Origin of the sequence: Mesorhizobium sp. M0938 (assembly GCF_040319125.1) — a bacterium.
Taxonomy (GTDB): Bacteria; Pseudomonadota; Alphaproteobacteria; order Rhizobiales; family Rhizobiaceae; genus Mesorhizobium; species Mesorhizobium robiniae.
In genome coordinates, this window is sequence record NZ_JAMYNS010000007.1 from 217,437 (window position 1) to 332,779 (window position 115,343).

Genomic DNA, 115,343 nt, shown 5'->3' on the forward strand with positions numbered 1-115,343 from the left:
GCGACCAGTACCGGACTGCGATCGAGGAATTGGCCCGCCGCTCCGATCGTTCCGAATTCCGCGTCGCCGAAAAGGCGATCGAACTCGCCGGCCATGCCGCCGTCGCCGATACCACCGATGCCGGTCCGACCGCTCACACCGACGTCGGGTTCTTCCTGGTCGGCCCGCGCCGGCAGGAACTGGAAAAGGCGATCGGTTATCGGCCGACCGTCAGCGTCGCGACCAAGCGGGCGTTCGGCAAGACCGGATGGCTAGGCATTGTCGTGCCGGTGTTCGCGCTGACGGTCCTGCTTCTGGTCCTCTCCGGCAATGCCCTTGCCAGTCTCGGCCTCTCCGTGCCGTCGATCGTCTTGATGTTGGCGCTGTTTGCCGTGCCGGCCAGCGAAGGCGCGCTTGCCTTCTTCAACACCGTAGTGTCGTTGTTCCTGAAGCCGACTCGCCTCGTCGGCTACGACTACAGACGCGGCATGCCGCCAGAGGCCCGCACGCTGGTGGTTGTGCCGTCGCTGATCGGCTCGCGCGACGACGTCGAGGAAAACATCCGCAATATCGAAGTGCACCACTTGGCCAACACGGCGGACGAAATCCATTTCGCCCTGCTTTCCGACTGGCCGGACTCGAAAACCGAAATCGACGTGGCGGATATTGAGATCCTCCAATATGCTCGCGACGAGATCGCGCGGTTGAACGCCCGCTATCCCAGCGAAGGCGCGCCGCGTTTCTACGTCCTGCATCGCCGGCGGCTCTACAATGAATCCCAGGGCGCCTGGATGGGCTGGGAACGCAAGCGCGGTAAGCTGCACGAACTGAACCTTCTGCTGCGTGGTGACAGCGACACCACATTTCTGCCGCTGGATGTGCCATTGCCGGAAAACGTCGTCCATGTGATGACGCTGGACGCCGACACGCGCACCACCCGCGATGCCGTCGCCAGTTTGGCTGGCAAACTTTGTCATCCGCTCAACCGGCCGCATTTCGATGCGGCAAAGCGCGTCGTCACCGCGGGCTACACCATCCTGCAACCGCGCATCACCGCCTCACTGACCAGCGGCGACGACGCATCCTTCTTCCAGCGGGTCTTTTCCGCCAATCGCGGCCTTGATCCTTACGTCTTTGCCGTCTCGGATATTTACCAGGACGTCTTCGGCGATGGCTCCTTCACCGGCAAGGGCCTCTATCATGTCGACGCCTTCGAAGCGGCGCTGAAGGGCCGCATCGAAGAAAACACCATCCTCAGCCACGATCTGCTCGAAGGCGCCTTGGCACGCGCGGCGCTGGTCACGGACGTCGAACTGGTTGAAGACTACCCGACCCGCTATTCGGTCGATGCGTCGCGTCATCATCGCTGGGCACGCGGCGACTGGCAGCTTCTGGGCTTCCTTCTCGATCCGCGCTCCGGCGTGCCGGCGCTGTCGCGCTGGAAGATGGTCGACAATCTGCGCCGCTCGCTGACGCCGATCTTCTGGGTGATGGCGGCGATCGCCGGCTGGACGCTGCTGCCTTTCACGCAGGCGGCGCAATGGCAGGCGCTGCTGATCCTCACATTGTTCATGGCGCCGACGTTCGACATCGTTCACGCCATCTTGCCGAAAAGCGGCGACCAGACGCCGCGGGGCCATTTCTCGGCACTGGGGCGCGACGTTGTCTTCGGCACTGCCCTGGTGGCTCTGAAGATCGTGCTGATGGCGCATCTGGCCTGGATGATGGGCGACGCTGTCATCCGCACGCTCTACCGCCTGTTCGTCAGCCGGCAGAACCTGCTCGAATGGCGCACTGCCTCGCAGGCGCACAAGAACGGCGACAACGATCTCGGCTCCTATTACGGCATGATGTATGGCGCGGTGATTGTCGGTGTAGTCGGTCTTGCAATCCCGGTTCTGGCCGATTCCACCGGAGCTTTCGTCGCTTTCTTCTTCGCGCTGTTCTGGATCGGCTCGCCGGCCTTTGCCTTCTGGATCAGCCGCTCGGCCGAAACCGAGGACCGTTTGCGCATATCGGCGGCCGACATTCATGCCTTGCGAACGGTCGCCCGGCGCACATGGCATTATTTCGAGACCTTCGTAACGGCCGAGCACCACAATCTGCCGCCCGACAATTTCCAGGAAAGTCCGGCACCTGTCGTGGCGCCCCGCACCTCGCCGACCAATATCGGCGTCTATCTCCTGTCCGTGGTTTCGGCGCGCGATTTCGGCTGGATAAGCCTGTCCGACGCCGCCACCCGCATCGACGCCACGATGTCGACCATCGAGAGCATGCCGCGCGAGCGTGGCCATCTCTTCAACTGGTACGACACGACGACGCTGAAGCCGCTCTATCCGCTCTACATTTCGGCCGTCGACAGCGGCAATCTCGCCGGCCATCTGGTGGCGGTGGCGGCAGCCTGCGCCGAATGGGCGGAAGCGCCTGCAGTCCACCTTCAAGGCGACTTCGAAGGTATCCTCGATACGGTGACGATCCTCGACGAAAGCCTGGCCGAACTGCCTGACGACCGCCGCCAGTTGCGGCCGTTGCGCCAGCGGCTCGCTGATCGCCTCGACGGCATGCGGCGAGCGGTCGAATCGATCAAGGCACAGCCCGAGATGGCGTCGATCCGCACCATCAATCTCGCCGTTCTGGCAGGCGAGATTCGCAAACTCGCCATCGCCATCCATACCGAGGCCGCATCGACACAGAGCGACATCATCGCCGACTGGGCGGCGAGACTGGAGGCCACCTGCGAGGCGCATGTCCATGATGCGCATAGCGACGACAACGCCGTCGAAGCGTTGCGGGCCAAGCTTCTTTCGTTGCGCGAGCGCTCGCGCCGCTTCGCCTTCGAGATGGATTTCTCCTTCCTTATGCGGCAGGAGCGCAAGCTGCTGTCGATCGGCTACCGGGTCGAGGAGCATCAGCTCGACGAAAGCTGCTACGACCTCCTGGCTTCCGAGGCGCGGCTGACCAGCCTGTTCGCCATCGCCAAGGGCGATCTGCCGACGGAGCACTGGTTCCACCTCGGCCGGCCGATCGTCGAGATCGGATTCAAGGGCGCGCTGATGTCCTGGTCCGGCTCGATGTTCGAGTATCTGATGCCGCCGCTGGTGATGAAGGAGCCGCAAGGCTCGATCCTCAACCAGACCAGCAAGCTCATCATCAAGCGCCAGATCCAGTACGGCCGCTCGAAGAACGTGCCCTGGGGGATTTCGGAAGCGGCCTATAATGCCCGCGACCGCGAACTGACCTACCAGTACACCAATTTCGGCGTGCCTGGGCTCGGCTTGAAGCGGGGTCTTGGCCAGAACACGGTGATTGCGCCTTATGCGACCGTGCTGGCGGCGCAGTTCACCCCGCGTGAATCGGTGCAGAACCTGGCCAGGCTGAGGCAGATCGGCGCCCTTGGCCGGCACGGCTTCTACGATGCGGTCGATTTCACCCCGCAGCGGGTGCCGGAGGGCACCGACCATGTCGTCGTGCTGAACTACATGGCCCACCATTCCGGCATGTCGATCGCCGCCGTCGCCGACGCCATCTTCGAAGGGCGCCTGCGCGACCGCTTCCATAGCGATCCGGTGATCGAGTCGGCCGAATTGCTGCTGCAGGAAAGGGCGCCGCGCGACATCCCGACCGCTACCGTCAGGACCGAGGCCGACGAACGGTCGAAGGACGAAACGGAAATCGAGAGCCCGGATACGCGCATCGTGCTTAACCCGCTCAAGGCGCTGCGTTCGACCAGTGTCATGTCCAATGGCCGTTACTCGGTCATGGTCACTGCGACCGGCTCCGGCTATAGCCGCTGGGGCGAGCTTGCCGTCACGCGCTGGCAGCCGGATCCGACCGAGGATCGGCTTGGCTCCTATATCTTCCTGCGCGACGCCGGCACCGGCGACTGGTGGTCGGCCACATCAGAGCCGAAGCGTGCCACCGACGAACAGGTGCAAACGCTATTTTCTGATGACAAGGCGAGCTTCGTCAAATCGGTAGGATCACTGCGTTCGGAAGTCGAATGCATAGTCATCTCCGAAGGAAACGGCGAAGGCCGACGGGTGACGCTCTATAATGACGGCCCGGTCGACCGGCATATCGAGGTAACCTCCTTTGCCGAACTGGTGCTGGGTTCCGAGGCGTCCGACAATGCGCATCCGGCCTTCTCGAAAATGTTCGTGGAAACCGAAATCGCTGCGAATAATGCGGCGATCTTCGCCACAAGACGCAAGCGGGAAACGGATGAGCCCGATATCACCCTGGTGCATTTCGTTACCGACCCGTCTGGCTCGACGCGCGATGCCGAGGCCGAAACCGACCGGCGTGCCTTCATCGGCCGCGGCCGCACCATTGCCGACGCCGCCGCCTTCGATCCCGGCGCCAAGCTCGGCGGCCATTCCGGCTTCACGCTGGATCCGGTCGCCGCACTGCGCCGGCGGGTGCGCGTGCCGGCCAACAAGAAGATATCGCTGACCTTCTGGACGGCTGTCGGGGCCAACCGCGCCGAGCTGGAAGAAGCCATTGCGCGGCTTGATCATCCGGAAGCCTTCGCTCGCCAGGCGATGCTCGCCTGGACCCGCTCGCAGGTGCAGACCCGTCATCTCGGCCTCAGCCTTGCCGATGCCGCCAATGTGCAGAATCTGGCGCGCTACCTGATCTATCCTGATCCGTTCCTGCGCCTCCCGGCCGAATCGATCGCTTCCGGGCTCGGTAAGCAGTCGGGCCTGTGGCCGACCAGCATATCCGGCGACTTTCCGATTTTCCTGGTCAGGATCGGCGACGTCGCCGACCTTGAAATCGTCGCCCAGGCGCTCCGCTTCCAGGAATATATGCGCGCCCGCGGCATGATGATCGACTTCGTCGTCGTCAACGAGCAGGCTTCATCCTACGTGCAGGACCTGCAACGGGCGGTCGAGACACTGTGCGAGAACAGCCGCCTGCGCGGCAAGGAGCTCGGACCTCGCCAGCACATCTTCGCGGTCCGCCGCGACCTGATGGACGAGACGACCTACAAGACGCTGCTCGCCGTTGCCCGCGTCGTCCTGCACACGCGCAACGGCACCATCTTCGATCAGATCGAGCGCGCCGAGGCCGCGGCGCTGCAAGCGCGAGACGCCTTGCAGCCGGCGGCTGCACCAGCGCTTCGTGAACCGTCTCCGCCGGAGCCACAGGCGTGGGTTGCCCAAGCCTCGATCGAAGCCGGTGCCGACGGCAGCGGGCTCAACCAGTGGAACGGTTTTGGCGGCTTCGACGGCGATGGACGCCACTATGTCGTGCGTCTTGCCGGGCGGCGCACGACGCCGCAACCCTGGATCAACGTCGTCTCCAATGCGTCGTTCGGTTTCCACGTTTCGGCTGAAGGCGCTGCCTTCACCTGGAGCCGAAACAGCCGTGACTATCAACTGACGCCGTGGGCGAACGACCCGGTCACCAACCGGCCCGGCGAGGGCATTTATATCTACGATCACGCCAGCGGCCGCGCCTTCTCGCCGCTGGCCGCCGTGGTGCGCGATCCAGCCATGACCTACGAAACATGGCATGGGCAGGGCTTTTCGACCTTCCGTTCGAAGCGCGGGCCTCTATCGATGGATCTCACCCATGTGGTGGATCCTGTCGATCCGGTGAAAATCTCCCGATTGCGCATCCAGAACTCGGGTTCGGTGCCGGCGCGCCTGCGCGTCTACGCCTATGCGGAGTGGGTTCTTGGCAGCCATCGTTCGCGCACCGCGGCGACCATCGTTCCGTCCAGGGATGCCGCGACGGATGCATTGCTGGCGCAAAATCCCTACGGGCTCGACTTCAGCGAGCGGGTCGCCTTCCTGGCCGCCGACAGCGCGGCGGATTCGGTGACGGCCGACCGCGGCGAGTTCATCGGCCGGCACGGCACCAGCGAACTTCCGCATGCCGTGCTCAGCGGCGCCAGCCTGTCGGGCCGCGTCGAGGCCGGCGACGATCCTTGTGCTGCAATCGCTCGCGACATCGACATCCCTGCCGGAGGCGACGTGACGCTGCTCTGGCTGCTCGGCGATGCAGCCTCTGCCGAGGAAGCCAGCGCCTTGGTGCAGCAGCATCGCAGCAAGGATTTCGATCAGCGGCTGGCTGACAACGAACGCACGTGGCGCGGGTTTCTCGACACGATCCAAGTCGAGACGCCCGACAAGGCGCTCGACGCCCTGGTCAATCACTGGCTGCCCTATCAGAGCCTTGCGTGCCGCATCCGCGCCCGCTCCGCCTTTTACCAGGCGAGCGGCGCCTTCGGCTTCCGCGATCAGTTGCAGGACACGCTGGCCCTGCTTGTCCATGATCCGAAGCTGGCGCGCGACCAGATACTCAACGCGGCGCGGCGGCAATTCCCCGAAGGCGACGTGCAGCACTGGTGGCTGCCGCGCACCGACGCAGGTGTCCGCACCATGATTTCCGACGACGTGGTCTGGCTCGCCCACGCCACGGCACGCTACTTGCTGGTGACCGGCGACACCGCGATCCTCAGGGAACAACTGCCCTTTATCGACGGGCCGCCGCTGGAGGAAGGCGAGCACGACGCCTTCTTCACCCCGGAGATATCGAAGAAGACCGCTTCACTCTACGATCACTGCGCGCGCGCACTCGACCTTGCCATCGAGCGCAGCAGCCCCGCCGGGCTGCCGCTGATCCTTGGTGGCGACTGGAACGACGGCATGAACCGTGTCGGCGAGCACGGCAAGGGCGAGAGCGTCTGGCTGGGATGGTTCCTGCTGAAGACGCTGGGCGACTTTGCACCTATCGCCAAGGCGGAAGGCGACGCCAAACGCGCGCAAGCCTGGACCAAACACGCCGACGTGCTGAAGCGGGCGTTGGAAAGCACGGCCTGGGATGGTGAATGGTACCGTCGCGGCAGCTTCGACGACGGCACGCCGCTGGGGTCGCGTGCTTCGCAGGAGTGCAAGATCGACTCGATTGCCCAGTCGTGGAGCGTGCTGTCAGGGGAGGGCGATCCGGCGCGGTCGACGACAGCGATGCAGCAGGCGATGAAAATGCTCGTCGACGACGAGCTCAAGATCGTCAAGCTTTTCACCCCGCCCTTCTCCAAGACGGAACAGAACCCGGGCTACATCAAGAGCTACCCGCCGGGTGTTCGTGAAAACGGCGGCCAGTACACTCACGCAGCGACATGGTTCGTCATTGCGCTCGCCGAAATGGGGCGCACTGACGACGCATACCGCTGTTTCTCGATGCTCAATCCGGTCAATCATGCGCTCGATGAGGCGGCTGCCGAGCACTACCGCGTCGAGCCTTATGTCGTTGCGGCCGACGTCTACGCCGGACAAGGCAAGGGCGGCCGCGGCGGCTGGACCTGGTATACCGGATCGGCCGGCTGGCTTTATCGCGCGGCGGTCGAAGGCATTCTCGGCATCGAGCGCAGGGGACAGCGCATCCAGTTCAAGCCGAAACTCCCCAGCCATTGGGACGGCTATGCAGCAACGCTCAAGGTGCTGGGGGCCGAACTCAGGGTTCGCGTTGTCCGTGACGCCAAGGCCAAAGCCATCTCGCTTGAGGTGGATGGTAAAAAGACGAAGGCTTCGTCTTTCGAACCGAAAGCCGGCGACAAGGCCGAGGTGGTCGTCAGGATACCGGCTTAGTTTCAAGGATTTGGAGCGTCTTTACACGCCTTAGGGACGCGCGTTGGTTAAGGATGTTCTAGCAATTCTACCGCGCATCAGCTTTCCGAAAAGCCGATGCAGGCTGTAGAAACTCGTACCTAACCATTTGCTGATTAAAATTGCGGCAGTGCTTGGAGCCTGCCATGATTTTGCCGCAACGCTGACATTTTACCTTTTTTCTCAAACCGTTAGGTGATCACGACAGATTTCGCAGCGTCGCCATCTTTTGTTCGCGAATTGGGAACTGAAGGGGTAAACGAGCATTGTTTCGCGACACGTCAACAGGTACGAGTCAGAAATTGATGCAGTGCACAATAACAATTTGCCGGAGTAGCTGAAGTGTCCCTTCTGCAAATCTACTGGAGAGCGCTTGGTTATCTCGCTGCCGACAGGAAACGCGTGGCGTTTATCTGCGGGGCGAATGTCGCGCTTGCCATTATCGCCATCCTTGAGCCGATCATGTTCGGACGGGTGATCGATGCTATTTCGGACGGTGGCTCGGTTTTTTCGACGCTCGCCGTGTGGGCCGGTATCGGCGTCTTCAACGTCGTCGCCTTTGTTCTGGTGGCGCGCGGCGCCGACCGCTTTGCCCATGCACGCCGCAGCGAGGTTCTATGCCAGTCGTTCGAGCGCGTGATCACCATGCCGCTTGCTTGGCATCATCAGCGCGGCACCTCCAATTCGCTGCATACGCTTCTGCGCGCGGTCGAAACCTTGTTCAGCCTCTGGCTCGAGTTCATGAGGCAGCATCTGTCCACTGTCGTCGCGCTGGTTCTGCTGGTGCCGACGGCGCTCAGCATGGATGTTCGCATGTCGATGGTCCTGCTGGCGCTCGGCGCGCTTTACGTCGGAATCGGGCGGCTGGTGATGCGTCGTACCAGGGAAGGCCAAGCGTCCGTGGAGCGGCACTTCCACAAGGTGTTCGCGCATGTGAGTGACTCGGTCAGTAATGTCGCCGTGCTGCAGAGCTACAATCGCATCGGCCACGAGACCGACGCCTTGAAGCGCTATGTCAAGAATCTGCTTGATGCCCAGTATCCGGTGCTCGATTGGTGGGCATTGGCCAACGCCCTGCACCGCCTGTCCTCGACCATTTCGATGATGATCGTGCTGTTGATCGGCTCCTATCTGGTCATGCATGGCCAATTGCGTATCGGTGACGTCATCGCCTTTACCGGCTTTGCCACGCTGCTGATCGCCCGGCTCGACCAGATGTCGGCCTTTGCCAACCAGATCTCGGAAGCCAGGGCCAAGCTCGAGGAATTTTATCGCCTTGAAGACTCCGCGGCCGACGCCGCCGAGCCGGACGGGTTGCGTGACCTCGGCAATGTCACCGGTCATGTACGTTTTGAGAACGTCAGCTTCGAATTCGCCAATTCGGGCCAGGGCGTGCACGACGTGTCATTCGAGGTCCATGCCGGCCAGACGGTGGCCATCGTCGGTCCGACGGGCGCAGGCAAGACCACGCTCATCAATCTTTTGCAGCGCGTCTTTGCGCCGTCCAGCGGCCGTATCCTGATCGATGGCATCGATACCCGCACAGTGACCCGCAAGTCGCTGCGCCATTCGATCGCCACCGTGTTCCAGGATGCGGGCCTGCTCAACCGCTCCATCGAGGACAATATTCGTGTCGGGCGCGCCGAGGCGACCTATGATGAGGTCCACGCCGCCGCCAACGCCGCGGCCGCCCAGGATTTCATCCTGTCGAAGAGCAACGGCTACGACACGGTCGTCGGCGAACGCGGCGGACAGCTTTCAGGCGGCGAGCGCCAGCGTATCGCGATCGCGCGCGCCGTACTCAAGGACGCGCCCATCCTGGTGCTCGACGAAGCGACCAGCGCGCTCGATGTCGAGACGGAAGACCGCGTTAAGGAAGCGATCGACGAATTGCGGCGCGGCCGCACCACCTTCATCATCGCCCACCGCCTGACCACGGTTCGAGATGCCGATCTGGTCGTGTTCATGGACAAGGGCAAGGTGGTCGAAATGGGCGGCTTCGCCGAACTGTCGATGCGCAATGGCCGCTTCGCCAGCCTGCTGCGCGCCGGCGGCCTGCTCAACGACGAGGAAGTCCGCCGCCTCAGCCGCACCATCACGGGCGAGGCCGCCTGAGGCTTTCCCTTCTCCCGTGAGAAGAAGGGAAAGCCTCGCCTGCGACACCACCACTCGATTGCCCCAAACGCATCGTCGGTTTATGTAAAGCCGCATGAGTGACCTGACTTCACGCCTCAGCGGCTGGATGGATTTCGCCAACCCGACGCGGTTTGTCGGGCTGGCTGACAGGCTGGTGCCGTGGCTGGCGACCACCGCTACGCTTCTCCTGGCCACCGGGCTCTATATGAGCTTCACGGCGCCGGAGGATTTCCAGCAGGGCGTGACCGTGCGCATCATGTATATCCATGTGCCCTTCGCCTGGCTGGCCATGATGTGTTTCACGCTGATGGCGGGTTCCGCGTTGGGCACGCTGGTATGGCGCCATCCGCTGGCCGATGTCGCGCTGAAATCCGCGGCACCCATCGGCGCCGTCTTTACGGCACTCGCACTGATCACCGGTTCGATCTGGGGCAAGCCGATGTGGGGCACCTGGTGGGTGTGGGATGCGCGGCTGACTTCGGTCTTCGTGCTGTTTCTGATGTATCTCGGCATCATCGCGCTGACGCGGGCACTCGACGATGCGGCGCGTGCCGCCTGGGCCGCCGCAATCATCACCCTGGTCGGCTTCATCAACGTCCCGATCATCAAATTCTCGGTCGACTGGTGGAACACACTGCACCAGCCGGCTTCGGTGTTCCGGCTCGGCGGGCCGACCATCGATCCCAGCCTGTTGCGACCGTTGCTGGTGATGGCTGTGGGCTTCACCGTGTTGTTCCTCGCACTGCATCTGATGGCGATGCGCACGGAAATCCTGCGTCGTCGCGTCATCTCCATGCGACGTATTGCGGCGAGACAGGCTAACTGAATTCCGTCGAGCTCGTTGCCGCCAGCGTTTAGGAAGTTAAAGCGCTACCCCATGCGGCCGCGCGCTGCCACCGGCAGCGTCTCCAGCACCTTGTCGCCGTCGATCAGATGCACCTCGTCGAACAGGTTGGTGACGACGCAGCAATGGTCTGGCACGACGCGCACGCGCTCGCCGATGCGAAGTTTTGTTTCGCCTGAAAGCGTGACAGTGCCATGCTCTTCGCTGAGGCCGGTCACCCTGGCGCCGGGAATACCCAGCAATTCGCCGAAATCGGCAAGCCCCAGTGTGTCGCTGGACAAGGCCTTGCTACCGGCGTCGAGGATGGCGCGCTCCTGTGTCGGATGGCTGACCACGGTCGACAGCACCGTCAGCGCGCAATCGTCGAGGCTTCCGACGCCTTTGGCGACCTGGTAGCGATCGAGATAGATATAGGTGCCGGGGCGGTATTCGGTGACGACGCTGTCCTCGCCCGAGCGCCACATATCCGGCGTGCCGCCGCTGGAGATGCGCTCGCAGGCAAGGCCGGATGCGGCGAGCGCCTGACGCGCCTCAGCGAGCCACGTCTCGGCCTCGGCAGCGCGGCCTGCCGCCGGATAGGTCATCAGCCCGCCGAAGGCGAGCCCCTTGGCCTTGTCGATCTCTCTGGCCAATGCGACCGCCTCGCTGGCCGACTGGACGCCGCAGCGGCCCATGCCGGTATCGCATTCCACCAGCACCTGTAGCGGCTGGCCTGGATCGGTGAAGGTTGCGCCGAGCCCGGCAAGCGTTTCCACGCTGTCTGATGTCACCGACAGGGTCACACGGCCATGCAGCGCCTTGAGGCGCTCCAGCTTGGCCTTGCCCAGAATGTTGTAAGGGAGAAAAATGTCGGCGAGACCGGCATCAGCCATCACCTCGGCTTCGCCGATCTTTTGGCAGGTGATGCCGATGGCGCCCGCAGCGATCTGCTTCTTGGCCCAGTAAGGCAGTTTGTGGGTCTTGATGTGCGGCCTGAGCTTCAGCCCGTGGCGGTTGGCATGGGCCTGCGCCCGCGCGATATTGGCTTCGGCGCGGTCGATATCGATCAGGATCGCCGGCGTATCGAGGTCGTCTATGCTCAGCATGGATTGTCACCTTGGGATTTGCCTGGACTTATGGCCTTGATCGAACCGGATGTCATGAGGCCAGCATGCGCTTTACGTCGACACCGGAGCGGTGTTCGGTTATGCGCTGTAGGCGCCGCCTGAAGAAGGATCACGACCATGAAACGTTCCACCGTCAACGACATCATCCGCGATGCCGATACCTTCATCCGCTCATTCGGCTACATCATGCCGCCCTTCGCCTATTGGTCGCCGGAAGAGATGAAGGCACGCCGGCAGGATTCGTCGGCCATCTTTTCCTCCCGGCTTGGCTGGGACATCACCGATTATGGCCAGGGCAAGTTCAGCGAACTCGGCCTCTTCCTGTTCACCGTTCGCAATGGCCGCTATGAGGACATGAAGAAGGGCATGGGCATGCTCTATGCCGAGAAGATCATGATCTCGCGCAAGGATCAGCTGTCGCCGATGCACCGCCACAACATCAAGGCCGAAGACATCATCAACCGTGGTGGTGGCAGGCTGGTGCTGGAACTGTTCATGCACGATCGCGATGGCGGCATCGATCCGAGGGCCGAGGTATCGGTGCCTGTCGACGGAACCATCCACAGGCTGCCGGCGGGCGGGCTGTTGAAGCTCGACCCCGGCCAGAGCGTCACGCTGCTGCCGGGCGTCTGGCATGCCTTCTGGGCCGAGGGCAAGGATGTGCTGATCGGCGAAGTGTCGACCGTCAACGACGATCTGACCGACAATGTCTTTCGCGAACCGATCGGCCGCTTCGCCGACATCGACGAGGACGTCGCGCCGCTGCACCTGCTGGTGTCCGACTATGAGAAGTGGGTGGGATAGCTTTTCCCAATGGCGGGCGCGCCGCACTTGATCTGGCCCCCACTACCACATCATGAAGGACGCGACATCGGTGTCCGAGACCTTGCCGGCGCTGACATCGGCGATCGCCTGGTCGACGATCGCCACGCCCTCGGCGGCTTCCTCCTCGGTCAGCGTCAGCGGCGGCATGAATTCGAGCACATTGGCCTTCAGCCCGACATAGGTGAAGGCCACGCCCAGCTCGTAGCCGCGATAGATGATCTTGGCCGTTGTCGTCGCCGCGACGGGCTCGCGCGTCTTGCGGTCCTTGACCAGGTCGACGCCGACGGCAAGGCCGCGCCCACGCACGTCGCCGATGATCTCGTGTTTTGCGGCGAGCGTTTTGAGCGCGTCCGAGAACAGCGCGCCGACGCGCGCCGAACGCTCGACCAACTCCTCGCTTTCGATCGTTTTAAGCACCGCATTGCCGGCTGATGTCGCCACGGGGTTGCCGGCCGTGGTCTGCAGCGCGAAGGCCGGAGCGTGATCCATGATCTCCTTCGAGCCGATGACAGCCGACAGCGGCAGGCCGCCGCCGATGCCTTTGCCGAAGACGACGAGGTCCGGCGTCAGGCCCTCATGCTGGAAGCAATGCATCAAGCCGGTGCGCGCCAATCCGACCTTGACCTCGTCGACGACGATCCTGATGCCATGCCTTCGGCAGCGCTCTTCAAGCGCCTTGAGGAAGCTGGGCGGCGGCACGATCAGCCCGCCATCCGACATCAGCGGCTCGATGAACACGGCCGCGACCTGATGCGGCGGGCAGGTGGTCTCGAACTGATAATCGAGGAGGGCCAGAACCTCCTCGGCGCTGAATTGCGGCCGGTAGGGATCGGGGTAGGGGAGCAACAGCACGCCAGGCCGCGGCAGCGTATGGGTCATGGCGGTATGGCCGCTGATGCCCATCGATCCGGAGAGGTTGCCGTGATAGGAGCCGATGAAGGAGATGAAGCGGGAGCGGCCGGTTGCGGCCTGAAGCACGCGCACTGCGCAGTCGTTAGCGTCCGAGCCGGAATGGCCGAACCAGACACGGCGCTCGCCATTGCCGGGCGTGATCGCCAGCAAGCGCTCGGCCAACGACACGGCCGGCTCGTTCGGATAGAGCAAGAGACTGGCGCCGGCCATGTCGCGGATCGAGGCTTCGACCGCCTCGACGATCGCCGGGTGGCCGTAGCCGAGAATGGCCGGACCGGCCGACCCGGACAGGTCGAGCAGCGAGCGGCCGCCTTCCTCGATCAGCCGGTTACCTTGGCCGCCGACGACGCTCAGCGGCGAGAAACGCAGCTTGCCGATTTGGGCGATGGTTGCCGCGTCGCGCTCGCGCAGGCTGAGATTGCTCATGACGCCTTCTCCCTCTGCATGGGCAAGGCGGCGGCCAGGCGGTTCGCCCATGCCTCGATGCCGGCGCGGCTCGCCAACAGGTCCTGCCGGATCTCGATGAGTACGGCGGCAATGCCGCGATCGTCGCCATGGATGGGCACGGCGTAGTCGGCATCGCGGCTGATCACGTAAGGCACATTCGCCGCTACGTTGAGAGCTGTGTCGTTGCGCAGGCTGATGAGGATCGTTTCACCGAAATCGCTGGCGCGATCGTAAAGCACGCCGGCATGCCAGGGCCTGGGAACCCCGAGGAAGACCGGCGTGAAGCTGTGGATCGTCGCGATCCGCGTCGGCCTGCCGTCCTTCGCCCGAAGGTCGAGATGGGCGGCCACCCGCTCATGGAAAGGCGCGAACATGATTTCGGCGCGACGTGCCCGCTCGGACGGATCGAGCCCGATATTGCCGGGAATATCGGTGTCTTCGGAGAGCACCGGAATGCTGCCATTGGTGCCCAGCGGCCGGTTAAGGTCGATCAGCAGCCGCGAATAGCCGCTGAGGAAGGCCGGCGCATCGAGCAGCACCGACAGACGGCGCGTCACTTCGGCAGCGCCGATATCCCAGGCGATGTGGCGTTGCAGATGGCCGATATCGAGCCCCAGCTGTCCATACTCCGCCGGAATGTGATTGGACGCATGCTCGCACAACAGCACGATATCGGAGCGCCCATTCTCGTTGAGCACGTCGACGGCGGCCGGCCACTCTTTTCCAGGCTGGTTGGCATTTGCAGGCTGGGTAGCCATCAATAAAGCGTCCGGTAGAGGTCGCAGACAGCCACCGGGTCGAGGCCGGCGAGGCGCTCGGTTTCATGCCGCTTGAGCCCGAGAAAGGTCTCGACGAACACTGGTGCGAACCATCCGGTAACGGTGCTGTCGGCGGCGAGCGCGTCGAGCGCCGCCGACAGAGTTTCCGGCAGGCGTACGAGGCCGAGCTTCTTGCGCTCCGCCTCGCTCATCAGCGTCGGGTCGCCAGTGACCAGCGGCGGCGTCGGCAGCTTGGCCTTCAGCCCTTCCAGGCCGGCCCGAATGATCGCCGCCAGTGACAGATAGGGATTGCCGGTGGCGTCGGCGGCCCGGTATTCGATGTTGTATTGCCGTGCCGGGTCGCGCCCGCCGATTGTCACCGTCGGGCAGATGCGTAAGGACGCCTCGCGGTCGCGATCGGCAAGCCAGGTGTAGGAAGAGCTCCAGCTATGCGGCTTCAGCCGGTAATAGGACGACACGCTCGCCGCCGTCATGGCGGTGATACCAGGCAGATGGCGAAGCACCCCGGCGCAGAAGGCGCCGGCCTGGCTGGAAAGACCGCCCGGTCGTGCTGGATCGTAGGTCGCCGGCTTGCCGGCCGCATCGACGAAGCTGAAATGGATGTGGAGGCCGTTGCCGACGGCGTCAGGAGCGGCTTTCGGCGTGAAGCTGGCGCGCCAGCCGGCATTGCGCGCGACTTCGCGGGTGATTTCGCGGATGGCGACGGCGCGGTCGGCCGCGGCAAGCGCATCGGCCGGCTCGTGCGTCACCTCAAACTGCTCGTTGCCGAACTCGGCGATCACCACTTCTGGCGCGACGCCCGCTTCTTCCAGCGCCGCCATCAGATTGGGCGCGAACGGGTCGGTCCGCCGCAGCGCCTGGAACGACAGCGAATGCCCCGGCACAAAGTCGCCCTCGATGTGGAATTCATGTTCGAAGGCGGCGATGACGGAAAGCCCGGTTGCCGCCTTCAGCTCCGCCAGCGCATCGCTGAGCATGGTTCGCGTGCAACCCACCCACGGGCTGCCGTCGAGTTCGACGATGTTGCCGGCGACCATGTCGAACGGCGTCGCCGATCCGGTCAACGCCGTGCGAAAACGGGCGTTGAGGTCAGGCACCAGCCGCACATCGCCGGACGAACCCCAGGGGTTGGGATCGACGATGGAATTGAACGGCGTCAGCGACAGATTGGCCTGTAGCCAGCCGACGCCGGTGGCGGCGATCTTCTGCAGCTTGCTTTCGACGACCGAGCGGCCGCGCGTGATCGCGGACAGATCGGTGGTGACGACGGCAACGAGCGATTCGACTGTCGATGTCATGCAGCTTTTCCCAAGGCTTCGAAGCGGGCGACGACCTCGTCCGTGTCTGTGACCCAGCAGTATCCACCGAAGGCCTTGAGCGCGATGTCGTGGCGTTCCTGCGTCGCCGCGGCGCAGGCATCCGACACGCAGGTGACGAGATAACCGCGGTCGGCGCCGTCGCGCACCGTCATGTCGACGCACTGGTCGGTCATGATGCCGACTACGACGAGGTAGCGCACGCCAAGGTTCTTCAGGACGTAGTCGACATTGGTCGAATTGAAGATGCCGGACGACGTCTTCGGCAGCATGATCTCGTCGCCGACCGGCGCCAGCGACGGCACCGGCAGGCCTTCCGGTAGGCTGGGAGCGATATGGATCGGCGTCAGCTTGTGGTCGAGCGAGCGGTCGCGGCCGTCTTCCGTCAGGCTCTGGATGATGGTGTGGATGACCTCGACGCCGTTGGCGCGGGCTGCCGCCAAAAGGCGCTCCTGATTGGGGATCGTCTGCGACGATGTCTGCCTGTAGAAATGATGCTCAGGGCCGCGTTCGGGGTGCCCCGGGTCGGCGCCGGGCTCCAGCCAGACACGTTGCATGTCGACCAGAAGCAGCGCGGTTTCGCCGGCCCGGAACTGCTCGTTTCGTTTTGGCAATATCTGCGTCATGCTTTCTGGTCCTGCTTCGCTGACTTGGATTGGACTGATTTGGATTGGGCTGATTTGGGACCGGGCATTCTGCGCGCTCCGGTTTCTTCGGGGCCGGCACTGTCGAGGGTCACGGCATTCGCATGCCGCACCTCCTCCAGCCTTTCGATACGCTCGCGGGCGCCATCGCTCAGCGTGGAAACGATGTGGGCGACCAGCGCCTCCATCTGTGCGATCGCCGGCGCCAGTGTGTCGTAGGGGGAGGCGACTTCCAGCGGGCTGATGATGGTGACCTCGGCGAGATCGGCGATCGGCGACAGCCACTGGTCGGTGAACAGCACGATGCGCACGTCGCGCGCCGCCGCCTGCCTGGTGTAGTCGATGACATCGAACTGGTAGCGGCGATAATCGAAGACGACGAGCACGTCGCGGCGGCCGAGATCGGCCAGCGTGTCGAATGCCTGTGCCGACAACGTGCCGAGGTCGCGCACCTCAGGCCTGAACTGCAGCATGTAGCCGGCGAACATGCTGGCGATGTGGCGGCTGAAACGGCCGCCGAGCATGACCACCTCGCCCTTGGTCTCCATCAGCAAACGGGCGGCGCGCTCATAGCTCTGCAACGGCGTCAGGCTGATAGACTTCTCGAGCGCCGCGCCGACGGAGCCGAGGTAGGCGAGGATGGCGCTATCTTCCGCGGCTGTCGGCCGCTTGGCCTCCATCATCAGCAGCGGCGAATGCAGCCTGGCCTCGACCTCAGCCAGAAGCTTGGCCTGGAAGTCCGGAAAGCCATCATAGCCGAGCTTCACCACCAGCCTGACCACGGTCGGGTCGCTGACGCCGGCGCGCCGGGCGAGTGATGAAGCGGTGCCGAGGCCGGAGGTCGGATAGTCGGTCAGAAGCAGCCGGACGATCTTTTCCTCCGACGGCGTCAACGCAAGATCCCCGCGCATCAGAACGTCGCGTATCGCCATTGGCCTCCCCGAAATCCGTGTTCTCTCGTTGTGTGGAGTTTATTACAGAGATTTTAATTTCGGTCAACAATGAAGAGATGTTGACATAGCCAGACGACTGGTCTTAGCTTTGCCGGAAAGCAGCCAAGAGACTGTGGGGAACAGCCATGCGGAATGGAAGCGACGTCATTGTCGTCGGTGCGGGTATCGTCGGATCGAGCGCTGCCTATCATCTGGCCGCGGCCGGCGTGGCGGTGACGCTTGTCGAGCAGACGCATCCCGCGGGCGGCCCGTCCGGCAAGTCTTCTGCGCTGCTGCACGCCTTCTATCTGATGCCGGAACTGTCGCAGCTTGCCATACGTGGCCGCGAGATATTGGTGTCACTGCCGGAGATCGCGGGCGAAGGTTCTTTCGTCACGCAAGTCGGCATGATGTGGGTCTGCGGCAACGACAATGAAGCGAGCTGGAAAGCCGCCGCCGAACGCATTCGCGGCGAGGGCGCGTTGATCGAGACGCTGTCGCCACAAGCCTTCGCCGACGCCGCGCCCGGCTTTGCGCTGGACAATGTCGCGCTGGCGCTGTGGGAGCCCGAATATGGTTATGCCGACGCCTTCGGCGCCACCAATGCAATTGCCCGCGCCGCCAAGGCACGCGGCGCCAGGATCATGCAGAACACCCGCGTCGAACGGCTTGTGAAAGAGGACGACCGTATCAGCGGCGTCGCGCTCGCCGACGGGACCGTGCTGAAGGCCGATGCCGTGGTGCTCGCCGCCGGACCTTGGACACGCCGCTTGCTGGCGACGGTCGGCCTCGATCTGCCGCTCCATGTCGAGCGTCATCCGATGGCCGTGCTCGACACCGCTGGCAAGGCGCGCCAGGTCATGCCTTTCGCCTGGTGCGACGATATCTCCTGCAACTATGCACGGCCCGACAATGACGGCGTCATCCTTGCCGGCACCTGGGCCGGCGGCGGCACTGGCTTGCGTCATGAGCACGCAGGCCGGCCGCGTTTCGTCGAAAACCCCGACGACTATATGGAAGGCGTCGAGGAATCGGAATCGGTCGAGATCCTCGAGACCTTTGCGACGCGCGTGCCGGCGATGTCCGATCTCGGCATCCGCCCTGGCTATGCCGGGCTTTACGACATGAGTCCCGACGACCTGCCGGTGATCGGCGCCATGCCTGGCATCGACGGGCTGTTCGTTTCGGCCGGCTCCTCAGGCCACGGCTTCAAGACCGGCCCGGCGGTCGGCGAAGCGGTGGCTAGACTGGTCACCGAAGGCGCCCAGCCGATCCTGGCGCCGTTTTTGCCCAGCCGCTTCAAGGCCGCCTGATGGCGTCGGCGGCGATGAGCGAGGGGAGGGCGCGGTCGTTCATGCCGGCCGCGTTTCGCAACGCCTCAGCCGATGCTCTCTGCATGGTGGCGGTGCTGCTGCTGGGAGCGCTCATTGTCTTCTTCTTCGGTGGCGTCGCCATGCAGCGCGTCGTCACTTATGCCGCGATCATGCTGACAGCGGTGCTCGGCCTGCAAATATTTTCCGGCAACAGCGGCATCGTCTCCTTCGGCCACGCCGCCTTTGTCGGTCTCGGCGCCTATGCCACCGGCATCCTGACCATGCCGGCCGCACTTCAGCGCACCGCGTTGCGCGATCTGCCGCAGTTTCTCGCTGGTTATGAACTCTCCTTCTTCGCCGCACTCGCCGTCGTGCTGATCCTTGCGATCGTCATCGGCCTTCTGACCGGCACGCCTCTGCTCAGGCTGTCCGGGTCGAGCGCCTCTATCGCCACGCTCGCCATGCTGATCATCGTCTACACGCTGCTGGTCGCCGGGCGCGAGATCACCCGCGGCAGTCAGCCCTTCTACGGCGTACCGCGCGAGGTCGGGCTGTGGACCGCTATCGGCGTCGCTTCGGTGACGCTTGTGGCGGCAAGGCTTTTCCGGGAAACCGCCTTCGGCCTTGCCACCCGCGCCGCCGCCAATGACGAGCGCGGCGCCGCGGCTGTCGGCGTTGACCAGCGCACCTCGCGTCTGGCCGCCTGGGTGGTGGGCGCGGTCGCCGCCATGGCCGCCGGCGCCATGATGGCGCAGTTCCTCGGCGCCTTTTCGCCACGCGACTTTTATTTCGACCTTGGCTTCACCTTGCTCGCCATGCTCATCGTCGGCGGCATGAGCTCCTCGCTCGGCGCCTTTGCCGGTGTTGTCGTCACCATCGTCGTGATCGAGGTGGTGCGTCGCTTCGAGGGCGGCGGCGAGGTGTTCGGCCTGCATCTGCCGGTGCTGTTCGGCCTGACCCAGGGCGTGCTTGCCATCGCCATGATCCTGGTCATCTGGCGGCGGCCGACCGGCCTGTTCGGCGAGCGCGAGCTGAACCTTCTGCGCCGGCCCGGTCGCCAAGCCGCGACGGTCACGGCTGCGCCGCAGCTGCATGCCGAGCGCGACCGGCTCACCGCCGATCATCTGTCGCGGCGCTATGCCGGTGTCGTCGCCGTCGACGACGTCACGCTCGCCTTCGACACCGACAGCATCACCGGCATCATCGGCCCGAACGGCGCCGGCAAGACGACCCTGCTCAACATGCTGGCCGGCGACGTCGAGCCGAGTGCCGGCAGCGTGTCGATCGGCGGCTCGGTGAAACGGGCCTCGGCCTTCCGCTTCGCCCGCTCGGGCGTTGCTCGCACCTTCCAGAACATCCGCGTCTTCCCGCAGATGACCGTGCTGGAAAATGTCGTGGTCGCCGCCCGCTCGGTCGAGTCCGACCTTGCCAGTGCCGAGGCGGCCGCAATGCGCGAGCTTTCGCGCATGGGCCTGGAAAAATTTGCCGACCAGCCCGCCGCCAGGCTCGCCTATGGCCAGCGCCGCCGGCTGGAGGTGGCCCGGGCGCTGGCGCTGAAGCCACGCTTCCTGCTGCTCGACGAGCCCGCCGCCGGCATGAACGCGGTCGAGACCGCCGAGCTGGTCTCGATCCTCTCGGCCGTTCGCACCGAGCGGCGCATCGGCGTCGTCCTGATCGAACACGACATGCGGCTGGTAATGAACCTGTGCGAACGCATCGTCGTCATCGACCATGGCCGCGTCATCGCCGACGGGACGCCGGCCGAGGTGCAGAAGAACCCTGCCGTCATCGCCGCCTATCTCGGCAGTCGCACCGCCCGCGCCAAGACGGGACAAGAAACGCCTGCCAACGAAACGCCTGCAAGTGAAACCGCATAGCCAACGATAACAAATCCAGAAGGAGAACCGACATGCCAAAGCTTTATCGCCTTCACCGCGCCGCCCTCTATGCGGCGGTGTTCGGCATCGCCGCCATTTCGGCCGCCAGCGCCGAGGAGATCATCATTGGTGCCGCAACCGCGCAGACCGGCGGCCTTGCTCCCTACGACCAGCCGGCGCTTGCCGGCCTGCGCATGGCGCTGGACGAACTCAACGCCAAGGGCGGACTTGGCGGCAAATACACCGTCAAGCTGATGATCAAGGACACCCGGTCCGACACGGCGCAGACCGCCACCGTCGCCCAGGAGCTGATCGACGCCGGTGCCAAGATCATGATCACGCCGTGCGACGCCGATCCCTCGATTTCGGCCGGCCAGCTCACCCAGCCGCTCGGCATTCCGACATTGACGCTGTGCGGCTCCGCCCCGGTTCTCACCGCCGCGGTCGGCGACGTCATGTTCGGCACCTATCCGGCCGACAATGTACAGGCGACCGCGGTTGCCGACTTCGCCATCGCCGAGGGCAAGAAGAAGGTGTTTCTCTTGACCTCACCGGATGCCACCTACACCGCCAACCTGCCCGAATATTTCGGCAAGGTGTTTGAAAAGAAGGGCGGCGCTGTCGTCGGCCGCGGTACTTTCACCATGGGCCAGCCGGACTTTTCTGCCGAGATCACTAACATCAAGGCCCTCGCCGACCAGCCGGACCTGATCATGACGGCCGCTTACGAGCCTGATTTCCCGGCTTTTATCCAGCAATTGCGTGGCGCCGGCGTCACCATTCCGGTCTATGGCGCCGATGCCATCGGCACGCCGACCATCAAGGGATTGGGCAAGCTGGTCGACGGCGTCGTCTACACGGCGGCCGGTTACGCAGAACCGGGCAGCAAGCTGGAGGCTTTCAACGCCGCCTTCACCAAGTTTGCCGGCCACGCGCCGGAATCGACCTATGAGGTGAATGGCTACGAGATCGGGCTGATCCTCGATCAGGCGGTCAAGACGGCCGGCTCCGATGATCCCAAGGCGATCCGCGACGCCATCGCCGGCCTCAAGGATTTTGACGGCATCACCGGCAAGATCACCTATGCCGGCACCGACCGCATGCCGCTGAGGCCCGTGGCGCTGATGCGCTATGAGGGCGGCGAGGGCAAGCACATCCAGACCATGATCCCCGACGCCGCCGACGTGCCGGCGCCGTGACATCATGCTGAGCGTCGAAGCCCTGAAGATACGCTATGGCGAAGTCGAGGCGGTGCGCCGCGTCGACCTCGCCGTCGACAGCGGCGAGATCATCGCGCTGGTCGGCGCCAATGGCGCCGGCAAGAGCTCGACGCTTGGCGCCATCGCCGGGCTGGTGCCGGCTGTATCAGGCAAAGTGGTCTTCGACGGGGTCGACATCACCGGCCTGGCGCCGGAGGCGATCGCCCGCAAGGGCGTCTCGCTGGTACCGGAGGGCCGGCGCATCTTCGCCGGCCTGACCGTGGCCGACAATCTGCGTCTCGGCGGTGCGATGCACCTGCCGGCGGTGGAGGCGAGGGCGCGCGAAGAGGAGATGCTGGAGCTGTTCCCGATCCTGCGGCGCTATCACCGCGTCAAGGGCGGCAATCTCTCCGGCGGCGAGCAGCAGATGCTGGCGATTGCCCGCGCCCTGATGGGCAAGCCGCGCATGGTCCTGCTCGACGAGCCGTCGCTCGGCCTTGCCCCGCAACTGATCGACACGGTCTTCGACCTGATCGCCGAACTGCGTCGCACCGGCCTGACCATCCTTCTGGTCGAACAGAACGTGGCGCTAGCGCTGGAGATCGCCGACCGCGCCATCGTGCTTGCCAATGGCGAGGTGGTGCTGTCGGGCACCGCGAAGGAACTCGCCAGTTCGGACCTCGTCCGCCAAGCCTATCTCGGAGCCTGAACCATGATCGCGCAGCAGATCATCAATGCGGTGAGCCTCGGCGGCGTCTATGCGCTGCTGGCACTGGGGCTGGCGATCGTTTTTTCCATCGTCGGGCTGATCAACTTCGCCCATGGCGAGCTGATGACGCTGTCGGGCTACGCCTTGCTTGCCGCGCTGGTTTTCGGCCTGCCGTTTCCGGCGGCGGTGCTCGTTGCGGTGTCCTGCGGTGCGCTGGCAGCGGTTGCCATGGAGCGCGTCGCCTTTCGGCCGATGCGCGGCGCCAGCGTCACCAGCCTGCTTCTGACCAGCTTCGCCGTTTCCAGCCTGCTGAAGGTCGTCTTCCAGAACGGCATCTCGGCCCGGCCGCAGGCTGTCGCCATGCCTAGTTGGATGACCGGCGCCTTCTCGTTCGGCGATTTCACCATCGGCGTCGGCCCGAGCATCTCCATCGTCGTCTCGGCGCTGGCGCTGATTGCGCTGGAACTCTTCCTGCGCCGCACCGTCACCGGCACGGCGATGCGCGCGGCGGCGGAGGATTTCAACGTCGTGCGCCTGATGGGCATTCCGGCCAGCCGCATCATCGCCACCGCCTTCCTGCTGTCCGGTCTGCTGGCCGGACTGGCGGCGATGCTGTGGGTGGCGCAGCGGGCCTCCGTCGATCCGCTGATGGGTTTCACGCCGGTGCTGAAGGCCTTCATCGCCGCTGTCGTCGGTGGACTGGGCAGCCTGCCGGGTGCCGTTGCTGGCGGTTTCCTGCTCGGCATCATCGAGGTGCTGCTGCAGGCGACGCTGCCTGGGGCAGTCGCACCCTATCGCGACGCCATCGTGCTGTCGGGCGTCATCGCCGTGCTGCTGATACGGCCGCAAGGTCTGATCCCGGCGGTTCGCGTGCAGAGAAGTTAGAGCATGATCCCGAAAAGTGGGAACCGATTTTCGGAAAAAGATTATGCTTAAACAAGAGGATAAAATGTACAGCAAGCCCGAATTCGCACCGTTGTCCCTAAGCGAGGTGTTCGGCTTGATCGAGGCGGCGGCCTTCGCCACGGTGGTGACATCGGGCCCGCAAGGGCTGGTCGCCTCGCATCTGCCGGTCGTGCTGGACCGTGAACGGGGACCGAACGGCACGCTGGTGTCGCATCTTGCTAGGCAGAACCAGCACAGCGCGCTGATAGCAGAGGGCAGGGAGACGATCGCCATCTTCCACGGACCGCACGGCTATATCTCGCCGTCCTGGTATCCGCGCAATCCGGTGCGCGACAGCGCGCCGACCTGGAATTTCGCCGTCGTCCACTGCCACGGCCGGCCCGTTCAGCTCGACGATCACGCCACCGCCCGTCATCTCTTGCAGCTCGTCGACGTGCTGGAAAAGGACCGCGACGACCGCTGGCGCATGCGCGAGCTCGGGCCGGGCGGCATGGAGCGGCGCATACCGCACATACTCGGCTTCGATCTGCCGATCGAGCGGCTCGAGGCCAAGTTCAAGATGGGGCAGGACGAACGGCTCTACGATACCAATGCCGCGATCGGCATGCTGGAGCAGAGCGATCCGGCACTGGCGACGATGATGAAGGCGCACAACGCGCATCGCAAGGACTGACCGTCGCAGGAATGCGGGCAAGGACAAAAATGATTCCCAATCTCAACATCGTTCCCTTCGTCAGCGTCGACCACATGATGAAGCTGGTGCTGAAGATCGGCGTCGAGCGGTTCCTCACCGAGCTCGCCTTCTACATCGAGGGCGATTTCCGCCGCTGGGAGCTGTTCGACAAGTCGCCGCGCGTCGCCTCACACAGCGCCGAGGGCGTGATCGAGCTGATGCCGACCAGCGACGGCGAGGTCTATGGCTTCAAATATGTCAACGGCCACCCGAAGAACATGCGCGAAGGTCGCCAGACCGTGACCGCCTTTGGCATGCTCGCCGACGTCCACAACGGCTACCCCGTGCTACTGTCGGAAATGACCATCCTGACCGCACTGCGCACCGCAGCAATGTCGGCGCTGGCGGCCAAGCACCTGGCGCCGCCAGGCGCCGACTGCATGGCGCTGATCGGCAATGGCGCCCAGGCCGAATTCCAGGCGCTGGCCTTCAAGGCCTTGCTCGGTGTGCGCAAATTGCGGTTCTTCGACATCGACCGTTCGGCGACGGAAAAATGCGTGCGCAATCTGGCTGGCTTTGGCTTTGATATGGTTGCCTGCCGCTCTACCGAAGAAGCCGTCGAGGGCGCTCAGATCATCACCACCGTCACCGCCGACAAACAGTATGCCACCATCCTCACCGACAACATGGTCGGCTCGGGCGTCCACATCAACGCGGTCGGCGGCGACTGTCCGGGGAAGACCGAACTGCATCGCGACATCCTGCTGCGCTCCGACATCTTCGTCGAATACCCGCCGCAGACGCGCATCGAGGGCGAGATCCAGCAGCTTGCGCCGAACCACGAGGTGACCGAGCTGTGGCAAGTCATCACCGGCGTCGCACAAGGCCGGCGCGACCCGGCCCAGATCACGCTGTTCGATTCCGTCGGCTTCGCCATCGAGGATTTTTCGGCGCTGCGCTATGTCAGAGACCAGTTGCGCTCGACCGGCCTCTACCAGGAACTCGACATGCTGGCTGATCCCGACGAACCGCGCGACCTGTTCGGGATGCTGCTCAGGGCGGCGGTGCTGGCGAAGGCGGGCTAGGCGGCGTTGTAGCGCCGGCAGGTAGCGGCCAGCGACAGGGGTGACAGCAGCCGCCGAGTATCGTATATTGACATAAAGATGTCCTTATGTGACTTAGGCGAGACTGTCGCCCCGAGGACGAAATATGTCGCAAAAACCATCATCGCTGGACGACCTGTTCGGCCCCGTCACGGCCAAGCCCGACGGTTCGGAAGTGCTTGCGGCGCTGACTGCGGCGGCGCGCGAACGCATCCTCATCCTCGACGGGGCCATGGGCACGCAGATCCAGGGCCTGGGCTTCGACGAGAACCATTTCCGTGGCGACAAATTCGCGGAGTGCGCCTGCCATCAGCAGGGCAACAACGACCTTTTGATCCTGACGCAGCCCAAGGCGATCGAGGAGATCCACTATCAATACGCCATATCAGGCGCGGACATTCTTGAAACCAACACCTTCTCCTCGACCGCCATCGCCCAGGCGGATTACGGCATGGAGGACGCGGTCTACGCGCTGAACCGCGACGGTGCACGGCTGGTGCGCCGGGCAGCGCTGCGGGCCGAGCAGGAGGACGGCAAGCGCCGTTTCGTCGCCGGCGCGCTGGGGCCGACCAACCGCACCGCCTCGATGTCGCCGGATGTCAACAATCCCGGCTACCGCGCCGTGACCTTCGACGAATTGCGCCTTGCCTATGGCGAGCAGCTGCGCGGTCTCATCGACGGCGGCGCCGACATCATCCTGATCGAGACCATCTTCGATACGCTGAACGCCAAGGCGGCGATCTTCGCTTGCAACGAGATCTTCATCGAAAAGGACGTGCACCTGCCGGTGATGATATCGGGCACGATCACCGATCTGTCCGGCCGTACGCTGTCCGGCCAGACGCCGACGGCATTCTGGCATTCGGTCCGTCACGCCAACCCGTTCACGATAGGTCTCAATTGCGCGCTGGGCGCCAAAGCCATGCGCGCGCATCTGGACGAAATATCAGGCGTCGCCGACACCTTTGTCTGTGCCTATCCGAATGCCGGCCTGCCCAATGAATTCGGCCAGTATGACGAGAGCCCGGAATTCATGGCCGCGCAGATCGAGGATTTCGCGCGCGATGGCTTGGTCAATATTGTCGGCGGTTGCTGCGGCTCGACGCCGGACCACATCCGCGCCATCGCAGCGGCGGTGAAGAAATATCCGCCGCGCGCAGTTCCTCACATCGAGCCGAAGATGCGCCTGTCGGGGCTCGAACCGTTCACGCTGACCGAGGAGATTCCGTTCGTCAATGTCGGCGAGCGCACCAATGTCACGGGCTCGGCCAAGTTCAGGAAGCTGATCACGGCGGGCGACTATGCCGCCGCGCTCGATGTCGCGCGCGACCAGGTCGCCAATGGCGCGCAGATCATCGACATCAACATGGACGAAGGCCTGATCGATTCGAAGCAGGCGATGGTCGAATATCTCAACCTGATCGCCGCCGAGCCTGACATCGCCCGCGTGCCCGTGATGATCGACAGCTCCAAATGGGAGATCATCGAAGCCGGCCTGAAATGCGTGCAGGGCAAGCCGCTGGTCAACTCCATCTCGATGAAGGAGGGCGAGGACGCCTTTCTGCATCATGCGAAGCTCGTCCGCGCCTATGGCGCGGCGGTGGTCGTCATGGCCTTCGACGAGGAGGGCCAGGCCGACACCAAGGCGCGCAAGGTCGAAATCTGCACCCGCGCTTACAAACTGCTGACCGAGCAGGCCGGATTCCCGCCCGAGGACATCGTTTTCGATCCGAACATCTTTGCCATCGCCACCGGCATCGACGAGCACAACAATTACGGCGTCGACTTCATCGAAGCCGCACGGCAGATCACCGCGACGCTTCCCCACGTCCACATATCGGGCGGCGTGTCGAACCTCTCCTTCTCGTTTCGCGGCAACGAGCCGGTGCGCGAGGCCATGCATGCCGTGTTCCTCTACCATGCCATCCAGGCGGGCATGGACATGGGTATCGTCAACGCCGGGCAGCTTGCCGTCTACGATACCATCGATCCGGAACTGCGCGAAGCCTGCGAGGACGTCGTCAACAACCGCCAGCCGAAGAGTGGCGGTACCGCGACCGAACGCATGCTGGAACTTGCCGAACGTTTCAAGGGCACGGCGGGCAAGGAGGCGCAGGAACGCGATCTCGCCTGGCGTGACTGGCCCGTCGAGCAGCGCATTTCGCACGCACTCGTCAACGGCATCACCGAATTCATCGACCAGGACACGGACGAAGCGCGACTTGCCGCCGAGCGCCCGCTGCATGTCATCGAAGGTCCGCTGATGGCGGGAATGAATGTCGTCGGCGACCTGTTCGGCGCAGGAAAAATGTTCCTGCCGCAAGTGGTGAAATCCGCCCGCGTCATGAAGCAGGCCGTTGCCGGACTGCTGCCGCATATGGAGGCCGAGAAGCTGGCCAACGCCGCCAACGGCGTCGACACCGGCGAACGCCAGACCGCCGGAAAGATCCTGATGGCGACGGTCAAGGGCGATGTCCACGACATCGGCAAGAACATCGTCGGCGTGGTTCTGGCCTGCAACAATTACGAGATCATCGACCTTGGCGTCATGGTGCCGGCGGCGAAGATCCTGCAGACGGCGCGCGAGCAGCAGGTCGACATTATCGGCCTGTCCGGCTTGATCACGCCCTCGCTCGACGAGATGGCGCATATGGCCGCCGAGATGGAGCGCGAAGGCTTTGACATTCCGCTTCTGATCGGCGGCGCGACGACCAGCCGTGTGCATACGGCGGTCAAAATTTATCCGCGCTATTCGAAAGGCCAGACGGTCTACGTCACCGATGCCAGCCGCGCCGTCGGCGTGGTGTCGGCGCTTTTGTCGAACGAGACCAAGGGCGGCTATGTCGACAATGTTCGTGCCGAATACAAGAAGGTTGCCGATGCGCATGCGCGCAGCGAAGCCGATAAGCAGCGCCTGCCGCTCGCCAAGGCGCGGGCCAATGCCCACAGGATCGACTGGTCGGCCTACGAGCCGCCAAAACCGTCCTTCCTCGGCCTGAAAACCTTCGAGGACTGGGATCTGGCCGAGCTCGCCCGCTATATCGACTGGACGCCGTTCTTCCAGACCTGGGAGCTGAAGGGGCGCTACCCCAAAATCCTCGACGACGAGGCGCAAGGGCCGGCGGCACGCCAACTCTTCGAGGACGCCCAGGCGATGCTGAAAAAGATCGTCGCGGAAAAATGGTTCGCGCCGAAGGGCGTGATCGGCTTCTGGCCGGCGAATACCGTCGGCGACGACATCAGGCTGTTCACCGACGACGCGCGCTCGCAGGAGCTGGCGACCTTCTTCACGCTGCGCCAGCAGCTGACCAAGCGCGACGGCAAGGCGAACGTCGCGCTGTCGGATTTCGTAGCACCCGCCGACAGCGGCAAGGCCGACTATCTCGGTGGCTTCATCGTCACTGCCGGCATCGAGGAAGTGGCGATCGCCGAGCGCTTCGAGCGGGCGAACGACGATTACTCGTCGATCATGGTCAAGGCGCTGGCCGACCGTTTCGCCGAAGCCTTCGCCGAGCGCATGCACGAGAGGGTGCGCAAGGATTTTTGGGCCTATGCGCCGGACGAGAACCTGGCGCCGGACGAGCTGATCGGCCAACCCTATCGCGGTATCCGCCCGGCGCCGGGCTATCCGGCGCAGCCCGATCACACCGAGAAGGCGACGCTTTTCCGTTTGCTCGACGGCGAGCGCAATGCTGGCGTCAGCCTGACCGAGAGTTTTGCGATGTGGCCGGGCTCCTCGGTGTCAGGCATCTATTTGTCGCATCCCGAGAGCTATTATTTCGGCGTCGCCAAGGTCGAACGCGACCAGGTCGAGGACTATGCGCGGCGCAAGAGCATGCCGCTTGTCGAGGTCGAGCGCTGGCTCGGGCCTATACTCAACTATGTGCCGGCGCAGGGGCTGGACGCAGCGGCGTGAAATCGCGCCGCGAGACCAATGGGCGAGAAGCCGGCGCCTCAATGGCAGCAGCCTTACCCTGATTGCACATTCGTTCTGCACAGACAGGACGAACTGATTGGCACGTCCGCCTTGGCCAGGGCGATGATGAGCCTCGTCTACGGCAGTGATGCGCCGGCCCCCGCCTCGGATTGACGCGCGACCCTTTAGCTGCAAAGTATATTAACGTTCTGTTTACCAAGAATGGTCTCGGCAGGGACTTTGAGGGGGCAATTTGGAAGCGTTTCTGGGTGCGAACCGCCTCAATTGGGATGATCGGGCCGAATTGCATTCGACCGACACGACGGGCAGTTACCACATCGAAAATGTACTGGCCGGTGGATCCAATCTCTATGAACTGGAAACGCGCGAGGTCGGTGACATCATCGGCAAGGATATTGTCCATTTGCAATGTCATATCGGGCTCGACACGATCAGCTTGAAGAACCTGGGCGCGGGCAGCGTGACCGGCCTCGACTTTTCACCGACGGCGATCGCAGCGGCGCGGGATTTCGCTGCGAAGGCGGGCACCGGCACCGATGTACGCTTCGTGGAAGCGCCATTGTTCGAAGCGGTCGAAGCGCTCGGCCGAACCTTTGACATCGCTTACGTTACCTGGGGTTCTGTAAACTGGCTGGACGACGTCTTCCGCTGGGCGCGCGTGGTTTCCGATCTCCTGCGGCCCGGCGGCCGGCTCTATCTGGCCGAGGGCCACCCGTTGATGTTCCAGTGTGACCGCAAGGCTGCGGCGCTGGAGTTCAAGCACGACTGGCGAACGCCAATTGCCCGGCCACTCGCGTGGAACGAGGAGCGGACCTATACCGGCGACGACCGCATCCTGAAGCATCCTCGCTACTATGAGTGGATTCATCCGATCAGCGACGTGGTGAACGCGCTGATTGCAGCCGGGCTGACGCTTGATTTTCTCAATGAGCATGACACGGTTTCGTGGCAGCACTTTTCGTTTGCCGTGAGGGCCGGCAAGGATATGTACCGCTTGCCGGAGAACTCTCCGAAGATTCCAATGGCCTATTCCATTGGCGCGACGAAGCGTAGCGTCGGCAAGATACCATATCTTGTTACGCCCAAGGCGATTGAGAGCCACTAGTCCTACTATTACCTACTCCGGCAAGACGACCGATCTGCCGGCCAGCTTTTTCTGCTCGCAGCGGCGGTGCCGTCGATCGCCCGAAGGCAGCGTGCCGGTCCAGCGGCTCCAGCGGCAGGCATCAGGCGCTCGGAAGGGCAAAAATTTTAGGACCCGTGAAGGTCAAAATTAAATATTGACAGCTAATATTCCGTCGTCGGGTTGGCCCGAGGACCTGAATGGCAGCTGAGGAATCGCCTATTGGCTCTTTTCCGCGCTAGGTTCGGCGGTATTAAGAAGGCTGTTTTTTCGTCGGCAAATATCCCGGCGGCGATGGCGGTTGTCGTTATTGCCATTGGCGCGGCGTTCGCGGACCACCAGAACAAAGTCGTCTCGGACCAAGCCGCCCGTGCGGATGTACTGGCCAAGGTCAATCTTATCCGCGCCAAGCTTGAAGGCAACATCAACGGAAACCTTCAACTCGTGCAGGGGCTGGTCGCGACGGTCGTGACTGAACCCTATATGGGACAGCAACGCTTCGCCTCGCTCGCGAGGAACCTGTTTGGCGGGGACTCGCAATTGAACAATATTGCCGGCGCGCCCGATCTGGTCATTTCCCTGATGTACCCGATGGAGGGGAACGAGAAGGCAATGGGGCTCGATTACCGCAACGACGAGCGGCAGCGCGCGGCCGCGCTAAGGGCGCGAGACGAGCGCAAGCTGATTATTGCCGGTCCCGTCGACTTGATGCAGGGAGGACAAGGCTTCGTCGGTCGTATTCCGGTTTTTGTACGGAGTGCGGGCAACACTGAAAGGTTCTGGGGCATCATTTCGGCTGTTGTCGACGTGCAGCGCCTGTATAAGGCGAGCGGCCTGCTCGACGATGATCTCGGGATTGACGTAGCGCTGATCGGTAAGGACGCTCTCGGTGCAAGTGGAGATCAATTCTTCGGCAATAAGGGGGTCGGCAAAAGCAATCCGGTGACGGCCGACGTTCTGCTCCCGTCCGGTTCGTGGCGGATCGCCGCCATCCCCAAAAACGGCTGGCCTTCGACGCCCGACAACGCGTGGTTCTTGCGCGCGATCATGGCGGCGGCCGGGGCCTTGGTTGTGATCCCCATCCTGGTTACGGGCCGCCTGATTGGCGAGAGACAGCGCAACTATGCGGAACGGAGTCGGTTGTCGAGACGCCTCGAACTCGCTCTGGAAGCGTCGGCTATTGGCGTTTGGGAACACGATCTCGCGACCAACAAACTTACCTGGGACGATCGCGTCAACGAAATATACGGCAGACAAGCTGGGGAGCGCCGCGGCTATTTGGACTGGGCGGGAGCAATCCACCCGGATGATGTGGCTGGCGCCCACGCCGATTTCGACAGCGCGATGGCCGGCGGCGAACCATATTTGTCGGAATACCGGATTATTCGGCCGGATGGCGAGATTCGTCATGTCCGATCCAAGGCAACAATTTACCGGATCGCAAATGACACCCCGAAAATGATCGGCGCCGAATGGGATGTCACAGCCGATGTCCTGCTGAACAAGGATCTGGTTCGCGCAAAACAGCTTTCCGAGTCGAAAAATGCAGAACTCGAGTTGGCCAAGGCGCGCATAGAGCACATTGCGCTCCACGATTCGTTGACCGGTTTGCCCAACCGGCGTTATCTGGACCAGGTGCTGGAAGACTACGCAGCAAACGCCCGGCGCGTCGGCGGGCATGTGGCACTGCTTCACATAGATCTGGATCGGTTCAAGCACATCAATGATACGCTTGGCCATGCCGCGGGCGACGCAATGCTTGTTCATGCATCGGCTGTCCTCCGATCCAAGGTCGACGGCGAGGGGTTCGTCGCTCGGATCGGAGGAGACGAATTCATCGTCCTTTGCGTGGTGCATGACGTTATCAAGCAACTGACGCGGCTCGCTGACCGCGTCATCAGCCAGATGCGCGAGCCCGTCTACTATCAGGGCCATCGATGCCGTTTTGGCGTGAGCGTGGGAATTGCAGTCGACAATGGAAAAGATGTCGAAGCCAAACATCTGCTGGTCAACGCTGACATCGCACTTTATCGGGCAAAGAGGCGTGGGCGCAATCGATACGAATTCTTCACCGAGGCGATGCAAAGCGAAATCGTCGACACAAAACGGATTGCCGACGAAATTCTCGGCGGCCTTGAGCGCAACGAGTTCATTCCCTTCTACCAGCCGCAATTTGACGCAAAAACGCTCGAAATTGTTGGGGTCGAGGCGCTGGCGCGATGGAGACATCCGGAGAAGGGTATTTTAGCGCCCGATGTCTTCCTGAGGATTGCGGAAGAACTGAATGTCGTCTCGATTATCGATCGAACCATTTTGGAGCAATCGCTTTTGGATCTCGAAGGGTGGTCTGCTGCGAATGTTCACATTCCGCGGGTATCAGTCAACGTTTCTGCACGACGCCTTCAAGATGAAGAACTCATTAAGAGTTTGAAGAAACTAAACATCAAGAAAGGTACAGTTTCATTCGAGCTGGTCGAGTCAATTTTCCTCGACGACAATGATGATCTTGTTACATGGAATGTTGAGCAGATAAAAGAACTCGGCATTGATGTGGAAATAGACGATTTTGGTACTGGCTATGCCTCCATAGTCAGTTTGCTCAAATTACAGCCTCGCCGGCTGAAGATAGATCGCCAGCTGGTCGCCCCAATTGTCAAATCGCCGCAACGAAGGCAGGTCGTCTCGTCGATCATTGAGATCGGCAAAGCCCTGGGTATCGAGGTCGTGGCGGAGGGTGTCGAGACGATGGAGCACGCAAGGATACTCAAGCGCTTGGGCTGCGATATGCTGCAGGGTCATGCCTTCGGGCATGCGTTGGATTCCGAGGGACTAAAGGCCTTTGTCCGATCTCGGCGTCTGCGCACGGCCAGCTGACTGTTGACGTCAGCCTCAGGGCCTCCGGCAGCGAAGCGGCCCGATCGAAGTTCGTACCACTGCAGTACAGACGCTGCCAAACAGCCTACCACCATTGGCCTCGACGACTGTCCTGGACGGCCATCTTGGGAAGCGGGCTGAGCTAAATCATTGGTTTATTAAAAGATAAATGGATGGCTGGGGTTCTTGGAAGCTTTTCGAACTTTCTGTCTTGCGCCTCCAGCCGAGTTGCGAGCGCTTGTGAAGGAGATCGACATGTCACCACATGTTCGAAGTCATGGCCAATGACGACCAGAAGCGGCTTTGGCGTGCGCTGGCAAAGGGCACGGCACCGGGCTGGAACCAGCTGTTTGCGGGCTACGCGTCCTGCATCGACTGGCCCTCCGCGTACTATTGGCGTGATCTGATTGAGTTCTATCCCGACGCGCGGGTCATCCTGACATACCGTTCGCCGGAAAGCTGGTGGGAAAGCTTCGCGAAAACGATCTTGGCGGGCATCAGCCAGAGCACGGACCAGGAGTCGCTGGGTCTTGCCTTGATCTCCAGGCAGGTCTTTGGCGGCCGGCCGCACGATCGCGCCAATGCCATCGCCGTCTACGAAGCCAATGTAAGGGCGGTCATTGCGACGGTGCCGTCGAGTCGGCTGCTGGTCCACAATCTGGGCGACGGATGGAAGCCGCTCTGCCTGCATCTTGGCGTGCCAGTACCGGATCAGTCCTATCCCAATCGCAACAACACGAAGGACTTTCAGATGGCTCTTGCACAGAACTAGTCGGACCGTCTGCAATGGGTCAGGTCACGACGATGTTCGCGAGGACGGTCAGAACCGGACTTGGGGTAGCGTCAGCGCTTGACCCCCAGGCGACCCATCAATTTTCAACGACGACTTTGCGCCTTATGTCGGACGTCAAGATCAACCCTGCCGCTTCCTGTTAACCGGCCGCTGCTTCCTATCGCAAAGCCTCTGCCGGTAATAATTTGGAGAGATGAGTGAAGGCAGCCGCCTGTCCGTCTGTGGCGATCACCCGAAGCATCGCCCCGGCCCCAAGGCGCGCAAGTAGATAGGTTGCAGGCAACTTGGTGTGTTATACACGCTGCGCTTTTCGGAGCGGATATGAGATCGATGGATCAGGAAAGACTTCTAGCCGCAGTCCTCTTGGCTGATGTCGTGGGCAGCACGCCCCTCTATGAGCGCATCGGCGACGATGCCGCTTTGCTGCAGGTTTCGGACTGCCTGGACGCAATGCGAGCGATCGTCGCCCAACACGGCGGTGATTTCATCTACTCGAAAGGCGATGACGTACTCAGCCTGTTCGGGAGCTCGGAGGCGGCGCTGAGGGCGGTCCGCCAAATCAGCTGCCAACTGAAGGAAGGGCCGTTGAGCGCCCGTATCGGATTGCATTTCGGGGCGGTCATTCGCGCGCGGGGCGCGGTATTCGGCGACGTTGTGAATGTCACCGCAAGGTTGTCCACCACGGCCAACCCCGGGGAGGTCCTGATCAGCCAGAGCTTCTTCGAAGCCCTTTCCGCGGGGAGCCGCAGTGGCTTGCGGCTCCTCGACAAAATGGCCTTCAAGGGGAAGCAAGAACTCTTCGACGTCTATACTCTGAGGAGCGACGATGGGGCCCTCGGTACGCGCATCGCCAGCCGGGGCACCATTATCGACAGGCGCTCCGCCCCGCCGCCGCAGATCAATCTGGTCATCCGTTATGAAGATCAGTTGCGATTCTGCCGACACAACGAATTTGTGACCATCGGCCGATCTCCGGAATGCAACATCGTCGTCCAGCGGCCCTGGGTCTCAAGGCACCACGCGACCTTCACCATTTCGAATGGCAAGGCGCGGCTTGTCGAGCGAAGCTCGTCGGGCACATTTGTGTCGATGGGACCCGGCCATGAAGTATTCGTGCGCCGCGAAGATATTCTCCTCTTCGGCTCCGGCGTCATCTCGCCTGGACTGAAGTCGTCACTCGGCGACGCCCAGATTCTTCACTACGAAATTGTCTCGGACTGACCCGGCCGGACTCGTAGCCGCGACCGGTGTCAAGCTGGTTCGCTGACGCCGTCGATGCCGCGCCCTACCTTTTGACAGTCCTTGAGATCGCCCCTTCACCGATGGGTGCCGAGGACAAAACCTAGGAACGTCTGCTTTCCAGAAAAGCTGACCTTCCGTTTCCGGCCCCGGAACTGCCGGTCGAGGTTACGTCCCAAGTCGGCCCAGGTCAGATTTGCCAATACCCATAAGCAAATGAGTTGGATGGACCCATCCGCCGTGCAAAGCGGCCTGCCACCTAACGTCGCGGGTTGTACAGGCGTACTCGGTGGGCTGTTGCAGGAATACGGCACAGGTGCGGCTGGCGCCGCCTGCACGCTGGGCCTGCTTATCACCATCGCCTTGTGCGCACTGTTCAACCTGCTGATTGGTGGCGCCCCGCAGGCGACATAGATCCGGTGCAGCAGACTGTGTCCATTCGGGAGACCCCGCAACCGCGGAACCACGCGCCGGCACCGGCAGTGCCGCTCGTCGCCAGGTGCTCCGTTTCGGCATCGCCGGAACTGGCGCGCTGGGGCGTGACGCCGGACGCTGATCCGACAAAGCGTTACTGGCGGCAGCCAGAGCCCAATCCTCGATCGTTCCTGGATGTCGCACGGAACGTTGACAGCGATTCCCGGCCAGTTCAGTCTTCGCCTTGGGCAACAGGAGCGTCAACACGCTGGCAATCGATGTGCCGGCAAAGGGAGGACATTATGTACAGGCTTGTATCCGCAACTTTGGCGGGCGCGGTTCTATCCTATGTGTCATTGCTGCCCGCTACCGCTCAAGACTCGACCGAATGGATCGGTACTTGGACCGCAAGCCCGCAGCCGGCTTGGCAAGCCGACTTTCCGATCCCGCTCGGCTTTCCCAGCAACTATTTCCGCAGCACGATCCGGCAAATCGCGCGTATCAGCATAGGCGGCAGCAAGGTGCGGATCGTCCTCTCCAATGAGTATGGCACACAGCCGCTTAAGGTTGGGGCCGCCCATGTCGCCATCACCACCGACGGAGCGGCGATCAAGCCCGAGTCCGATCGCGTCCTGACCTTCGGCGGCGAAAGCTCTATCACCATTCCCCCCGGTGCTCCGGCGATCAGCGATCCCGTCGACTTGACTGTGGCGCCGCTTGCTGAACTCTCCGTCAGCCTGTACTTCCCCGAAAGCGCGGCTGCCACGACCATGCATTGGGACGGGCACCAAACTGCCTATGTGGCCGCCGGCGACAAGACCGGCGAGGCCGACCTGAAGGCGGACTCGACACAGACGCAGCGCGTGTTCCTGTCCGGGATTATGGTTGACGCGGTCGACGGCGCGCGTGCCGTGGTCCTTTTCGGCGACTCGATCACCGACGGCGATGGCTCCACCATCGACGGCAACGACCGCTGGCCTGATACGCTTGCCAAGCGGCTGCAAGAGGCCGGCGGGGCACCTGTAGCCGTGCTCAACCAGGGGATTTCCGGCGCAAAGATCCTATCGGATAGGATGGGCGTCAACGCGCTGGCCCGCTTCGACCGCGATGTACTCAACCAGGCGCGCGCCGACACGGTCGTGCTGATGATGGGCATCAACGATATCGGCTGGCCTGGAACCGGGCTGGCACCGTCCGACACCCAACCCACTGCCGAGCAAATCATCGCCGGCTACAGACAGTTGATCGCACGCGCCCACGCCGACGGCATGCGCATCGTCGGTGCTACCCTGACACCTTTCGGCGACGCTTTCGTAGGCTCGCCGTTCCAGGGCTACTACACCGAAGACAAAGAGAAGATCCGTCTGGCCGTGAACGACTTCATCCGTTCCGGAGCGTTCGACGCCGTCATCGACTTCGACAAAGCGGTGGTCGACCCGGCAAAGCCCGGCTACATCAAGGCGGAATTCGACAAGGGCGATCACTTGCATCCCAACCCGGCAGGCTACAATGCCATGGCCGGAGCTATCGACCTCGGCGTGCTTTCTGCTCAATAGCTGGGTAGCCGGGCTTGTGACAGCTAAGCGCATCGACGGCGTGGTGGCACCACACCACACCGCACTCGCGAAAGAAACTTCAAGCAGATCAAGGGAACACGTGCCGTCGTCGATATTGATGATGGTCGTCAAAACCCGCGGTTTGAGATTTGTCGGCAGGGACGGGGTGAGCAGGCATTCATGCAGGGGCGGTGTTCCGTGCCCGGCCATGGCCTGAAGCGAGATCCGCCAGTGGGGCAGGCCCATAGCGAAAGCGTATAGAGCGCATTTGAAAAATGTATTACCTCCAACGTCCTGATTGCCCGATAGTCCTCTGCGGGTTCCACTGAACTCAGCGTGCCCATGGCTCAATGCCCGGCACTAAGGGAGGAAAAATTGACGATATTCGCAACCATGTTGCGATCGCTTGCCGTTGTCGCAACGATCGCTAGCGTCACCCCTGCATTTGCCGGTGGCGTGGATGAGCTGCCAAAGAACATCCAGGATGAGCTCTATAACAAAGACATGATGGATCCGATGCAGCCGCTCGCGGAAAGCGCCTACCGCGACTGGAAGCCCAAGAAGGGTCCGCCGTGGACGATTGGGTACGCCAGCTCCTATGCTGGCAACACCTGGCGCGCCGACGTCATGAAGCGGCTCCAGGAAGAGATTATTCCGAAATGGAAGAAGCTCGGCCTGATAAAGGACGTGATCATCACCCAATCCAATCTGAACGACTCCACCCAGATCCAGCAGATGCGGCAGTTGGTGGATCAGGGCGTCGACGCGATCATCGTCTGCTGCTCGAACCCGACCTCACTGAACCAGACCGTCGAATATGCCCACCAGCGTGATGTCCCGGTCTTCTCTGCAGTTGGCTATCTCACTTCGCCTTATGCAGTGAACACTTCGGCGAACTTCGTCGTGGGTGGCAGTATGCTCGGCGAATGGATGGCCAAGCAGATCAACGGCAAGGGCAATGTCCTCGTGGTCGAAGGCATTCCGGGCGCGTCTGCTTCGGATTCACAGAACGTCGGCGTTCTGAAGGCCCTGGCGAAGTACCCGGACATCAAGGTCGTGGGCCAGGTTGCCGGCATGTGGACCGATCAGGTTGCTCAGGCCGAAATCCAGAAGTGGCTGGCCACCAATCCTGGCGATCTGAATGGCATCATCATTCAGTCGGCGTCTGAACTGGGCGCCTTGCGCGCACTGCAGCAAAGCGGCCGCGATATGATCCCGTTCTCGATCGGCGGTGAGATCGGCGCGCTTTGCTACTGGCGCAACAACAAGGATTTCGTCTCGGAGGCGATCCATGCCTGGCCACCGGGCGACGACTTCGAATTCGGCTGGAACGTAATGATGCGCACGCTCCAGGGTCAGGGCCCGAAGATCCAGTCCATCCTGACCAAGCCGCAGACCATGAATTACGAGCAGCTTGAAAAGGCCGTCCCGGCCGATTGCAGTGAAGATTCTGACGGCTGGTACAACGTCGGTGCCGAAAACTGGGCAAGCAAGGATTACCTGGACCAGTTTTTCCTTCGTCCGGCCGATCCCGAAGCCTTCAAGGCAAACTGACCGAAGCAGGTCCGGCCACCCCGTCAACGTTGACGGGGTGGCATTTCTTTCATTCCGTGCAAGTCTAGCCGACCGACGTCGGCCAACTGGACCTATGATGTCATACCCCACGGTTGAACTCTCATCGGTCAGGAAGACCTTCGGGCCGACTGTGGCGCTCGGCGGTTGCAACCTGACGGCCTACGCGGGGGAGGTTCACGCGATCATTGGCGGCAACGGCTCGGGCAAGAGCACGCTGGCGAAGGTCATCTCCGGGGTACTGATACCGGACAGTGGCCAGGTGTCGATCCTTGGAAAGTCGGCAACGTCTCCGCACGAGGCGCGCCAGCTGGGCATCTCAAATGTGTTTCAGGAGGTGCTCGTCGCGGACGAATGCTCGGTGCTGGATAACCTCTATTTGGGCGCGGATGGCCTTTTGGGCTCGTCCATGAACCGCGAAGAAAAAGAAATCAAGGCATCCGCATTGATGCGCGAACTCCTCGGCTTTGACATCGATCTCTCCGGGTTGGTGAGTGAGCTACCCCTGAGCGTCAAACAATGGGTGACGATAGCCAGGGCTCTTCTGACTGATCCCAAGGTCCTGATCCTCGACGAGTCCTCGGCTGCGCTCGACTTCGATTCCACGGAAAGGCTGTTCCGCAAGCTGCGGCAGCTCAAGCAAGGGGGGGCAAGCATTCTGGTCGTCACCCACCGTATCGCCGAGCTGGTGCGTATCGCCGACCGCGCGACGGTTTTGCGCGACGGCGTGGATGTCGGCAGGCTTGCGAAAGAAGAGATTACCGAGGCCAGGATTCTCGAACTGATTGCCGGTGCCGAGCGCAGCGGCACAAACCGCGATCAGCCGTTGCCGACGCGGCTCGGCGATCGGCCGGTCCTCCGCGCAACCGATTTTCGGGTCTGGTCAGATGCTGCCTTGATCAATTTCACCGTGTGTCCCGGCGAGATCGTCGGGATCACCGGACTAGACGGGCAGGGGCAGGCGGATTTCGTAAGATGCATCGCTGGCATCCAGTCTCCGATCGCCGGTCGGTTGATGGTGGTCAATGACGGCAAGGCCAGCGAGGTTACCGATCTCGCATCTGCGCGACGCTATAACATCAGCTATGTCAGCGGCGATCGCAAGAAAGAGGGCATCTTTGCCAATCTGAGCATTTACGAGAACCTGCTGCTTCCGGTGTATCGCGAATTTCGGTCCGGCGGGGTGCTCAACTTCATTAACCGCCCCAAGCTGACGCCGGTGTTTGAGTGGGAATCCAGCAAACTGGCCGTCAAGATGGGGAGCCCGGAGAACCTCATCACGTCGCTGTCGGGCGGCAACCAGCAAAAGGTACTGATTGCCAGGGCCTTCGCGGAAAAGCCGGTGGTTCTGGTGCTCAACGATCCTGCGCGCGGGATAGACGTAGGGGCCAAGCTCGATCTCTACCGCAATCTCAAGGAGTTCGCCGCGCGCGGCAACGCCGTGGTCTTCCTGTCCAGCGAACTGGAGGAGTTTCTGAACCTGTGCACACGGGTTCACGTGTTTCGCAATGGCGCTATATCGGCGGATTTCGAACCGCCTTTCAATGGCCATGCCATCCTCAACGCCATGTTTGGCCGCCGCGCGACGGCGCGCTTGCCCGGCGATGCCGCCAACGAGAACGGCCCTGGCAGCCCGGTCACGGTCGCCGAGAAGCACAATCCCAGACTTGAGCAGGGCAGGCCGGTGCCGAGACCTGTGACGCTGCTGAACCAGGAGGTAAACCATATGGCGGCCACCCCGTCTTTTATGCTGAGTTGTCCTGATATCGCGCCAGGTAGCGTCATCCCGGACCGGTTCGCTGAGGACAACCGGCTTTCGCCGAGACTCATTTGGTCAGGGCCGCCGGCAGGCACCCGCAGCTTTGCCTTGGCCGTTACCGATCCTGATCTGCCGGAAGCGTTTAACTTTCCCCGCTCGTTTGCGCACTGGCTGGTGGCGAACATTCCGGTCGAGGTTCGTGAACTACCGGAGGGCGCCAGCGGCAGCTTGCGGCTGCCGCACGGCGCTGCTGAGTTCAACAGCGACTTCGTGACATTCAAGATCCCGGGGTTCGGCAAGGGGTATGGCGGCCCTTGGCCACCGGACCGGGCTCACCGGTACTTTTTCACGCTCTATGCGCTCAAAGCGGACAAAGTCGAGTTGGCGGCTGACGCCGATCTTGGCGCATTTGCGGCCGCGGTCATGCCGGTGGCCATAGATGCAGTGTCGTTCGTGGCAGTCTACGGGCCGGCAAAGAAGTCTCTGCCCTCGTAAAAACCGGGCATAGTAATTCCCCAATCAGGAGGATCGCATGAGTAGATATGGAAGCAGGAGCAGCTTTGATCTGGAGTGGATCGAGCGATGGGCAAGGAAGGTCAATGACGACCGCATCTTGCCGGTAGTAGGGCGGTTTTTCACGAGCAAGTTCGTGCTTGGCTTCGACGACACGGAATATCTCGTCGACGTCCGGGGCGGCAAGATCCAGAAGATCGCGCAAGGCCTCACTCCGAACGACATGGGTGTCGAATTCTGGCTCAAGGCGCCGAGCAGCGCTTGGTCGAAGTTTGCCCAGGAAATCCCACCGCCGATGTTCAACGACATCTGGGCGATGGCGCATCCGCTGCACAAGCAGCTTATCATCGAGGGCAATTCGCTTCCGTTCTGGCAGAATCTGCGGGCGCTGACGCGCATGCTCTCGCTGATGCGACAAGTTTAACGGCAGCGCAGGAGAGTTGTCATGAATACACACGATCCAATCGTTGGGCGCTACGTCTACGTCCAGTGCGAAGGCAAGACGTACCGCACCTATTACGAGGAACACGGCGAGGGCATTCCGATGGTCTGCCTGCACACGGCCGGCACGGACGGGCGCCAGTATCGGCACCAGCTATGCGACCCGGATATCAGCCAGAATTTCCGCGTCATCGCTTTCGACATGCCTTGGCACGGCAAGTCGATCCCGCCGGCAGACTTTCACCTGATGGAAGACGAATACAAACTCACAACCAAATTCTACTGTGAGTTCATCGTGGCGTTCTGCCGGGCGCTGGATCTGCGCAAGCCGGTCCTCATGGGCCAATCGATGGGCGGCAACATCTGCCTGGCGCTGGCGTTGCGCCATGAAAGCGAGTTTTCGGCCTTTATCGCACTCGAGGCCTGCGACTATTCCCCGGGATGGTGGATCGATCCGCTGCATCACCCCCATATCCACGGTGGCGAGGTGGTCGCGACCTCTGTATTCGGTCTGATGGCACCGCAGTCCCCTGACGATTACCGGTGGGAGACCTGGTGGTACTATGCACAGGGCGGCCCCGGCATCTTCAAGGGCGACCTGTATTTCTACAGCGTCGATTCGGATTTCCGCGACCAGTGCCAGAAAATCTCCGGGAAGGTGCCGATCTACTTTCTGACTGGCGAGTATGATTTCGCCTGCACGCCCGAAATGACCCAGCGCACGGCCGAAAAGGTGAAGAATTCGGAATGTGTCATCTTCGGCGGTGGCCACTTCCCGACATCGGAAGATCCGGCGAAGTTCAAGGAAGTCATCACCCCGGTGCTGAAGAAAATCCTCAGCGCGGATCCGGAGCGGCGTGGCCAGGGAGGCAATGCCCTGTCGGGGCGCAGCATTTCCGAAAGCCGGTCGTCCTCTCGCAGCGAGCGGCCCAATGAGGGCCGGAAGGTCATTGAGTTCTAGGTTGCTTTGGCAACGAAAGACAAATGTTGATGTCGCAGTCCAGGGGTTCCCAAAACACCTACCTGTTGGTCCCGATCCTGCTGATCGCGCTGCTCCTGAGCACCGCGGTCATCAGGGGGCCGAACCTTGTATCCTTGTCGGGGTTCGGCAGCGCGATCATCGTGTCGGCCCCCCTGATCCTGGCGACATTCTCACTCATGGCTCTGGCCGTGGCGGGACGTGGGACAGTCGACCTGGCCGTCGGACCCTTGCTCGCTTTCATCAACGTGACGATCGTCAAGCTCAACGGCCTCGGCATCGTCACGGGTCCCTTTGGCGTCTTTCTGGTCGCCCTGGGGATCGGCGTTCTCTATCAACTCTTCTTTGCCCTCATCATCATTTTCGTGCGCGTCCAGCCGATCATCGTGGCGCTCAGTGGCTTTCTGGCCCTGACCGGTATCAACCTCGTAATCCTCCCAAGACCAGGCGGTACCGCACCGGACTGGATGTCGTCCTGGGGCCTCGGCAACACGATCTTTTCACCGATCCTGCTGATCGTGCTGCTGGCTATCGCGGCCTGGCTGCTGTTCACCATGACCTCGTTCTACGCGAATTTGCGTTTGATGGGCTATGATGAGCGTGCGGCTTATACGAGCGGTGTCCGCATCAATGTGGTGCGGATCGGTGCCCACATCATCGCCGGCCTCTTCGTTGGGCTCGGCGCAATCTGCTATACCGCGCTGATCTCGTCCGGAGATCCGACACAGGGCACCACCATGACGCTGACGGCGGTGACCGCCCTGGTGCTGGGCGGGGTCAGCCTGTCCGGTGGACGCGGTGGCGTGGCAGGCGGGCTGCTAGGTGCGCTCAACCTCTTTCTTATTGGCTATGTTCTAGCCACGTTCAATTTCGGCTCCACGCAAGCCTTTGTGACGCAGCTTTTCTACGGGCTGATCCTCGTTCTTTCGCTCCTGCTGACCCTGCTGGTCCCCGTCATCGGGCGATACCTGCACTTCATTTCACCCTTTGCGGCCTTCGTGGTCCTGGGCTGCGTGGTCGTCGGGATCATGCTGTATGTCAGCACCCGCGATACCTACGGCGTGGCGGCCGTCGCCGGCGAGGCTTTCAAGTCCAATCCGGACGTGATGACGCGCTATCTGCTGCTGCCGATGCAGTCGGGGGGCGGGCCAGCTTTGCCCGACCTTACGCCGTTGCAAAAGATCGTCTTCGGCTTCGCCGTCACCTTGGCCGTGCTGACGTTCACTGTCCGCGTCATCGTGGCTGAAGCCGTTTCCGTGCGCCTGGGCGCCTTCATATATGTTTTCGTCTCGGCACTCATCCTGCTCCTGTTCCTGGTCATCGGCGAGCAAAGCCACGCGGCCGGAATTGTGGCGACAGGACAACCGTTGGGGATCGGGCCATGAGTCAGACTTTCACCGACGGCAGCCGCAGAGGCGGCCTCTTCATCCCGCGTTCGCGCGCCCTGGTGTGGCTTAACCTCGCCGTCACATTCGTGGTGGCGGCGATCAGCTTCGGCCTGGGATTTTGGCAGGGGCTCAGCGCCCAGATCGTCATCCTTTACACCATCGTTCTGGCCGCCGTGCTCTTTTGGCTGATCAACTACGTCGCCGTCATCTTCGAGGCCCGATCTTCGTCGCTTGAAACCGACACTGCAGCCCCGGCCGACGCCGGTGGCGTCTGGGCCGGCAACCGGATCCTGATCGTCACCATGGCGGTGATGCTGATCGTATATCTGCTGATCACGGCCACGGTCCCGTCCTTCAGGTCCCTCGGCAATTTGATCGCCTTCCTGCTGCTCGAAGCAATCCTGGTCTTTGCGTTCAAGGTCGGCAGCCGCTTCGCCCATGGCCGCAGCGCCTTTATTGGGCTGATTGTGCTGCTGGCGCTGGTCGTGATCAGCTCCTTCACCATCAACGGGTTTCTCTCCGCCACCAACATCAAAGCAATTCTGCTGTTTGCAGCGTTCCTGGGCATCGCCTGCGTCGGGCAAACGCTGGTGGCGTTGCTGGGCGGTTTGGACCTTTCGATCCCGTTTGTCATCGGGTCTTCGAACATCGGGCTTCTGTTCCTGATCGGCCTTGGCGTCCCATCGGGGCTGGCCGTCATTTTTGTGCTGTTGATCGGCACCGCCCTGGGCTTCCTCAATGGCGTACTATCCTACCGTCTGCAGGGCCAGGCTCTGATCCTGACGCTCGGCATGGGCTTTGCTGTCGCCGGTCTCGTCCAGATCCTGACCAGCATCGGATCTTCGTTCGGCGGCAACGTCTTTGGAACCGTGCCTAAGTGGCTCCAGAACCTTGCCGCCATGAACGGCCGCACCTTCGGCCTGGCAGTCCCGCCGACAATTCTGCTGTGGATCGTCATTGCCATTATCGTCATTGTCGGACTGCGCTACTCGGCCTTCGGCCGGTACATCTACGCCCTGGGCGGCAATCGCCGCTCGGCCAAGCTGATCGGAGTCTCCGAGTTCAAATACTGGACCATCGCCTACACCATCAGCGGCTTCTCAGCCGCCTTGACAGGATGCCTGTTGCTTGGCTGGAGCGGCGGCGGGTTCATCGGGGTCGGCGACCAGTATCTCTTCACAACCCTGGCTGCGGTGGTGATCGGCGGGACGTCGCTCATGGGCGGATATGGCGGATATGGCTACACCGTGATCGGGGTTCTCGTCCTGCAAGTCCTGAGCGCCTTCCTGATCGGCATCGGGCTCAAATACGAATGGCAACAATTCATCTTCGGTCTTCTGATCCTGCCGATGGTCGCGCTCTACGGCCGCGCCCCTCACATCAGAGACCAGGTCTAGGGAAAGCCCATGTTTGGAACACTCTTTCAGTCCAGCGCCGTGGTCAGCACCGCGCTCAGCGCTGCAACCCTCGCCATGTTTGCCACGGCTGCACTGGCAATGCTGGGCCTGACATGGACGTCAGAGCGCTGGCGGGTTCCTCTGGCGCTATCAGCCGTTGCGCTCCTCGCGTCGGGCCTTGAATACTATGCAGCCTCCAACATCTGGCTGGCGAGCCAGCAGCTCAGCGCCGCCTCACGCTATGTCGCGTGGTTCGTGGCCCAGCCGATGCAGGTCGCATCGGTGTTCTTCTTTGCCAGCATTGCAGGGAAAGTACCCGTGGGCGTGTTCTGGCGGACACTGGCCGCGGCAATCCTGATGGTGCTCGCCCGTTACCTTGGTGACGCACGGATCTTCAACCCGACCCTTGGTGTGCTGCTGTCGATCGCCTTCTGGCTCTATATCCTTGGCGAGTTGTATTTCGGCGCCATGGCGGACGCCATCAGCAAGTCGACGCGTCCGATCCGCCTCGGCTATTTCTGGATCAGGCTGATCATGACGATCGGCTGGGCAATTTACCCGATCCTGCATTTCGTGGACGTTGTTATCGGAACCGGGCACGTGGCGCCCATCATCGTGCTCTACACCATTGCCGACCTTGTCAATCTCATCGCCGTCTCAATGATCGTCCTCGCCGTCGCCGGCGAAGAGCGTTTCTGAAGGCTGTCAATCTTCGCGCCAACGTGCTCGGCGCTCGCGGTTAAGTGGAGGATCTTCCCATGAATGGCTCAGATGTGATCGCAGTCGTTATTCTCGTAACGATCATCATCGCGATCGGTGTCTATCTGCTGCACTGGCTCTACAGACACTCGTCCAAAGACCAGTCGTTCGTCCGCACCGGCCTCGGCGGCGAGCGGGTGGTCATGGGCGGCGGTGCGCTGATCATCCCGATTGTCCATGACATCACGCGCGTCAACATGAACGCGATCCCGGTGGAGATCCGCAGGCTCGGTGAGCAATCCCTGATCACCAAGAACAAAATGCGCATCGACATCATCGCCGAGTTCTTCGTGCGGGTGGTGCCGACGGAAGCCGGGGTGTCGACTGCGGCCCGCACTCTCGGTGACCGCACCCAGAACCCTGCCGCGCTGAAGGAGATCGTTCAGGGCCGGTTCGTAGATGCCATGTCGGCCATCGCCTCCACGATGACCATGGATGAAATCCACACCAACCGCGGCCGCTACATGAGTGAGGTGGCCGCCCTGGCGGCGACGACCCTGGGGTCAAATGGCCTCGAACTTGAAAACGCCTCTCTGACCAGCCTCAACCAAACCGATATATCCGTGTTTGATCCCTCCAATGCGTTCGATGCCGAAGGCCTGACGCAGTTGACCGAGCAGATCGAGGAGCGCCGCCAGCTTCGCAACCGCATCGAAAACGAATCGCGGATCGGCATCAAGCTTAAGGATTTCGAGACCGAGCAGCGGGCTCTGGAGATCGAGCGTGACCTCGAATACGCCCGCATTGAACAGACGCAGGCTATCGAAATCCGCAAAGCCGCCCAGCTGGCCGAGATCGAGGCCGAGCGATCAACCTCCACAATCAGTATTCAGAACGCCAGGATCCGCAGCGAACAAGAAAGCGAGCGGATTCGTATCGCCAAGGACCGGCTGATCGATTCCGAACGGATCAACACTCAGTCAGAGGTGCGCTCGCTGGAGATCAAGAAGCAGCAAGAGACTGAAATGACCGAGATCATGTCGCGCCGCGAAGTCGAGATGCAGAGGATCCAGAACCGCCGGGAAATCGAGGCGGAGCGGATCGACAACGAGCAGCATGTGAAGGAGTCTGAAATCCGTTCGCGTCAGGAGCTGTCGATTATCGAGACGACGTCATCGGCCGAGATCGACCAGGCCAAACTGGAGAACCAGCGGATAATCGAGTCGCATCGAATCGAGACCGACAAAACCATTGAATTGCTGGCCGTCGCGAAGTCGAAAGAGGTTCGCATCAGCAACGAGCTTGCGGAGGCTGACCAGGAAAAGGCGCGCCTGAAAAAACGTTACGATGTCGATGTCGAACGCTTGAGGGTGGACGAGGAGATCGTGCAGCTGGAGATCGAGAAGAACCAGAAGATCAAGCTTGCCGAAACCAAGGCGTTTCAGGAGATCCAGGACGCCTCGATCGCCGCCAACCGCCAGATCGACGAGTTGCGCATCGCTGCGCGGAAGTTTGTCGATAAGTTTGAGATCGAGCAGCAGAAGGAAGTCGAAATCGTTGACAAGGAGCGCCTGATCGCGGTGATCAACAAGTCGATCGAGGAAGCCTACGCAAAAACCGAGGCGGCGGAAGCTCTGAAAAGACAGGTCGAACAGGAAGAGCAGGTCAACAGCGCTCGCGAAGAAGAAGTGGCCGAACGCATCAAGCGGATCGAGCTCATTCAGTCCTCGTCCAGGGTCGAGCGTGACGCCCAACGCGTCGTCTCGTCCGCAAAGGCCGAGAAGGAAGCAACCGAACTCAGGGCGCTGGCGGAAATTGCCGAGTCCAATGCGGCCGAGGTTCGCTATGCCAAGGACGCCGCCGGACAACGAATGCTCAACGAGTCCGAAAACACCCGTTCGGATGCCAGCAGACGCAGCGCTATCTACGAAAACCTCGTCAGCAATCTGCCGAGCATCATCCGTGAGACGGTTAAACCGATGGAAAACATCGAGTCGATCAAGATCCTCCAGGTCGAAGGCCTGCCCGGCATCAACAGTCCTTCCGAGATGGCCGGCGGCGATGGCGGCTCGGGCGGCGGCAACATGACGGACCGCGTTGTGAATTCCGCCATGAAATATCGCACCCAGGTCGCCTTCGTAGACGGTCTCATGAAAGACCTAGGACTGCCCATCGAAAACCTCGGAAGCGCCGGCGGCATGTCGTTCCGCAACTTCCAGGGTCCGGATGCGCCGAAGGACAAGGACGACTGAGCGCGTACGAAACTAGCGAGAGCAATCGATGACCCCGCTCGGCAAAAACGAAGCATTGGACCGCCACGCCTTGGTCATGGCCTGCTGGTTGGCAGCGGCCTTGCCCGCCGCGATCCTGTTTGAGTATGGATTTGCACGGGGCGGAACACCCTATGTCCTTGCCGGGTTCGCGGCCATTCTGGTGGGCTTTGTCGCTCACGTGATCATCAATGTGATCTACGCGACGGGTTTCTCGCCTCGAGAACTAGGACTCGGCCTGGTCATCTACGGACTCGCGCTTGTGCTGTTCGTTGTCTTGTCGCTGATCAGCGCGCCGTTTGCCGCGCATAACTTCTTGCCGCTGAGCATCGGCCTTATCACAACGGGGGCTGTGGTCATTTTCTACCTGATCACCCGGTACGGGGCACGACAGGCCTTCGAAGCGTTCGACGTTATCCGGGACTTCCGCTCAGATGACCGAGATTCAAAACGCTCGCGGGGAGACCATACATGACCTCGCTCTTGGTTTCCGTGCTCGGCGTTGTCGCGGTCCTGGGCCTTTACCTTGCGACCATCAGCGGCCGTCACACCCAGCAACCCGGTGATTTCGTAGACGCGGGCCTGGCGTTGCCGCCATGGATAATCATCTTTGCCGGCGCCGGCATCACCTTGGCCAGCGTCAGCCTTCCCGATCATCTGCTTTTGCTCGCCACCTTCGGCCTTCAATATAACCAGGTCGCAGTCGGCCTCATCTGTATCGCCCTTTGCGCCGCCATCACGCAGAAGCGCGTCTGGCTTGCCGCCAGGCTGACCTCGCTGCGCACACTTGGTGACCTGCTGGGCGATTACTTCGGTAGCACGACGCTTCGCATCTATTTGCTGTTCGTGCTGTTCCTTTTCAGCATCCCCTTTGCAGCGATGTTCCTGTCTCAGGCGGGTGCCCTGGTGAGCGCCGCGACCGCCAACGACGTTCCTGCCGGTCTCGCAATATGGTCGATCGGGTTTGCCCTGTTCCTCTGCAGCGTGATCGGAGGCTGGCGCGGAATTGCCTATCTTGTCGCCGCCCAGTCCCTCCTGATCCTGGCTCTCATGATCTTTTTCGGCGGTTTCACGAGCTTTGCACTCGACAAATTGGCATTCGCCGCCAACGGGATTGGTACAGCCAGCGGGGTTCTGCCGGACAAGATCCCTGGCGTGATCCAGTTTAGCGCCGGGATAGGCAAGGAGCTGCCGGCCGGGGGGCTCTGGACCACCTTCGCGGGACTGACGTTCGCCCTGTCTTTGGGCGGCATCGCGATCAGTCCCGGCTTCAGCTTTCTGGGCGTGACAAGCGCGCCGCGTCGCGGCTTTGCATTTGGCCAGGTCTGGATGAACGCGGGCCTCGCGGCTGGCGCTCTGATACTGATCGGGCCGGTTCTGGCCGCGGAGATTGCGGCCAATGGCTCGCTGACAGCCTTCACGACACGGCTGGCAACGCTCGATCCGATGGTGGCGGTGGGTTTTACAGTCCTTCTGGTCGCGTCGGGCCAGATCGCCGTCGCATTCTTTGCCGGATCCGGTGCATCGGTCTGCACCATCGAGCTGACGTCGCGCTACATCATCCCGGGCATGGACCAGCGTTCGACGCGGTTTGCCGCGCGCGTGACCCTGGCCCTCGTCTACGCAGCTGTCGCCGCCGTCGCGAGTTATGCGCCGCTCAGCGCGACAATCTTCTCATCCCTCACGCTCAGCCTGTCTATACAGCTGCTGCCGGCGGTGCTCGGCCTGTGCTGGGTGCGTTGGATCAGCCGCAGCGGTGTTCTGGCCGGATTGATTGTGGGCAGCCTTTGCGTGGTGTTCACCGAGAGCTTTGGACTGGTGCTGTTCGAGCGGCTCTTCGTCGACCTGCCATGGGGCCGCTGGCCCTTGTCGGTCCATTCGGCGGGATGGGGACTTGCGACGAATTTCACGGCGTGCCTGCTTGTGTCCCTGTTTACGCGCAGCGGCGCCGAGCGGGATCGCAGGGATCGCCTCCACGACGCTTTCGAGGAGAGCCAGCCGGCGCGTAACGGGAGCCAGGCGGCCATAACGGCGAAATGGGCCCTCATGCTTCTGTGGGCGTTTTTCGCGCTCGGCCCCGGTGCGATCCTCGGCAACACATTTTTCAGCGAGCCGATTTTTGCTGGCGCGGTGGTGGCGCCGGGGGTGCCTTCGCTGCTGATCTGGCAGGTCCTGTTCTGGTTTGTCGGGGTATTCATCGTGTGGTGGCTGGCCTATCCGGGACACCTGTCCGTCATCGATGAACGTGCTCGCCACAGGATCATCCTCGTGCCGGACGTGAACCCATTGTTTGAGCCCGTTACGACCCCGTGGATCGCACGGCTTCTCGACCGCGTGACGGGCCGGTAACCGGGGCAGGGCATGGAAGGCATTGACCTTAGGCGTCTGCGCTACTTCATCGCGGTTTGCGAGCACGGCGGCTTCTCCCGTGCGTCCCAATCCATAGGGGTCGCCCAGCCGTCGCTGACGCGACAAATCAAGCTGCTCGAAAAGGAAGTCGGTATCTCGCTGATCAACCGAAGTGGGCGCGGTGCCGAGCCAACGGCTGAAGGACGGTTCCTCCTGGGCCAGTCGCGCCTGCATATCGATGGGCTCGATGATGCAGTCCGTGAGGTGCGTGAGCGCTCGGATAAGCTCAAGGGCGAGATCTCACTCGGCATATGCCCGACCATCGTACCGCTGTTTCTGGAGAACATCCGCAATTTTGTTGACGCCCAGTACCAGGGTGTGACGCTGAATGTTGTCGAGGCCTACAGCGGCGACCTTGCCAGTCTCATGCGCGGCGGCCGGCTCGACGCTGCGCTCACCTATCGGCCCAGCGCGCCGGATCAGCTCGACATCCTCGATCTGTTCGCCGAGCGCCTCGTGCTGGTAACTTCCTATGCCCGCGCCCAGGTCGACGCGCCGCGCCAGTTGGGAGACATCAGGCGGTTAAAGCTGATATTGCCGAGCGAAATCCACGAATTGCGGCGGATCATCGATCAGGTCTACCGCGAACGGGGGATCGCGCTGCAGCCGGAACTCGAACTCGACTCGCTCAGCGCCGTGAAAGCTGTCGTCGCTGACAAAACTATTCAGTACGCGACCATTCTGCCGCACTCGAGCGTAACGCGCGAAGTGGCCGGGCACGTGCTGAGTGCTTATGCGATCGCCGCCAGCGCCATGGCCCGCACGATTGCCGTGGTCCGGCCCCAGGGGGCCAGTACCCGGAGCGTGGTGCTCGCCGCTCTGATCGATGAAGTCCGCCGGCAGGCCGGGCGGATCAAGAGATCCATGGACAGCGCCGACGCGGCCTTGTTGGGACAGGGATAGACCGACAGCAGTTTTTTGTCGTTGCCTCAATAACAAAATCTTATACGCTAGCCCTTCGTGGAGTGTAGGGAGCCCTTTTGGACCTTCGGCAGCTAAGATATTTTTCCAAGGTCGTTGAGAGCGGCTCGTTCTCGAAGGCCGCGTCGCAGCTCCATGTGGCGCAGCCCGCGTTGAGCCAGCATGTCAGGCACATGGAAGAGGAGCTTGGCCTTGCTCTCCTCCATCGCGGGCCGCACGGCGTCAGTGCGACTGAAGCAGGCACGCGGCTGATGGTGCACGCTAAGAGCATCCTTGCCGAGTTTGCCGAAATTAACGACAGTGTCCGGGGCGCCGCCATAGCCCCTCGCGGCGAAGTGCGTTTCGGCCTGCCCGGTACGGTCAGCGAGCTTCTCGCGGCGCCGTTGATTGAGGCCGCCCGCGAGCGTTTCCCCGAAGTGCGCATTCGCATCGTTGAGGCGATGAGCGGCTACATTCTGGAATGGCTGAAGCGGGGCGAGGTTGACCTCGCGATGATTTATGCAACTTCGGATCCCCGGGGGCTCGCGGTCCATCACGGCTTGTCGGAGGAAATCTGTCTCTTTGCCAGTCCGTCGATGCAGGGCCATGCCGACTTGCAGGGCTCTTCCGTGGAGCTTCGCGACGTTGCCGGATTGCCCCTCGTTGTGCCAGGCCCAGGCCACGGCCTGCGAGAACTGATCGAAGCCGTGGCAACGTCAGTCCGGGTCGCCATCAATCCGGCCATCGAAATCGACTCCTACAGCCAAATCAAGAGACTGGTGACACGCGGGATCGGTTACGGGATCCTGCCGCGGATGGCGATTAACGCTGAGGCGCAGGCTGGCCTGTTTCGGGCGTGGAGTTTCCAAAACCCGCCGATTACACGGAAAGTGTACCTCGCTTACTCGACCGAACGCCCGTTGCAGACGGCGCCTCGCGCCGTCGGGCAGCTATCGTGGGAGATCCTGCGCCAACTGGTCAAGGACCAGGTCTGGAGCGCCGAGCTATCCAACGAAAACCAGCGACCCGCCCTCTTCGGCTAGGGTGCTGCGGGCGGGCGGCTGTACCGTTTCGCTATACCTCCCATTACAAAACGCTATTTGACGGAAGGACCCCTTCCGGTGCGATGGTGTTGGAAAAGCAGCATAAGGAGCGAGCCATGCCAGGCGCGCTGGAGGGAACAACCGTCATCTCGCTGGAGCAGGCCGTGGCCGCGCCATTGGCGACGTCCCGTCTGGCCGACGCGGGCGCGCGGGTCATCAAGCTCGAGCGCCCCGAGGGTGACTTCGCGCGCGGCTATGACGACTATGTTCACGGCCTCTCCAGCTATTTCATATGGAACAACCGCGGCAAGCAGTCCTGCACCGTCGATCTGAAGCAGCCCGATGATCATGCGCTGGTCGAATCCATGCTCGCGACCGCCGACGTGTTCGTCCAGAACCTTGCGCCTGGCGCAACCGACAGGCTCGGCATCGGCAGCGCCGACCTCAGGCGGCGGTTCCCAAGGCTGATCGTCTGCGACATCGGCGGCTACGCACCGGGAACACCCGATCACGAGCGGAAAGCCTACGATCTGCTGATCCAGGCCGAAGCGGGCTTGGCAGGGGTCACTGGGTCCGCAACGTCTGGCCCGACACGGGTCGGCATATCGCTCTCTGATATCGCTACGGGGCAGGGGGCCTACGCCGCTATCCTCGAAGCCCTGATCATGCGCGGCCGAACCGGGGAAGGGGCTCACCTGCAGCTTTCCCTTTTTGACACCCTCGCCGAATACATGAACGTACCATATCTGGCGCGCCATTACGGCGGCAAGGAGCCGCGGCGGCTTGGGCTCGCCCACCCCTCGATCGCGCCCTATGGGCTGTTTCAGGTGAGTGACGGGGAAATCCTGATCGCCGTCCAGAACGAACGCGAATGGGTCGTCTTCTGCGACACTGTCCTGCGCCAGCCATTGGTTGCAACGGACCCGAGATTCGAACGCAACGTGCTTCGCATCAAAAACCGCGAGCCGCTTGACGCATGCGTGCAGGCGATCTTGGCCACCTACACCATGTCTGGATTATGCGAATTGCTTGACAAGGTCAGAATTGCTTATGGCCGTGTGTCGACCATGGCCGATCTGGCGGTGCATCGCAGTGCCACCAAGGTCCCGGTGGAGACCTCCGTCGGTCAAGTCGAGCTGTTTGCGCCGCCTGTGACGGTCAATGGTAAGCGCACCGCGCTTGGCCGGGTGCCTTCACTCGGTGAACACGACGTGGTTTTGCGGCGCGAGTTCGGTCCTCCGGACACGGCGGATCCCAAACGGATAGGTAGTGCAGCACTATGAGCTTGACCCGTGACCTGACCCGCTTGATCCGTGAAAAGCCGGTGACCGACCGCGACCTCGAATGGGCATCGCTGTTCGTCCTGGATACGCTTGCCTGCGCCCTTGGCGCGTTGCCGACCGAGCCCGCCCGCATGCTGAAGGCGGTCGCCCCGCTGTCGCAAGCCGATACCGCCCGCAAGGCGTTCTACCTGGGCGGCCTAGCGCATATCTTGGAGATGGATGATCTCCACCGGGACTCGGTGACCCATCCGGGCAGCGTTGTCATTCCTGCCGCCTGGGCGGTAGCCCACGATCACGATCTTGGCGGTGACGCGTTTCTTCGCGCAGTTCTCGCAGGATACGAGGCCTGCTGCAGGGTCGGCATGTCCGTAGGCAAGAAGCATTACCGGGTCTGGCACAACACCTCGACCTGCGGGCCGTTCGGTGCGGCGTTTGCCGTGGCGGAGCTCCTCGGCCTCGACGACACCAGGACCGTATGGGCGCTTGGGAATGCGGGTACCCAGTCATCGGGGCTTTGGGAGTTCCTTGCCGAGGGCGCCATGAGCAAACATCTTCACACCGCCAAGGCCGCGGAATCAGGCGTCCTCGCCTCGCTCCTGGCCAAGGAGGGGTTCACGGGCGCGCAGAACATCCTCGAAGGTGAAAAGGGCTTCTACGCCGGTCTGTGTCCGGACCCGATTCCGGAGGCCGTCACGGCAGGGCCTGAGCGGGCCTGGCAACTGATCAGCACCTCGATCAAGCCATGGCCGTGCTGCAGACACACCCATCCGGCGATCGACGGCGCGATCGCCTTGCACGACGAGATCGCCGGGGAGTCCATCGCAAGCGTTCATGTCCGCGCTTACCGGGCTGCCCTCGACGTATGCGACCGGCCTACTCCCGAAGATCCATACAGCGCCAAATTCTCGCTGCAGCACACGGTGGCGATAGCGCTTGCGGACGGCCGCGTCGACCAGGCCAGCTTCGATGCTGATTCACGGCAACGGATGGTCGGCGGACGGAGGAAGGTCAAGGTCGAGCTGGCACCGTCGATCGATGCCGCCTATCCGGAATCGTGGGGCGCCGAGGTGATCGTCGAGACGGCATCCGGCAGGCGCCTTTCCGCCGCCCGACACGACGCCAAGGGCGATCCCGACAATCCGGTGACGGCGGCCGAGCTGTCTCAGAAGGCGCGCACGCAGCTCGTCGCCGGCGGCACCACGCAAGCCCGTGCAGACGACTTGATCGGCGCTATCCTTGGCCTTACCGACAACCGTCCGGTGCGCTCGCTCGGTCTGTTTGAAACTGCTGGGGGCGAGCGTCTCCAGGTTCATGCCGCGCGGAGCGCCTGATGTTCAAGGACTTTGACAACGAGGACATCCGCGACGCCGTGCGTCGGCTCTGCGAGCGATTTCCGGGCGAATACTGGCGCAAGCTCGATGCCGACCGCGCCTACCCCGTGGATTTCGTCAACGCGTTGACCGAGGCCGGCTACCTGGCGACGCTGATCCCCGAGGAATTTGGCGGGTCGGGCTTGACGCTTTCGGCCGCGGCCGCCGTGCTAGAGGAGATTCAACGGTCGGGATGCAATGGAGCGGCTTGCCATGCGCAGATGTATGTCATGGGCACGGTGCTTCGCCATGGCAACGAATCGCAGAAGCAGCGCTATCTTCCGCAAATCGCCTCCGGAGAATTGAGGCTGCAGGCATTCGGTGTCACCGAACCGACCAGCGGCACCGACACCACGTCAATCCGTACCTTCGCGCGGAAGGACGGCGATCACTACGTGGTCAACGGTCAGAAGATCTGGACCAGTCGGGCCGAATACTCGGATCTCATGCTGCTGCTCGCCCGGACCACCCCGAAGGGTCAGGTCGTCAAGCGCACTGACGGCCTATCCGTGTTCATTCTCGATATGCAGGAAGCGCTCAAGCAGGGTCTCTCAATCCGGCCGATCCGGACGATGATGAACCATTCCACAACGGAAGTCTTTTTCGACAACGTGAAGGTCCCTGCCGAAAACCTGGTCGGTGAGGAGGGCAAGGGCTTTCGGTACATCCTCTCCGGAATGAATGCCGAGCGGATCCTGATCGCCGCCGAATGTGTCGGCGACGCCAAGTGGCTGATCAACAAGGCTTCCACTTACGCGGGCGAACGTAACGTCTTCGGCAGGGCGATCGGCGCCAACCAGGGCGTCCAGTTTCCTATCGCCAGGGCTTATGCGAACATGCGTGCAGCCGAACTCATGGTCCGCGAGGCCACGCGGCTCTATGAGGCCGGTCAGGACTGCGGCGCTGAAGCGAACATGGCCAAGATGCTGGCTGCTGATGCTTCCAATGAAGCCGCGAACGCCTGTATCCAGACGCATGGCGGCTTCGGGTTCGCTGAAGAGTATGACGTCGAACGCAAGTTTCGCGAGACCAGGCTTTACCAGGTTGCGCCGATCTCGACGAACCTCATCCTGTCCTACCTCTCCGAGCATGTGCTCGGGATGCCACGTTCGTACTGACAGGCAAGGCTGATGGACGCGACCGAACAGAAGCCATTCGCCGAATGGGTTGGCCGTCAAAGCGAGAGCTTCGATGTCGTTTCGGAGCGCCTCATAAAGAGCTTCCGCGCCATTTTCGAACCGCATCTAGCGCCGCTGCCCGCAGATACCGCCCCGTTGGGCATCCATTGGTGCCTGTCGCCGGCAATCGCCGGGATGGACCAGTTGGGCGCTGACGGGCACCCCGCCAAGAGCCTGTCGTTGCCGCCCGTGCCGCTGCCGCGCCGCATGTGGGCTGGCGGTGAACTTCAGGTGCATGATCACATTAACCTCGGTGACAAAGTCCGCAAGGTGTCCACCATCCTTGATATAGTGCGCAAGCATGGCCGATCTGGTGAACTCTGGTTCGTCGCGGTCGGCCACGCTTATCATTCCGATCGTGGTCTCGCCCTGAGTGAACGGCACGACATCGTTTATCGGGAAGCCGCGGTATCGGGAAATGGCGTGTCTCGAAACACCTCGCTGGCGGCGCCCACGATAACCCGGCCAGCAGCGCAAGTGTGGTCTGTCGTTCCTTCGTCGACGTTGCTCTTCCGCTACTCCGCGATCACCTTCAATGGTCACCGTATCCACTACGATCTGCCTTATGCGACGGAGGCTGAAGGTTATGAGGGGCTGGTTGTCCATGGCCCCCTCCAGGCGACGCTTCTCCTCAACCTCGCGGCGTCGCAAGGCGTCGGTATACCCCTGACATTTCGCTACCGCGGGATAGCTCCGGCGATTGCAGACCGTGAACTGACCGTCAGGGCCGGCGTCGATGGTCAGCGACTCTGGACGCAAGGCGGGAGTGGCGCCGTGCACATGGAAGCCGATATCGATCGGGGAGTGGCCTGATGTCTGCACAGCGGGACACGCATTCTACGACTGTTGCCCCTTTGTTCGTTCCGGCCGACCGACCAGATCGTTTTGAAAAAGCCGACCGTTCCGGAGCCGACGCGATCATTATCGATCTTGAGGACGCTGTTGCGCCCGCCGCCAAGGATGGCGCCCGGTCCAACCTTCACCATGCCCTGACATTGCGGAATCCCACCTACGTCCGGGTGAACAGCCAAGACAGCAACTGGTACACTGCGGACCTTGCTGCGGTCGGGGCGCTCGGGCTTCGGCGCATCTGCCTGCCTAAAGCGGAGTCCAAGGCGATCCTCGACGCGATGGTTCGAATTTTGGGTGACGACATCAAGATCATGGCACTGATCGAGACGGCGCGGGGGCTGGAGGCGGCAGGCGCGTTGGCCGCTCATTCGCATGTCGCCAGACTGGCCTTCGGACCCGCGGATTTTGCGCTGGACTTGGGTGTGCCCACATCCAATGACCTCAAAGCCCATGCCATGATGCGGTTGGCGGTGGCAAGCAGGGCCGCCGGCAAGCCCCTGCCGTTGGATGGCCCGTCCTTCGAGGTCACGGACACCGCCAGGCTGGCCTTCGAATGCCAGCAGGCCTTGGATCATGGCGCCGGCGGGAAGCTTTGCATACACCCTGCCCAGACTTCCCATGTCATCTCGGCTTTCCAGCCGAGTGAACAGCAACTGCGCTGGGCGCAGCGCGTCGTCGACGCGGCCCGGGACGGCGCAGCGCGCCTTGTCGACGGCAAAATGATCGACGCTCCCATTATCGCCCAAGCCCGGGCAGTTCTCGCGCGGGGCCGTCTGCAATCCAGTGAAGGTGTCTAACCATGGCCGTATCAGCGACACTCCTCAATAAGATCAAGGACAAGGATCTAATCCGGGAAGCTGGATTGATCGGCAAAGAGTGGCTCGGCCAATCCCGGTCCGGACAATTCTTCCAAGTCACCAACCCTTCGACCAGCGAAGTGCTGGCCACGTTGCCCGACTTTACCCGAGCCGAGATCGCCAAGGCGATCGATGTCGCCTATGTCGCTCAGAAGGAGTGGGCTACCCGCACCGGCAAGGAGCGCGCAGCAGTCATTCGGCGCTGGTATGATCTGACAATCGCCAATCTCGATGACCTCGCGACGATCCTGACCGCTGAAATGGGAAAGCCGTTCGCCGAGTCAAAGGGCGAGATCCTCTATGGCGCGTCCTACATGGAATGGTTTGGCGAAGAGGCCAAGCGCGTTTATGGCGACACGATCCCCGGTCACGCCCGTGACAAGCGGATCGTCGTGATCAAGCAACCTGTCGGAGTCGTCGGCGCTGTTACGCCCTGGAATTTTCCGTCGGCGATGGTGGCGCGCAAGATCGCACCGGCGCTGGCGGTAGGCTGCTCGATCGTCTTCAAACCGGCCGCCCTGACGCCACTCTCCGCCTTGGCCCTCGCCGTGCTTGCGGAAAGGGCAGGGGTGCCGGCCGGGCTGCTGAGCGTTGTCCCGATCACGAAGAGTTCGGACTTCGGCGATGAGGTTTGCGAAAACGAGAAGGTCCGCAAACTCACCTTCACCGGGTCGACCGAAGTCGGCCGCACTCTCATGGCGCAAGCCTCCGCGCAAGTCATGAAGCTCAGCATGGAACTGGGCGGCAACGCGCCCTTCATCGTCTTCGACGATGCCGATGTCGATGCGGCCGTCGAGGGGGCCATCATCTCGAAGTTCCGCAATGCTGGCCAGACCTGTGTCTGCGCCAATCGCCTTTACGTGCAGAGCGGCATCTACGAAGAGTTCGCCGACAAGCTCGCGCGTCGCGTCAAAGCCTTCAAGATCGGTGACGGCTTCGCGGAAGGCACCGAAATCGGCCCGCTGGTCGACGACCGCGCCGTGGCCAAGGTCAGGCGTCACATTGAGAATGCCGTCGCTCAGGGCGCCAGCATTGTGGCGGGTGGGCCTGACCATCCCCTTGGCGGCAATTTCATCTGGCCGACTGTCCTGACCGGGGTAACCTCCAAGATGGCGGTTGCGCGCGAAGAAACGTTCGGGCCGTTGGCGCCCTTGTTCCGCTTCGATACGGTCAAAGACGTCATTGCGATGGCAAATGACACCGAATTCGGGCTTGCGGCCTATTTTTACGCCAAGGACATCGGCCGTGTGTGGGCCGTCGCGGAGGCCTTGGAATATGGCATGGTCGGCATCAACACCGGGCTCATTTCGACTGAGGTCGCGCCGTTCGGCGGTATCAAGCAATCCGGTTTTGGGCGGGAAGGTTCGAAATACGGCGTCGATGATTATCTGGAGCTGAAATACTTGTGTTTTGGCGGACTCACCAGCTAAGAAGCAATGCAAGGCTTTGTGACAATGTCAGAGAAAATGGCGGAGAGGTCGCGAGCATTCGGCCAATTCTTCGCGCCGGCTGGAATCTCGGCGCTCGCATTTCTCCCCACTCGTGCGAGCGTCAATTCAGTCATGCCCTTGGCGATTGCGCCCTGCAGATATTCCCGCGGTGGCGCACGAACGAACGCAGATCGTCGATATCGTCGGAAGGCTTGGTGGTGAGGAATGCGCGGTGTTGCTTCCCCGAACGCACAGCCGCGAGGGCGCGGTGATCGCACGCCGGCTCAAAGAGGCCATTTCTATCGCCGCGCGCGACGTCGGGGATCATCAGGTGCGCGGGACATTAGGCTTAGGCGTGGCCGTCGTACTCGGCGGCGAGACAGCTATCGGGGAAGCGTTGGAGCGAGCCGATGCCGCGCTCTACCACGCCAAGCTGAATGGTCGTGATCGCGTCGAAGTTGACGCGGGTGGTCATAGCGTTCCGGTTGATCAAGGCAACCGGCTCCTGATTACACTCTCATGCGACAAGCCATACCGGCACATGTGCGAGCGGAATACAGGCGCCGTTGCAACTCGATCTTCGGCGGCGATGCCCGGAAAGGCGGCGGTGAGGCCCATCGTCGTCGCGCTTTCTTCGCCAAGCGTCATGGCCTTGAGGTTGGCCGGCCTGCAAGGCTGACGCGTCAGTTCACGCCGCCATCCGCCAGGATCGTGCGGCCAGTGATCCAACCGGCCTCATCCGAGGCAAGGAAGGTCACGATCCCGGCGATATCCTCCGGCTGACCGATGCGGCCGAGTGGCGTCATGGTGCGTATGTGCTCGCCGCGTTCGGCGATGATCTTCGTCGTCATGTCCGTTTCGATCACGCCCGGAGCCACCGCGTTGACGCTGATGCCCTTCGGGGCCAACTCACGCGCGAAACTGTGGACGAGCGTGACGACGGCCGCTTTGGACGCGGAATAGACGGAACTGGTAGGGATCGGATTATACGCGAGGCGCGACGCAAAATGGACGATGCGGCCGCCGGGCGAAGGCAACAGAGGTGCGGCTGCCTGCGTAAGCATGATCGTCCCCAGCACATTGGTATCGAAGATCGAACGGTAATGGGTCTCGTCGATCCTGGCCAGCGGCAGGTATGGGCCGATGCCGGCCGTGTTTACCAGGACGTCCAGCCGTCCGAAAGCCTCGTACGCTCCGAGCACGACGGCCTCGGCCTCGCCAGACCTCGAAGTGTCTACGGTGAAACTCTTCGCTTCACCGCCTCCCGCGGCGATTTCCGCGACGAGAGCGTCGGCCGCACCGGCGGTGCGATGGCCGACGGCGACGGCTGCGCCCAGTCCCGCGAAGCGGCGCGACACTGCGGCGCCGATCCCGCGCGATCCACCGACCACCAGAACCACCTTACCCTCGAAAGCCTTGGAACTGCTCATGCCATGTCCTCCTCGCGCTGCCTCAGCGCGTCTGTGCCCAAGCGTCGGCCGGTACGCTTTCGAGCAGCGCCTCGTCTGTCCTACTTTCCATCGGTTTCGCCGCCGCCTCGACGACACGACGGGCGAACTCATCCAGATATGCAGCACGATCCTCATCGCCGACCCGCGGGGCGCCATAGGCGACGAAGGGCTCCTCGACCGAATAGCCCATATATTGCAGCGTGAGGCGGTGCGTCTGCCACAGCACCTTCTCGATCTCGCCGTAGACGCCATCGGGACCGAAACGGGCCGTCGTGCCGCCGGTCGTCACGGAGAGCAGAGCCCGGCGACCCTTGAACACGCCAGTGTCGAAACGCCGGCCGTCGACATAGGCGAAGCCGTAGGCCAGCACGCGCTCGAACCATCCTTTCAGGATCGCGGGCGGGCCGCCCCACCACAGCGGGTACTGCAGAACCAGAAGATCGGCCGCGGCGACCCGCGCCTGTTCGCGCGCAATTTCTGGAACGAAGGCCTTTTCTCTCGCCGCCAGGGCCTGCTCGGACTGGTAATGGAACCGATCCGGATTTGCGATGGTCAGGAAGTCGTGCCGTCCAGCCGCAGGATCGAACCCATCGGCGTACAGGTCCGACACCGTCACCGTGTGCCCGACTGCCAGGAGGGCGGCCTTCGCACATGCTACCAGCGCCGCATTGAACGAGGTCGGTTCGGGATGTGCGTAGACGATCAGAACGTTCATGAGCCCACCCCGGTCAGAAGTTCACGCGATCAGCACCCTTGAGCTCGAGGATCGCACGCGCCTCGACCGGCGTCGCAACCTCAAGGCCGAGGCCCTCGATGATCTCGCGGACCTTGAGGACCTGTTCGGCGTTCGAGCGGGCGAACCTGCCCGGACCGATCCATAGCGAATCCTCCAGTCCGACGCGGACATTGCCGCCGTTCACCGCGGCGATCGCGGCAATCGGCATCTGATTGCGACCCGCGCCTAGGACCGACCACCGGTAATCGTTGCCGAACAGCCTGTCGGCGGTGCGCTTCATGTGCATGACGTCTTCCGGATGCGGGCCGATGCCGCCAAGAATGCCGAAGACGCTCTGGACGAAGAACGGCGGCTTCACCAGGCCGCGCTCGACGAAATGGGCGAGCGTGTAGAGATGACCGATGTCGTAGCACTCGATCTCGAAGCGGGTGCCGTTCTCCGCGCAGGTCATCAGAATGTTCTCGATGTCGGCGAACGTGTTCTTGAAGATGCGGTCGCGCGATCCTTCGAGATACGGCCGCTCCCAGTCGTGCGAGAATTCCCTGAAGCGCTGCAGCATCGGAAACAGGCCGAAATTCATAGAGCCCATATTGAGGGAAGCGACTTCCGGTTTGAATGTGGCGACCGGCTCGAGCCGTTCTTCGACCGTCATCGTCGGTGCCCCACCGGTGGTGATGTTCACCACGCAATCGGACCGCTGCTTGATGATCTTCAGGAACGGTTCGAACCGCTCCGGAGACTGGTCGGGCAGACCGGTCTGCGGATCGCGGGCGTGCAGGTGCACGATGGCCGCGCCGGCTTCGGCCGCTCCGACGGCGGCGTCGGCTATCTCTTCGGCGGTGACCGGCAAGTGAGGCGACATCGAGGGCGTATGGATCGACCCGGTTACCGCGCATGTGATGATAACTTTTCGTGGCGCCATGGCGTAGCTTTTCCTCTCGATCGGCCGAATTCAGGCGGCGAGGTTGAGAAGCCCGGCCGCATTAGCCGAGATCATCTTCGTAATGTCCTGGCGCGGCACCTGGAGGTCGAGCATCATCGAGACGACCATGCGATAGCCGTCCACCGGCTTCGGTGCCTGGGTCAGGCCGAGGTCTGATCCGAAGATGGTGCGGTCGACGCCCGCCACCTCGATCAGGTGAAGCAGGTCCTGGCCGTCATGCTGTTTCGCGCGGCTCGGGATGAACATGCAGATCGAGTGCTCGATATAGGCACCGAGCGAGACCAGGCCGCGAATGTCCTCGTCGGAGCATCCGATGACATAAGATGGGTGGTTGACGAGCATCTTCTTCACGCCGCGCCTCTTCGCCTCTTCGAACAGTACGAAGAGCTCGCTGACGTGGAGGTGGCCGCCGGCCAGGATGATGTCGCCCTCGGCGATCAAGTCGCATATCTGCTTGGCCTCGTCGATCAGCTTGCCGTTCGCATCGAGCACGGTGAGCGGGTCAGGCGGCAGCATCGGCTTGGCGGTCTTGGGGAAGCTCTTCGCAGCATAGGCGGCGATGTGGTTTTTCGCCGCAAATGTCGGAAACCAAACGATCTTGCCGCCGAGCTTGATCGCGTGGTCGACCGCGTGGGGATTGACGCCACCGGAGGCATTGTTAAGCGCCACGCCTGAGAAAAGCTCGATATCGGCGTCGGGATAGATGTCCTTCAGGACAGCGCAGTGCGGCATGCCGACGTAATAATGGTCTTTGTAGAGCAGCGCCTTGAACCCAGCGTCGAGGGCCATCTTGAAAGCCTCGTGATGGCCCAGGATGCGCGGCATGGCGGCCGGACCGGAATGACAGTGCAGATCGACCGCTCCGACGAGCAGGCCGGCGACCTCGGCCGCGCGCGAGGGTTCCATCGGCGGCAGCGGCACGATGGTCGGATAGTCGGTGGTTGTGTCAGCCATTTTTCCTGTTCCTCGTTCTTGAGATTTTGTCGGCCTCAGCCGTTGGCGACCGAAGCGATCTCGCCATACGCCTTCATTGCGGCCTGGCGCATGAAGCCCTGATCGGAGGCGACGATGAAAGCGCCTGCGCCCATGCCTCGGAACCGCGCCGCCTCTTCGGCGCTCGCGACCATGACAGCGACAGGTTTGCCGGCTCGCTTCGCCGCGGCGAAAATCCTGTCACAGGCGTCCCGCACCTGAGGCGCCTCCATCCCGGTTGCTCCGAACGCCACAGTCAGGTCGCCGCGGCCGATGAAGACGCCATCCAGGCCCTCGGTCCCCAGAATGTCGTCGAGATCCTCCAGCGCTTCCGGGTCCTCGATCATCGCGATGAACGTGACGTTCTCGTCACTTGCCTGGACATGATCCCAAATCCCGACCGCGCCGAAACCGCCGGCGCGCGTCGTGTTCGAAAAGCCTCGCTTCCCCTCGCGGTAGCGGCAGGCGGCGGCTAAGTCTCTCGCCTTCGCGGGTGAACTGACATGCGGCACCAGGACGCCGGTGGCGCCATCGTCCAGCACCGACAGGATTTTTGCTGCCGTCGGTTCGGCGACACGAACGATGCCGGCGGTGCCCGACGCGCGTGCGGCCAGCAGTGCGCCATCTATGGCGACGCGATCCCAGGGCGCGTGCTCCTCGTCGATGACGACGAACTCAAAGCCGACGTTGGCGAGGATCTCGACCGGATGCGTCGCCGGGGTCTTGATGAAGGTGCCGACGAGCGTCTCGCCCGCGATGAAGCGTTTGCGGAAACCTGTTGGGGCAGTCGTGGCAGCCATCGTGTCGTCCTTCCTTTCTGGCGCCTAGTCTAAGGCGCCGGCATCATGAAATTGGGGAGCCAGAGCGTTACGGCCGGCACCAGCGCGATGAGGGCAAGCAAGGCGATGCAGATGAAAAACATCGGCACGACCTCCTTGCTGACCGCGCCCAGCGACTGTCCGGAGATCGCGCAGACCACGAAGAGGCATACACCGACGGGCGGCGTGACCATGCCGATGACGACGTTGAGGGTGACCATCACGCCGAACTGGACCAGGTCCATGTCGATCACCTGAGACACCTTGAGCAGGATCGGCATGGTGACAATCATCACCGAGATCGGCTCCAGGAACTTGCCGAGAACCAGGAGCATGATGTTGATCATCAGCAGGATCACGAACTTGTTGTCGCTCACGCCGAGCAGCATTTCGGCGAATTTTGTGGGCACCTGTTCGATGGTCAGTGCGAAGGCGACGATGCTCGCCATGGCGAGGATGAACAGCAGGCCCGACGTGGCGATCGCCGTCGAGATCAGCGCCTGCCAGATCTTGTCCCGCGACAGTTCGCGATGCAGCAGGCCGACCAGCAGCGCGTAGGCGACCGCTACGGCAGGATTCTGTGACGGTGAAGATGCCGGTCTTGACGCCCCCGACGATGATCACCGGCAGCATCAGCGCCGGAATCGCCGAGATCAGCGCCGTGCCGCGCTTGCTCCACGGCACTTTCGGCATGCGCGGATAATTGTTGCGCGCTGCCTTCCACCAGGCATAGCCGAGCAGCGAGAGGCCGAGAATGAGCCCGGGTATGACGCCGGCGATGAACATCTGACCGATCGAGGCGCCGGACAGCACGCCGAACACGATCATGGTGATGCTCGGCGGGATTAGCGGGTCGATGACGGAACTGATTGCGACGAGCGCCGCGCCATAGGCGGCCGGAATGCCCTGCCGCGCCATTGCCGGGATCATGAAGCTGCCGATGGCCGATGCCTGGGCGACCGCACTGCCGGAAATGCCGGCAAAGAGCGTGCTCGCAAGAACGGTCACGAGCGAGAGGCCACCGCGGAAGTGCCCGACCAGTGCATTGGCAAAGCCAATCATGCGTCCGGAGAGCCCGCCGGAATTCATCAGATTGCCGGCGAGAAGGAAGAGCGGGATGGTCAGCAGCACGAACTGGTCGACGCCCTGCAACATGCGCTGCGGCAGGGCCATGATCAGTGCGCCGTTGCCTGTCAGCCAGAGATAGGCCAGCCCGCCCGCGCCGAGAGCCAGCGAGATCGGGATGCCGAGGATGAGGAAGACGGCGAAAATGCCGAGGAAGCCGATCACGTCGTCGTCTCCACGGTTGGCGGAGCCTGGATCGGAAGGCCCCTCGCCACGCGCCACGCGTCATAAGCGAGGCGGCCGAGGAAATGGGCGAGCAGGATGGTGCAGCCCAGCGGCACGGAGACGTAGATCCAGAAGACTGGGACGTGCAGTTCGTTTCCGGTCAGCGACATCCAGATGAAGTCGAGGGCAGGGATCATCTGCGCCGAAAAGCGCAGGGCGTGACCGAGCCCGGCGGAAATGATCAGATAGAGGAAGACGGCGATCGGGATCGCTGTAACAAAGCGAATCGCCATATAGGTGCGCGGCGACACGCTGGCGCTGAACAGGTCGAGTACGACGAGCTCACCGCGATGGTAGGCATAGCCCACGAACAGGAAGGTCTGCCAGATCAGGATGTAGCGGCAAAGTTCCTCGGCCCAGATCAGCGACGAATTGAAGATGTAGCGGGCGATCACCTGCACCACCATGATGGTGACGAGGATGGCCATCGACCCGCCGGCAAGCACCTGAATGATGCGTTCGTAGGCGCCGAAAAGCCTTGCGATACTTGTTCGTGTCATCCGCTTCTCCCCTCGTCGAACGATCGTAGGCGCGAAGGATGGCGCGGACACAGGGTCACGCGCTGCCTTGCGGCCACTTTCGCCGGGTGTAATCCCGGCCCGGCCGCACCGGCGTCGATCAGCGCTCAGGTCAGGCTGCGCGCGGCGGTCACGAACTCCGCGATAAGCGGGTCCTTGGCGCTCCAGGTCTCGACGATCGGCGCGACCTTCTGCTGCATGTCGGCCAGGTTTTCGAGCTCGTAGAAGGTTACCCCCTTGGCCTTGAGTTCGTCGCGGCCGGAGAGATCCTGGTTCCTGGTGTATTCCAGCGTCGGTGCGACCGACTGCTTACCGGCCTCGCGCACGGCCGCCTGGAGCTCCGCCGGCAGCCCGTCGAACACCGCCTTGTTCATGGCAATGACGTTGTGCCACGGGTAATGGGCCGTGAGTGTGAAATTCTTGCCGACCTCCCAGAGGTTCTCGGCCAGCATCGACGAGACGTTGATCTCGACGGCGTCGATCACCTTGGTCTCGAGTGCTCCATAGACCTCGCCGTAGGGCAGGCCCACAGGGGCTGTGCCCACGCCCTCCCAGATCGCCTTGTGCAGCGGCACCGGCAGGATGCGCGTCTTCAGCCCGGCGAAATCGGGCACCGTCTTCACGACTTTCGTCGCCGACAGGAAGTGCCGCTGTCCGATATCTGTCGTCTGCAGGCCGATCAGCCCCGCAGGCGCCAGGTCATCCAGTACCTTCTGACCGATATCGCTCATCGCGATCTTGGCGAAATGCTCATAGTCGCGGATGAGGAAAGGCAACTGGTAGGCGTCGAGCGCCTGCCGCCCCGTGACCAAGGGAAACAGCACACCCGAGCAGCCGCACAGTTCGTTCGTTCCAGCCATCGCGGATTCGAGGTTCTGCTTGTCCTCGCCGAGCTGTCGGTTCGGAAAGATGGTGATGTCGATCGCGCCCGGAGCCAGCGCTTCCAGCGCCTTCTTGAACTCGACGGCGGCGATGTGGCCGGGATGAATTTCATTGGCGGCGTGCGCCAGGCGCATGTTGATGGGAGCGGCACGAGAGATGTTGGGCATTGCAAGCGTCGCAGCGGCGGCGCCCGCAAGGGTTACTACCCTGCGGCGAGTCAGCATAACGTCTCCTCGTGTTTCGTTGTGCAGAACGCTGTTTCGTCTATAATTCATGCGTCTCCCACTGCTGTCAAGGGGCCGCAATGGACCCGGCTGCACTGCGACGTGAACTGCCACTTGACACAGGGCCGATGAGAGTGCGTTCCTATAGGCAGCTTTTATGTTCTGCAGGACGGAACGACAGTTCCTGCTGGCACACTGCCCTTGGAGTGAATGCAGATGTATGATTCAAGCGACCCGAGATCGCGCATGACCGCCGCTGCAAAGGCGCCTTCCATCTCCGGCCAGTACACGCCGGCCGAGTATGGCCGCTACTACGAGGAAGACCCGCGGGAGATCGCGGCCGATAAAAAGACGTGGATGTCGCGCGGGCAGAACTTCCTTGTGGCCTATTCCGAGGCCGAACGCGGCGCCGTGCTCGAGCGCAAGGATCAGATCGACGAATATGTGCTGCTCCTCCCCGACAAGGGAAAGGGCGCAGTGATCGATGCGCCGGAGGGGCGAACGGTAGCCGAAGGTTTTTCACTGGTCATTCTGCCCCCGGGCGATTCACGGATTGCGCTCCCGGACGGCGGGCGCATAGCTCGTATCTTTTCAACCCGATCACCGGACCTGGCAGCCCGCTGCTCAAACGCTGCCTCATTCGGTGCCGAGCATCCACGCATTCCGCCGTTCGACCCGTGGCCGGAGCCGCCGGCGGGCTATAGGGTCCGCGCCTACAGCCTCGACATCCCGCAGGAGCCAGGCCGTTTCGGTCGCATCTTCCGCTGCACCACACTGATGGTAAACTATCTCGACCCTCAACGGGGCCCGCGCGACATCACCAAGCTGTCGCCGCACCATCACGACGATTTCGAACAGGGTTCACTGGCGCTCGACGGAGCCTTCACGCACCACCTGCGCTGGCCTTGGACCTCCGATATGACCGCCTGGCGCGAGGATGAGCATGCGTATTGCAAGTCGCCCTCGCTCGCCGTCATCCCGCCACCGGCTATCCACACGTCACGCGGCATGGAAGAAGGCCTCAATCAGCTCGTCGACATATTCTCGCCGCCGCGCGTTGACTTCTCCAAACAGCCAGGGTGGGTGCTCAACGCCGACGAGTATCCTATGCCGCGGCCGGAGGCCTGACGTGACTTGGCTTCACCGGACATCGACACCAGTGTCTGCATATCTCGCGCCAGTCGTGATGAACGGCCGGTGTGATTGAAGCCATCCGGTTTCGGAGACGATGATGCTGGACGACAAAGACACCAGGCGTGAAGGCAGCGGGGTACAAGCCGTCGTATTTGCGCTCAACATCCTTGAATATGTCGCGCAATGCCAGACCTCCGTCGGTGTTTCCGAGCTTGCGCGTGCCTTTGATACCACGAAGAGCCGCATACACCGCCATCTCCAGACGCTGGTGACGGCCGGTTACCTGATCCGCAGCGAAGAGAGCGAGCGCTATATGATCAGTGCCCGCCTCATGGCGTTAGGCCAGGCCGTCTCCGAAAGCTTCGAACTGGCTTCGGCGGCGCGGCAGACCGCGCGGGAATTGCGCGACCGGTTGGGCCACGCAGTCGCCATCAGCCAACCCGAAAAGGAAGGCAACCGTATTCTGCTGCTCATGCCCAGCCGCTCCAACATCGACATCAGCGTGAAGCCGGGCTCGATCTTGCAATTCCATTCCAGTGCGCAGGGAAAGCTTACGCTCGCCTTCGGAGATGCAATGCTTCTGCCGCAGGTGATGAGCGCCGGTCTCGAAATGCATACACCCTACACGATCTCCGATCCCGAAAAGCTCAAGGCAGAAATCGATGCGGTACGGAGGCGTGGTTGGGCGGTTGCGCCCAATCAAGAGATGGTCGGGCTCAATGCTCTGGCCGCCCCAATTTTCGATGCGTTGGGCCACTATGTCGGCGCCATTGCGGTAACCGACTCCGTTCAGTTCATCGGCGAAACTCCGACGACAGAGCAGGTCAGGCATATCTTTGATGCAGCCAACGAAATCTCAAAGAATCTAGGCCATCGGCCGAAGGCCGGTGAAGCGCGACAGGTGTCTCACGCAGATGAAAACCTCTCAGGGCTGTAGGCCGACTGAAGGCCGTCCAAGTGATGTTCCAAAAGCTCGGAGCGAGACCAAGCGGCGGGTCCTTGAGACACTGTTTGCGGACTATCCCGTTTCGATCACTGCCGCAGTAGGGATCTTAATAATCCTGCTCCTGGCGTTGTGCTCCTGAAATCCAGTGCCGCGAACTCGTAATGCACCATCCAGCGGTTTCTGACCGATGACGAAAAGCGCCACGGCCATGATGTGCAATTGGCGATCGAATTGGCCAACTTCCCCGACCATATCATTAGAATTTTCGTTAAGGATGAGAGGGACGGCGACGGAAATCCGTCGTGGACCATGACGAAGTCGAAAGAGACAGTCATGCCGAAGGGGTGGAAGCCGTAATGCCGACTGGACCTAAAAGGCCAGAAGCGCCCCGCCGCGTCCGTTTTTGGCGCGCTTCTTTCCGCCTTGGCACCCAGCGCCAGAGCGACAGCCGAGATGCCAAGAAGGCGGCAGCGAAGCGCTGGGCAAATAGCCCCCTTCTACAGTGCCGTTTTTTCAACCGATTGGGTTGATTTTAATGTTCGATCCGGGTGCGCCACAAATGCTCTGGGCCTAGTCCAGGCTTCCCCGATCGGCGATCATGGCGCGTAGAAGCGCCGCAGCTGGTGAGTGGTTAATGCGGCGTCGTGCATCAGCTTCGTCGACGAATGCCTTTAGTCCGCCATTGGCGCCGCAAGCAGCTATTTTGCACCTAGACGATCTAGCGAGGCTATGAGGAACGAAGATCTGGTTTTATTAAACTATTGATTGATTTTTCTTGTGGTTTGGCGCCTCGCGGCACTCGTTGCATGGTAAACAAACCGTTTTTGAGCGATGTGCGTGAAAGGGCTGCTTTCCTGCGCCATCTCCCGAAAGCGGACGGTCCGCAGTCCTTGCGTTCAAGCGGTCGCGAACGGAACGGGCGACGCGGTGCGGCGATCTGCGCTGCAAAGTTGGCCCATCCAAAAAGCAAAAGCCCAAGCTTCTTCAGCGGATGGCAAGCGGCCAACCGCCGCTGATGGATGGGCAGATAGATAGGTAATACCAGATAGTTGTGGGAGGCCTTGTGCAAAAATCGCACACGAAAGTTCTGCTTCTCTTCAATTTTCACTCCCACGACGGAGTCGCCGACAGCCCTTTTCGGGCGCTCTTTTGCCGACGATATTTACCCCCTGCATCGCGGACGTTCGCTGCGATGTCCGTGACCATTATTGTCCGATGCGGCGTCCAATTTGCCTGCGTTCTTAGAAGCTTTTCGAACTTTCTGTCTTGCTCCTCCAGCCGAATTGCGCGTGCTTATGAAACAGATTGGGACGTCGGGGCACACGGTGGGACAAACTTGATCATCGGAAACGTTCGCTCCCATCGGGGGCTTGAGTAGGGAGGGATACCGCCAATACAGTGCTGTGACCGAGTTCGTTTGCTGACGGGGCTTCTTCTTCAGCGCAAATAGGTCCGACTCCAGAATGATGCGCCTGGCCGGTGACAATTGAATCTCTGCTGGACCACCGATGATATGGGGAGGCTCGCAAATCGCCCTACGCGCGGGTTGATCGGTCGATCAACATCAAAGTTTGAATATGAGAAATGCGCTAACTGTGACGGCGGTGGTCACCGTGGCTCGAGTGTCAGCAGATGTGGTAAGGGTGAGTGTCGGCGAGTAGCAGAGGTCCAGCAACAATGACTTTGAGGCGAACCAGAGCTTACGGCGCATCCGGCTTGGTTCTAGCGGTTTGCACTGTGTTTGCTTGGCAGAATGCCACTGCTGCTCACACTTGCCGCGCAGCCGCGACGCCTGGAGTCAATTGGCACGAGTGTGACAAGAAGCTTCTCATCCTAGAAGGACAGGACCTGAGCGGGGCGAACCTGTTCGGTGTTGATTTCACTTCGACCGACCTCAGGAACAGCAATCTCCTTGCGGCAAATCTTGAGAAGGCTACGCTTGTGCGTGCTTCCCTGGCCGACTCGACCGCCAAAGGCGCCCGGTTCGACAGAATCGAGGCCTACAGGACCGACTTCAGCCGTATGGACGCGCAGGGCGCTGTGTTTGCGAGCGCGGAAATGCAGCGCTCGAATTTCCAGGACGCCAATCTGACCAATGTTGATTTCACAAAGGCAGAATTGGGGCGTGCGCAGTTCCATGACGCCGATATCAGCGGCAGCCGCTTCTCATTTGCCAATCTCGCACGGGCGGACTTCCGAGGAGCGACGTTCACCGCGCCGATAGACTTTGACCGCGCCTTTTTCTTTTTGACCCGTATCGAGGGCGTCGACCTTTCCAATTCGGTGGGTCTGTCACAGTGGCAGCTCAACATGGCTTGCGGAGACGCCCGGACCGAGTTGCCTTCTGGCTTGACGAGGCCTGAAGATTGGCCCTGTCAATTCCAGGAGGAATAGTTGTCGACAAGCGAACTGCGGCAACGCCTATCGGGAACTGCATCAGCGCTTTTGACGGCAGCTTGAGCATGTGACCTAGTTGACCTACCGCCGTGACCGCAGCTCGATTGGCGGACATGAACTTGCGTTCAGCTCAACGCGTGGCCGGCCAGTCCATAAACCCACGGTCTTCCCGAGACCGGCGGCCTTTCGACATCGTCGTCACGGTCTCGGCAATGCCGAGACCGCTCTGCTGTAGAAACTCGGCAAGCACGCCATCCCTCGCGCGCGCATCTACGCGGGCGAATCGGCCTGCCAGCTTCTTCAAATGGACGGCCCTAAGATGGACCGCGTCCTTGTCGTTTTGGGCCACTATGGGGCCAATCACAAAGCCGCGCCGAACTCGCGACACATGGAATAGCCAACGACTTCGCCGCCACGGCTCAGAGTGGCGTCTGCCGGTCCAGGCTCGATTGGGGTCGTCGGGCCTTGTAGAAGTTGTCGATGTATCGGCCGATCGAAGCCCTCGCCTCCGGCACGCTGGGGTACGCCCGAAGATAGACCTCCTCGTATTTGATCGTCCGCCAGAGCCGTTCGACGAACACGTTGTCCCGCCGTCCGTCGGACCCCTTGCCGTCCATGCTGATGGCGATCTCGTGCTTCTTCAACAGATCGGTGAAGGCAACTCTGGTGAACTGGCTGCCCTGGTCCGAATTGTTGAGTGACATTGATGATTACGCTTTGAAAAATAGATGAAACGAGTCACATATCATAGTGGCCGGCAATGTCAGTCTGTCCAATCTTAGTGTTGTTTAAAAACTGTGGTTAAATGACTGAAAAATATATGAAAAATGCCATCGCACCTATGACGGATTGGACTGACAGGCTATAAAAAACAAATAGTTAGGGCCATACGTGCACAGGTCGTGCACACGAAGTTTATCCCTTCCTTCCTTCTCTTTCGGCGAACGTGGCGCAACAGGCACGCCGGCACCCGATGATTGACGAGGTCGTGCCCGGCTTCGTCCGACCACGACTGCGCACGTGGCAATACCTCCTGGCACGACGGGGGTCAGTCATCGGTTGCTGACGCGCTTGAATTTTGAAAAGCGCCCTTGTCGTCCGCTTACCCCGCAACAACCGCTGCGGCAGCCTTCTCCAACAATAGATGAGTTGGCGTCGTGCCGCTCAGCGGCCGTATTGCATAGATCTGCAAGGGGGGCGGCTCCGGATCGGAACGAAGGCGCCGCAGGCGCCGAGAGTCCACCTCTCCTCGGTAGAACTGCTCGGGAAGGTAAGCGAGGCCCAGGCCGGCGATCGCAAGGCTTGCCGCTGTGCGGAACGTATTGCAGATCGTCAAATTGCGAAAATGAATATCGTTCGTAGTCAACCAACTCAGCGTCGATCCTCGGAACTGCCATTCACGCGACGTCGCGATGACCGGGAGTTCGCTCAACCCCTGAGGCGTGAGCACCTCGGGGACGGCTGGCAGTTCGGGACTGCACATCCAGGCAAATTGGATCATCTCGATCGGATTTGAAGAGAAGCGTGACTGTGGCATTTCGCAGGCTGCAAAAGCGACGTCGAGCGTACCGGCGTGGAGCTTTTCCTCTATGAGATGCGACAAGCTCACCTCAACTTCGAGCTGCAGACGAGGATAAGTCTGTCGCACGAAGCGTATGAGCGTCGGCAGCCAAGTGAGAGCCACAATTTCTGCAACCCCGAGCTTAACATATCCGACGATTTCCTCTTTTTCCGCCACCACATGGAGGAAGCGATCCGAGGCAAGCAGGATTTCTTCGGCATAAGGCATCAACAATGCGCCCTGTGATGTCAGCCGGGCCGTGCGCTGGGAGCGGTCGAACAGGGGAACGCCAATACGCGCTTCGAGCTCCTGTATCCGCATTGAAACCGCCGACTGTGTCGCATTCAGTCTGAGTGCGGCTTGGGCAAAGCTGCCGAGACGGGCCGCCCAGTAGAAGGTCTCGATCTGCCGGTGGTTCAAATCCGCTCTCCACTGTCGTTTCATATTTACTTCAGATTTCCTGATGCGTCGCCTCCGAAATAATTCGATTTTCCTGGTATGCCGCGCGTGACATGGATTCATAGCCGCAGATGCGTCCGCGCAGCTCGGCTAACCAAATCAAGTGTCTAAAAGTGAGGAACAGTGCCCAATTCAGCCACCGTCATCGAGCTCGATCCGACTTTTGTTGAGAAGATTATTTTCGAACTCGCTTCTTATGGTGCCGTCGGTGAGAGCGGTGTTTCCCGCACCGTCTATTCTCCCGAGTGGATGGGGGCGACCGATTACTTCGCCCGGAGTTGTCAGGAAGCCGGACTTGAGGTGCACCGTGATACCGTCGGAAACGTCTGGGGTCGGCTTCGCGGGTCGACCACTGAAAAGGCGGTCGTCTCCGGCTCACATATCGATTCCCAAACGCCTGGCGGCCGTTACGACGGGGCGCTGGGTGCGGTGGCAGCTCTGGTCGCCGTGAAGGCCCTGAAGCAGCAGTTCGGCACGCCAAGGCGCACCATAGAAGCGGTGGCTTTTTGCGAGGAGGAATCGAGCCGCTTTCCGAATGCCAACTATTGGGGCTCGCGCGCGGTCACCGGCCGGATCGCAACGGGCGACCCTGAGCGAGTGATCGGCTTTTCGGGCGAGACAATCGCGGAAGCAATGCGCTCGGTTGGGCTCGATCCCGAGCGCATCCCTGAAGCGAGGCGCGACGACATCGACAGTTTCCTTGAACTTCATATCGAGCAAGGCCCGATCCTTGAACAGGCAGGGCTGCCTGTCGCGGTCGTCGATGCGATCACCGGAATCCGCCACTACAGCGCCGAGCTCGCCGGGGTACAGAACCATGCCGGCGCCTTCCCGATGGACATACGCCATGATCCCCTGGCTGGCTTCGCCGAAATCGCTTCCGGGCTCATCAATACGGCCCATCGCCTTGGCCGGCCGGCCGTCACGACCATCGGCCGCGTTCTGGTCGAGCCGAATTTCCCCGGCATCATTCCGGCCAAGGTGGCGTTCACGATCGATGCCCGCCATCCCGATGCGGCGGCACGCAGACGGCTGTATGAAATGCATGAAGGGCTGATGCGCGAGGTTGCCGGCCGTAGAGGTCTCAACGTCGACTGGCGGGTCATGATCGACCATGAACCTTCGCCCTCGGATCCCGGGATCGTCGCCACCTTGCAGCGCGCCGCCGTCGAGCAGGGCGTGCCGTTCCTTACGATGGCGAGCGGCGCGGGTCATGATTCACAGCAGATGGCCGCCATCGCCAAGGTTGCGATGATATTCGTCCGCTCCAAGGACGGACGCAGCCATACGCCGGAGGAGTTTTCCTCGCTGGAGGATATTGTTGCCGGAATTCGCGTGCTTGCCGCCGGCCTGCACGCGCTTGCCTATTGAAGAGGAGCTAGCACCATGACCTACCCGCGCGACTTGGCCGGATACGGCCGCAATCCGCCGGACCCGAAGTGGCCCGGCGGCAAGAAGCTCGCGGTGCAATTCGTCATCAACTACGAGGAGGGAGGCGAGCATTCGATCCTGCACGGCGATCGCCAGAGCGAGGCTTTTCTCACAGAGGAACCGACTGTCGCCTTCGCCAATATCCGCAACATCAATGTCGAATCCCAGTACGAATATGGCAGCCGTGTCGGCTGGTGGCGCCTGTACCGGCTCTTCACCGAGCGCAAGCTGCCCGTGACCATCTTCGGCATCGCAACTTCGCTGCAAAAAAATCCTGAAGCAGTCGCTGCAATGAAAGAGGCGAATTTCGAAATCGCTTCGCACGGCTTGCGCTGGATCCAATACGCGGAGATGCCGGAAGAGCAGGAGGCCGCGCAGGTCGCCGAAGCCATCCGCATCCATACCGAAGTCACGGGCTCGCGGCCGACGGGCTGGTACACGGGCCGCATGAGCATCAACACGCGCAAATTGATCGTCGAATCCGGCGGTTTCGTCTACGACGCCGATTCATTTTCCGACGACCTGCCATATTGGGTCGACGTCGGCGGCCAGGACCATCTCGTCGTCCCTTATACGCTCGACAACAATGACGGACGTTATGTCAACACCTACGGTTATCAGTCGCCGAGCTTTTCCGCCTACCTGATCCAGGCTTTCGATTTCTTGCGGCGGGAGGCGCAGGTCGCGCCAAGGATGATGAGCATCGGCCTCCACACACGTATTGTCGGTCGGCCCGGTCGGGCCGCAGACCTGGAGCGTTTCCTCGACCACGTCGCGGCCGCCGACGACGTCTGGGTAACACGGCGCATCGACATCGCCGAACATTGGCGGGCCACGCACCTGCCGCGGCTCCGGTAACGGCAATGGCTCGCGCGGTTTTGGTAACCGGCGCTGCCGGGTTTGTCGGATCCAGAACGGCAGAGGTTTTGAGGCTGGGTGGCTATGATGTTGTCGGCCTCGACATGTCACCGGATCCGGACAGGAAGGTCGTCGCCTGCGATCTTTGCGATCGGCAGCGCTTGTGGAGCGTGGCGTCGCCGCACGACTTTGCCGCGATCGTCCACTGCGGCGCCATCTCAGGCCCTTCGCTCTACCGCGACGAGCCCGACCGGGTGGCCTGGGCGAATATACTAAGCACTGCGAATCTGCTGCAATTTGCCCGGAAACGATCGGTTCCGCGTTTCGTCTTCGCGTCCTCGGCAAGTGTCTACGGCCGTACACCCACCGATCTTCCCGTGAGCGAGGAGCGTGCCCTGCATCCGTCCTCTGTCTATGCGGCGAGCAAGATCGCAGCCGAAGCGCTCCTCGAGGCCTACTGCCGGCAATACGATATTTCTGGCGTCAGCCTGCGTATCGCGGCGGTCTACGGCCCTGGGCGTCGAACGGCATGCGTCATCCGTGATATGATCCTCGCCGGGCTGAAAAAAGAGCCGTTGACGCTGCCCTTCGGCCGCGACCAGCGCTACCACTATGTTCATGTCGACGACGCCGCAGCCGCGTTGAGCGCGGCCGTTCATGCACCGTCCTTGGGCGCGCCTGCCTACACGATCGCGGCCGATCAGGGCATTGTGCTGAGCGCGCTTGCCGATCTCGTCCGGGAGATCGTGCCCGGCCCACCGATTGCCGTTGGCGCCGCCGAGGACCCGCTTTCGGATCCGCAAGGTCCCTACGAGCTCGACGCGGCGGCGCGCGATCTGGGCTGGCGGCCCGCCATCGATCTGGCGAGCGGCATTCGTTTCTATGCTGAGTGGCTCACATCAGAAAACATGAAGATTCCGCTTCAAATCAATTCGGTTGCGTGAAATGTCCGGCGTCACGATCCTGACCTGCGCAGGAAACTGCGAACTGCTCACCGCTGACGGGCAGAATCCGGGCCTTTGGTATTGAGCAGGCTCGCAATCACAACAAATCCGCCGAAGGCGGATCATCCAGAGAGGGATGCATACCATGATCAAATACATTGCCGGCCTTGCCGGCCTCACAACGGCTTTCGGCCTTGCAGCGATCGCCCCTGCCGCGGCAACCGACCTGGACGCCATTCAGGCCAGCATTACCGAGCATCAGAAATTGCCGGTCTTCGCTGCGCCCGGCGAGGCGTTCGATGCCAAGGCCTGCATGAGCGGCAAGAAGGCGATGGTCGTACCCTTCTCAAGCGCGGTCGAGTTCACCGGCGCCGTGGCGAACCGCATGGCGGAGATCGCAAAGGAGATCGGTTTTCAGTACGATCACTACCAGACGCAGGGCCAGCCCTCGCAGTGGATCCAGGGCATCAACCAGGCGATCACGCAGCGCTACGATCTCGTCGATGTGCTGATGTCGGACCCGCGGGTTCTCGTTCCGCAGGCAACGCAGGCGGATCAGGCCGGGGTTAAGATCGTGGCCGCGCATGCGTCCGGTTTCGACACTCCCGCCCCGGCGCCCTTCCAGAACGTACAGATCGATTACACTCAGGCTGGGCGTCTGATGGCCCAATGGGCGGTTCTCAAGACCAAGGGCAAAGCGAATGTGCTCGCCATCGTCGCCGAGGATTCCTTCTCCGCCAATTCGCTCAAGAACGGCATCAAGGAGATCATCGACAAGTGCGAGGAATGCAAGGTCCAATACCTCAACGTGCCGGTCACCGACTGGGCGACCCGCATGCAGTCGACGGTGCAGGCGGCGCTGCTGCGCGATCCCTCGATAAACTACATCCTGCCGATCTATGACGGCATGGCGCAGTTCGTTGTTCCTGCCGTCGAACTCACCCAGTCTGCGGACCGGGTCAAAATCGCGACCTTCAACGGCAGCCCCTATGTGCTGCAGCTTGTTCAGCAAGGAAGCGTCGAGATGGATATCGGCGAGAGCATCGACTGGGTGGCGCATGCGATCGTCGACGCCGAGATGAGGATGCTTTGCGGCTTGCCGGTGGTGAAGGATCCGAAGGTGCCGCTCTACATATTCGATGCATCGAATGCCAGCACGGCCGGCACGCCTCCGCAGATCTCCACCGGTTACGGCGACGCCTATGTCGCCGGCTATCGCAAGCTCTGGGGCCTGCAGTGATGTCGCGGATGGCGACCGACAAAGGTGTCGCCAATCTTGTCATCGAGGGGCTGACCAAGTCCTTCGGCGGCGCCAAGGTCGTGAATGACGTCACACTGACCGTGAACCGTGGAGAGATCCATGGTCTGCTCGGCCATAACGGATCGGGCAAGTCCACGCTGATCAAAATGCTTTCCGGCGTCTACGCGCCGGACGGCGGCCGCGTGACGCTTGGCGGGCGCGAACTGCCGCTGCCGCTGCCTCCCGGCGAGTTCAACCGGTACGGCATATCAGTTGTCCATCAGGCACTCGGTCTGGTGCCGTCGCTCTCGGTCACGGAAAACCTGCTGGCGCGGCGTCTGGTACGCACAGCCAATCCGCTGATCCGGTGGCGGCAGGCGCATCGCGAGGCTCGAAAGATTTTCGCCGACTATGGTCTCGCCATCGACCCCGAAATGCCGGTCGCCAACCTCGCGCCCGTCGAGCGTGCCCTCGTTGCGATCGTGCGCGCGTTCCAGGAAATCGCCGAAACATCCGGCCAGAACGGCGGATTGCTGATCCTCGACGAACCCACGCCATTCCTGTCGCGGGACGATGTCGATCATCTATTTTCATTGGTGAGAACGTTGGCGCAGCGAGGCACGAGCGTCATCTTCGTTTCGCACGACGTCGACGAGGTCAAGGAACTGACCGACCGCGCCACGGTGCTGCGCAATGGCAGCATCGCGGCAAGCCTCACCACCGCGCAAGCCTCGAAAGCCGAATTCATCGCCGCGATCGTCGGCCGCGATCTCGCGATGGAGCGCCTGTCTCCGGTGTATCGAGGCAGCGCCGAGGCGCTTGTCGTGAAGGGCTTGGCGAGCGAGAGCCTGCCGCCTTTGGATTTCGCGGTTGGGGCAGGCGAAGTGCTTGGCCTGACCGGCCTCATAGGCTCTGGCTACGACAGAATCCCATACCACCTCTTTGGTGCCATGCCTGCGACGGCAGGCAATCTGCGGCTTGGCGATCTTGCCTTGCCGCTGGCGGCGATGACGCCCGCTCGGGCCATAGGCCATGGCATGGTGCTGGTTCCGGCCGATCGGCAGAGGGCTGCCATCGTCGAAGGTCTGACCGTGGCTGAAAATCTGGCGGTGCCGGCATTCGGCCGATCCCTGCCGGCTTATTTCGTGACGGCGCGCAAGATTGTCCGGCACGCTGCCGATCTTGTGCGGAATTTCGATGTTCGCCCGCCTGATCCGGGCCGGCTCATGCGCGATCTCTCAGGTGGCAACCAGCAGAAGGTCGTGCTCGCCAAATGGCTTCAGACCGAGCCGCGCGTGATCCTTCTCGACGAACCGACACAAGGGGTCGACGTCGGCGCGCGCCACCAGGTCTATGGCTTCATTCGTGCTGCGGCTGAGCGGGGCGCCGCCGTCATCTGCGCCAGTTCCGACCACGAACAGCTGGAGATGATCTGTGACCGCGTTCTCATCTTTAGTCACGGCCGCGTCGCTGCGAGCCTGTCGCGTCGCGAAGTGACCAAGGCCGCGATCACCGAGCGGTGTCTCGACAGCCTGAGCGGTGTCCTCGCAGGCGAACCTGTTCTTCTCAAAGGGAATTCCCCATGACAGAAGCAACCCACGCCGCCACCAGCAAACCGAATATGAGCGGAGTCCAGCGCAATTGGCGCCGCGGTTTTCTGAGGGAACTGGAGCGATTCGCTCTGCTCATCGCCTGGCTTGTCCTCATCGCCATCTTCGGCATCATTTCCCCGGATGCGTTTCTGACCTGGCCGAACTTCTCGACGATATTCGGCTCGCAGGCCGTTCTGGTGATCCTGACCCTTGGCCTGATCATCCCGTTGACGGCGGGCGACATCGATCTTTCCGTCGCGCAGGTCCTGACGCTCTCGTCGATGGTGATTGCCGTGCTCAATGTTGGCCATGGCTGGCCGATCGGCTGGGCGATAGCGGTCGCCTTGGCCGCTGGTTTGCTCACCGGCCTGCTTAATGCGTTCTTCACGCTGTACTTCCGCATCCATTCGCTGATCGTGACCCTTGGAACCGGCACGTTCCTGCATGGGATCACCTTGTGGATCAGCAATTCGCGCACCATTGGCGGCATCGACTGGAGCCTTGTCAACGCCGTCATCCTGACCCGCTTTCTGGGCATTCCCCTGGCGTTTTATTACGCGCTCGCCCTCGCGCTGCTCCTGCTTTACGTGTTCGAGTTCACATCCCTGGGCCGCAAGGCGCTCTTCGTCGGCCGCGGTAGGGACGTGGCTCGCCTGTCCGGCATCCCCGTCACGCGTATGCGCCTGATCTGCTTTCTCGCTTCCGGTGTCTTCGCCGCAATAGCTGGTGTGCTTTATGCCGGAACCTCCGGCTCGGCTGATCCGAATTCCGGTACGCAGCTGATGTTGCCGGCTTTCGCCGCCGCCTATCTGGGAGCGACCTCGATTTCCCCCGGACGCTTCAACCCGATGGGATCGGTAATCGCCGTCTATCTTCTCGTCACCGGCATCACCGGACTTTCAATCCTCGGGATCGATACGTTCGTTCAGGATCTTTTCTACGGTGGCGCCCTGGTTATCGCCGTGGCCCTGTCGCAACTCGTGCGCGGACGTGAGGAATCTCTCACCTAGCGCATTGCGGAGTTTCGTGAATGCAACGGCTAAGCGGTCGCAGCGCCCTGGTCATCGGTGCCGGCGTCGGAATTGGGCGAGCCGTCGCTCTCGCCTTCGGCAGGGAAGGGGCGCGCGTCGCGATAGCCGATTGCGGCGAGGCTCAGCACCGGGAAGAAGCTGCCGCCGCGGTCGTGGCGGCCGGCGCCGAAGCATTTTCGCTTCAATGCGACGTGACCGTCGAAGCCGATGTGGCGGCGGCGGTGAGACAGACCATCGACCGCCATGGCCGCATCGACATATTGGTCAACAATGCCGGCATCGGCCAGCCGCCGGGCGATTTCCTCACGCTGGACTGGACGGATTGGCAGAGGCTGATCGACGTCAATCTGCGGGGCGTCGCCTTCGGCATGCGACAGGCATTGCCGCCGATGCTGAAGCAGCGCTACGGCCGCATCATCAATACGGCCTCGCAACTTGCGCACAAGCCGGCGGCCGGCGCTGCCGTCTACAGCGCCACCAAAGCCGCGGTGGTGGGGCTGAGCGTCGCCGTCGCGCAGGAGGTTGCCTGCCACGGCGTCACCGTCAACTGCGTCTGTCCTGGCCCCACCGATACCGCGACATGGCGGGCCAGCGATGCCGATTGGAGGCGGTGGAAGACGGAACAGCTTCCCATTCGGCGCGTCGCCGAACCGGATGAGATCGCGCCCGCTTATGTCTATCTCGCTTCGGACGAGGCGAGCTTCATGATCGGCCAAAGCCTTTCGCCGAACGGCGGCGACGTAAGCTGGTAGCATTGGCATTGCTCGTCCATGGCAGCGCCGACGTCGCTCCTGACCTCGCTGTGCCGGCGCCGCTCACAGTTTCACGACAGGCAGATCCTCTCGCCGGCGCTCGAGCGTGACCATCAGCACGCCCGAGACGAGGATGATGGCCGCGCCGAGGATCACGGAGACCGATGGGACTTCCGAGAATGCGACGAAGCCAACCAGGAAGGCGAAAACCAGCGCCGTATATTCCAGGGTCGCCACGAGGTGCGCGGGCGCGCGTTTTGCCGCGGAATAGAGCGCATATTGGCCCAGTCCGCCAAGGACGCCCGAGAGGATCATGAGATATGTATCCCTTGCATCGGCCGGGTAAGGCAGCCAAGCGAGGATCGGCATGGTCGCGGCGGCGAATATGAGATTGGTGTAGAACACCTGTACCAACGGGCTGTCCTTCGCGGCCATGCGTCTCAGCATGACAAGGGAAACGCTCCAAAGCATCGCGGCCGCAAGCGCCAGCAGAACGGGGATCGTGACGTTCAGCGTCGGCACATCGCTGGCGATCATTACGCCCGCCAGGCCGAGGCCGACCGGCAGCCACTGCGCCGGAGCGAGCGGCTCGCGCAGGAACGGTCCCGACATCAGCGCCACGAAGACCGGCGCGACAAAGTAGAGGGTGATGAGCTGCCCAAAGGCGAGCGTCTCGGCAGCGAGGTAGAAGCAGAGCCATGCGGCGAGGATGATCATGCTTCGCAAGGTGAGTTCGGCCTTGCTGTGGCTTCGCAGGACGCCGGAAGTGGCGCTTCGGCGGCTGAAGATCATGATTGCCGCGACGACCGTCAGGCTGCGCACCAAGAGGATGGTCCATCCCGGGACGCGGCTGACCACGTCCTTTGCCAGAGCGTCCTGCACGGTCATCAGAAAAAATGCGGTGAGGGAAATGCCGGCGGCCGCCAGAAGCGGAGCGGAGGATCTGGCGATGAGGCGCTCGGACATTTTCTGGGCATTCTCTTGAACGGCAGGGAACGACCGTGCCTATCCGACCGCCGCGCACCCGCCCAGGCGCTAAAGACAGCGAATTCGGGGCCAGGCCGGTGCCGCGCGTCGAATCAGGATTTTACGGCGAAGACTTGGATCTCGATGCGCAACCGCGGATCGGCCAGCCGAGCCTCCACGCACGCCCGGGCAGGCGCGTGGCCCGGCGCTACCCAGGCATCCCACACTGCATTCATGGCGTCGAAATCCGTGACGTGGGCAAGCCAGACATAGGCGTGAGTTATGGCGGATTTGTCCGTTCCCGCCTCGCTCAGCAAGGCATCGATCCTGTCGAGGATATTGCTGGTTTGGCCGGCCAGATCGAGATCGGGATTCGACGAAACCTGTCCGGCCAGGGCCACCATTCTCCCCGAGAGCGGAAACTCGACGATTTGACTCATTCGCTGATTGCTGTGGCGTCTTTCGATGGTCATCTTCACTCCAGGAGCAGGTTTCAGGGGCATTCAAATTGGAGCCCTAAGTCCGGTGTTGCGCGAAATCTGGATGGCGCTGCGCGGGTCGGGCAACGAAGCAGTAAAGTTCTTTATAAAGAACGGTATTCTTGTAAGGGAAGATGCCCAAACGGTCTTCTGCTGTCAACCGCTTGCCTGTGCGGTTTCGTCGATCTGGCGCCTGGGGCAGTCGAATGCCGCAACGTAGGTTGCTTCATCGATCTCGATCACTGTCGGCCGGCGTGAGGCGAGGGCGGCCGTCACAGCTGCCGCCATCGCCGCGGGATCATCGGCTGTCATATGCCCCCAACCGTAACCCTTGGCGAGCAAACGGAAGTCGGGCGTGTGGATATCCACGCCGAGCGGCGTGATTGCCGCGCCTTCCATGTAGGATTTGATCTCTCCGTAACCCCGGTTGTTCCAGAGGACCATGACGATGTCGGCTTGAGCCTCGACGGCCGTCCCCATTTCCGCGAGTGAAAACTGGACGCCGCCATCGCCCACCAGCGCAAACACCGGTCCGTCCGTCTGTCGACCGAGCCGCGCGCCGATGGCGGCCGGAAGAGCATAGCCCAGCGTGCCATAGCCGGTTGCGGAGGAAAAGAATTGCGATGGAGCGGATGCACCGAAGGCGAGGCAGCCCGCATAGGCCGGCTGGGTGGAGTCTCCCACAATCACCGCATTGGTCGCGCTATCGCGCAACAGGTCCAGCAAATTGAGGCAAGCGCGCTGCTTTCGCAGCAGGCTGTTGCTCACGGCCGCCCGTGCCTTTGCCGTTCGAAGCGCGCCGTCTCCGGCTTTCCGCCCCTCGATGCGTTCCGCCAGGCGCTGGGTAAAATCGCGAGCGTCGGCAACCACCGCAAGGTCGGGCAAGCGTCCGCGCATTGTCTGTTCGGGATCGATGTCGCAACGCACAAGACGACCGGTCAGCTCACGGTGATCGGCGAGGCGATCCTCGAAATCGGTCGGCCCGAGCTCGGTCCCGATGGCGAGGATCAGATCGGCCGCGGCCATCACCGATGCGCCGGCGTCACCTCCCGGCCAGATCGGCAGCGCCAGCGGATGATCCTGAGCCAGGATCCCGCGCGCGTTGGTCGTCATCAGCACGGGCGCATCGAGACGCTCCGCCAACGCCAAGATGGCATCGGCGGCTGCCGTCGCGCCGCCGCCTGCAATGATCAATGGCCGCGACGCCCGCGCGCACTCCTTCGCTGCCGCCGCCAGAGCGGACTCGGCGGCCGCCGGGCGATCCGGTACAGGCAGTGTGCGCGCCGGGCCGAGGCGCGAGGCGTCGACCGGCAGCAGGTCGACCGGGATCTCTATATGAACCGGCCGCGGGCGAGCCGATGCAAATATCGCGAAGGCACGGGCCAGCACAGTGGGGAATTCGTCGATGGTCAGTACGGTGTGGCTGAACGCGGAAACTTGCGTCATGAGCTGCCGCTGATCCGGCAATTCATGTAGATGGCCTGCGCCCGACCCCATCGATCCAGCCGGGTTTACCGTCGAGATCACCAGCATCGGGATGGAATCGCCATAGGCCTGCCCCATGGCCGTGGCGATGTTGGTCAGCCCGGGGCCGGTGATGATGAAGCAGACGCCGGGGCGCCCGCTTACTCGCGCATAGCCGTCGGCCATGAAGCCCGCGCCTTGCTCGTGTCGGGCGGTCACGTGTCGTATGCTGCTCCCGGCGAGACCTCGATAAAGCTCTACCGTATGCACGCCTGGAATTCCGAACACGGTGTCCACGCCGTTGGCGGCAAGCATTTGCACGATCCAGGTCGCGAAACTTGTCATAATGCTGCTTTCGTCAAAAGCCTGGCGCAGGCGCCTGCAAGCGCGCGGCATCCGAGCACGAGATCCTCGTCCCGGGTGTTCTCGTCCCAGTGATGGCTGATCCCACCGATGGAAGGCACGAACAGCATGCCGGCTGGCATGACCTGCGCGAGGATCTGGGCGTCATGGCCGGCGCCGCTGGGCATCCGGATGGCGCGGCCCGGCGCAACCTCGTCGGCCGCGCTTTCCAGAGCCTCCTTGAATGCGGTGCTCATGGCATGCGGAGCCGAGCGGCTCACCAATTCCATATCGGCCGAGCACGGGCCCGCGGCGTTGGTTTCGTCCACGAGGTCGCGCAGCGCCACATCCATGCGCCGAAGCACCTCCGGATCGGCGTCGCGCAATTGCAGCATCATCTCGGCGAGATCGGGAATGATGCTTACCTGGCCGGGCTCGAGCCGGATGTTGCCGACCGTCCACACAGTGCGCTCGCCGGCCAGCGCGCGGAAGCGTTCCTCTATGCGGTGGATCAGCGCCACCAGGGCCGCGCCGGCATCCTTGCGGACCGCCATCCGCGTCGTCCCCGCATGGTTGCGCTGGCCGCGGAAGGTGAGCCGATACTGCCATATGCCAACGATGGTGGTGACGACGCCAAGGGCGAGACCGTGAGCGTCGAGATAGTCGCCTTGCTCGATATGCGCTTCCAGATAGCCGAGATATCTCCCCGGTTCGATCCTGAGCCGCTCGCGTCCGGCGAGGCCAGCGTCCGTCAGTGCCTGGCGCAGCGGCTTTCCGGTCGTAGCGCAGCGGGCGGTATCGATCTCCTCCTCCGAAACCTCTCCAATTGCCGACCGGCTGCCGAGGAAACTTGCGAAATGCGCTTCTTCGTCGGCCCAGTCCACCGGTTCCACCACAATATCGGATCGGCCGCTTTCGGCAACCGCGCGCGCGATTTCGAGTGCATAGACTACGCCCATTGCACCATCGAGCCAGCCGGCGTGGTTCTGGGAATCCGAATGCGAACCGACCAGCAGTCTGCGGCGCTGCCCCGGCGCCATGCCCAGAATGTTTCCGATGCCGTCGATCCGCGGATCGAGGCCGGCAGCCGTCATTCGGCCCATGATCCAGCGACGGGCTGCCATGTCCTGTGGCGAGAATGTCGGGCGATGGACGCCGGTGCGATAAGTGCCGAACGTCGCGAGTTGCCGCAGTTCCGCCAGGAGACGTTGGGGATTTATCTCCAGCTTCATTGGATACCTGTTCTTGGACCTGCTTCGGATGCCGTTCCGGGTTCGTCGCTCACGCGGCCTCGGCCTTGCCCGACAGCACGGCGGACAGGAAGGCGCGGGTGCGGGGCTCCGCCGGATTGTCCAGGACTTGCCGCGGCGTACCGGTTTCGACGACCTTGCCTTCGACCATGAAGATCAGCTTGTCGGCGACCTCGCGGGCGAAGTTCAGCTCGTGAGTGACGATCACCATCGTCATCCCGCTGCTCGCCAGGTTGCGCATGACCGCCAGCACTTCGCCGACCAGTTCCGCATCGAGCGCCGAAGTCGGCTCGTCGAAGAGCATCAGCTTCGGATTCATCGCAAGCGCGCGGGCAATCGCCACACGCTGCTGCTGCCCTCCGGAAAGCTGCGCGGGATAGCTCCCGGCCTTTGCCGCCAGGCCGACCCGCGACAGGAGAGCTTCGGCCTCGGCGATGGCCTGGGCCCTGGGATGGCCCAGGACCTGCACCGGCCCTTCGATCACGTTTTCCAGCGCGGTCATGTGGGGGAACAGATTGAAACGCTGGAACACCATGCCCGTGGCGCGGCGCTGGCGGGCGATCTCTCGCTCGCTCAGCCTGTGGACGACCCCGGCCTCCACGCGGTAGCCGACCAACTCGTTGTCGAGATAGAGGCAGCCTGCGTCGATGCGCTCGAGCTGGTTGATGCAGCGCAGGAATGTCGTCTTTCCCGAGCCCGACGGGCCGACGATGCAGACGACCTCGCCGGGCATGACGTCCATGTTCACGTCGCTGAGGGCATGGAAGGATTGAAATCGCTTGCCGACGCCTCGCGCGCGCACGATTGGAAGTTGCTCGCCGACGCCCATCAGTGTTTGCCTCCGTTGACGAAGCCCCGCGACACGCGCCGTTCGATCCACATCTGCAGCATCGAGAAGAAGGAGACGATCACCAGATACCAGATCGTGGCGACGAACAGCATCTCCATGATCTTGGTATTCACGTAGTAGATGTCCTGCGCCGTGCCGGCCAGCTCCAGGAAACCCACCACGCTGGCCAGGGCGCTCATTTTCAGGAGGCCGATGAATTCGTTGCCGAGCGGCGGTATGACCACGCGCAGCGCCTGCGGGAGCACGATGCGGCGAAACGTCAACCCGTAGCCCATGCCGATGGATTTTGCCGCTTCGTGCTGGCCGGCATCTATCGACAGCAGACCCGAACGGATCACTTCCGACGTGTAGGCGCCTTCATGCAGGCTGAAGGCGATCAGCGCCGCGACGAACGGTGTCATCACCGTCACCGTCGGGGCGTGCCAGAGGCCGGGGATTCCGATCACGGGGAAAATCAACGCGAGATTATACCAGATGAGAAGCTGCAGCAGGATCGGTGCTCCTCGAAACAGCCATGTGTAGAAGGCCGCGGTCATGGAAATGACCGGGTTGTGCGACGTGCGCCCGATTGCCGTAGCCGTGCCGATCAGGACACCGAGCACCATGGAAATCACCGACAGCACGATGGTCATCGCCACGCCATGCAGCACGCGCGGATGGAAGATGTAGCCGCCGACGGTGGCCCAATCAATGTTGCCGACCGCGAAAGCCCATACGATGTAGCCCAGAGCGACGACAAGTAGCGTCGCTCCGAACCAGCGTCCGTAGTGATGGGGTCGCGCGTGCGGAAGCGCGGATATGTCAACACTCTCCAAGGCAAGCCCCTTTCCTGGCACCACGGGGATGGAGGCGCCTTACGGCGCCGCCCCTGCGTTCAGCGAGGGCTTTTCGATGGCGCTGGCACCCAGGTTCCATTTCGCGATCAGCTCGGCATATTTGCCGCCGGTGAACACTTTTTCGGCAGCCGCCAACACCGCATCGCGCAATTCCGGATCTTCCTTGCGAAAACCGATGCCCAGCTTCACATTGGTAAAGGGTCCGCTGAGCGTGCGAAAGGGGCCTTCCTTGCTGGCCAGAACCGTCGGGATTGCCTCGGTTCCCTGGACCGACCCAACGGCCCGTCCCTGATTGAGATACAGGAATTCCGACGCCATATCCGTGTCGGTGATCACCTGGATTGCCGGCAGGCCGGCAGGGATGCAGTTCTCGGTGCTCCATTTCTCGACCGAGCCTGGATACGAGGTTCCGCGGTTTGCCGTCACCACTTTGCCGCACAGGTCAAGGGGCTTCTGGATATCGGTATTCTTGTCCAGTGTGAAGAACACGGCGCCGGCGCTGAGATAGTCAACGAAATCGAAGTTTTCGCGTCTCGCAGGCGTGTCGTACATGCCGCTGATGATCAGGTCGATCCGCTTCGACTGCAGGTTGGGCGTCAGTCCCTCAAAGCGGGAATGGACATATTCGAGCTTCACGCCAAGCTCCTTGGCGATGGCGTTTATCAGATCGACGTCAAAACCGACCAGCTCGCCCGATGCCGGATCGATGAATTCCATCGGCGGATGATCCCGCTCGATGCCGACTTTGATGACGCCGGCCTGGGTGATGCGTTCCGGCAGTTACTGCGCCCAGCCTGCCGCCGTCGAGAGCAGCATGGCGACGGAGAGTCCGATTAAATGTTTCAGCATAGGTTCCCCTTTTTTCTGAACGATGCGGGAGGCTTGTCTCTCTGTTGCGCCGGCACCCGCACCGGCGGACAGTTTCGTGCGTCACAAGACGGGACGCGCGATCTGCGGCACGGGCTTTTCCCAAAACGGCAGGCGCTCGCGGCGGGGCGACCAGTCGCCCCGGTCGATGAGGCCGCGGCTATGGGCCGCTATCTCTTCCATGGTGGCGAACCAGACGCCGCCCTTCGCAATCATGTATTCCAGCAGGTCCACCATGGCCTGCGCTCGCGCCGGGCGGCCCGACACGAAAGGATGCCAGACCGACGACCAGAGGCCGCCATTTTCCCAGGCGGCATCGAACTCGGCGCGAAAAACTTTCATTGCCTGTTCGGGAGACTGGATCGGCAACAAATGGTTGAAGTCACGGCTGCTCATATATTGCGGCCAGTCGTCCAACGCATGGTCCGACGGCAATTCGATCATGGCGCCGCGGTCGCTCTCGATCAGGTAGGGCACGTCGTCGCCCGAAAGCGAAGCGTCGTAGGCAAAGCCTTCGTCCAGCAGCAATTCGAGAGTATCCGGCGAAAACGCGCCTGAGGGGCAGCGATAGCCGGCCGGCCGCTTGCCGGTCACGGCTTCGATTGCCTTGATGCCTGCCCGCAGGACCTTGGCTTCGTCGGACGGCGTCAGGCTGTTGACGCGTTCATGCAGCCAACCGTGATGGCCGATCTCGTGTCCGGCCTCGACCAGCGCCTCCACGGCGCGCGGATAGGTCTCGATGCACCATCCCGGCACATACACGGTCTGGCGAATACCGAAATGCTGCCATATCCGGACCAATCGGGGCACGGCGACGTTGGCACCGTAGCGCAAGGTGGACGAGAGGGTGATGCGACGGCGCGAATCCTCCGGATAGTAGAGGTGCAGCAGGCTTTCGGCATCGAAATCGAAGGCGAAGCAGACGGCGCAGCGCGCTCCGTTCGGCCATGCGGGTGGGTTGTCGATCAGCTTGACCATGGGTGCCTTTGCGGGTTGGAAAACGTTGTTTAGGCGTCCTTGATATTGCCCACTGTAAATTTAGTGTCAACTCTATTATTTGAGTTGAGGGTAGATAATTGCCCATGGAACGTGGTTTAAGGATGGACCGATTTGATTCACGGAGGGCGGCAGATGGCAAAGGGTCTTTGGGAAAAGCACAAGATCAAACGCACCGAGCAGGTGCTCGATGCGGCCGACGCGCTTTTCCGCGACCAGGGCTATGAAGAAACCAAGATCGAGGAAATAGCCGAACTGGCTTCCGTCGCCTCGGCCACCGTCTACAATTATTTCAAGAACAAGCCGAACCTGCTGATGGAAATTGCGCTGCGCCACATCCGGGCGGCGGTGCCCGAGCGACGCGAATTCATCGCCAACATGCCTGACGACCCGATGGATGGCATCATAGAGTTCGAGAAGCTGCTGGCGGATCAGGCCGTGCGTCATCTGACGCCGGAATGCTGGCGGGTTGTGATGTCAGCGCAATTTGTGGACACGGATGGCGTTGCGCACCGCACGGCGCGTCGGCTCGACCTCATCATACGACGGCAATATTCGGCGATCCTCGCGGACTATCAGAGGAAGGGACGGATTCGCGCCGATGTGGATATTTCGGTGCTGTGCGACATCCTGATCGGGATCGGCAATGCCGCGCTCGCCAAGCTTGTCACGTCGCCGGCGATGCAGGTGGAAACCATGCGGGAAATCGGTCTGCCGCATTTGCGGCTCGTCCTGTCGGGTGTCACAACGTCCTCGACCCAGGCAACAAATTAGCAGTGAGCTCCATTTTTAGACCCAACTCCAAAATTTCTATTGCGAGACGCCGGTTCTTGGCATAGTTTCGATTTGTCAGGTTCGAGCCCCACTCGGCCTACGCCCTTGAAAAGACGGTTTTGCCTAGCGCCCGATGCCCCCGCTTCCGGCGTCGGGGAATGCTATGCCGCGCGGCATCAGCGCGGCGCTGAACACGGTGCACAATGTCTGTCGAAGCTCTCTCCAATCCCCAGAAATCGGCGCTCGCCTTTCTTGCATCTTCCCATGCGGCGCTGTCGCGCGATCACCAGACGATTTGGTCTTTCCACGAACCTTCGTGGCGGGAGTACCGGTCGTCGCAATGGTATGTCGACCGGCTGCGAGCAGAAGGCTTCGACGTGGAGCAGGGCTCGGCCGGAATGCCCACCGCCTTCTGCGCGCGGTGGACGAATACGGCGGGCGAGGGGCGCGGGCCTGTGGTGGCGGGCTATGCGGAGTATGATGCAGTGCCGGGCCAGTCCCAGGTGGCGGCGCCCTACCGCGCGCCGCGCCAAGGCACGACAAAGCACGCCGCGGGACACACTGATCCGCACTCGGCCCTCGGCATGGGTTCCTTTGCCGGCTTCCTTGCCGCCAAGCATGCGATGGAAGCGCATGACGTCGCCGGCACCCTCGTATTCTTTGGCGAGCCGGCGGAGAAGATGTGCGGCTCCAAGCCGGTCCATGCGGCGCACGGCTATTATGACGGGCTCGATGCCGCGATCTCGTTCCACCCGCACTCTTTCAACGCCCTGACCAACGGCGTCTTCTGGGACACGACCAGCGCGCCCTATTGGAGCAAGATCTACACCTTCGAATGCGAGGCGCCGGAGACCTGGCAGAATGAGGGCCATGGCGGCAGCGTCGCGCATGCGCACGCCACCGCGCGGGCCCCTGGCGCCATCGACGCCGTCTGCCTGATGTACACCAATTCCAAGCTGATGAAGGAATCCATGCTGCCGCACGCCGGCACCTGGACGTTGAATGAATTCATCCCTGTCGCGGGACAAGCCGCCGCCGACAATCTCGCTCCGGCCTATTCGCAGATCCAGTATTCGATGCGTGCGCCGGCACTCGAAATGTGCGCGGCCGCCTTCGCTGTGCTCGATCGCAATGCGGCGCATGTGGCGGCCATGACCCATTGCTCGGTAAGCTCGGCCTGGATCACCAAGACACGTGCTGGATTGCCCAACCATGCGCTGGCCGAGGCGACGTTTCGCAACTTCGAACGCGTGGGCGCGCCGCAGTGGAGCGAGAAGGCCAAGGAGTTCGCTCGGGAAGGCCAGCGGCATCTCGGCCATGAAGCGATGCCGGAGCCGTTCATCGACAACATGACGCGCCTCACGCCGCCCGCCGAAGCCGAGGCCGCCTTCCGCAACCAGCTTCCGGCGTGGCAGCTCAACTATGCGGCCGACGACTATGTCGACTACACCTGGCATGCGCCGACGGTGCGCCTTTACGTGGCGCGGCCGACGCTGAAGGCGCCGGTCTCCGGCACTCGCTATCCCGAGTGGCTGCGCCACGCGATGAATGGCGATCCGGATTGCATCGATCCGATGTGGAGCAAGGCGGCGCAGGTGATTTCGACGACGATCCTCGACCTGATGACGGATCCATCCATCCTCCGGCGCGCGCAAACCGAGTTCCGCGAGCGCACCGGCGGCGGAATTGGCGGCTCCAAGTGGGTTGCGCCGCTGCTGCCGCCCGACTTCCAGGCGCCGACCGGCTATAACTGGCCCGAATGGGTGGATACGCCCCGCGGGCGCGAATGGTCGATCCTCTGATATCTTTCAACGACAGGAGTAGCAGATGCCCGTGCCCAGCCATGACGACGTCGTACAGTTCGTCGCGAACAACCGCTTCCCGTTTCCAGGCCAAAAGACCTGGCCTGCCGACTACATCACGCTGACCAATGCGCCGGCACGCCAGCGGTCGGTGCCGGCTGAAGGCGGCGAGTATTTTCCCGACATCGTCATCATCGACGCCAACGGAAAGACACGCGAGATCGGCGACGTCGAGGAGGTTCTCGACCCCGCCAAGGTCAAGTTCTGGAAGGCTGCATCGGCGGCAGGCGACGAACTGCCCGATTACGGCACGCGGATTTTCTTCCTCTATGTGCCCGCCGGAAAGGAAGCGGAAGCCCAGAAGCTTCTGGACGACAATGGCGTCGCCTATGCGGGCGTGCGCGGCTATTCGGTCGATGCTTCCGGCAAGGTCGTCATCGCTCCTTTCGTGACGCGCGGAAATCCTTACGACCATCAATGATCGCCCTCTGGCCGAAGGACAGATCGATGACCAGCGTGAGGCTTGGCGGCCATCTGCGCGGCATGCCCGCGGCTATGCAAGATGGCACCGCGGCCGAGCTGGTGTCGCTGCGTCTCGATCCGGCAGAGGGACAGATGAGCCTGCCGCTGCTCACGCTCGACGAGGCGGTATTCGACGCCAACGCCAAGGCTTTTTTCGGCTTTGCCGTAAACCATGGCCTCGGTGTCTTTCCGCACCTGAAGACATCGATGGCGCCGTCGCTTGCACGGCGCCTGCTGGCTGCGGGGGCCGACGGCATGACGGTCGCCGATGCGAGGCAGGCGGCGGTGCTGCTCTCGCACGGCATTACGCGCGTGATGTTGGCCAATCAGATCGGTGGCCGTGGCGCGGCACTGCGTCTCGCAACCCTCCTGGCCCTTTATCCCAAGGCCGAGCTGACGGTCTTCGTCGATTCGGCGGAAGGTCTGGCGGCGCTGGCCGATGCCTGGCGCGGCCGCACCGATCTTCCCCGTCTTGGCATCGCCGTCGAGATCGGCACTGGCCGCGGCGGCGTGCGTTCGCGACCGGCCGCGCAGGTCCTGATCGACGCCGTGCTGGACGTCGAGGCCTCCGAGGCGGGAGATTTCTATCTCGAAGGAGTAGCTGCCTATGAAGGGGCTGCTGCACTGCCGGGTTTCGACGCGCCGGCCGTCGAGGCTTCGATTGCGGAGCTCCTCGATCGATTGGCCGATGCCGCAATCCATGCCCGGGCCCGAATGGATCGAGCCCGCTCCCTGATCGTAACGGCGGGCGGCTCGGCCTATTTCGATCTGGTGATGCATCGTCTCGCACCTGTGATTGCCGATCTCTCGCCGGCGCGGCTCGTCCTCAGAAGCGGTGCCCTGTTCTTTCACGATCACGGTATCTACGCCCGCGCTATGGCCGCCATGACGGGCCGACACCCTGACGGCCCCTCGGGCTCTTTCCGTCCCGCCTTGAAGCTCTGGGCGGAAGTGCTTTCGCGACCCGAACCCGGCCTGGCGATCCTCGGTTTCGGCATGAGGGACGCTCCCATTGACCAGGGCATGCCGGTGCCGTTGCAACTTCACCGCGATGGCAGGCTCGCCGCGGCGGCGCTCGCCGGCTGCACGATCGACAGGCTCAACGACCAGCACGGTTTCATGTCACTGCCGCAAGGGACCGAACTTGCTGTCGGCGACATCGTCTCGCTCGGAATTTCTCACCCCTGCACCTGCATCGACCGCTGGCGTCTCGTCTGGGGCGTTGGTCCGGACGGGCGGGTGAGCGCGGTCCACCCCACTTACTTCGGATAGCAGGCAAATGGCGTCCATCCCAGGACTTTCCTCCGCCGACTGGCGCGCGCGGCTGAGCGCTGAAGCGGCAGCGGCACCGGCAAGCGGCATCGCCGAAGTGATGCGCCATGGCTTCGGTCGCAGCGGCATCATTCCGCTCTGGGTCGGCGAAGGCGACCAGCCGACGCCGGCCTTCCTGTGCGAAGCCGCCGCCGCCGCGCTCGCCCGTGGCGAGACTTTCTATATGCCGCAGGCGGGGCTGGCCGAGCTTCGCGGCGCGCTCGCCGCCTATCACGACAGGCTCTATGGCGGGCTCTTCGGCGCGCCATTCCGCGCCGAACGGTTCTTCGCGACCGGATCCGGCATGCAGGCCATTCAGATCGCAATCCGTCTCACGGGGGGAGCAGGCGACGAGGTGATCGTGCCGACCCCGGCCTGGCCGAATTTCGCCGCCGCCGTCGGCGTGGCGGGCGTGGTGGCGCGCCAGGTGCCGCTGCATTTCGCCTCGACCGGTTGGCACATGGACCTCGACGACATTGAACGGTCGATCGGGCCGCGCACGCGGGCACTGTTCCTCAACTCGCCTTCCAATCCGACCGGCTGGACGGCGAGCGAGGCCGAACTGAGCGCGATCCTCGATCTCTGCCGGCGCCACGGCCTGTGGATTATAGCGGACGAGGTCTATTCGCGCTTCACCTATGACACGGCGCGGCGGTCGACGCCGTCGCTGCACAGCGTTGTCGCTGCCGACGATCGCGTGCTGTTCGTCAACACCTTTTCCAAGAACTGGGCGATGACCGGCTGGCGGATCGGCTGGATCGAAGCGCCCGAAGCGCTCGGGCCTGCCGTCGAAAACCTGATCCAATACGCCACCTCCGGCGTGGCCGTCTTCATGCAGCGCGCCGCAGCACTGGCGCTGAACCAGGGCGAGGCCTCGCTCGCCGCGCTGATGGAAAGGGCGCGTGCTGGCCGTGACATCGTCACCGGTGCGTTGGCGCGAGTGCCGGGCATAGACTTTGCGCCGCCCGGAGCTTTCTATCTGTTCTTCCGCGTCGACGGCGTGAGCGATTCCACCGGTTTCGCCAGCGCGCTAATCCGCGAGGCCGACGTCGGTCTGGCCCCCGGCTCCGCTTTCGGTTTGGGCGGCGAGGGCTTTTTCCGTCTTTGCTTCGCGCGCGATCCCAACGACTTGCATGCGGCCTGCGGCCGCTTCACCGACTGGATGGCGATCAGGTCACCGTCATGATCCGCGCTGGGGCGCAGACCCGCGGCATCGTGACGGTCTGTCTTGCCATGGCTCTGTTCGCCGCCAACGATGCGACGATCAAGATCCTGGCGGAGCGGCTGGGCCCCGCCCAGGTCATGCTGCTGCGCGGCTGCGTCGGCGGCGCAATATTGCTCGCCCTCGGCTTGGCACTGGGTATTGGCCGGCAGCTTTGGATGGCGCTTCGCCCAGCCGTGCTGCTGCGCGCCTTATGCGATGCGATGGCAGGCGTGATGTTTGTAATGGCTTTGGTCGGCATGCCGGTCGCAACGATCACCGCCCTGATTCAGCTCGTGCCTATTCTGACCAGTGTCGCCGGAGTTCTGATGTTCGGGGACGTGATGACGCGCCGCCAGAGCCTGGCATTGGCCATCGGGCTGCTAGGCGTCGTCATGATCACCCGCCCCTCGGCGGAGGGCTTCGGCATGCACCTTCTCTTCGGCATCGCCGCTATCGTGCTCCTGACTTCACGCGACGTGATAACGCGTGGCAGCGCACAGCGCGTTCCGTCGCTCGTCGTCGCCACCTGCGCCACCCTTGCCATTCCCGTCATCTCCATCCCGCAGCTATCGGGCGAAACCTGGCATGCGGTCGATCTGGAGAGCGCGGTGCTGATCGGCATGCTGGGGGCGCTGGTCGCCGCGGGAAACCTGCTGATGATCGTGGCGGTGCGCTCGGCGCCGCTGTCGGCGATCGCACCCTATCGCTACAGCGCCATCCCTTTTGCCCTGATCGCCGGAGCAGTTCTGCTCGGTGAATTTCCCGACGCCCTGATGCTTGCTGGGACAGGCGCGATAGCTCTCAGCGGCGTCCTCGCCTTACCCCGCGCGGTCGCCGCGCCCGCTGCCGAAAAGACTTAAGCCAGCCAAGAATCATCTTGACAGGAAAGGTTCGACGCAACACAGTGTCCCGTAATAAGAATATCGTTCTACATAAAGAACAATGGGAGCTTCGATGACCACCGACCGATCGCCGTCCGAAGGAGCAAGCGTCACGCATGTCAAACAGGCGCGCGCCGTGGTCGGCTGGGACCAGGAGGCCGGGTGCCACGTCTATATGCGCGACGTCGACATTGCGTTCTCGCGGGACGGCATCCTGCATGTCGGGCCGAACTACGATGGACCCGCTGCCGAGACCATCGACGGCAGCCGCTATCTCGTCATGCCAGGCCTGGTGGACATCCATTCGCATCCGGGCGAGGAGCCGCTGAACAAGGGGTTGTGGGACGAGGTCGGCAGTCCGCGACTTTACAACTCCTCGCTCTACGAATATCTCACCGTGCTCGACCGCGACGCCGACAGCGTGCGCGCGTGTTACGGCGTTGCGCTTTCCGAGCTGCTGCTCTCCGGCGTTACCACGCTTTGCGATCTGGCGGTTCCCAGCGAAGGATGGCTCGACATTCACGCGGAATCCGGCCTTCGCGTTTGCGTGGCGCCGATGTTTCGCTCCGGGCGCTGGCTGACCCGCGATGGCCATCGTGTCGAGTACGAATGGGACGAAGCGGCAGGCCGCCTGGCCTTCGAGCGCGCGCTGAAGGAGATCGACCTGGCTGAACGGCATCCGAGCGGCCGGCTGACGGGCATGGTCGCTCCAGCGCAGATCGATACCTGTAGCGAAGGCCTGTTGCGCGACGCCTATGCCGAGGCCGAGCGGCGCTCGCTGCCGTTCCAGACGCATGCCGCCCAGTCAATCGTTGAATTCCAGGAGATCACGCGGCGCCACGGTCTCACGCCGATCGGCTGGATGTCGGAACTCGGCGTTTTGGGTCCCCGCACCATCATCGGCCACGGCATCTTCCTCGACCATCATCCCTGGACGCATTGGGAGCGGACCGGCGATCTGGAGCGGCTTGCGGAAGCCGGCGCGACAGTAGCCCATTGTCCAACAGTGTTCGCGCGCCGCGGCATCTCGCTCAATCATCTCGGGCGCTATCGCGAGGCCGGCGTCAATATCGGCATCGGCACCGACGTCTATCCGCACAACATGCTCGACGAGATGCGGCTTGCCATCTATGCGGCGCGGCTAACGGCCGGCAATCCGCGGGAAGCGCGCCTTGCCGACGTCTTTGCGGCCTCCACGGTCGGCGGCGCCAAAGCGCTCGGCCGCGACGACATTGGCCGCCTGTCGCCGGGGTGCAAGGCCGACATCGTCCTTGTCGATTGCACCGCTCCTGCCATGCAGCCGTGCCGGGATCCGTTGCGTTCGCTGGTCTTTTCCGCGTCCGACCGCGCCGTGCGCCACGTCTATGTCGATGGCCGGCCGGTGGTGCGCGAGGGCAGGGTGCTCACCATCGACCACGCCGCCGCTGCCGCCAGCCTCGCCGAAGCGCAGCTGCGCGCCATGGCGACGATCCCGCGAAACGACTGGGCTGGCCGCTCAGCTGATGAACTATCCCCGCCGACGCTGCGCTGGACCTGACCTTCGCCTGGCCAAGACGGCATCTCTGGAGAAAACGATATGCAAGCTACGCAAATGGTCCATCGTCTGGGCAACGCCGAGTTGCTCGAACAATACCGCAAGGCGGGCTTTGCCGGTCGCGTCGGCTGGGGCGAGCGGACGGCACTGCTTGTCATCGACATGGCGGGCGCGTGGACGCGGCCCGATGAAGAGCTCGGCTCCGACCTTGGCTGCGTGACCCAGTCCATCAACAGCCTGCTCGCCGTGGCGCGCCGACGTGAGGATGTCCCGGTCATCTTCACCACGATGGCCTACGATGCCAGCCAGTCCGACCTGCCGGCGGTGACCCGCCTGAAGACCCCGCACAGCCGGAACATGATACGTGGCTCCGATCGCGTCCGGCTGATTGCGGACCTTGAGCGCCGCGATGACGAAGCGCTCATCGAAAAGCCACGCGCCAGCGCCTTCTTCAACACCAATCTGCTGAGCATCCTGGTTTCGAAGAAGATCGACACGGTCGTCGTCACCGGCTGCAGCACGAGCGGCTGCATACGCTCGACCTGCGAAAGCGCGCTGGATTACGGTTTTCATGCGATTGTGCCGGAAGAAGCCGTCGGCGACCGCTGCGCCTCGGCGCATGTCGCCAATCTGTTCGACATCAACGCCCGCTACGCCGACGTTCTGCCCCTGGCCGAAGTCCTGGCCCACCTCGAGCGCGACTTGCGGGACGAGGCGGCCTGATGAGCGGGCTCGAAGGCAAGACCGTCATCGTCACCGGCGCGGCGCGCGGCATCGGCCGCTGCATCGCTGAACGAGCGGCCGCGCAAGGAGGCCATGTCGTCGTCGCCGACATCCTGCTCGACGAAGCGGCTGCCGTCGCCGAGGCGATCCGGTCGGGCGGAGGACAGGCCAGCCATAGCCATGTCGACATCACGGATCCGGCAAGCGCCACGCGGCTGGCTGAGGAGGTGCTTACCGCGCATGGCCGGATCGACGCATTGGTCAACAATGCCGGCCTCGATGCGCCGCACGGGCAGGCGGGGACGATCGATGAGGCCCATTGGCGCCATGTGATCGAGGTCGATCTCAACGGCGCGTGGTGGTGTTCGCGAGCGGTCATTCCGGCGATGATGGAAAGCCGCGCCGGGCGGATCATATTCATAAGCTCTCTTGCCGCGCGCGTCGGCTCGCCGACGCTTTCTCCCGCCTATGCGACGGCCAAGGCCGGCCTGATCGGACTGACGGTATCGCTCTCCTCCCAGTTGGAGCCGCACGGGATACTGGTCAACGCGATCACTCCCGGGGCGACAGGCGATACCGGCCGACCCTATTCCGACGAAGGCAGGCAGGCCTATCTCGGCGCCCATCCGCTTGGCTTTGGCGGCGCCCGGCCAATCGCCGAAGGCGTTCTGCATCTCCTCGGCAAGGGCGGCGATTGGATGAGCGGCAGCGTGCTCAACATCAGCGGCGGACATTTTCGGGGGCTTTGAATGTACGTCGATCCGTTCTCAAAAAGGATAGGTGAGGTGAACGCATTGCAAGCAGAAGCGGCCATCACCTTCAAGGACATCTCGAAGGTCTTCACCTCGAGGGCAGGTGCTACGCCAGTCATCGACAGGCTCAATCTCGAGATCGGCGAAGGGGAGTTCTTCTCGCTGCTCGGGCCGAGCGGATGCGGCAAGACGACGGCACTGCGGATGATCGCCGGTTTCGAGCATCCGAGCGGCGGAGAACTTCTGCTCGGCAGGAGTCCGGTAGCCGGCATCCCGCCGCACAAGCGGGACGTGAACATCGTGTTTCAATCCTACGCGCTGTTTCCGCATATGGATGTCTACGACAACATCGAATACGGGCTGAGGCGCAAGGGCGTCGCGCGCCTCGAGCGGCGCCGGCGTGTCGAGGAGGTCCTCCACCTCGTGCAGCTGCGCGATCTCTCCAAACGACGGCCTGCCGCCTTGTCGGGAGGCCAGCAGCAGAGAGTGGCGCTGGCGCGCGCCCTGGTGAACCGCCCTCGTGTTCTTCTTCTCGACGAGCCGCTTGCGGCCCTCGATGCAAAGCTGCGCGCGACGATGCAGACGGAGTTGCGACGAATCCAGCAGGAGGTCGGGATCACATTTGTGTTCGTCACGCACGACCAGCACGAAGCCTTCGCGATGTCGGACCGCATCGCCATCCTGAATGCGGGACACCTGGAGCAGGTCGGCAGCCCGGCCGATCTCTACCACCGTCCGGCGAGCCGCTTCGTTGCTGATTTCGTCGGCCAGTCCAACTTCTTTACCGGGACCGTATCGACACGCGGCGATCGCCGACTCATCGAGATCGCCGAAGACGGGTTCATCTGGTTTCCAGCGCCTGGCGGGCAGGGCGCGAACACCGTCCTTGTTCGTCCCGAATGCATCGAGCTGGTGCCGCGCGGTGCCGAGCCGCGCGCCGATCTTTGCCGGGTCAACGCGACAGTGGTGGAGCGCCAATTCCTCGGTTCGCACCACTGCGTCATGGCCAGAACCAGACTTGGGGAGACCGTCACCTGCATGAGCCGGGCTGCGGATCCAGCCATAGCGCCCGGAGCCGAAGTCTGGGTCACCTGGCACCCCGATCACAGCACCATAATCCCGGATCAACCGGGAGTTCCAAGAAGCCTCAAGATGGAGAACCGACTATGAACGACAGCAATGGGACTATTCGGATACTTGCTTCGCAGGAGTGGACGCGAAGAAACTTTTTGCGACTGGCGGCGATGGCCGGTGGCGCAGCGGCGCTGAGCGTCAACGGCGTCTCGGCCGCCTTCGCCGCAACCGATCTGCCGGCGCATGCCAAGGCCGCGGCAGGCGACGCCAAACTCGGCGACAGCCTGTTCATCTATTCCTGGGCCGGTTACGCCAACCCGGCAGTGTTGGAAGGTTTCAGCGCCGGCGCCGGCCCCAGGGTCCAGGTCGCCACCTTCGATTCCGTCGAAGCGGCCATCGCCAAGCTGGAAATCTCCGGTTCCGCCGACTACGACATCGTCGTGCTTGGCGACGCCTACGTCAAGCAGACGGTCGAGCGTAAGCTTATCCAGCCGCTCGACCATGCGCAGATCCCGAACCTCGACAATCTTCGCACCGATTTCCGCAATCCTCCCTTCGATCCCGGCAACCGCTACACGGTGATGAAGAATTTCGGCACGATCGGCATTCTCTACAATCACACCGTCATCAAGGATGAGATCAAGAGCTGGGACGATTTCTTCCGCGCGGCGGCATTGCCTGATGTCAGCGGCCGCGTGTCGGTGCTCAACGACCAGCCGAGCGTTTTCGGGCTGGTCTTCTGGCGGGAGGGCAAGGACTACAACACCGGTGACGTGGCGCGCCTGGAACATGCCAGGGACGTATTGCTCACGGAACTGGTGCCGCATCTGAAGGCCTTCGACGCCAACCCGGTGCAGGGAATGCTGAACGGCGACTTTGTTCTGGGGCAGGGCTATCTCGGCAGCTGCCGGCATATCTTCGAGCAGGATCCAGACAGCTACACCTGGGTCTATCCGACACCCCAATGCGTGATCTGGAGCGATCACTACGCGGTGCCCACCGGGTCCAAGAACCTCGCGGCGGCCCACGCCTTCATCAATTACATGCTCGACCCGGACGTTGCTGCCGAGGAGGTGGCCTTTATCGGTTACGACACCGGCGTGAAGGGCGTGGTCGAAAAGCTCCCCGCCACCCTCGTTCGCAAGGACATGATCGTGTTCCCCGACGGCGTCGCGCAACGGCTCGTCTTTCAGCGGGTCGAAGGCTCCAACCCTTCCAAGCGGATCGAGTTGTTCAACGAGATCAAGGCGGCGGCCTCGCGAGGCTGACCGCACAGCGGACGGCCCGGCAAAGGAGCCGTCCGCGCCAATCGCCACTGCGTCTGCCCGATCGGCGACGCGGTGGCCGTCAGGCCGTCTGAAGGAATGATAAGCCGTGCACGCAGCGATCGAACAGCATCAAGGCATAAGCAGTCCCGGGGTCTCGACCCGCCTCGGTCAGATGGTGCGCGACTGGTGGCTGGTAGTCCTGCCGTTCGCGTTCTATGCAGCATTCTTCATCGTCCCGGTCCTGCTCATCGCGCTGCAAAGCTTCGCCACCTACAACGGCGAAGGCCACGGCGCCGACGCAGTCGCCGGCGCTCCGACCTTCGACAACTATCTCAACGTCTTCACGCCGACCTTCCGCCTGGTGTTCGCCGCCAGCGTGCAGAATGCGCTGCTCGGAACGGCGCTCTGCATCGCTGTCGGTTACCCCGTCGCCTATTTCATCAGCACGCGCTGTCCCGATCGGCTGAAGCCGTGGCTGCTTGTGCTGGTCGTGGTGCCATTCTGGACGAGCTACCTGTTGCGGATGCTCGGCTGGCGCATTCTGCTCGGCGGTAACGGCATCGTCTCGCAGGCGCTTCAAGCGGTCGGGCTGCTGCGGACGGGCGAAAGCCTGCTGTTCACGCAAACCGCCGTGCAACTCGGACTGGTGTACAATTTCCTGCCGATGATGATCCTGCCGATCTACGTCTCGATCGACAGGCTTTCAAAGGATCAGCGCGAGGCCAGCCGCGACCTCTATGCCCGGCCTTGGCAGACCTTTCTCGGCATCACGCTGCCTCAGACGGCGCCCGGCATCACCGCCGGGGCGATGATCGTCTTCATCACCATGACCAGCGACTACGTCACCCCCGAACTGATGGGCGGCGCCAAGGGCATGATGATAGGCACCTTGATCTATTCGCAATTCCTGCAGGGCGAGAACTGGCCGCTGGCCTCGGCAATGGCCCTCTCCCTGGTGGTGGTCGTCGTCGCCAGCGTGCTCGTCATGGCCGGAGCGGCATCGGCGATCCAGCGTCTGCCGGCCTGGGCGAGAAGGTTGACCCGATGAGCCGCACCATGCCTGGACCAAGATCCATCATGCTCGGCCTGTGGTCGCTTCTCGTGGCCGTCTTCCTGTTTGCCCCGATCGTGGCGGTGCTGGCCTATTCGTTCAATGTCGGCGACTATCTGATCATCTGGAAGGGAGCGGGTCTTCGCTGGTACGGACGCGTGCTTTCCGACCAGAACATCCTTTCGACGCTGCGCACCAGCGTCACCGTGGCGCTCAGCACAGCGATAGCCAGCATTGTTCTGGGGTGCGTGTGCGGGACCGTTCTTGCGCGCCGGCCGGCGGCCGTCGCCGTCCCGCTCAGCCTGCTGCTGCTGGTCGTCCTTTCCTTTCCGGAGATCGTCAAGGCCGTCGCCTATCTCATCTGGTTCGTGAGGATCGACCTCGATGCCGGGCTGGCGCGCATGATCATCGCGCATACGCTGTTCGGCGGTGCGCTGGTGGCGTTCATCGTGCGTGCGCGCCTTGGCGCGCTCGACCCGAGGCTCGAGGAAGCGGCTGCCGATCTCGGCGCAAGTCCCGGCCTGGCGTTCATGACGGTTACGCTTCCGCTCTTGACGCCGGCCTTGGTGGTCGGAGGGCTGCTCGCCTTCACCATCTCCTTTGACGACGTCATCGTCTCGCTGTTCGTCAGCACGGCGAAGACCACGCCCTTGCCTGTCTACATTCTGGCGTCGGTGCGGCAAGGGCTAAAGGGAGATATCGCCGCGATTTCGGCCCTGATGTTCGGCCTCACGATACTGGTCTTCGCGGCGGCAGGGCTCTTTCTCGCATGGTCGGGCGCGTCAAAGCGCAACGCGGTGCTGATGCTTGCCGGGCAAGGTGAAGCCGCCGCCTGAAGTCGAAATGCCACAAACTGGAAGGACAAAAAAGGTGACCGCACATACTGTTGCCCTGGTAACCGGGGCCGGCTCCGGAATTGGAGCCGCCACTGCCATCCTGCTGGCCGGCAAGGGCTATCGCGTCCATGCGCTGGACCGGGATGAGGCAGCACTTGCCGCGCTGCCCGAACTGGCCGGGCTGCAGCGCGTCACGGTGGACATTGCCGACGAGACCGCGCTTGGCGAGGCGGTCGGCCGCATCGTCGCCGCCGAGGGCCGGCTGGACGCCGCCGTCGCCAATGCCGGCATCTCATTCACGGCGCCGCTCGAGGAGACCGCCGCCGACAATTGGGACAATGTCATGCAAGTCAATCTGCGCGGCGTCTATCTTCTGGCCCGCGCCACCGCGCCCTGGCTGATGAAATCCGATCGCGGCGCCTTTGTCGCGACGGCTTCCGAACTCGGCACGGTCGGGCAGGTAGGGCTCAGCGCCTATGCGTCGGCAAAGGCGGGCGTCATCAATCTGATGCGCGTGCTGGCGCTGGAATATGCCCAGCGCGGCGTGCGCTTCAACGCGGTGGCTCCAGGCGGTGTGCATACGCCCATGATGGAACGCGAGCAGCAGCGCCTTGGTTTCACTATCGAGGATGCGGCCAGGCACATCCCGCTGGGGCGGCTCGCACGGCCGGACGAGATTGCACCAGTCATAGCATTCCTGCTGTCACCGGAAGCCTCGTTCGTGACCGGAGCCGTATGGGTCGCCGACGGCGGCTACACCGCCCGCTGACCAAGCCAGCAATTCGTGCGCATCCTCAGCCCCCGATGCGCACCGAGCAGACAGGAACGGAAAAGTGGATCTGATAATCAAGAACGGAACCGTCGTCACTGCGTGCGACACATTCGCGGCCGACGTCGGCGTCACGAACGGCCGCATCAGCGCGATCGCCGACACAATCGACGGCGGCGGCGCGACGCGGATCATCGACGCGGCCGGGCGCCTGGTGATGCCCGGCGGCGTCGATGTCCACACGCATCTCGATACGCCGGGCATGCTTGCCGACACCGAGGACGATTTTCTCAGCGGGACGATCGCGGGCGCGCATGGTGGAACGACGACCATCATCAATTTCTGTCCGCAGATCAAAGGCCGCGGCCTGCTGGAATCCCTTGCAGAGCATCGCCGGCGCGCTGACCCCAAGGCCGTCATCGATTTCGCGCTGCACGCCATCATTTCCGATCCGTCGGAACGGACCTTGGCGGAATTGTCGGCCCTGCCAGCCGAAGGGGTCACCAGCTTCAAGCTCTTCATGGCTTACAAGGGCGACACCATGGTGGATGACGGTACCTTGATCCGGGTGCTGCACGAGGCGAAGGCGAACGGCGCGCTGGTCATGGTCCATGCGGAGAACGGCGAAGCCGTCGAATATCTGCGCGACAGGTTTGCCGGCGAAGGCAAATTGTCGCCGCGCTATCATGCGCTCAGCCGGCCACCGCGCGTCGAGGCCGAGGCCACGGCGCGCGCCATCACCCTTGCCGAGTTGGTCGGCGCGTCGATCTACATTGTCCATGTCAGTTGCGGCGAGGCGCTGGAGGAGGTGGTCCGAGGGCGGCTGCGCGGTGTGGACGTGCATGCCGAAACCTGCGCGCACTACCTGCATATTACCGATGCCGTGTTCGAGGCGCCGGGATTCGAGGGCGGCAAATATGTCTTCACGCCACCGCCGCGGGCCAGGCATCAGCCGAAGCTCATCTGGGAGGCCCTCGCGCGCGGCGATCTCGAAGTCGTGTCGTCGGATCACGCGCCGTACAATTTCCACGGCGGCAAGGATATCGGACGCGACGATTTCAGGCAGATTCCCAACGGCGCTCCCGGCATCGAGGAACGCATGACGCTGGTCTGGCAGGGCGTCGCCAACGGAGATCTTTCTCCAAATCGTTTCGTTGATCTGGTGGCGACGACGCCCGCCAGGATCTTCGGGCTCTACCCGGCCAAGGGGACAATCGCCGTCGGGGCCGACGCCGACCTGGTCATCTGGAATCCAGACATCAAGCGGCGGCTGACGCAAGCCGACCTGCACTCGGCCGTCGACTACACGATGTTCGAAGGAATGGAGGTTCTGGGCGCGCCCGAGACGGTGATATCGAGGGGCGACATCATTATTCGGGGTGGCGCATTCACCGGCGCGGCAGGGCGCGGCAGGTACATCCATCGCGGCACGGCGTCGTCGCGGAGCCGCCAGGCAAAGCTGGAGGCGCAACCGTCATGACCGCACAAATCATCATCGATCCCAAACTCGTCGAGGATTACATCCTGACGCTGGCCTCGTACGGTTCCTACGGCGACACAGGGGTGTGGCGAACGGTCTATTCGCCGGAATGGATTGCGGCCACCGACCAGTACGCCTCGTGGTGTAGGGATGCGGGGCTCGCCGTCAGCCGCGACGCTGTCGGCAATGTCTGGGGCAGGCTGCAGGGAACTGACGCGGCATCCTCCAGCATCGTTTCGGGCTCGCATATCGATTCGCAGAAGCCCGGAGGCCGCTACGACGGCGCGCTCGGCGCTCTTGCCGGGCTGCTCGCGGTCAAGGCGCTTAAGGAGCAGTTTGGGCAACCACGCCGGTCAATCGAGGCGGTGGCATTCTGCGAGGAGGAATCCAGCCGCTTTCCCTCGGCGAATTTCTGGGGCTCGCGCGCCATAACCGGCCGGATCAAGGCCGACGATCCCGACAATACGATCGGGTTCGACGGAGAGACGGCGGCGGAGGCGATGCGGGCGGTCGGCCTGGACCCGAAGCGGATTCCGGAGGCCCGGCGCAACGATATCGATACGTTCATCGAGCTTCACATCGAACAGGGTCCCATCCTCGAGGAGGCAGGAATCCCCGTCGCTGTGGTCAACGCGGTGACGGGGATCAGGCATTACAGCGTGGAATTGCGCGGCACGCAGAACCACGCCGGCGCCTTCCCGATGGATATCCGCCGCGATCCGATGGCCGGCTTCATGGAAATAGGGTCGCGCGCCGTCGATACGGCGCATCGATGGGGCCGTCCGGCGGTAACGACAATCGGTCGCGTGGTCGCCGAGCCGAACGCCACAGCGGTCATTCCCTCCAGAGTGCAGTTCACCATCGATGCGCGCCATCCCGATCCGGAGCGCTGCGAACGGCTCTATGCCACCCATGAGGGAATGATGCGCGAAGTGGCCGCTCGCCGGAATCTCGATCTGGACTGGACGGTGCAGATCGATCACCGGCCATGCCGCAGCGACCCGGCGGTCGTTTCCATGCTGCAGAAAAGCGCAGCCGAACAGGAGATACCGATCCTGACCATGGCCAGCGGGGCGGGCCACGACACACAGCAGATGGCCACCATCGCAAAGGTCGCCATGATCTTCGTGCGCAGCAAGGAAGGCCGCAGCCATACGCCCGAGGAGTTCTCCTCGATTGCTGACATCGTGGCTGGCATAAGGCTGCTGGCTGCCGGCATCCATAAGCTGGCCTACTGACGCGTCCTGCGGCCGGTCGTCAAAGGGCGGGAAAGCTTTCCGGCGGCCGTGCCAGCGTGGCGCGATGGATTTCGGTGGCGGCCCGGATCATCTCGGCCGCCACCTTCTCCTCCTCGGGCAGGAAGCTGTCGATCATGAACGAGCAGTTGAAAATGAAGGAAACCTGTCCGTCACGGTCGAAGATGGGCAGGGCGATGGCCATGATGCCTTCCGTGAATTCGCCTTGGCTGAGCGCATAGCCACGCTCGCGCGTGGCAGCGACGGACGCCCGGATTGACGCCGCGTCAAGCGGCGTCTTCGAGGTGTAGCGGGCAGGCGTCCAATGTTGCATCCAGAGATCGAGCCGCTGCGGCGTCTGCCAGCCCAGATAGGCCCTCATCTGGGCGCAGGCGTCACGCGGAAACCGGTGTCCGATCGGAAAGGATATTTCCATCGATTTCGGACCGTTGAACTTGTCGATGACGATGAAAGTATCGTCGTCCATGGGCTGGGTCAGTAGGCATGGGATATCGATGCGCTGCACGAGCGTGCTGAGGCTGCGCCGCACTGCATCCAGAACCGGGGAATTGAGAAGGCTGGAGGCGGTGGATAGAAGCCCGGAGTGAAGACGGTAGGTCTTGGATCTGGGATCGAACTTCAGCCACTCGAAATGCACCAGCGTCTTCAAAATCGAGTGACAGTGGGTCTTTGAAATATCCAGCGCTGCTGTAAGGTCGACAAGCGCCGCCTCATGCGGCGGCGTGTCGTTGAGAAACTGCAGGATCGCAACTGCATTCTCCAACGCGGGCACCAAGCCGGGCGGCTGTTTTACGACGCGTTCGCTTGCCTGCGGTGCAAGCAGCCAGTGAGTGCCGTCATGGTGAAGTTCCGCTCTGGAAGAGCGTTTGGGAATGTCGTCGCGGGAAGGGCTCACGGTAACCAGTTCTATTCGGCTGAATGAGTTCTTCTTATAGAATGAAGTTCTCTGAATAGCCACATCCGGCGGCACTGCGTCGGCGGCCCCAATATAGAGGGTACGGCTCGCATCGCCAACCAGTTTCGGAAGGTGCCAAGCTGATCTGCGCTGCAACCTGAGTTGTGCTGCAGTCCGGTATCGACCTCGCTCTCGCGTTGGAGAGTGCGCCCGTCCTGAATGGGTCCGACTGGAGGCGACCTGGCGTCCGCGGGGCGGCTCCGTGCTCTTGAGTAACGCGACCAACTCGCTCTGCTGCGGGGTGCGGGTTTTGGAGAAAATCCGTTCCAGGATAAGTGCGGCAGGTCTTCACCGTGATGTTCGACGTTGCCGCGGCTTCCTTCACTGTTCGCCCGCCGAAGGCGCGGAAAGGCGGGCTTCTGTCAACGTGACCATGATCACCGCGCAACGCTCCGATGCCAGGCCATAGGCGCGGGCATCAACGAATGGCGCAATCGACAGCAACAGCCGTGTCAGGTCGGAGCGCTTGCCAGCTGACGGCACGATCAGCGTTCCTTCGGTTCCCGACAAGAGCGCCGCCATGTAACGAGCAGGCATCCGCGACCAGCCGCTGAAGCTGCTGCGCATCCCTGAGATTTCTAAGCGGGATTTTGCTACAATCCCGGATGGCCGCTCGAATAGTGGTTATCCTAGCGCTTCTTGCCGCCTTCGCTTACGGATTCGCAAAACTCGTGGAACGTTACGGCGACTCCGGCGACAGGCCATCTCCGTGTGAAAAATGGCCACATCCCGATTGTCCAGACCCAGCCGTGCCTCCTCAGGAGGAAGCCGAGCCTTGAGCGGGCGCCCTCAGACGGTCTAGTCGGCAAGTCGGTGGCGCATGTCCTCGCAGACAATACTGTGCGATCGGATTGCCCGGTCAGCCCGCGCCGTGCCGGAGGGCGCGGGCTTTCATTTTCGGCCTGGCGCTAAGTGCGACTGCTACTAGGCCCTGGCACCTCGTCGAGGAGATTTGGACCTTTGCTCACAGGCATCTGGCCGTCGGGAGTAAGCTTGTCCACCGCGTCGGGCAGTTCTCTTGTGAGCCGGTCGAGAAGTTCGTCGCGGGATAATCCCGTTTGCTCAGCGAGATCGCTCAACGTTTGCGGGTCGATCGCGTTCTCGACCTGGTCGCGCTGGACGGGGCGATTTGATCCTGTACCGACCCAAGAATCAACTTGATCACCCGCCCCTGTATTCCGGAGGCGGTCCAGGATATCGCCGAGCCCGCCGTGGGAGCCAGCGCTTTTGGGATCTGTCGAGCCCCTACCGGCGATTAGCTCGCCGATCTTGTCCCTGTTCTTGTAGGCAAGCAGGCCAAGCAAGGCTATGGCGACTTTTCCTATGTCAAGGCTCATTTCGTATCTCCTTCCATGAAGAACGGACAAGGCATGCGGCTTTGAAAGGTTCCACGGAATTGCTGTCGGGCTGGTCGGCTTCTGGCGAGCACGCGCCCGTCGCGCAGGAATGACGCCCGATCGTCCCCCCATTTTGGGCGCCCCAACAGAAAGGAACGTGACGGGCTTCCGATCGTTGACGGCTTTTAATCGAGCGACCGTCCCATGCCATCCACCTCGATACGGAAAACGGAATACGATCCGGAGCGCAAAGTTCTTTCGGTGTGGTTCGTGGCCAGCGGCAAACGGTACGAGTTTGAGGGCGTGCCGCCGGAGACCTTTGCCGCGTTCAAAGCCGCCTTTGCCAAGGGCCGCTACTTCAACGAGCACATCCGAAATCACTTCTGGTACCGTCAGGTTGCGGCCGGCAACGATCCTGATTGACAGCAGATAGCTGAAACATTCCAACTGCCGGTTGGTAGACACAGCCGCCGGCGCGCATAGGATTTTGCGCACCAGGCACATCACCCCCGCCCATCCCTTGTGCCCGGTACGACTGAGTCTCGCCCGCCGTGCCGAAGGTGCGGCGGGCTTTTTTTGCTTTCCGAACGGAACACTGGCGAAGTCAGGAAGTTCGGATCCTGCAGCATTTCCGCAGACAATGCTGTGCGATCGGATTGCCGATCCAGCCCGCGTCCTTCCCCTCCGTGGGGCGCGGGCGCTTCGAATTCATGACAATGCAACCGCCGCCATGTCCGTCGTTAACCGCCTTCAATCCTTGGCGAGCGACAAAAATGACGGCGTTCATTCCGATTACAATCTACCTGAATCACAAGCCGGTGGTGGTCGCGTCGATAGCAGCCGCCGCGAAGGCGCTTCAGCACCCATGGCCATCCATGAACAAACCGTCCCGACTTGAAGCAATCCGAATGGTCGAGGAATGCCTGGCCGGACATTGCAGTCAACAAGCCGCGTTCGCCGCCTTCGAGGCCGCTGCGGCGGAGCAGGGCCTTCACAAGCAGAGACCTCCAAGCGAAGGCCTCAAGAAATTCGACGGGGTTGCTGAAGACCTGATCTGAGGTGATGCGGCGCTCGTTAGCTGAAACCCTACATCGGTGGGCGGACATCATCGTCGGTGATTGCGGACCACCCGCCAAATCGAGGAATGGCGGGTGGTCGCTTATCAGCGCAGGAAGGGACTTAGCTGCGCGGATCTCAAATCGGCTGCCTTTAGCTAACAAGGATGCCTATCGTTAGGAACGTGATCGATACGACGAATACCGGAGCGAGTGACCATCGAGCTTGGTGGACACTATCCATGGTATCTCTCCTGTGACACCTGGCCTGTGACACCTGGCCTGTGACACCCGGCGAGAACGAGTGCCGGCAGTCGCGGTTCCGGGCTGCACCCCGTCGTCGTCCTTTGCGGCAGCAAAGGTCAGACTTAGGTCCTACCTTGAGTAGACCGAAGCCCGTTCAAGGAACGTTTGCGGCCGCCTGAGGTTGGATGAGGCTGGCGCGAAGTCGATGCCGTTCAGCGCAACAGAACTCAGGCAAGGAGCCAATTATGAGAATGCATCATTCAACTTTCGCCGCGGGATTTCTGCTGCTGGCCGGTATCGGCGCCGCTGCCGCTCAGGACGTGATCATCGCGCCTGAGCAGGAGACGGTCATCAGGGAATACGTCAAAAAGCAGCCACTCGCATCTGTGGAACTTCTAGGGGTCGAGCTCAATATCGGCTCAACCTTGCCCGAGACGGTCGAGTTGCATGAAGTCCCCGACACCCAATATCGATATGTGGTGGTCGACAACCGGACCGTGGTCGTTGATCCGGGTACACGCAAGATCATCAAAGTCATCGAATAACCTAAGCGACTGGGGAGGACGGCCCGCCGCGCCGAAAGGAGCGGCGGGTTTTCTTTTGCTGCGTCCTCTGGTTGGATTAGCTACGGTTAGCCATCGGGCGTGGAGGTCGAATGCCGATTTATGAAAAGCTCAGGAGGCTGGCGTCTTCGATTCATCTGAAGTCGCTTTGCTTGGTCGAGTATTCGACCGGCTCAAGATCAAGGAGCAAATCCGAACAGCGACGTGAGACGCTCGCGTCGCGGATCCTGGCAAACTACACGGCTGGTATTACCGATGAGGACGAGCTTGTTTCGGCGTCTAAATTGCCACTGGGGCGGTAGTGAGCTGCATTTCACAAGCCGGAGCGGTCGATGCTCAGGCTTCGCGTGATAACCAGTTGCTCAAGCGCGTCCTCGCTGATCTAGAATCGTGTCCGCAGCAGATGTAGCTGGCGGCATTGGTTGCCGTGCTGTCCGGCGTTGATCGTATCGAACCCAGCCTTCGATGGAACTGTTGCTTCTCCACATCGTTGGTAAACCAGATCGTTCTCGCTGCCATCGATGTTCATCCGTTTCCGGCAGTCTTCTCGAATAGCAACTCAATCTGCATGCTCGACCAGACTCCATCCTGTTCAACTTCGTTTGCAGCCGCTTGTCGCCAAGAATCACCAAACCGGGTTCCCGGCAGCGTGATAATTGCCTCGTATAACGTCCATAAATGTGTCGGAACCGATGGCCGGTTCGATCCGCAGCGGGTTGGTAATGTCATCCGCGAACTAAGCGCCGACATTATTGCTTTGCAGGAAGTTGATGAACGTACCGGAAGGCGGCAGGGCCTATTGGATCTCAACACGCTTCGACGAGAAACCGATCTGGTTAGTGCACACACGCCTGAGAACCTTGGACCCCATGGGTGGCACGGCAATTTGATACTAGCTCGCAAGGGAGTGGTCCAGGCTGTCAATCTAGTAAGGTTACCTGGCCTGGAGCCACGCGGTGCTTTGATCGTCGATTTGGAAATCGAAGGCGTGGTGCTGCGGGTGATCGCTGCACATTTTGGATTACTCCGGCGGTCGCGCACCAAGCAGGCCAACGCACTGCTTGAGGCGACGCGTTCGGTCCTAAGGCCAACCATTTTGCTTGGTGATCTCAATGAATGGCGAGTGCATAGCAGATCCTCGTTGCTGGCGCTACTGCCGCATTTTGGTCCAATCCACACCGTGCTGCCGAGTTTCCCTTCGCGATTCCCTATGCTTGCGCTCGATCGGATTCTGGCCAAACCACCAAGTCTGATCTCCAGCCTCGAAGTGCACCATACATCGCTATCTCGGATCGCCTCCGATCATCTACCGATCAAGGCGCGATTAAACCTCCAGGGCATTCGCCAGCTACATTTGCAACCAGATTACCTCTGAACGGTTCTTGCTATGATTTTGAGCAAAGGCCGGCGTTCGATCGCTGAAGGTAATCAGTTTTTATGGAAACATCCATTTCGCGAATTGCGCACGACAAGATCAAAGCAGGCAAGAGCGGCTTACTGCTGGTTCCGGACAATTATGACGCCTTCGCCGTGCGGGTCCTGGCTGCAAGGAGTTCCGTTCGCAGTCTCGACCTCATGTACTACCTTTGGCACGATGACCACACTGGCCGCTTGCTTTTGCAGGAAGTTTTCCGGGCCGCTGAGCGCGGCGTGCGTGTGCGCATGCTCCTTGACGACGCCAGTCCGCGAAAGAACGATTCTGCATATCTGGCGTTGAGCAATCATCCAAACATCGAGTTGAAGTTGTTTAATCCAAGCGGCGTGAGGCAACGCAGCGTCATGCGCGCTGTGGAAATTGTATTGCGACTTTTCGCGTTGACCCGGAGAATGCACAACAAGGCATGGATCGCTGACGACCACGTCGCAATCGTAGGAGGGCGGAACGTTGGCGATGCCTATTTCGACGCAGCAGAAACCAATTTCCGCGACCTGGACGTGCTGCTCCTCGGTCCTGCCGTGCAGCAAACCGGCGAAATATTTGAGGCATTCTGGGCTTGCGAGGACGCAAAATCAATTAGTGTCCTAGGATCAGCCGCCGAAAACGAGCATTGCGATTTGTTTTCAGGAAGCGATCTCGAAACCCAATCAATGCTGTTGAACGGGGTCGGTGACCGAAAATCCATCGCAGAGTTTATCGCAACTAGCAACGACGTGCATTGGGTGGATCGAGTTCGGGTGATTTCCGATCCTCCGGAGAAGGTGAGGGGGTGGAGACGTCGCAGCTGGCTTACGAAGGAATTGCTTCCCCTCATTCAATCGGCCCGCACCTGTCTGGAAATCGTATCTCCCTATTTCATCCCCGGCAAAAGGGGCTCCGCGATCCTGTTTGACCTCGTCAGCAACGGAGTTGACGTTTCGGTTTTGACCAATTCCTTGGCCGCTACAGACGTCGCCGCAGTCCATGGAGCTTATGCGAACTATCGCAAACGATTGCTGAGGAATGGCGTGAAACTGTTCGAGCTCCAGCCCTTCACTCGCCGACAGGCAATCTCTGTGTTTGGCTCCAAGGGCGCCAGTCTGCACACCAAATCGTTCACGGTTGACGACAGGGCTGGGTTCGTCGGTTCCTTCAATTTTGATCCCCGGTCAGTGTCTTTGAACTCGGAGATGGGCGTGCTCTTTGAGGATGCCGAATTAGTCGGTGAACTTCGGCACTTTTTTCAAACTGAGATATCACCAGAAACCAGCTATCGGCTGGAACTGAAAGACAATGTGCTTCACTGGCATGGATGCGACGAGGGCAAACTCCAAGAATACACACACGAACCAGAGGCCGGAATATTTCGCCGGCTTCTGGCGGCCTTGGTCCGCCACCTTCCGATCGAGTCCCAGCTTTAGCCAGACCCACATAAGATGAAGCTTGATGTGCCGCCGTTCTCGTGTCGCCCTTGCCATTCGCCGGTCTGAGCACGATGGAGACTATAGACTGCGCCTAGGGCGTTCTGTTGCCGGGCTAGCGTCCGCTGAGCGGCTCCGTGCTTTTGAGCAGCGCAACCAGTTCGCTCTGCTGCCGGGTGCCGGTCTTGGAGAAAATCCGTTCCAGATAAGTGCGGCAGGTTTTCACCGTTATATTCGAACTGGCCGCCGCTTCCTTCAGCGTCCGCCCGGACGCCAATGCAGCGGCAAGGCGGGCTTCGGCCGACGTCAAATCGAAGAGGCTGCGGACATGCTGTTCGAAACCATCGGGGATGCGCCGGGCGACCTCGGTGACCATGATCACCGCGCACCGTTCCGACGCCAGGCCGTAGGCGCGGGCGTCGACGAATGGCGCAATCGACAGCACCAGCCGTGTCAGGTCGGAGCGCTTGTGATCCGACGGCACCATCAGCGTCCCTCCGGTTCCAGGCATGGCGCCGTCCCGCAACGAGCAGGCATCCGCGACCAACCGCTGAAGCTCCTGTGCATCCCTGGGATTGGAGGCGACGATCGTGCCGCCATTCAGCGCCAGAGGACTGTCGGGCCGCGCCAGCATTGCCGCGGCGGCCTCGTTCATTTGGGCGATATGCTGAAAGCCGTCCACAAGAAACACGCCGAAGGGCAGATGCGAGAAGGCCGATGCCAGCGCCGACGTGTTCTCCAACCGCCGGCCGATCTCCCCAGCGCGCAGCATATGCGGTACGATCTTCTGCAACAGGTCGATGTCGTCGGCACCGAACGCGTCTTGCTTCGTGCCGCGATGGATATCGAAAAACCAATAAGAGCCGTTGGACGCCAGAAGATTGGAAGCGAGCCCATGATGCATGTCGCGCGGCCTCATCCAGTCTTGCCAGAGTTCGCGGCGGCGGAACGCCGCCACGTCTTCAGCTATCCGCGTGCGATCATAGATTATGCCCACCGGCAGCGCTGCCGCGACCGTGCTAATGGGTTCGCGCATGTGTGCCGACGCCGCCTCGGGAGAACACATGCCGGGGTCAGAGACAGTCCCCACTGCGCTGCACATGGAGGACGGCCTGCGGCTCCTGGAGCTGGCCCGAGAAGCCAGCCGACTGTTTGCGAAACAGGCTCCAAACGAGAAGAAACGGCTTCTGAATCTGGTGCTGTCGAACTGCGAATGGGATCGCGGCGAAGT

The 115,343-nt window shown here is 62.2% G+C and carries 96 protein-coding genes and 3 pseudogenes (2 of these 99 cut by a window edge); 69 read left to right on the forward strand and 30 right to left on the reverse strand.

All coding sequences use genetic code 11. The features are described from left to right. The 3 genes from NKH73_RS15130 to NKH73_RS15140 form a co-directional block, all read left to right on the forward strand. Positions 1-7,577, forward strand: partial view of a glycoside hydrolase family 94 protein gene (locus tag NKH73_RS15130; protein ID WP_352932767.1) — the 3' portion only. The gene continues 985 nt to the left of window position 1, outside the view; 7,577 of the gene's 8,562 nt are visible here — the last part of the coding sequence; its start codon lies off the left edge, out of view; it ends in the stop codon at positions 7,575-7,577. A gap of 360 nt (positions 7,578-7,937) precedes the next feature. Next, entirely contained in the window at positions 7,938-9,710 is a 1,773-nt protein-coding gene (locus NKH73_RS15135; protein WP_352932770.1) for a glucan ABC transporter ATP-binding protein/ permease, read from the forward strand. 94 nt (positions 9,711-9,804) lie between these two features. Beyond that, the gene (locus NKH73_RS15140) at positions 9,805-10,557 is read left to right on the forward strand and encodes a heme ABC transporter permease (protein ID WP_352932773.1); all 753 of its coding nucleotides are present in this window, start codon (positions 9,805-9,807) and stop codon (positions 10,555-10,557) included. 44 nt (positions 10,558-10,601) lie between these two features. On the opposite strand, the gene NKH73_RS15145 is transcribed toward NKH73_RS15140, so the two are convergent. Then, a complete protein-coding gene (locus NKH73_RS15145) occupies positions 10,602-11,660 on the reverse strand; it encodes a D-TA family PLP-dependent enzyme (protein WP_352932776.1) in 1,059 nt (352 codons plus the stop codon). Between the two features lie 138 nt (positions 11,661-11,798). Between NKH73_RS15145 and NKH73_RS15150 the strand changes: the two genes are divergently transcribed. Then, positions 11,799-12,485: a D-lyxose/D-mannose family sugar isomerase gene (locus NKH73_RS15150; RefSeq protein WP_352932779.1), complete on the forward strand. Its 687-nt coding sequence runs from the start codon at positions 11,799-11,801 to the stop codon at positions 12,483-12,485. Between the two features lie 42 nt (positions 12,486-12,527). On the opposite strand, the gene NKH73_RS15155 is transcribed toward NKH73_RS15150, so the two are convergent. The 5 genes from NKH73_RS15155 to NKH73_RS15175 are packed head-to-tail and all read right to left on the reverse strand — an operon-like array spanning position 12,528 to position 17,536. Continuing rightward, positions 12,528-13,844, reverse strand: a complete 1,317-nt coding sequence (locus NKH73_RS15155) for an aspartate aminotransferase family protein (protein WP_352932782.1) — start codon at positions 13,842-13,844, stop codon at positions 12,528-12,530. Beyond that, positions 13,841-14,623: an N-formylglutamate amidohydrolase gene (locus tag NKH73_RS15160; RefSeq protein ID WP_352932785.1), complete on the reverse strand. Its 783-nt coding sequence runs from the start codon at positions 14,621-14,623 to the stop codon at positions 13,841-13,843. The genes NKH73_RS15155 and NKH73_RS15160 overlap by 4 nt, the downstream gene beginning before the upstream one ends. Next, a complete protein-coding gene (locus NKH73_RS15165) occupies positions 14,623-15,942 on the reverse strand; it encodes a type I glutamate--ammonia ligase (protein ID WP_352932787.1) in 1,320 nt (439 codons plus the stop codon). Before NKH73_RS15165 ends, NKH73_RS15160 begins: the two co-directional genes overlap by 1 nt. Next, the gene (locus tag NKH73_RS15170) at positions 15,939-16,586 is read right to left on the reverse strand and encodes a cysteine hydrolase family protein (RefSeq protein ID WP_352932790.1); all 648 of its coding nucleotides are present in this window, start codon (positions 16,584-16,586) and stop codon (positions 15,939-15,941) included. The genes NKH73_RS15165 and NKH73_RS15170 overlap by 4 nt, the downstream gene beginning before the upstream one ends. Then, entirely contained in the window at positions 16,583-17,536 is a 954-nt protein-coding gene (locus NKH73_RS15175; protein WP_352932793.1) for a MurR/RpiR family transcriptional regulator, read from the reverse strand. Before NKH73_RS15175 ends, NKH73_RS15170 begins: the two co-directional genes overlap by 4 nt. A gap of 146 nt (positions 17,537-17,682) precedes the next feature. On the opposite strand from NKH73_RS15175, the gene NKH73_RS15180 reads away from it, so the two are divergent. From NKH73_RS15180 to NKH73_RS15340, 33 genes are all read left to right on the forward strand, one after another. Continuing rightward, complete coding sequence (locus tag NKH73_RS15180; protein ID WP_352932796.1) at positions 17,683-18,849, forward strand: NAD(P)/FAD-dependent oxidoreductase; 1,167 nt, start codon at positions 17,683-17,685, stop codon at positions 18,847-18,849. A gap of 41 nt (positions 18,850-18,890) precedes the next feature. Further along, positions 18,891-20,726 carry a branched-chain amino acid ABC transporter ATP-binding protein/permease gene (locus tag NKH73_RS15185; RefSeq protein WP_352932799.1) on the forward strand — a complete coding sequence of 612 codons (1,836 nt, stop codon included), beginning with the start codon at positions 18,891-18,893 and terminating at the stop codon, positions 20,724-20,726. A gap of 32 nt (positions 20,727-20,758) precedes the next feature. Beyond that, positions 20,759-21,925, forward strand: a complete 1,167-nt coding sequence (locus NKH73_RS15190; protein WP_352932802.1) for an ABC transporter substrate-binding protein — start codon at positions 20,759-20,761, stop codon at positions 21,923-21,925. Between the two features lie 4 nt (positions 21,926-21,929). Continuing rightward, positions 21,930-22,634 (forward strand): ABC transporter ATP-binding protein, encoded by a 705-nt coding sequence (locus NKH73_RS15195; RefSeq protein ID WP_352932805.1) that lies wholly within the window; start codon positions 21,930-21,932, stop codon positions 22,632-22,634. Positions 22,635-22,637: 3 nt separating this feature from the next. Beyond that, on the forward strand, positions 22,638-23,519 hold the full coding sequence (locus tag NKH73_RS15200; RefSeq protein WP_352932808.1) for a branched-chain amino acid ABC transporter permease: 882 nt from the start codon (positions 22,638-22,640) through the stop codon (positions 23,517-23,519). Positions 23,520-23,583: 64 nt separating this feature from the next. Next, positions 23,584-24,213, forward strand: coding sequence for an FMN-binding negative transcriptional regulator (locus NKH73_RS15205; RefSeq protein ID WP_352932811.1), 630 nt, complete (start codon positions 23,584-23,586; stop codon positions 24,211-24,213). A 29-nt stretch (positions 24,214-24,242) separates the two neighbouring features. After that, positions 24,243-25,298 (forward strand): ornithine cyclodeaminase, encoded by a 1,056-nt coding sequence (ocd, locus tag NKH73_RS15210; protein ID WP_352932814.1) that lies wholly within the window; start codon positions 24,243-24,245, stop codon positions 25,296-25,298. A 124-nt stretch (positions 25,299-25,422) separates the two neighbouring features. Next, positions 25,423-29,232 carry a methionine synthase gene (gene metH, locus NKH73_RS15215; RefSeq protein WP_352932817.1) on the forward strand — a complete coding sequence of 1,270 codons (3,810 nt, stop codon included), beginning with the start codon at positions 25,423-25,425 and terminating at the stop codon, positions 29,230-29,232. Between the two features lie 253 nt (positions 29,233-29,485). Then, the gene (locus NKH73_RS15220; protein ID WP_352932820.1) at positions 29,486-30,358 is read left to right on the forward strand and encodes a class I SAM-dependent methyltransferase; all 873 of its coding nucleotides are present in this window, start codon (positions 29,486-29,488) and stop codon (positions 30,356-30,358) included. A gap of 312 nt (positions 30,359-30,670) precedes the next feature. Next, positions 30,671-33,250, forward strand: a complete 2,580-nt coding sequence (locus NKH73_RS15225) for a bifunctional diguanylate cyclase/phosphodiesterase (RefSeq protein ID WP_352933033.1) — start codon at positions 30,671-30,673, stop codon at positions 33,248-33,250. 265 nt (positions 33,251-33,515) lie between these two features. Next, positions 33,516-34,022, forward strand: coding sequence for a sulfotransferase family protein (locus NKH73_RS15230; RefSeq protein ID WP_352932823.1), 507 nt, complete (start codon positions 33,516-33,518; stop codon positions 34,020-34,022). Positions 34,023-34,373: 351 nt separating this feature from the next. Next, the gene (locus tag NKH73_RS15235) at positions 34,374-35,264 is read left to right on the forward strand and encodes an adenylate/guanylate cyclase domain-containing protein (RefSeq protein ID WP_352932826.1); all 891 of its coding nucleotides are present in this window, start codon (positions 34,374-34,376) and stop codon (positions 35,262-35,264) included. A 234-nt stretch (positions 35,265-35,498) separates the two neighbouring features. Continuing rightward, on the forward strand, positions 35,499-35,696 hold the full coding sequence (locus NKH73_RS15240; protein ID WP_352932829.1) for a hypothetical protein: 198 nt from the start codon (positions 35,499-35,501) through the stop codon (positions 35,694-35,696). A 302-nt stretch (positions 35,697-35,998) separates the two neighbouring features. Continuing rightward, positions 35,999-37,252, forward strand: a complete 1,254-nt coding sequence (locus NKH73_RS15245) for an SGNH/GDSL hydrolase family protein (protein WP_352932832.1) — start codon at positions 35,999-36,001, stop codon at positions 37,250-37,252. A gap of 393 nt (positions 37,253-37,645) precedes the next feature. After that, on the forward strand, positions 37,646-38,806 hold the full coding sequence (locus NKH73_RS15250) for an ABC transporter substrate-binding protein (RefSeq protein ID WP_435528728.1): 1,161 nt from the start codon (positions 37,646-37,648) through the stop codon (positions 38,804-38,806). 97 nt (positions 38,807-38,903) lie between these two features. Beyond that, positions 38,904-41,078 (forward strand): YbhB/YbcL family Raf kinase inhibitor-like protein, encoded by a 2,175-nt coding sequence (locus tag NKH73_RS15255; RefSeq protein WP_352932837.1) that lies wholly within the window; start codon positions 38,904-38,906, stop codon positions 41,076-41,078. Between the two features lie 37 nt (positions 41,079-41,115). Further along, positions 41,116-41,520 carry a hypothetical protein gene (locus tag NKH73_RS15260; protein ID WP_006326052.1) on the forward strand — a complete coding sequence of 135 codons (405 nt, stop codon included), beginning with the start codon at positions 41,116-41,118 and terminating at the stop codon, positions 41,518-41,520. 21 nt (positions 41,521-41,541) lie between these two features. Further along, positions 41,542-42,498 (forward strand): alpha/beta fold hydrolase, encoded by a 957-nt coding sequence (locus tag NKH73_RS15265; RefSeq protein WP_352932840.1) that lies wholly within the window; start codon positions 41,542-41,544, stop codon positions 42,496-42,498. 23 nt (positions 42,499-42,521) lie between these two features. Continuing rightward, positions 42,522-43,901 (forward strand): ABC transporter permease, encoded by a 1,380-nt coding sequence (locus NKH73_RS15270; RefSeq protein ID WP_352932843.1) that lies wholly within the window; start codon positions 42,522-42,524, stop codon positions 43,899-43,901. Beyond that, a complete protein-coding gene (locus NKH73_RS15275) occupies positions 43,898-45,301 on the forward strand; it encodes an ABC transporter permease (RefSeq protein ID WP_352932845.1) in 1,404 nt (467 codons plus the stop codon). Before NKH73_RS15270 ends, NKH73_RS15275 begins: the two co-directional genes overlap by 4 nt. 9 nt (positions 45,302-45,310) lie before the next feature. Then, positions 45,311-46,000: a bacteriorhodopsin gene (locus tag NKH73_RS15280; RefSeq protein ID WP_352932847.1), complete on the forward strand. Its 690-nt coding sequence runs from the start codon at positions 45,311-45,313 to the stop codon at positions 45,998-46,000. A 59-nt stretch (positions 46,001-46,059) separates the two neighbouring features. Further along, complete coding sequence (locus tag NKH73_RS15285) at positions 46,060-48,252, forward strand: flotillin family protein (protein ID WP_352932850.1); 2,193 nt, start codon at positions 46,060-46,062, stop codon at positions 48,250-48,252. 28 nt (positions 48,253-48,280) lie between these two features. Further along, entirely contained in the window at positions 48,281-48,745 is a 465-nt protein-coding gene (locus NKH73_RS15290) for a hypothetical protein (protein ID WP_352932853.1), read from the forward strand. Beyond that, on the forward strand, positions 48,742-50,619 hold the full coding sequence (locus tag NKH73_RS15295) for a hypothetical protein (protein WP_352932856.1): 1,878 nt from the start codon (positions 48,742-48,744) through the stop codon (positions 50,617-50,619). Before NKH73_RS15290 ends, NKH73_RS15295 begins: the two co-directional genes overlap by 4 nt. Positions 50,620-50,631: 12 nt before the next feature. Continuing rightward, entirely contained in the window at positions 50,632-51,582 is a 951-nt protein-coding gene (locus NKH73_RS15300; RefSeq protein ID WP_352932859.1) for a LysR family transcriptional regulator, read from the forward strand. A gap of 77 nt (positions 51,583-51,659) precedes the next feature. Then, positions 51,660-52,622, forward strand: coding sequence for a LysR family transcriptional regulator (locus NKH73_RS15305; RefSeq protein ID WP_352932862.1), 963 nt, complete (start codon positions 51,660-51,662; stop codon positions 52,620-52,622). Positions 52,623-52,738: 116 nt separating this feature from the next. After that, entirely contained in the window at positions 52,739-53,905 is a 1,167-nt protein-coding gene (locus NKH73_RS15310; protein WP_352932865.1) for a CaiB/BaiF CoA transferase family protein, read from the forward strand. Then, positions 53,902-55,236 (forward strand): MmgE/PrpD family protein, encoded by a 1,335-nt coding sequence (locus NKH73_RS15315; RefSeq protein ID WP_352932868.1) that lies wholly within the window; start codon positions 53,902-53,904, stop codon positions 55,234-55,236. The genes NKH73_RS15310 and NKH73_RS15315 overlap by 4 nt, the downstream gene beginning before the upstream one ends. Further along, positions 55,236-56,393, forward strand: a complete 1,158-nt coding sequence (locus NKH73_RS15320) for an acyl-CoA dehydrogenase family protein (protein WP_352932871.1) — start codon at positions 55,236-55,238, stop codon at positions 56,391-56,393. Before NKH73_RS15315 ends, NKH73_RS15320 begins: the two co-directional genes overlap by 1 nt. Before the next feature lie 12 nt (positions 56,394-56,405). Next, positions 56,406-57,266 carry an HTD2 family dehydratase gene (locus NKH73_RS15325; RefSeq protein ID WP_352932874.1) on the forward strand — a complete coding sequence of 287 codons (861 nt, stop codon included), beginning with the start codon at positions 56,406-56,408 and terminating at the stop codon, positions 57,264-57,266. Continuing rightward, positions 57,266-58,102 (forward strand): HpcH/HpaI aldolase/citrate lyase family protein, encoded by an 837-nt coding sequence (locus tag NKH73_RS15330; protein ID WP_352932877.1) that lies wholly within the window; start codon positions 57,266-57,268, stop codon positions 58,100-58,102. Before NKH73_RS15325 ends, NKH73_RS15330 begins: the two co-directional genes overlap by 1 nt. Before the next feature lie 2 nt (positions 58,103-58,104). After that, positions 58,105-59,592 (forward strand): NAD-dependent succinate-semialdehyde dehydrogenase, encoded by a 1,488-nt coding sequence (locus tag NKH73_RS15335; protein WP_352932880.1) that lies wholly within the window; start codon positions 58,105-58,107, stop codon positions 59,590-59,592. Positions 59,593-59,761: 169 nt separating this feature from the next. Further along, the gene (locus NKH73_RS15340) at positions 59,762-60,271 is read left to right on the forward strand and encodes a GGDEF domain-containing protein (protein WP_352932882.1); all 510 of its coding nucleotides are present in this window, start codon (positions 59,762-59,764) and stop codon (positions 60,269-60,271) included. Positions 60,272-60,275: 4 nt separating this feature from the next. Here NKH73_RS15340 and NKH73_RS15345 read toward each other — a convergent pair whose 3' ends face one another. The 8 genes and pseudogenes from NKH73_RS15345 to NKH73_RS15380 all read right to left on the reverse strand — a co-directional run bounded on the left by NKH73_RS15345 (position 60,276) and on the right by NKH73_RS15380 (position 67,486). Then, complete coding sequence (locus tag NKH73_RS15345; RefSeq protein WP_352932885.1) at positions 60,276-61,022, reverse strand: SDR family NAD(P)-dependent oxidoreductase; 747 nt, start codon at positions 61,020-61,022, stop codon at positions 60,276-60,278. Between the two features lie 22 nt (positions 61,023-61,044). Beyond that, entirely contained in the window at positions 61,045-61,758 is a 714-nt protein-coding gene (locus NKH73_RS15350; RefSeq protein WP_352932888.1) for an NAD(P)H-dependent oxidoreductase, read from the reverse strand. A gap of 13 nt (positions 61,759-61,771) precedes the next feature. Continuing rightward, positions 61,772-62,701, reverse strand: coding sequence for a 3,5-dioxohexanoate:acetyl-CoA acetone transferase (kce, locus tag NKH73_RS15355; RefSeq protein ID WP_352932891.1), 930 nt, complete (start codon positions 62,699-62,701; stop codon positions 61,772-61,774). A gap of 30 nt (positions 62,702-62,731) precedes the next feature. Then, positions 62,732-63,676, reverse strand: coding sequence for a DUF6282 family protein (locus NKH73_RS15360; protein ID WP_352932894.1), 945 nt, complete (start codon positions 63,674-63,676; stop codon positions 62,732-62,734). A gap of 35 nt (positions 63,677-63,711) precedes the next feature. Beyond that, a complete protein-coding gene (locus NKH73_RS15365) occupies positions 63,712-64,494 on the reverse strand; it encodes an HpcH/HpaI aldolase family protein (protein WP_352932897.1) in 783 nt (260 codons plus the stop codon). A 29-nt stretch (positions 64,495-64,523) separates the two neighbouring features. After that, positions 64,524-65,859 (reverse strand): annotated as a pseudogene (locus tag NKH73_RS15370) (TRAP transporter large permease). Further along, positions 65,799-66,362: a TRAP transporter small permease gene (locus NKH73_RS15375; protein WP_352932900.1), complete on the reverse strand. Its 564-nt coding sequence runs from the start codon at positions 66,360-66,362 to the stop codon at positions 65,799-65,801. The pseudogene NKH73_RS15370 and the gene NKH73_RS15375 overlap by 61 nt, the downstream one beginning before the upstream one ends. A gap of 125 nt (positions 66,363-66,487) precedes the next feature. Continuing rightward, positions 66,488-67,486, reverse strand: a complete 999-nt coding sequence (locus tag NKH73_RS15380; RefSeq protein ID WP_352932903.1) for a TRAP transporter substrate-binding protein — start codon at positions 67,484-67,486, stop codon at positions 66,488-66,490. A gap of 246 nt (positions 67,487-67,732) precedes the next feature. Between NKH73_RS15380 and NKH73_RS15385 the strand changes: the two genes are divergently transcribed. Both NKH73_RS15385 and NKH73_RS15390 read left to right on the forward strand, forming a co-directional pair. Beyond that, positions 67,733-68,614: a cupin domain-containing protein gene (locus NKH73_RS15385; RefSeq protein ID WP_352932906.1), complete on the forward strand. Its 882-nt coding sequence runs from the start codon at positions 67,733-67,735 to the stop codon at positions 68,612-68,614. Between the two features lie 103 nt (positions 68,615-68,717). Continuing rightward, complete coding sequence (locus NKH73_RS15390) at positions 68,718-69,557, forward strand: IclR family transcriptional regulator (protein WP_352932909.1); 840 nt, start codon at positions 68,718-68,720, stop codon at positions 69,555-69,557. Between the two features lie 736 nt (positions 69,558-70,293). On the opposite strand, the gene NKH73_RS15395 is transcribed toward NKH73_RS15390, so the two are convergent. After that, entirely contained in the window at positions 70,294-70,680 is a 387-nt protein-coding gene (locus NKH73_RS15395) for a hypothetical protein (protein ID WP_352932912.1), read from the reverse strand. 563 nt (positions 70,681-71,243) lie between these two features. Here NKH73_RS15395 and NKH73_RS15400 point away from each other — a divergent pair. Next, the gene (locus tag NKH73_RS15400; protein ID WP_352932914.1) at positions 71,244-71,960 is read left to right on the forward strand and encodes a pentapeptide repeat-containing protein; all 717 of its coding nucleotides are present in this window, start codon (positions 71,244-71,246) and stop codon (positions 71,958-71,960) included. A gap of 128 nt (positions 71,961-72,088) precedes the next feature. Here the strand turns inward: NKH73_RS15400 and NKH73_RS15405 are convergent. From NKH73_RS15405 to NKH73_RS15415, 3 genes and pseudogenes are all read right to left on the reverse strand, one after another. Then, positions 72,089-72,389 (reverse strand): annotated as a pseudogene (locus NKH73_RS15405) (GNAT family N-acetyltransferase); the annotation flags it as partial. After that, positions 72,383-72,655 (reverse strand): annotated as a pseudogene (locus NKH73_RS15410) (integrase core domain-containing protein); the annotation flags it as partial. The pseudogenes NKH73_RS15410 and NKH73_RS15405, both read right to left, overlap by 7 nt. A 410-nt stretch (positions 72,656-73,065) precedes the next feature. After that, positions 73,066-73,944, reverse strand: a complete 879-nt coding sequence (locus NKH73_RS15415) for a LysR family transcriptional regulator (RefSeq protein ID WP_352932916.1) — start codon at positions 73,942-73,944, stop codon at positions 73,066-73,068. 162 nt (positions 73,945-74,106) lie between these two features. On the opposite strand from NKH73_RS15415, the gene NKH73_RS15420 reads away from it, so the two are divergent. From NKH73_RS15420 to NKH73_RS15450, 7 genes are all read left to right on the forward strand, one after another. Beyond that, on the forward strand, positions 74,107-75,354 hold the full coding sequence (locus tag NKH73_RS15420) for a hydantoinase/carbamoylase family amidase (RefSeq protein WP_352932919.1): 1,248 nt from the start codon (positions 74,107-74,109) through the stop codon (positions 75,352-75,354). A gap of 15 nt (positions 75,355-75,369) precedes the next feature. Then, entirely contained in the window at positions 75,370-76,272 is a 903-nt protein-coding gene (gene puuE / locus NKH73_RS15425; RefSeq protein WP_352932922.1) for an allantoinase PuuE, read from the forward strand. 5 nt (positions 76,273-76,277) lie between these two features. Further along, complete coding sequence (locus tag NKH73_RS15430) at positions 76,278-77,216, forward strand: NAD-dependent epimerase/dehydratase family protein (RefSeq protein ID WP_352932925.1); 939 nt, start codon at positions 76,278-76,280, stop codon at positions 77,214-77,216. A 145-nt stretch (positions 77,217-77,361) separates the two neighbouring features. Then, positions 77,362-78,456 (forward strand): sugar ABC transporter substrate-binding protein, encoded by a 1,095-nt coding sequence (locus NKH73_RS15435; RefSeq protein WP_352932928.1) that lies wholly within the window; start codon positions 77,362-77,364, stop codon positions 78,454-78,456. Positions 78,457-78,464: 8 nt separating this feature from the next. Next, positions 78,465-80,042 (forward strand): sugar ABC transporter ATP-binding protein, encoded by a 1,578-nt coding sequence (locus tag NKH73_RS15440; protein ID WP_352932931.1) that lies wholly within the window; start codon positions 78,465-78,467, stop codon positions 80,040-80,042. After that, positions 80,039-81,058, forward strand: a complete 1,020-nt coding sequence (locus NKH73_RS15445; RefSeq protein WP_352932934.1) for an ABC transporter permease — start codon at positions 80,039-80,041, stop codon at positions 81,056-81,058. The genes NKH73_RS15440 and NKH73_RS15445 overlap by 4 nt, the downstream gene beginning before the upstream one ends. Before the next feature lie 20 nt (positions 81,059-81,078). Beyond that, a complete protein-coding gene (locus NKH73_RS15450) occupies positions 81,079-81,831 on the forward strand; it encodes an SDR family NAD(P)-dependent oxidoreductase (protein ID WP_352932936.1) in 753 nt (250 codons plus the stop codon). Between the two features lie 63 nt (positions 81,832-81,894). Here NKH73_RS15450 and NKH73_RS15455 read toward each other — a convergent pair whose 3' ends face one another. From NKH73_RS15455 to NKH73_RS15490, 8 genes are all read right to left on the reverse strand, one after another. Then, positions 81,895-82,797 carry a DMT family transporter gene (locus NKH73_RS15455; protein ID WP_352932938.1) on the reverse strand — a complete coding sequence of 301 codons (903 nt, stop codon included), beginning with the start codon at positions 82,795-82,797 and terminating at the stop codon, positions 81,895-81,897. A gap of 113 nt (positions 82,798-82,910) precedes the next feature. Further along, complete coding sequence (locus NKH73_RS15460; RefSeq protein ID WP_352933034.1) at positions 82,911-83,270, reverse strand: RidA family protein; 360 nt, start codon at positions 83,268-83,270, stop codon at positions 82,911-82,913. A 162-nt stretch (positions 83,271-83,432) separates the two neighbouring features. Then, positions 83,433-85,085 (reverse strand): 5-guanidino-2-oxopentanoate decarboxylase, encoded by a 1,653-nt coding sequence (locus NKH73_RS15465; RefSeq protein WP_352932941.1) that lies wholly within the window; start codon positions 85,083-85,085, stop codon positions 83,433-83,435. Beyond that, positions 85,082-86,314, reverse strand: a complete 1,233-nt coding sequence (locus NKH73_RS15470) for a hydantoinase/carbamoylase family amidase (protein WP_352932943.1) — start codon at positions 86,312-86,314, stop codon at positions 85,082-85,084. Before NKH73_RS15470 ends, NKH73_RS15465 begins: the two co-directional genes overlap by 4 nt. 49 nt (positions 86,315-86,363) lie before the next feature. After that, positions 86,364-87,161, reverse strand: a complete 798-nt coding sequence (locus NKH73_RS15475; protein WP_287070913.1) for an amino acid ABC transporter ATP-binding protein — start codon at positions 87,159-87,161, stop codon at positions 86,364-86,366. Further along, the gene (locus tag NKH73_RS15480; protein WP_352932945.1) at positions 87,161-87,997 is read right to left on the reverse strand and encodes an amino acid ABC transporter permease; all 837 of its coding nucleotides are present in this window, start codon (positions 87,995-87,997) and stop codon (positions 87,161-87,163) included. The genes NKH73_RS15475 and NKH73_RS15480 overlap by 1 nt, the downstream gene beginning before the upstream one ends. A 39-nt stretch (positions 87,998-88,036) precedes the next feature. Beyond that, entirely contained in the window at positions 88,037-88,798 is a 762-nt protein-coding gene (locus NKH73_RS15485; RefSeq protein WP_502894160.1) for an ABC transporter substrate-binding protein, read from the reverse strand. Between the two features lie 150 nt (positions 88,799-88,948). Continuing rightward, positions 88,949-89,863 carry a polysaccharide deacetylase family protein gene (locus tag NKH73_RS15490; protein ID WP_352932949.1) on the reverse strand — a complete coding sequence of 305 codons (915 nt, stop codon included), beginning with the start codon at positions 89,861-89,863 and terminating at the stop codon, positions 88,949-88,951. A 153-nt stretch (positions 89,864-90,016) separates the two neighbouring features. Between NKH73_RS15490 and NKH73_RS15495 the strand changes: the two genes are divergently transcribed. The 16 genes from NKH73_RS15495 to NKH73_RS15570 all read left to right on the forward strand — a co-directional run bounded on the left by NKH73_RS15495 (position 90,017) and on the right by NKH73_RS15570 (position 107,100). After that, positions 90,017-90,655: a TetR/AcrR family transcriptional regulator gene (locus NKH73_RS15495; protein WP_352932951.1), complete on the forward strand. Its 639-nt coding sequence runs from the start codon at positions 90,017-90,019 to the stop codon at positions 90,653-90,655. A gap of 203 nt (positions 90,656-90,858) precedes the next feature. Beyond that, positions 90,859-92,457, forward strand: coding sequence for a zinc-binding metallopeptidase family protein (locus tag NKH73_RS15500; RefSeq protein ID WP_352932953.1), 1,599 nt, complete (start codon positions 90,859-90,861; stop codon positions 92,455-92,457). A gap of 25 nt (positions 92,458-92,482) precedes the next feature. Continuing rightward, positions 92,483-92,938: a hypothetical protein gene (locus NKH73_RS15505; protein ID WP_352932955.1), complete on the forward strand. Its 456-nt coding sequence runs from the start codon at positions 92,483-92,485 to the stop codon at positions 92,936-92,938. Positions 92,939-92,964: 26 nt separating this feature from the next. After that, positions 92,965-94,251: an alanine racemase gene (locus NKH73_RS15510; protein ID WP_352932957.1), complete on the forward strand. Its 1,287-nt coding sequence runs from the start codon at positions 92,965-92,967 to the stop codon at positions 94,249-94,251. Positions 94,252-94,258: 7 nt separating this feature from the next. After that, entirely contained in the window at positions 94,259-95,476 is a 1,218-nt protein-coding gene (locus NKH73_RS15515; RefSeq protein WP_352932959.1) for a pyridoxal phosphate-dependent aminotransferase, read from the forward strand. Then, positions 95,473-96,354, forward strand: a complete 882-nt coding sequence (locus NKH73_RS15520) for a DMT family transporter (protein ID WP_352932961.1) — start codon at positions 95,473-95,475, stop codon at positions 96,352-96,354. The genes NKH73_RS15515 and NKH73_RS15520 overlap by 4 nt, the downstream gene beginning before the upstream one ends. Positions 96,355-96,448: 94 nt before the next feature. Then, on the forward strand, positions 96,449-97,912 hold the full coding sequence (locus NKH73_RS15525) for an amidohydrolase family protein (protein ID WP_352932963.1): 1,464 nt from the start codon (positions 96,449-96,451) through the stop codon (positions 97,910-97,912). Between the two features lie 39 nt (positions 97,913-97,951). After that, the gene (locus NKH73_RS15530; protein ID WP_352932965.1) at positions 97,952-98,632 is read left to right on the forward strand and encodes an isochorismatase family protein; all 681 of its coding nucleotides are present in this window, start codon (positions 97,952-97,954) and stop codon (positions 98,630-98,632) included. Further along, positions 98,632-99,381, forward strand: a complete 750-nt coding sequence (locus NKH73_RS15535; protein WP_352932966.1) for an SDR family NAD(P)-dependent oxidoreductase — start codon at positions 98,632-98,634, stop codon at positions 99,379-99,381. Before NKH73_RS15530 ends, NKH73_RS15535 begins: the two co-directional genes overlap by 1 nt. 36 nt (positions 99,382-99,417) lie before the next feature. Beyond that, positions 99,418-100,554, forward strand: coding sequence for an ABC transporter ATP-binding protein (locus NKH73_RS15540; protein WP_352932968.1), 1,137 nt, complete (start codon positions 99,418-99,420; stop codon positions 100,552-100,554). Then, entirely contained in the window at positions 100,551-101,726 is a 1,176-nt protein-coding gene (locus NKH73_RS15545; protein WP_352932969.1) for a polyamine ABC transporter substrate-binding protein, read from the forward strand. The genes NKH73_RS15540 and NKH73_RS15545 overlap by 4 nt, the downstream gene beginning before the upstream one ends. Before the next feature lie 106 nt (positions 101,727-101,832). Then, entirely contained in the window at positions 101,833-102,774 is a 942-nt protein-coding gene (locus tag NKH73_RS15550) for an ABC transporter permease (RefSeq protein WP_352932971.1), read from the forward strand. A gap of 8 nt (positions 102,775-102,782) precedes the next feature. Beyond that, the gene (locus tag NKH73_RS15555; protein ID WP_352932973.1) at positions 102,783-103,613 is read left to right on the forward strand and encodes an ABC transporter permease; all 831 of its coding nucleotides are present in this window, start codon (positions 102,783-102,785) and stop codon (positions 103,611-103,613) included. 34 nt (positions 103,614-103,647) lie between these two features. Then, positions 103,648-104,382 carry an SDR family NAD(P)-dependent oxidoreductase gene (locus tag NKH73_RS15560; protein WP_352932975.1) on the forward strand — a complete coding sequence of 245 codons (735 nt, stop codon included), beginning with the start codon at positions 103,648-103,650 and terminating at the stop codon, positions 104,380-104,382. A gap of 64 nt (positions 104,383-104,446) precedes the next feature. After that, a complete protein-coding gene (hydA, locus tag NKH73_RS15565; protein ID WP_352932978.1) occupies positions 104,447-105,862 on the forward strand; it encodes a dihydropyrimidinase in 1,416 nt (471 codons plus the stop codon). Further along, positions 105,859-107,100, forward strand: a complete 1,242-nt coding sequence (locus NKH73_RS15570; protein ID WP_352932980.1) for a hydantoinase/carbamoylase family amidase — start codon at positions 105,859-105,861, stop codon at positions 107,098-107,100. The genes hydA and NKH73_RS15570 overlap by 4 nt, the downstream gene beginning before the upstream one ends. Before the next feature lie 19 nt (positions 107,101-107,119). Here the strand turns inward: NKH73_RS15570 and NKH73_RS15575 are convergent, their stop codons facing one another. The 3 genes from NKH73_RS15575 to NKH73_RS15585 all read right to left on the reverse strand — a co-directional run bounded on the left by NKH73_RS15575 (position 107,120) and on the right by NKH73_RS15585 (position 109,410). Beyond that, positions 107,120-108,013, reverse strand: a complete 894-nt coding sequence (locus NKH73_RS15575; protein ID WP_352932982.1) for an IclR family transcriptional regulator — start codon at positions 108,011-108,013, stop codon at positions 107,120-107,122. Between the two features lie 381 nt (positions 108,014-108,394). After that, positions 108,395-108,640 (reverse strand): hypothetical protein, encoded by a 246-nt coding sequence (locus tag NKH73_RS15580; protein ID WP_352932984.1) that lies wholly within the window; start codon positions 108,638-108,640, stop codon positions 108,395-108,397. A 341-nt stretch (positions 108,641-108,981) separates the two neighbouring features. Next, positions 108,982-109,410: a YidB family protein gene (locus tag NKH73_RS15585; protein WP_352932986.1), complete on the reverse strand. Its 429-nt coding sequence runs from the start codon at positions 109,408-109,410 to the stop codon at positions 108,982-108,984. Positions 109,411-109,614: 204 nt separating this feature from the next. On the opposite strand from NKH73_RS15585, the gene NKH73_RS15590 reads away from it, so the two are divergent. The 5 genes from NKH73_RS15590 (at position 109,615) to NKH73_RS15610 (ending at position 114,112) form a co-directional block, all read left to right on the forward strand. After that, positions 109,615-109,833 (forward strand): KTSC domain-containing protein, encoded by a 219-nt coding sequence (locus NKH73_RS15590; RefSeq protein WP_352932988.1) that lies wholly within the window; start codon positions 109,615-109,617, stop codon positions 109,831-109,833. Positions 109,834-110,183: 350 nt separating this feature from the next. After that, a complete protein-coding gene (locus NKH73_RS15595) occupies positions 110,184-110,468 on the forward strand; it encodes a DUF982 domain-containing protein (protein ID WP_352932990.1) in 285 nt (94 codons plus the stop codon). Between the two features lie 488 nt (positions 110,469-110,956). Beyond that, positions 110,957-111,256 (forward strand): DUF1236 domain-containing protein, encoded by a 300-nt coding sequence (locus NKH73_RS15600; protein ID WP_352932992.1) that lies wholly within the window; start codon positions 110,957-110,959, stop codon positions 111,254-111,256. Between the two features lie 586 nt (positions 111,257-111,842). Next, positions 111,843-112,649 carry an endonuclease/exonuclease/phosphatase family protein gene (locus NKH73_RS15605; RefSeq protein ID WP_502893863.1) on the forward strand — a complete coding sequence of 269 codons (807 nt, stop codon included), beginning with the start codon at positions 111,843-111,845 and terminating at the stop codon, positions 112,647-112,649. A 62-nt stretch (positions 112,650-112,711) separates the two neighbouring features. Beyond that, the gene (locus NKH73_RS15610) at positions 112,712-114,112 is read left to right on the forward strand and encodes a phospholipase D family protein (protein ID WP_352932994.1); all 1,401 of its coding nucleotides are present in this window, start codon (positions 112,712-112,714) and stop codon (positions 114,110-114,112) included. Positions 114,113-114,227: 115 nt separating this feature from the next. Here NKH73_RS15610 and NKH73_RS15615 read toward each other — a convergent pair whose 3' ends face one another. Next, a complete protein-coding gene (locus NKH73_RS15615) occupies positions 114,228-115,148 on the reverse strand; it encodes a helix-turn-helix transcriptional regulator (protein ID WP_352932997.1) in 921 nt (306 codons plus the stop codon). On the opposite strand from NKH73_RS15615, the gene NKH73_RS15620 reads away from it, so the two are divergent. Then, positions 115,147-115,343: the 5' portion of a hypothetical protein gene (locus NKH73_RS15620; RefSeq protein ID WP_352932999.1), read on the forward strand. It continues 136 nt past the right edge of the window; 197 of the gene's 333 nt are visible here — the first part of the coding sequence; its start codon is at positions 115,147-115,149; its stop codon lies off the right edge, out of view. The two genes, NKH73_RS15615 and NKH73_RS15620, sit on opposite strands and share 2 nt — an antisense overlap.

Excerpts from the sequence above, each read along its gene's own strand:
- NKH73_RS15400 (WP_352932914.1), top strand. The coding sequence starts at position 71,244 with ATGACTTTGAGGCGAACCAGAGCTTACGGCGCATCCGGCTTGGTTCTA.
- NKH73_RS15230 (WP_352932823.1), top strand. The coding sequence starts at position 33,516 with ATGTTCGAAGTCATGGCCAATGACGACCAGAAGCGGCTTTGGCGTGCG.
- NKH73_RS15390 (WP_352932909.1), top strand. The coding sequence starts at position 68,718 with ATGCTGGACGACAAAGACACCAGGCGTGAAGGCAGCGGGGTACAAGCC.
- NKH73_RS15165 (WP_352932787.1), bottom strand. The coding sequence starts at position 15,942 with ATGACATCGACAGTCGAATCGCTCGTTGCCGTCGTCACCACCGATCTG.
- NKH73_RS15190 (WP_352932802.1), top strand. The coding sequence starts at position 20,759 with ATGCCAAAGCTTTATCGCCTTCACCGCGCCGCCCTCTATGCGGCGGTG.
- NKH73_RS15445 (WP_352932934.1), top strand. The coding sequence starts at position 80,039 with ATGACAGAAGCAACCCACGCCGCCACCAGCAAACCGAATATGAGCGGA.
- NKH73_RS15275 (WP_352932845.1), top strand. The coding sequence starts at position 43,898 with ATGAGTCAGACTTTCACCGACGGCAGCCGCAGAGGCGGCCTCTTCATC.
- NKH73_RS15455 (WP_352932938.1), bottom strand. The coding sequence starts at position 82,797 with ATGTCCGAGCGCCTCATCGCCAGATCCTCCGCTCCGCTTCTGGCGGCC.
- NKH73_RS15185 (WP_352932799.1), top strand. The coding sequence starts at position 18,891 with ATGCCGGCCGCGTTTCGCAACGCCTCAGCCGATGCTCTCTGCATGGTG.
- NKH73_RS15555 (WP_352932973.1), top strand. The coding sequence starts at position 102,783 with ATGCCTGGACCAAGATCCATCATGCTCGGCCTGTGGTCGCTTCTCGTG.
- NKH73_RS15200 (WP_352932808.1), top strand. The coding sequence starts at position 22,638 with ATGATCGCGCAGCAGATCATCAATGCGGTGAGCCTCGGCGGCGTCTAT.
- NKH73_RS15350 (WP_352932888.1), bottom strand. The coding sequence starts at position 61,758 with ATGAACGTTCTGATCGTCTACGCACATCCCGAACCGACCTCGTTCAAT.
- NKH73_RS15610 (WP_352932994.1), top strand. The coding sequence starts at position 112,712 with ATGGAAACATCCATTTCGCGAATTGCGCACGACAAGATCAAAGCAGGC.
- NKH73_RS15160 (WP_352932785.1), bottom strand. The coding sequence starts at position 14,623 with ATGGCTACCCAGCCTGCAAATGCCAACCAGCCTGGAAAAGAGTGGCCG.
- NKH73_RS15195 (WP_352932805.1), top strand. The coding sequence starts at position 21,930 with ATGCTGAGCGTCGAAGCCCTGAAGATACGCTATGGCGAAGTCGAGGCG.
- NKH73_RS15285 (WP_352932850.1), top strand. The coding sequence starts at position 46,060 with ATGAATGGCTCAGATGTGATCGCAGTCGTTATTCTCGTAACGATCATC.
- NKH73_RS15510 (WP_352932957.1), top strand. The coding sequence starts at position 92,965 with ATGACCAGCGTGAGGCTTGGCGGCCATCTGCGCGGCATGCCCGCGGCT.
- NKH73_RS15545 (WP_352932969.1), top strand. The coding sequence starts at position 100,551 with ATGAACGACAGCAATGGGACTATTCGGATACTTGCTTCGCAGGAGTGG.
- NKH73_RS15315 (WP_352932868.1), top strand. The coding sequence starts at position 53,902 with ATGAGCTTGACCCGTGACCTGACCCGCTTGATCCGTGAAAAGCCGGTG.
- NKH73_RS15360 (WP_352932894.1), bottom strand. The coding sequence starts at position 63,676 with ATGGCTGACACAACCACCGACTATCCGACCATCGTGCCGCTGCCGCCG.
- NKH73_RS15385 (WP_352932906.1), top strand. The coding sequence starts at position 67,733 with ATGACCGCCGCTGCAAAGGCGCCTTCCATCTCCGGCCAGTACACGCCG.
- NKH73_RS15255 (WP_352932837.1), top strand. The coding sequence starts at position 38,904 with ATGTCATACCCCACGGTTGAACTCTCATCGGTCAGGAAGACCTTCGGG.
- NKH73_RS15505 (WP_352932955.1), top strand. The coding sequence starts at position 92,483 with ATGCCCGTGCCCAGCCATGACGACGTCGTACAGTTCGTCGCGAACAAC.
- puuE (WP_352932922.1), top strand. The coding sequence starts at position 75,370 with ATGACCTACCCGCGCGACTTGGCCGGATACGGCCGCAATCCGCCGGAC.
- NKH73_RS15250 (WP_435528728.1), top strand. The coding sequence starts at position 37,646 with ATGTTGCGATCGCTTGCCGTTGTCGCAACGATCGCTAGCGTCACCCCT.
- NKH73_RS15530 (WP_352932965.1), top strand. The coding sequence starts at position 97,952 with ATGCAAGCTACGCAAATGGTCCATCGTCTGGGCAACGCCGAGTTGCTC.
- NKH73_RS15460 (WP_352933034.1), bottom strand. The coding sequence starts at position 83,270 with ATGACCATCGAAAGACGCCACAGCAATCAGCGAATGAGTCAAATCGTC.
- NKH73_RS15435 (WP_352932928.1), top strand. The coding sequence starts at position 77,362 with ATGATCAAATACATTGCCGGCCTTGCCGGCCTCACAACGGCTTTCGGC.
- NKH73_RS15145 (WP_352932776.1), bottom strand. The coding sequence starts at position 11,660 with ATGCTGAGCATAGACGACCTCGATACGCCGGCGATCCTGATCGATATC.
- NKH73_RS15155 (WP_352932782.1), bottom strand. The coding sequence starts at position 13,844 with ATGAGCAATCTCAGCCTGCGCGAGCGCGACGCGGCAACCATCGCCCAA.
- NKH73_RS15450 (WP_352932936.1), top strand. The coding sequence starts at position 81,079 with ATGCAACGGCTAAGCGGTCGCAGCGCCCTGGTCATCGGTGCCGGCGTC.
- NKH73_RS15335 (WP_352932880.1), top strand. The coding sequence starts at position 58,105 with ATGGCCGTATCAGCGACACTCCTCAATAAGATCAAGGACAAGGATCTA.
- NKH73_RS15585 (WP_352932986.1), bottom strand. The coding sequence starts at position 109,410 with ATGAGCCTTGACATAGGAAAAGTCGCCATAGCCTTGCTTGGCCTGCTT.
- NKH73_RS15140 (WP_352932773.1), top strand. The coding sequence starts at position 9,805 with ATGAGTGACCTGACTTCACGCCTCAGCGGCTGGATGGATTTCGCCAAC.
- NKH73_RS15225 (WP_352933033.1), top strand. The coding sequence starts at position 30,671 with ATGGCGGTTGTCGTTATTGCCATTGGCGCGGCGTTCGCGGACCACCAG.
- NKH73_RS15495 (WP_352932951.1), top strand. The coding sequence starts at position 90,017 with ATGGCAAAGGGTCTTTGGGAAAAGCACAAGATCAAACGCACCGAGCAG.
- NKH73_RS15180 (WP_352932796.1), top strand. The coding sequence starts at position 17,683 with ATGCGGAATGGAAGCGACGTCATTGTCGTCGGTGCGGGTATCGTCGGA.
- NKH73_RS15375 (WP_352932900.1), bottom strand. The coding sequence starts at position 66,362 with ATGACACGAACAAGTATCGCAAGGCTTTTCGGCGCCTACGAACGCATC.
- NKH73_RS15500 (WP_352932953.1), top strand. The coding sequence starts at position 90,859 with ATGTCTGTCGAAGCTCTCTCCAATCCCCAGAAATCGGCGCTCGCCTTT.
- NKH73_RS15290 (WP_352932853.1), top strand. The coding sequence starts at position 48,281 with ATGACCCCGCTCGGCAAAAACGAAGCATTGGACCGCCACGCCTTGGTC.
- NKH73_RS15580 (WP_352932984.1), bottom strand. The coding sequence starts at position 108,640 with ATGCGCAGCAGCTTCAGCGGCTGGTCGCGGATGCCTGCTCGTTACATG.
- NKH73_RS15150 (WP_352932779.1), top strand. The coding sequence starts at position 11,799 with ATGAAACGTTCCACCGTCAACGACATCATCCGCGATGCCGATACCTTC.
- NKH73_RS15330 (WP_352932877.1), top strand. The coding sequence starts at position 57,266 with ATGTCTGCACAGCGGGACACGCATTCTACGACTGTTGCCCCTTTGTTC.
- NKH73_RS15320 (WP_352932871.1), top strand. The coding sequence starts at position 55,236 with ATGTTCAAGGACTTTGACAACGAGGACATCCGCGACGCCGTGCGTCGG.
- NKH73_RS15605 (WP_502893863.1), top strand. The coding sequence starts at position 111,843 with ATGCTCGACCAGACTCCATCCTGTTCAACTTCGTTTGCAGCCGCTTGT.
- NKH73_RS15515 (WP_352932959.1), top strand. The coding sequence starts at position 94,259 with ATGGCGTCCATCCCAGGACTTTCCTCCGCCGACTGGCGCGCGCGGCTG.
- NKH73_RS15205 (WP_352932811.1), top strand. The coding sequence starts at position 23,584 with ATGTACAGCAAGCCCGAATTCGCACCGTTGTCCCTAAGCGAGGTGTTC.
- NKH73_RS15430 (WP_352932925.1), top strand. The coding sequence starts at position 76,278 with ATGGCTCGCGCGGTTTTGGTAACCGGCGCTGCCGGGTTTGTCGGATCC.
- NKH73_RS15245 (WP_352932832.1), top strand. The coding sequence starts at position 35,999 with ATGTACAGGCTTGTATCCGCAACTTTGGCGGGCGCGGTTCTATCCTAT.
- NKH73_RS15345 (WP_352932885.1), bottom strand. The coding sequence starts at position 61,022 with ATGAGCAGTTCCAAGGCTTTCGAGGGTAAGGTGGTTCTGGTGGTCGGT.
- NKH73_RS15475 (WP_287070913.1), bottom strand. The coding sequence starts at position 87,161 with ATGGGCGTCGGCGAGCAACTTCCAATCGTGCGCGCGCGAGGCGTCGGC.
- NKH73_RS15490 (WP_352932949.1), bottom strand. The coding sequence starts at position 89,863 with ATGGTCAAGCTGATCGACAACCCACCCGCATGGCCGAACGGAGCGCGC.
- NKH73_RS15260 (WP_006326052.1), top strand. The coding sequence starts at position 41,116 with ATGAGTAGATATGGAAGCAGGAGCAGCTTTGATCTGGAGTGGATCGAG.
- NKH73_RS15440 (WP_352932931.1), top strand. The coding sequence starts at position 78,465 with ATGGCGACCGACAAAGGTGTCGCCAATCTTGTCATCGAGGGGCTGACC.
- NKH73_RS15365 (WP_352932897.1), bottom strand. The coding sequence starts at position 64,494 with ATGGCTGCCACGACTGCCCCAACAGGTTTCCGCAAACGCTTCATCGCG.
- NKH73_RS15325 (WP_352932874.1), top strand. The coding sequence starts at position 56,406 with ATGGACGCGACCGAACAGAAGCCATTCGCCGAATGGGTTGGCCGTCAA.
- NKH73_RS15235 (WP_352932826.1), top strand. The coding sequence starts at position 34,374 with ATGGATCAGGAAAGACTTCTAGCCGCAGTCCTCTTGGCTGATGTCGTG.
- NKH73_RS15170 (WP_352932790.1), bottom strand. The coding sequence starts at position 16,586 with ATGACGCAGATATTGCCAAAACGAAACGAGCAGTTCCGGGCCGGCGAA.
- NKH73_RS15615 (WP_352932997.1), bottom strand. The coding sequence starts at position 115,148 with ATGCGCGAACCCATTAGCACGGTCGCGGCAGCGCTGCCGGTGGGCATA.
- NKH73_RS15525 (WP_352932963.1), top strand. The coding sequence starts at position 96,449 with ATGACCACCGACCGATCGCCGTCCGAAGGAGCAAGCGTCACGCATGTC.
- NKH73_RS15570 (WP_352932980.1), top strand. The coding sequence starts at position 105,859 with ATGACCGCACAAATCATCATCGATCCCAAACTCGTCGAGGATTACATC.
- NKH73_RS15240 (WP_352932829.1), top strand. The coding sequence starts at position 35,499 with ATGAGTTGGATGGACCCATCCGCCGTGCAAAGCGGCCTGCCACCTAAC.
- NKH73_RS15270 (WP_352932843.1), top strand. The coding sequence starts at position 42,522 with ATGTTGATGTCGCAGTCCAGGGGTTCCCAAAACACCTACCTGTTGGTC.
- NKH73_RS15600 (WP_352932992.1), top strand. The coding sequence starts at position 110,957 with ATGAGAATGCATCATTCAACTTTCGCCGCGGGATTTCTGCTGCTGGCC.
- NKH73_RS15310 (WP_352932865.1), top strand. The coding sequence starts at position 52,739 with ATGCCAGGCGCGCTGGAGGGAACAACCGTCATCTCGCTGGAGCAGGCC.
- NKH73_RS15595 (WP_352932990.1), top strand. The coding sequence starts at position 110,184 with ATGACGGCGTTCATTCCGATTACAATCTACCTGAATCACAAGCCGGTG.
- NKH73_RS15520 (WP_352932961.1), top strand. The coding sequence starts at position 95,473 with ATGATCCGCGCTGGGGCGCAGACCCGCGGCATCGTGACGGTCTGTCTT.
- metH (WP_352932817.1), top strand. The coding sequence starts at position 25,423 with ATGTCGCAAAAACCATCATCGCTGGACGACCTGTTCGGCCCCGTCACG.
- NKH73_RS15280 (WP_352932847.1), top strand. The coding sequence starts at position 45,311 with ATGTTTGGAACACTCTTTCAGTCCAGCGCCGTGGTCAGCACCGCGCTC.
- NKH73_RS15265 (WP_352932840.1), top strand. The coding sequence starts at position 41,542 with ATGAATACACACGATCCAATCGTTGGGCGCTACGTCTACGTCCAGTGC.
- ocd (WP_352932814.1), top strand. The coding sequence starts at position 24,243 with ATGATTCCCAATCTCAACATCGTTCCCTTCGTCAGCGTCGACCACATG.
- NKH73_RS15380 (WP_352932903.1), bottom strand. The coding sequence starts at position 67,486 with ATGCTGACTCGCCGCAGGGTAGTAACCCTTGCGGGCGCCGCCGCTGCG.
- NKH73_RS15470 (WP_352932943.1), bottom strand. The coding sequence starts at position 86,314 with ATGAAGCTGGAGATAAATCCCCAACGTCTCCTGGCGGAACTGCGGCAA.
- NKH73_RS15465 (WP_352932941.1), bottom strand. The coding sequence starts at position 85,085 with ATGACAAGTTTCGCGACCTGGATCGTGCAAATGCTTGCCGCCAACGGC.
- kce (WP_352932891.1), bottom strand. The coding sequence starts at position 62,701 with ATGGCGCCACGAAAAGTTATCATCACATGCGCGGTAACCGGGTCGATC.
- NKH73_RS15535 (WP_352932966.1), top strand. The coding sequence starts at position 98,632 with ATGAGCGGGCTCGAAGGCAAGACCGTCATCGTCACCGGCGCGGCGCGC.
- NKH73_RS15175 (WP_352932793.1), bottom strand. The coding sequence starts at position 17,536 with ATGGCGATACGCGACGTTCTGATGCGCGGGGATCTTGCGTTGACGCCG.
- NKH73_RS15590 (WP_352932988.1), top strand. The coding sequence starts at position 109,615 with ATGCCATCCACCTCGATACGGAAAACGGAATACGATCCGGAGCGCAAA.
- NKH73_RS15300 (WP_352932859.1), top strand. The coding sequence starts at position 50,632 with ATGGAAGGCATTGACCTTAGGCGTCTGCGCTACTTCATCGCGGTTTGC.
- NKH73_RS15295 (WP_352932856.1), top strand. The coding sequence starts at position 48,742 with ATGACCTCGCTCTTGGTTTCCGTGCTCGGCGTTGTCGCGGTCCTGGGC.